Consider the following 112605-nt stretch of genomic DNA (forward strand, 5'->3'; position numbering starts at 1 on the left):
ACCGCCCCGTTGGGTTGGTCCCTCCGGCGACTTTTTGTGGGGGTGGGGGGGTGTTAATAACCCCCCCCGTTTTTTTTTTTTTCCGGGGGGGGTTGGGGGGGGGGGGGGGGGGCGGCGGGCCCCCCCCCCCCTCTCCCCGCCTTCAGACCGCCGTCCCTCAGATGGAGACGCCGTGCGAACGCAGGTAGGCGATCGGGTCGACGTCCGAGCCGTAGCTCGGGCCGGTGCGGACCTCGAAGTGGAGGTGCGGGCCGGTGGAGTTGCCGGTGGAGCCGGAGAGACCGATCTGCTGGCCGCCGGACACGGCCTGGCCGGCCGAGACCTCGAGCGAGGACAGGTGCGCGTACTGCGAGTACATGCCGTCGCTGTGCTGGATGACGACCTCGTTGCCGTACGAGCCGCTCCAGCCGGCCGAGACCACGGTGCCCGGGCCGATGGACCGGACGCTGGTGCCGGAGGCGGCCTGGAAGTCGGAACCGGTGTGGTAGCCGCTGGACCAGCTGGCGCCCGACGCGCGGTACTGGGTGGTGACGTTGGGGTTCTCGACCGGAGCGGCGTAGCCGGAGGCGCCGGCCTCCGAGGTACCGGACTCGGTGGACGCCGTGGCAGCCGTCTTCTCCGCCGGGGCGGCAGCCTTCTCGGCCGGGGCGGCGGGCTTCGCCTCGGAGGGAGCGGCCTTGGACGGTGTGGCCTTGGAGGGAGCGGCCTCCGCGGAGCCGGACGCCTTGGCTCCGAGGGTCAGCTTCATGCCCGGCTGGATCAGGCTGGGGTTCCCGCCGACGACCTCACGGTTGTCCTTGTAGAGCTTCTGCCAGCCCCCCTTGATCTTCTTCTCCGCCGCGATCTTCGCCAGGTAGTCGCCGGCGACGACGGAGTAGGTCTTCGGGGTGCTCTTGGCCGCGGCGGGCGCGCTGTGCGCGGCCGGCTTGGCGGCCGGTGCGGCCTGTTCCGCCGCGTTGGCGCCGGTGGCACCGATCAGCGGGAGGGCGAGAACGGCGCCGCCGGTCCCCGCGGCGAGGATGCCGCGGGAGATCGGGCCGGTCCTGGTACGGCGGTGCTTACCCTTTGCGGGCATGGGGCATTCCTCTCCGGCGCCTGCGAGGTGAGCTGTCGGGTGCGGACTGGAGATGCCCGGTCGCGCGGTGCGCGACTTGACCCCGAGCCGGTTCCGGATCCCTCCGGCCGGCGGCTTACCTGGTTCCCCCGCTCCTGCCACACGTATGTCGGTGCGGATTCCGGGACGGCGGCAGGATTAGGCGTTCCGTCCGGATTGACCGTGACCGTAAGCGAGCCGGGTCGCCGGGAACAAGCCACGGATTGCGTGGCGGAATGGCAGCCTCAATTTCTGCGGGGAATTCCCGTCACCCTCCGTGGATTACGGATCTTGGCATTCCGCGCGGCGCCAGGAATACCCGCGGGTGTCCCCGCCACACACCGTCACGGATATGATCCCGCTCACCCACCTCCCACCATCTCCCGTACAAGCGGGGCATGTTCCTCTAAATGCACCAATACGGACATGTAGTTGTTTCCCTGGGTCAATCCCTAAGACCGGCCGACTCCATTCATCGCGTCACCCCTCCCCCCGGGCCGCCTTTTCGGTCGAGCAGCGCCCGAGACGAATGGCCGGTGCAGCCATGTCGTATCGTCGCGAGCGTGCCCCCGTCGGCGAGCGACGCCGACGCCAGACACCACAGGAGCCCTTGTGACGCAGCTTCCAGAGGTCCCGCCGGCCGGCGCCGGGACGCCGGACGTCGAGCTGACCGGTGTCCGTAACTTCCGCGACGTGGGCGGACTCCCGACCGTGGACGGCCGCAGGGTGCGGCACGGGCGCCTCTACCGCAGCGGCCACCTCGCCCACGCCACCGCGGAGGACACCGCATTCCTCTCCGGGCTCGGGCTGCACACGGTCTTCGACTTCCGCAACGCGGCGGACCACAAGCTCGACGGTTACGACGTGGAGCTGCCGGGTGTCCGCAATGTCAGCATTCCTCTCTCCGACCCGGCCGACGGCGCGGAGTTCTGGCGGCTGGTGCGCGACGGCAACATCCAGCAGCTGCGCTCGATCCTGGCCGACGGCAAGGGAGCGGCACGGATGGTCGCGTCGTACCGCGCGATCATCAAGGACCGCACCGCCGAACACAGCCGCGTACTGCACGCGCTGGCCGAGGACAGCGTGCCCGCGCTGATGCACTGCGCCGCGGGCAAGGACCGGGCCGGGCTGTCCGTCGCGGTCGCGCTGCTGGCCGTCGGGGTGGAGAAGGAGGCCATCGAGGCCGACTACCTCAAGTCCAACGACGCGCACCGCCGCTACAAGGTGCGGCGGAGCGACACCTCGTCGGCGGGCATGTCGGACGAGGTGATGGAACTACTCAATCCGCTCTTTGGCGCCCACCCCGACTACCTCGCGGCGGCGTTCGCGACCATCGACGAGGTCTGGGGCGGCACCGACCGCTATCTCCTCGAAGGGCTGAAGATCACCCCGGCGACCCGCGAGAAGCTCCGCGAGCGCCTCGTCGAGGTGGCCTGAGGCGTGGCGGTCAGCCTTTGCCCGCCACACTGAAGAGGAGAAAGAGGAACGCCGCGATGACGTGCCCGGCCACCAGGTAGGCGATGAGCCGGATGACCACGCCGCGGGGCATCCTGCGCTCTTGCGTGTCCGCGCCCTCCCGCCTGCGGGGGGTGAGCGGGTCGTAGTGCTCGGAATCGGACATGGCAGTCCTCTCTTCCGGCCGTCCGGGCCGGGGTGACAAGGGGTCGGCAGGCTGGGGCGCGTGCCGTATCAGAGGCGGTGGGCCCCGCCGCCGAGGCACAGCTCCGCGGTGGGGCTCTGCAGCAGCGTGTGGACGAAGAGCAGCCGGGCCCCACCGACGTGGAGCGCGGCGATCCGGTGCGGGGTGAGCGAGTCGAAGTGTGCGCTGTCCCCCGGATCGAGGTCGTGGACGGTTTCCCCGAGTACGACGCGCAGCCGGCCGTCGAGGACGTACAGCCACTCCTCCCCGGGGTGGACGCGCACGAGGTCGCCCTCGGTGCCGTACGGCACGCGTACGCGCAGCGCCTGCATCGCACGCCCCGAACCGCCGGCCTGCCGGTAGAGCCAGCCGCCGTCGCCGCCCGGCGCGCCGTCGAGGGGGCCGCCGCGGACGATCGCGTCACGTTCGGGCGGCATCTCCCCCAGCAGCTCGGAGACGGTCGTACCGTAGACCCTGGCGAGCCCGAGCAGCATGGGCAGCGAGGGCTGCCTGCGGCCCGTCTCGAGCCGGGAGAGGTGGGCGGGCGAGAGTCCCGCCCGCCCGGCCGCGGCCTCCAGGGTCAGACCGCGGTTGCGGCGAAGGTCGCGCAGACGGGGCGCGACCCCTGGGAGTTCGTCGGCCGCCCCTTCGTCAGAAGGATTCATGCCTCCATTGGGCCAGGATCTTTCCTCTGAGGCAAGTTTATTGCCTCAGAGGCAAACCCCTCCCATGACGTGGGAGGCACACCCCTCACCGGTTGGCGACGGCCTGCTTGACCAGTGTCCTGCCGAAGTCCCACATCAGCCCGCCCCCGCTGTGCGCGTCGTCCATGACGGCCGTGAACGCGGTCACGAAGCGGTCGACCTCCGCCTCTCCGATGATCAGCGGCGGGATCAGCTTGATCACTTCAAGGTGGTCACCGGAGACCTGGGTGAGGATCCGGTGCTTCTGGAGCAGCGGCACCACCACCATCTGTGCGAAGAGGCCCTTGCGTGCCGCCTGGAGCATCGTCCAGCGGCTGCGGAGCTTGAGCGAGGAGGGCCGGCCGAACTCGATGCCGATCATCAGTCCGCGACCGCGCACCTCGTGCAGGAGCTCGTAGCGGCCCACGAGCGCGGAGAGCCGCTCCCGCAGAAGATCTCCGGTGCGCCGGGCGTTCGCGACGGTCTCCTCCTGCTCCATCACCGCGAGAACGGCGAGCCCGGCCGCCATGGCCTGCGCGTTCGATCCGAAGCTCGCGGAGTGGACGAGGACGCGGTCCATGGAGGAGTAGACGCGCTTGAAGATCCAGTCCTTGCCGAGCGTCGCGCCGACCGGTACGTAGCCACCGGAGAGGGCCTTGGCCACGCAGAGCAGATCGGGCTCGACCCCCTCCTCGTGCTGGTAGGCGTAGAAGTCGCCGGTCCTGCCCAGCCCGGTCTGCACCTCGTCGGCGATCAGCAGGGCCTTGTGCCGGTGCAGCAGTTCCTGGGCCGCCCGGAGGAAGCCGGGCGGCGCGGCGTGGACGCCCTTGCCCTGGATCGGCTCGACGACCAGGCCCGCCACGTCCCCGCGCTTCAGCTCACGGCGCAGGGCGTCGAGGTCGCCGAGCTCGATCGCGGTGTCGGGGAGCAGGGGGGCGAAGCCGTCGCGGAACCCCTTCTCCCCGTTGACCGAGAGCGAGCCCGTCGTCAGCCCGTGGAAGGCGTGGGTGCAGTAGAGGATCCTGGGCCTGCCGGTGGCGTACCTGGCGAACTTCAGCGCGGTCTCGACCGCCTCCGTACCGCTGTTGCCGAAGAACACCCGGTCCAGGTGCGGGCTGTGCGCCAGCAGCTTCTCGGCGAGCAGACCGGGCAGGGGCTGGCAGTCGAAGCGGGTGAGGTCGGCGAGCGAGGCGTCCAGGACGTCGTGGATCGCCTGGCGTACGACGGGGTGGTGCCGGCCGAGCCCCATCACCCCGAAGCCGGCGAGCATGTCCAGGTAGTCGTTGCCCTCCGCGTCCCAGAAGTGGGCTCCCTCGGCCCTCTCGTAGACCTTGTCGAAGCCGATGGTGCGCAGCATGCGCGGCAGTTGGTGGTTCAGGTGCCGGGTGTGCAGCTCGTAGCGTTCGGCGCCGCGCTCCTCCAGCAGCCGCGTCAGATCGAACCCTTCCCGCCGTTCGTCCTTCATGCGCCGCTCTCCTTCCGCACACTCTGCTCCTGGTCTGCCGCGCGCCGCTCCAGCACGGCGCCGATCCGTCCGGCGATCTCCACCGGCGTGAGCCCGATGTCGGCCAGCACCTCGCCGCGCCCGGCGTGCGCGAGGAACTGCTCGGGGATGCCGAACGTCCGCAGCGGCACGTCGACGTCCGCGTCCCGCAGCGCCTGCCCGACCGCCGAACCGACGCCGCCCGCCCGGCTGTTGTCCTCGACGACCGCGACCAGCCCGTGCTGCGCCGCGAGACCGGGCAGTGCTCCGTCGACCGGCTTGACCCAGCGGGGGTCCACGACCGTGCAGTGGACGCCGGAGGCGGCGAGGAGGTCGGCGGCCTGGAGACAGACCGGGGCGAGGGCCCCGACGGCCACCAGCAGGACGTCGGGGTCCGTGGCCCTGTGCAGCACGTCCATCCCGCCGATCCTGCCGAGGGAGGCGATCGGCTCCCCCACCGGCTCCTTGGGGAACCTGATCACGGTCGGCGCGTCGTCGACGTCTACGGCCTCGCGCAGTTCCTCACGCAGCCGCTCGGCGTCACGCGGGGCCGCGATCCGCAGACCGGGCACGACCTGGAGCACGGACATGTCCCACATGCCGTTGTGCGAGGGCCCGTCGGTCCCGGTGACGCCGGCCCGGTCCAGGACGAACGTCACCCCGCACCTGTGCAGGGCGACATCCATCAGCAGCTGGTCGAAGGCCCGGTTGAGGAAGGTCGCGTAGACGGCGACGACGGGGTGCAGCCCGCCGGTGGCGAGTCCCGCCGCGGAGACCGCCGCGTGCTGCTCGGCGATCCCGACGTCCCAGATCCGGCCGGGGAACTCCTCGGCGAACCGGGTCAGCCCCACCGGGTGCAGCATCGCCGCGGTGATCGCGACGACGTCCGGTCGTCCGGCGCCGATCTCGGCGATCTCGTCGCCGAACACGGAGGTCCAGGAGGGCGCGGCGGGCACCACGAGTGGCTCACAGGTCAGGGGGTCCATCCGGCCGACGGTGTGGAAGCGGTCGGCGTCGTCGGCCAGCGCGGGCGGAAAACCCCGGCCCTTCTCGGTGATGCAGTGCACCAGGACCGGCCCGTGGTAGCGCTTCGCCCGGCGCAGGGCGGACTCGACGGCTTCGACGTCGTGCCCGTCGACGGGGCCGACGTACTTCAGGCCCAGGTCCTCGAACATGCCCTGCGGGGCGAAGGTGTCCTTGAATCCCTTCTTCGCTCCGTGCAGCGAGCCGTACAGAGGCTGTCCGATGACCGGCGTCTGCTGGAGCACCGTCTTGCCCCAGGCCAGGAAGCGCTCGTAGCCGTCGGTGATGCGCAGGGTGGCCAGGTGGTTCGCGAGGCCACCGATCGTCGGGGCGTAGGAGCGCTCGTTGTCGTTGACCACGATGATGAGGGGGCGGTCCCCGGCCGCCGCGATGTTGTTCAGCGCCTCCCAGGCCATGCCGCCCGTGAGCGCCCCGTCGCCGGTCACCGCCACGACGTGGTGCGGGCGCCCCAGCACCTCGTTGGCCTTGGCGAGGCCGTCGGCCCAGCCGAGCACCGTGGAGGCGTGCGAGTTCTCGATGACGTCGTGCCTCGACTCCTCGCGCGAGGGGTATCCGGAGAGCCCGCCCTTGCCGCGCAGCTTGGAGAAGTCCTGGCGTCCCGTCAGGAGCTTGTGCACGTAGCTCTGGTGCCCCGTGTCCCACAGGATGCGGTCCACGGGCGAGTCGAAGGCCCGGTGCAGGGCGATGGAGAGTTCGACGACTCCGAGGTTGGGGCCGAGGTGACCGCCCGTCCTGGCGACCGCCCGGATGAGGAACACCCTGATCTCCTCGGCGAGTTCACCGAGTTCCGGCCGGCTCAGCGCCTTGAGGTCCTGCGGCCCCTTGATGGATTCCAGCAACGTCACGCTCGGGCCCCTCTCTCTGGTCCTGTCATCGGCTCACGGTCACCGCCGGAGCCCCGGTGGGGGTTCCCGTCTCCTCCATCTGTTCCGCGATCTTCATGGCTTCCTCGATGAGGGTCTCCACGATCTTCGATTCCGGGACGGTCTTGATGACCTCGCCCTTCACGAAGATCTGGCCCTTGCCGTTGCCCGACGCCACACCCAGGTCCGCCTCACGCGCCTCACCCGGACCGTTCACCACACAACCCATCACCGCGACCCGCAGCGGGACCTCGAGCCCGTCCAGACCCGCACTCACCTGGTCCGCGAGCTTGTACACATCCACCTGCGCACGCCCGCACGACGGACACGACACGATCTCCAGACGCCGCTGCTTCAGATTCAGCGCCTCCAGGATCTGCAGCCCGACCTTGACCTCCTCCGCCGGAGGAGCCGACAGCGACACCCGGATCGTGTCCCCGATCCCCTCCGACAGCAGCGCGCCGAACGCCACCGCCGACTTGATCGTCCCCTGGAACGCCGGACCCGCCTCCGTCACACCCAGATGCAGCGGATAGTCACTGCGCGCCGCCAGCAGACGATAGGCGTTCACCATCACGACCGGATCGTTGTGCTTCACCGAGATCTTGATGTCCCGGAAACCGTGCTCCTCGAACAGCGACGCCTCCCATAGCGCCGACTCCACCAGAGCCTCCGGCGTCGCCTTCCCGTACTTCCTCAGCAACCGCGCGTCCAGCGACCCCGCGTTCACACCGATCCGGATCGGCGTACCCGCGTCACCCGCCGCCTTCGCGATCTCCTTGACCTTGTCGTCGAACTGCTTGATGTTGCCCGGATTCACCCGGACCGCCGCACACCCCGCGTCGATCGCCGCGAAGACGTACTTCGGCTGGAAGTGGATGTCCGCGATCACCGGGATCTGCGACTTCCTCGCGATCGTCGCCAGCGCGTCCGCGTCGTCCTGCGTCGGGCACGCCACCCGCACGATCTGGCAACCCGACGCCGTCAGCTCCGCGATCTGCTGCAACGTCGCACCGACATCCGACGTACGCGTCGTCGTCATCGACTGCACCGACACCGGTGCGTCCCCACCGACCGCCACCGACCCGACCTGGATGCGCCGCGAGGGGCGGCGCACCGCGAGCGGCCGGGCCGGGAGGGCGGGGAGACCCAGGGCAACCGGTTCTCCTGTGGTCATGACGTCACCGGCTCCCGCCGACGGTCTCCCGTGCCGCTCGCAGGGACTCCTTCAGCGACCCCATGGTGGCGAGGACGGCGGTGGGCTCGTACCCGCAGTGCGCCATGCAGTTGGCGCAGCGCGGGTCCTTGCCCCGGCCGTACTTGTCCCAGTCGGTGTCCTCGATGAGCTCCCGGTAGGTGGGGACGTATCCGTCGCTCATCAGGTAGCAGGGCCGCTGCCAGCCGAAGAGCGAGTAGTTGGGGATCGCCCAGGCCGTGCACGCGAAGTCGGCCTTGCCCTCCAGGAAGTCCAGGAACAGCGGGGAGTGGTTGAGCCGCCAGCGGTTCCGGTTGCCTCCCGCGAAGGCCTTCTTGAAGAGCTCACGGGTCTGCTCGACGCCCAGGAAGTGCTCCTGGTCGGGCGCCTTCTCGTAGGCGTAGGCGGGCGAGATCATCATCTCGTCGACCTTCAGCTCGTCGTTGAGGTAGTTGAGGACCTCGATGACGGTCTGCGGGGTGTCGGTGTTGAAGAAGGTGGAGTTGGTCGTGACCCGGAAGCCGCGCCGCTTGGCCTCCTTCATCGCCTCCACCGCCTCGTCGAAGACGCCTTCCTTGGCGACCGACTCGTCGTGCCGTTCGCGCAGTCCGTCGATGTGCACGGCGAACGCGAAATAGGGCGACGGGGTGAACTTGTCGAGCTTCTTGCGCATCAGCATGGCGTTGGTGCAGAGGAAGACGTACTTCTTCTTCGCGACCAGCTGTCTGACGATCTCGTCGATCTGAGGGTGCATCAGCGGCTCACCGCCGGCGATGGAGACCATCGGGGCACCTGATTCGAGCACCGCCCCCACCGCCTGAGCGACCGGCATGCGCTGCTTGAGCACTCCCGCCGGGTGCTGGATCTTCCCACAGCCCTCGCACGCGAGATTGCAGGCGAACAAGGGCTCCAGCTCGACGATCAGCGGGAACTTCTCGCGCTTGCGGAGCTTCTGTTCGAAGAGATACGTCGCAACCTTGATGGACTGACGGAGCGGCATGGCCATCTGGGCTCACCTCCTGGGGAGCAGCAAAGATCGGTGCCATTCATGGAAAGCCGGAAGCACGGCACGAAGAACGCGGAATGCCGATATTCCACCGCGGACCGTGCCGATACGGACGAGCTCATGCTCTGGAGCGTCCACGACCACCCGTACGGCCGCAACCGGGCGCGGCCCGGTCCGCAGAGCGGTGCGCAGCGTGGCGGCGGACTCCATGTCCACCGCGATGGCCCCGGTGGCGCGCAGACCGGCCCGCTCAGGTCCCCGCACGACGTGCCCGGAGCCCGTGAGCGGACCGGTGTGCACGGTACGGCCAGGGACCGCCCTGGTCAGCGCGTCGACCAGTACGCCGGTCCCCGTGCACACCGTGACGGCCGCGCCGTCCCGGGTCTCGTCGGCCACGACGAGGTCCCCCGGGTGCATGCCGGGTGCGAGCCCGGCGCAGAATCCGGAGGCGATGACCGCCGCGCCCGCCGCGCCGTCCCGGGCCAGCGCCCGCAGGACGGCGCTCTCCGCGGCCCGGGGGCCCATCCCCGTCCTGATGACGCTCACGGGCCCGGATGCACGGCTCGCCCTGCCCGTGCGCAGGGCGAGCCGCTCGATGCCGAGCGCGCAGGCGATCAGCAGCGGCGTGGCGGGGGCGGGCGGTCCTTGCGTACCGCCCATCGGATCAGGCCCCCCCGCCGGTCTCGACGGCGCCCACGCCGCCCGCGAGGGCGAACGGATCGCCGTACACGTACCTGCCGAGCGCGGTCAGGGGGAAGACCTGCCGGTAGAGGTGGTAGTTGATGGAGAAGTCCCAGGGGAAGCCGGTTCCGGTGAAGTGCGGCTCGTCCCAGGAGCCGTCGGCCTGCTGGGTCTCGGCGAGCCAGGCGACCCCCCGTTCCACCGTCCTGGTGTCCCGCTCGCCGGCCGCGAGCAGCGCGAGGAGCGCCCAGGCCGTCTGGGAGGCGGTCGAACTCCCGTGGCCGATCCACTTCTCCTCGCGGTAGGACCGCAGGTCCTCGCCCCAGCCGCCGTCGTCGTTCTGGACGGACCTCAGCCAGTCGACGGCCCGCCGGACGGACGGATGGGCGGCGGGAAGCCCGGCCGCGATGAGCGCGGGCACGACCGAACCCGTGCCGTAGATGTAGTTGACTCCCCAGCGCCCGAACCACGCGCCGCTCGCCTCCTGTTCGGCGAGCAGCCATGCGATGCCCCGCCGGGTACGGGGATCCTGTGCGCGGCCCTCGACCGCGAGCATCTCGACCACGTGGCCGGTGACGTCCGCCGACGGGGGGTCGATGACCTCACCGAAGTCGCAGAACGGCAGCCGGTTGGGGAACGGGCTGGTGTTGTCCGCGTCGAAGGCGCCCCAGGCACCGTCGCGTGACTGCATGCCGAGGTTCCAGCGCACCCCACGCTCGATGGCCGCCTCGACCCTGGAGGGGTCCGGGTGGCGGACCCGGCGCAGCGCCAGGACGACCTCGGCGGTGTCGTCGATGTCGGGGTAGTTGTCGTTGTGGAACTCGAAGGCCCAGCCGCCCGGGGCCAGTTCGGGCCTGCGTACGGACCAGTCACCGGGCCGGACGATCTCCTCACCCAGCATCCAGTCGGCCGCCCTCACGAGCGCCGGATGGTCGGGGCTGACCCCGGCGTCGGCGAGGGCGATGGTGGCCAGGCAGGTGTCCCAGACCGGGGACTGACAGGCCTCGACCATGCGGGCGCCGTCCTCGCGCCAGACGGTGAACCGGTCGAGCGAAGCGAGCCCCGCCCGCATCACGGGGTGGTCCAGGTCGTATCCGAGGAGATGGAGGGCGATGACGGAGTACACCGCGGGCGGCTGGATACCGCCCCAGCAGCCGTCGTTCTCCTGGCGTTCGATGATCCAGCGGGCCGCCGCGTTCATCGCCGTACGCCGCAGTCTGCGCGGGGCGATCCGGTGGTAGAGGTGCAGCGCCTTGTCCAGGCGCTGGAAGACGCCGTCCCAGCTGGTCGCGGGGGCGGTGGGCCTGGCCGGATTGGGGCAGCCGGGATCGGTGTGCAGTTCGTCCAGCGTGAACGGCGCCGGGCGGACGGGCCGCAGGGCGGAGACGATGGTGAGCGGCACGATGGTCTGGCGGGCCCAGCAGCCGAAGTCGTAGATGTTGAGCGGGACCCACTTCGGGAAGAACATCAGCTCGGGCGGGAGCTCTGGCAGGTCCTCCCACCTCCACCAGCCGAAGAGGGCGAGCCAGATCCGGGTGAAGACCCGGGCTTCCGCGATGCCGCCCTGCTCCCTGACCCAGCCGGCCGCCCTGATCATGTGCGGGTCGTCGGGCCGGTCTCCGGCGAGCCGGAGGGCGACGTACGCCTCGATGGTGGCGGAGAGGTCGGGCGGCCCCTCGTAGAAGGTGTTCCAGGTGCCGTCGCCGAGTTGCTCGCCCCTGATGAAGCGGGCCGCCGCCTTGACGGTGTCCGGGTCCTGGATTCCCAGGAACTGACGGAGCAGCAGGTCCTCCGCGTCCATGGTGACGTTGGTGGCGAGGTCGCCCTTCCACCAGCCCTGCTCGTCCTGCCTGCCGAGGAGGTGCTCCACCGAGCGTTCCGCGGCCCGTCGCGCGACGGCGAGCGTGTCGTCCGCGGCGCTGGTCGATTCGGTCGGATCGCTGGCCGGGACCGCGCGGAGGTTCGCGGCCCCGGTGCTTCCGTCGGTCGTCGCTGTCATGGCTTCCCCTTCGTGCAGTCTGGTCCTCTGCTGTGCTGGGGTCTCCGTCGGTGGGCGCCCCGTGGGGCGCCCGCCGGCGACTGCGAGTCATATCTGGATGATGATCATCTCTTTCGTACGACGACGAAGTCGGCGAGCGCGGTGAGCTGCGCGCGCACATGTTCCGGCATGTCGACGCCGTGCAGCGCCTCTATGGCTACCGCGTGCTGACGGCGGGCTTCCTGGGCGGTCCACTCGCGGCCGCCCGCCTCCTCGATGAGTGCCGCGCGGGCGGCGAACTCCTCTTCGGAGAAGCTGTCGAAGTCGCTGCTCTTGGCGTCGGCGGCGAGCAGCTCGCCGAGGCGCTCGGAGGCGGGTCCGCCCGCGGCCAGCGCGGCGACGACGGGCAGGGACTTCTTGCGCTGGCGCAGATCGCTCCACGTCTGCTTGCCCGTGGCCTCCGGGTCGCCCCAGATCCCGAGCAGGTCGTCGACGGCCTGGAAGGCGAGGCCGAGGTGGAAGCCGTACGCCTCCAGGACGTCCGCCGTGCGGTCGTCGGCGCCGCCGAGCACGGCGCCGATGGAGACGGCGCAGGCGAGCAGGGCGCCCGTCTTGTTGCCCTCCATCTCCAGGCACTCCTCGACGGTGACCCGCTCGCGGTGCTCGTAGGAGATGTCCTGCGCCTGGCCGTCGATCAGCTTGCGGCTCGCCGTGGTCAGGCGCCGGGCCGCCCGGCCGGACTCCGCGGTGCCGATCTCCAGCAGGACCTCGTTGGCCAGCGCGAAGAGCGCGTCGCCGACGAGGATGGCCTGGGCGGGGCCGTGCACCTTCCAGACGGTGTCGCGGTGACGGCGCTGCTCGTCACCGTCCATGAGGTCGTCGTGCAGCAGTGAGAAGTTGTGCACGAGCTCGACGGCGACGGCGCCGGGGATCCCCGCCTCGGGAGGCGCACCCGCCGCCTCGGCGGACAGCAGGGACAGCGCGGGGCGCACCGCCTTGCCGCCGTCGCCGTCGGCGGGCCTGCCCTGGGCGTCGATCCATCCGAAGTGGTAGGACGCGACGGTGTTCATGGGCGGCGCGAGCCGCTCCACGGCTGCTCGCAGCACCGGCGCTGACAGGGCCCTTCCGCGCTCCAGAAGCGCGGTGACGTCCGTGGTGTCCGCCACGGTGTCGGAAGCCGGATTCGCCGGGGTCACAGACTCTCCTCTTGTTCCGGTGGTACTGCTCATGCCGCCTCCTGCAGCGGATGTTCGTGGGGCCGGCCGAGTGCCTGGAGCGCGGCCTCCGCGGCGGTGAAGCCGCTGCGGACCGCACCCTCCATCGTGGCGGGCCAGCCCGTGGCGGTCCATGCTCCCGCCAGGTGCAGACCGGGGGCCCGGGTGTGCGTGCCCGGCCGCAGGCGTCCCACGCCCGGCGCGGGGGCGAAGGTCGCCGTGCGTTCGCGGGTGACGAAGAAGTCGCGGACGCCCGCTCCCCGCGCCGCCGGGAGGAGCCGCTCCAGCTCGGGCAGGTAGCGTCTGCGCAGCTCGGCGACGGGCAGGTCGATCTCGTCGCCCGCCGCGGACTGGGACACCGCGAGATACTGGCCGCCGCCCTGGAGCCCGGAGGAGGCGGTGCGGTCGAAGACCCATTGCACGGGTGAGCCGAGGGCGGCGAAGAAGGGCCTGCGCAGCACGTTGCGGTCGTAGACGACGTGGACGTTGAGGATCGGCGCGTCCGTGAGGTCGAGCAGCCGGCCGGGGTCGTCGAGCGCGCCCTCGGGCAGCAGCCGGTGGGTGTCCCTCTGCGGCACGGCGAGGACGACGGTGTCCGCCTCGATCCGCTCGCCGTACGTCCCGACGGCCCAGCGCCCGTCCTCGGCGCGGGTCAGCGAGGCGGCCCGGGTGCGCAGGTGGACGCGTACGCCCGCGGACTCGAGCGCCTTGCGGGCGAGGGTGTCGTGGAGGTCCCCGAGCGGCACGGACGCCCAGCCGATGTCGGCGGCGCCCGGCTCGGAGAGGAGCCCCGTCTTGAAGACCATCGCGGCCAGCGCCATCGAGGCGTTCGGCGCGGTGGCGTTGAGCGTGGCGACGCCGACGAGGTCCCAGAGGGCCTCGATGGTGCGCTGCGACTGGCCCTGACGGCGGAGCCAGGTGGCGAAGTCGATGCCGTCGAGTGCGGGGTCGGCGGGGTCGAGACGGCCGAGTGCCAGCGCTGCCCTGGCGACACCGGCCTTCTCCGCGAGGGAGAGGTGCGGATAGGCCGCGAGTCCCCCGGCGAGGTGCAGGGGCACGGGCAGTGCGGTGCGGCGCAGCCGTCCGAGCCTCGGCCCGGCGGGCCGGCCGACGTCGAGTACGGGCACGTCGAGGCGGTCCTGCAGCGGAGCGAGGTGGCTGCCCTCGATGCGGTCGAGGAACCAGCGGTAGCCGGTGCAGCAGCGCAGGTAGACGTGCTGGCCGTTGTCGACGGAGAGGTCGCCGCGCCGGAAGGAGAAGGCGAGGCCACCGAGCCGCGGGCGGCCTTCGAGCAGGGTCACGTCGACCCCGGCGTCGGCGAGGCGCAGCGCCGAGGTGACGCCCGCGAGGCCGCCGCCGACGACCACGGCGCGGTGAGGGCTCCGGCCGGTCATGCCTGCCCCCTTCGCCGTGCCGCCGCGCACGGCCGCTTCCGTCGCTTCGTCGCAGTGTGGGACGCGCCGGGGGCCCCGGGGGTTGCCCGCGGCCCGCACCCGGGACGGTTCCGGCCCGTCATCAGACCCTCCCCCTGGCCGTCCGGCGCGAGATGTACCGCGCGTCGAGACCGGACAGACCACGCACGGCCACGAGGGCCTTCTCGTGGCCGGGGAGCGAGACCCGCCCGCGCAGCACAGCCTCGGGGTCGCGTTCGATGCGGTCCAGGAGCCGGCGGTAGATACCGGCCATGGCCGCCACGCAGGCACCGCTGCGCCGGTCCAGCATGGGCAGCAGCCGGTACCCCTCGGCGAAGAGTGCCCGGGCGCGCCGGACCTCGAAGTGCACCAGACCGGAGAAGTCGGACCCGGGCGGCGGGGTGGCCCGGCGGAAACCGGCGGAGCAGCCGAATTTCGCGAGGTCGTCGGCCGGGAGGTAGGTGCGGCCGTTGCCCGCGTCCTCCCGCACGTCGCGCAGGATGTTGGTGAGCTGGAGCGCGAGGCCGAGGGTGTCGGCGTACTCCGCGGCGCGTTCGGAGCCGGGCGCTCCCGGCTCCGCGCCGAAGACGCCCAGGCTGAGTCGCCCGATGGCGCCCGCGACGCACCGGCAGTACAGCTTCAGGTCGTCCCAGGTCTCGTAGGTCGCCCCGCGCACGTCCATCAGGACGCCGTCGATGAGCTCGTCGAGTCCACCGAGCGGGAGCGGGAAGCGCTGGGCGGCGTCGGCGAGGGCGACCGCGACCGGGTCGGTGTCGTCCTCCTCCACCGCCTTGTCCCGGATCCGGTCGAGCAGCTTGCGGGTGTCCGCCAGCCGGGCGTGCTTGGTCTCCACGTCCAGCTCACCGTCGCCGATGTCGTCGACCCGACGGGAGAAGGCGTACAGCGCCGACATGGCCTGCCGCTTCTCGTACGGCAGCAGCCGGATGCCGTACGCGAAATTACGGGCCTGCTGTCCGGTGACGGCCTCGCAGTAGCTGTACGCGGCCTGTACCGGTGCCGACATGTACGTCGTCTGTCCCTCCACGGTCCGGCTCACCCCTCTCTGTGCGCTCTTCGCAGGACGGCACCCATTTCGCGCAGCAGTCTGGGCGCGGTGGGTCTGGGCGGTCCGGGCAGTACGTCGAAACCGGCGGCCGAGATCGCGGTGAGCGCCGCGCGCCCTCCGCCGACGAAACCGGCGAGCAGCACCTTGAGCCGGCCGTGCACGCTGTCCACCAGGGGGATGCCTTCGTCGAGCAGCTCCCGGGCCCGCTCCGCCTCGAACGCGACGAGGGCGCGCACGGAGGCGTTGGCGGACGGTGCGGCGAGGTCCGCCTCGGTGACGTGGAAGCGCTCCATGTCCTCGGCGGGCAGGTAGATCCGGTCGCGGCCGAGGTCCTCGGCGACGTCCTGCAGGTGTTCGGCGATCTGCAGCGCCGTGCAGACGGCGTCGGAGCGGCGGATCCGTTCGGGGCTCGCGGTGCCGGTGATGGCCAGGACGAGGCGGCCGACGGGGTTGGCGGAGAGCTCGCAGTAGGCCAGCAGCTCGCCGTAGGTGCCGTAGCGGCGGACCTTCTGGTCCTGCCGGTTGGCCTCGACCAGGCCGAGGAAGGGCTCGGGGGTGAGGGCGCAGCGTCGGACGGTGGGACGCAGGGCGCGCATCAGGGGGTGGCGCGGGCCGTCGCCGGAGCCCGCGAAGACGCGGTGCAGGTCGGCCTCGAGGGCGTCGAGCAGGGCGAGCTTGTCGTCGCTCCGCCCGTCCTCGACGCCGAGCAGCCGGGCGTCCCCGCCGCCGGGCGCCAGGTCGCCGTCACCGATGTCGTCGACGAGCCGCGCGAAGCCGTAGACGGCCATCAGGTCGCCGCGCCAAGCCCGGGGCAGGAAGAAGGGGGCCACGGGGAAGTTCTCGTCCGTGGCCTTGTCCAGCGTGCCGGTCGCGGCGGCGTCGGTGCGCGCCTGCTGGGGAGGGGTCACTGCGGACCACCCGACGCGGGGACGGCGAAACCACGTCGGAGTTGGAGATTTTCCATCATTGCCGTCATATCTCCCGTTCTACACTGCCGACCCAAAACATCCCTTTTCGGACACGCCGCTCGTCCTCCCGAGTGCGACATGCACGCAACGGGCGATGTGCCGGGGGGCGTATCACCCCACATTGGCGCGAATCAGCACCGTCACAGCTTACGTCGTACAGCTCACAGGGCCGCGCCGGGGTGCGGCGCGCGAGCGTACAACGTCTGAACTCCCGCCAACCTTCCCCGGAGCGCGGCCAGTTGACGTCATCCGCCGGGAGGAGATCGCCCCGGACGGGCCGAGCGGTCCTCCGCCCGGAACGGGACAGCGCGGTGGCCCCCGCCGCTGCACTCGGGCGGGGGCCACCACGGACGTGAGCTACTTGCCGGTCTCCCGCTCGTACGCCTTGAGCACCTCTTCGGTGGGACCGTCCATCAGGAGCTCGCCCTTCTCCAGCCACAGCACCCGGTCGCAGGTGTCCCGGATGGTCTTGTTGTTGTGGCTGACCAGGAAGACGGTGCCCGCCTCCTTGCGCAGCTCACGGATGCGCTCCTCGGAGCGGACCCGGAACTTGCGGTCACCGGTGGCCAGCGCCTCGTCGATCATCAGGACGTCGTGGTTCTTGGCCGCGGCGATCGAGAAGCGGAGCCTCGCCGCCATGCCCGAGGAGTACGTCCGCATCGGCAGGGTGATGAAGTCGCCCTTCTCGTTGATCCCGGAGAAGTCGACGATGTCCTGGTAGCGCGCGCGGATCTCCTCGCGGCTCATGCCCATGGCGAGACCACCGAGCACGACGTTGCGCTCACCGGTCAGGTCGCTCATCAGCGCGGCGTTGACGCCGAGCAGCGACGGCTGGCCGTCCGTGTACACCTTGCCGTGCTCGGTCGGCAGCAGTCCGGCGATGGCCCTGAGCAGGGTGGACTTGCCCGAACCGTTGGTTCCGATGAGGCCGATGGCCTGGCCGCGGTAGGCGGTGAAGGAGACACCGCGCACCGCGTGCACCTTGCGTACGCCACGGGGCTCACCCTTGCCCCGGCGCATTATCCGGCTCAGCGCCGCGGTGGCGCTGCCCTTTCCGCCGCCCGTCCCGTTGACCCGGTACACGATGTGCACGTCGTCCGCGATCACGGTCGGGATGTGTCCCTGGGACGCTTGCTCAGCCACGGCCGTACCGTTCCTCTGCCTTCCAGAAGTACACGAAGCCCACGACGCCCACCACGAGCGACCAGGCGAGCCCGACGGCCCAGACGTGGTCCGGCAGGTTCTCCGAGCCGTAGCCGTCGATCAGCGCGAACCGGACCAGGTCCATGTAGATGGCCGCCGGGTTGTACTGGAGCACGTCCGCGATCCACTGCGGCTTGTCGGCCAGCATCACGGGGATGGAGAACATGACGCCCGACGCGTACATCCAGGTACGCATGACGAAGGGCATCAGCTGGGCGAGGTCGGGGGTCTTGCTGCCGAGGCGCGCCATGACGAGCGCGAGACCGGTGTTGAAGAAGAACTGCATCGCCAGCGCCGGGACGACCAGCAGCCAGGAGAGCGTGGGATAGCTTCCGAAGCCCACCGCCACGGCCAGCAGCACGATCATCGAGTACAGCAGCTGCTGGAGCTGCTGGAGCGAGAACGAGATGGGCAGGGAGGCGCGGGGGAAGTGCAGGGCCCGCACCAGGCCGAGGTTGCCCGCGATGGAGCGCACCCCCGCCATGACCGAGCTCTGGGTGAAGGTGAAGACGAAGACTCCGGTCACCAGGAACGGGATGAAGACCTCCTGGCTCATCCCCTTCCGCGTGCCCAGGATCAGGCCGAAGATCAGGAAGTAGACCAGCGCGTTCAGCAGCGGCGTCGCCACCTGCCACAGCTGACCGAGCTTGGCCTGGCTGTACTGCGCGGTCAGTTTGGCCCGCGAGAACGCCAGGATGAAATGCCTGCGGCCCCAGAGCTGTCCCAGGTACGCGAACAGCCCGGGCCGGGCACCGCTCACCGTCAGGCCGTACTTGTCGGCCAGCTGGGAAGCGCTGAGCCCTTCGTCGGCGGACGGCGGGCTGCTCAGCGCAATCCCGCCGTCGTGGGTCGTGTCACTCACAGTTAAGAACTCTCGTCTTCACAATGCGCTGCCGGTCGCGGGCGCGGCCAAGGCGGACAGGTACCCCGTACGAAATGAGTACGGCTCATGGTCTCAGAGGAGAGCCTCTCAGATCACCGGCGGCCGGCCCAGTCTGGTCAGCCGCCATACCGTACGCCACCTCATGGGGCGCCGGGGTCCGCAGGGCGTCGTCCAGCCTTCGCGGAAGCCTCCGAACCACGCCTTGAGCGCGGGCAGGGAGGGCCTGCGCACCAGCGTGAGCAGCAGCCAGACGCCCACGTACACGGGGACGAGCGGGACGGGGAGGTTCCGGCGGGCGAGCCAGACCCGGTTGCGGGCCACCATGCGGTGGTAGACCGCGTGCCGCGAGGGCGCGGTGGTGGGGTGGTTGAGCACCATGTCCGCGCGGTAGTCGATCATCCAGCCGGCGTCCAGGGCGCGCCAGGCGAGGTCGGTCTCCTCGTGGGCGTAGAAGAACTCGCCGGGGAGCGGGCCGGCCTCCGCGATCACCTGGCTGCGTACGGCGTTCGCGCCGCCGAGGAACGTCGTGACACGGGACGAGCGCATCGGGTCGGAGGCGCGCAGCCGCGGCACGTGCCGACGCTGCGTGACCCCGGTCTCCGGGTCCGCGATGCGGAAGGTGATGATGCCGAGCTTCGGGTCCGCCTCGAACGCCTGCCGGCAGAGCTCGGCGGTGTCGGTGTTGGGGAGCAGCCCGTCGTCGTCGAGGAAGAGCAGTGCGTCCACATCGGCTCCGGACGGGCCGAACGCCTCGATGCCGACGTTTCGGCCGCCCGGAATGCCCAGGTTCTCGGGCAGCTCGACGGTGCGGACGCCCGGGGGGACGTCGGGCACCGGGGCCCCGTTGCCGACGACGACCACCTCGATCCGGTCGCCGTCCTGCTTGGCGACCGAGTCGAGAAGGGCACGCAGTTCCTCCGGGCGGTTGCCCATGGTGATGATGACTGCGCCGAGTTTCATGGGAGAGCTCACTTCAGCCTGCTGGACGCCAGGATCGACACCAGGTGCAGGACGGTCTGGAGAAGGGCGATGCCGGCCATCACGGCGACCGCGAGGCGGCTGAAGAAGAGGTCGTCCCTGACCGTGTCGAGCACGGCCACCACCAGGATGACCAGCGACGCCTCGATGCCGAGGATCAGCCGGTGGAACTTGAGCGCGCCGGCGGCACGCCGTGCGAGCGCCATGCCGGAGGAGCGCGGCTCGGACGCGGACTCCTTGACGGGCGGCAGCCCGCCCTGGTGACGGGCGACGCCGACGAGGTCGGTCTCGGCCTTGATCAGGATGGCGCCGAGTGCGGCGAGCGTGCCCAGGAAGGCCCACAGCCAGTCGATGCGTCCCGTGCCCCACAGGTCTGCGGCGCGCAGGCCGAAGCCGACCAGCACCGCCGCGTCACAGAGGTACGCGGCCACCCGGTCCAGGTAGACCCCGGCCAGGGAGTACTGCTTCTTCCACCGGGCCACCTCGCCGTCGACGCAGTCGAACAGCAGGTAGAGCTGGACCGCGACCACGCCGAGCAGGGCGCCCGGGATGCCCGGGACCAGCAGGGCGGGAGCCGCGAGTACCCCCGCGACGGTCATCACGTAGGTCAGCTGGTTGGGCGTGACCTTCGTGGTCACCAGGCGCCGGGTGATGCGCAGCGAGATCTCGCGCATGTAGAGCCGACCCGCCCAGTGCTCGCCGCTGCGCCGGTCCTTCACACCCGGCGGGTGCACGACCGGACGGAGTTCAGCTATGGATGGCTTTTGCATAGTCGGCGTACGCGTCCCTGATCTGGTCGGTGGACAGGTTGAGGTGTTCCAGGATCGTGAAGCGTCCCGGGCGCGTCTGCGGTGCGTAGTCGACGGCCCGTACGAACTCTTCGGTGGTGAAGCCGATCTCGTCGGGCAGGACCGGCAGCCGGTGGCGCCGCAGCACGGCGGCCATGTCACGCGCGTCCGTGTGGGCGCCCCGCAGGTACATGGCGAAGCAGGCACCGAGGCCGACCTGCTCGCCGTGGCTGGCGGCGCGCCTCGGGTACAGCAGGTCGAAGGCGTGGTTGATCTCGTGGCAGGCACCCGACGCGGGCCGGGAGTCGCCGGCGATCGACATCGAGATGCCGGTCAGGACGAGGCCTTCGGCGAGCACCTTGAGGAAGGCGTCGTCCCCGACCTCGCCGGGGTGGCGCAGCACCGCCTCGCCGGCCTGCCGGGCCATCGCAGCCGCCAGGCCGTCGATGTCCTCGCCACGCGTCGCATGGGCGAGTTCCCAGTCGGCCACGCACGAGATGTTGGAGACGGCGTCCCCGATGCCCGAGCGCACGTAGCGCGCGGGCGCCGCCCGGATCACGTCGAGGTCGATGACCACGGCGATCGGGGTGGGGACCCCGTAGGAGCCCCGTCCGTTGTCGTTGTCCAGGGTCGCGACCGGGGAGCAGAGGCCGTCGTGGGACAGGTTCGTCGCGACGGCGACCATGGGCATGCCCACGCGCGCCGCGGCGTACTTCGCCACGTCGATGATCTTGCCGCCGCCGAGGCCGACGAGGGCGTCGTAACGGTTGCCCTTGATGCCGTCGGCCAGCCGCACCGCGGCGTCGATCGTGCCGTCGGTGACGGGATACCAGTCGGCCCCCGGCAGCACCGGGGCGAGCCTCTCGCGCAGGGCGCGCCCGGAACCCTCGCTGATCGCGATGGCGAGCTTGCCCGACGCGGAGATCCGCTGGTCGGCGAGGAGACCGGCCAGATCGTCCATGGCGCCGCACCGGATGTCGACGACGACCGGGGACGGGATGAGGCGGGTCAGTACCGGCACGCGATCTCCCTGCCCCTGGCGAGGTCGTCGTGGTTGTCGATCTCCACCCACGTCACCTCGCCGATGGGCGCCACGTCGACCGGGAAGCCGCGGTTCACCAGTTCCTGGTAGCCGTCCTCGTAGTAGAGGTCCGGGTCGCGCTCGAAGGTGGCCTTCAGCGCGTCGGCGAGCTCCTCGGCGGCCTCGGGCTCGATCAGGGTGACGCCGATGTACTCGCCGGTCGCGGTGGCCGGGTCCATCAGCTTGGTGATCCGGCTGACGCCCTTGCCGTCCTCGGTGATGACCTTCATCTCCTCGTCGGCGAGGGTCTTCACCGTGTCGAGAGCGAGGATGATCTTCTGTCCCTTGCCGCGCGCGTCCAGGAGGGTCTTCTCGACGGAGACCGGGTGGACGGTGTCGCCGTTGGCCAGGATGACGCCCTGCTTCAGGACCTCACGGGCGCACCACAGGGAGTAGGCGTTGTTCCACTCCTCGGCCTTGTCGTTGTCGATGAGCGTCAGCTTCACGCCGTACGTCGCCTCGAACTCGGCCTTGCGGGCGTAGACCGCCTCCTTGCGGTAGCCGACGACGACCGCGACCTCGGTGAGTCCGACCTCGGCGAAGTTGGCCAGCGTCAGGTCCAGGACCGTCTTCTCGCCGTCCACGGGCACCAGGGCCTTGGGCAGCGTGTCCGTGTAGGGACGCAGACGGCGTCCGGCACCGGCAGCCAGTACGAGGCCGATCATGCGAGTTCTCCTTCGTCGTGTACTGCGGGCGCCGAGGAGGACACCCAGAAGCGGATGGACTCCACGAGCACCACGAGAGCCACGGCCGCCGCGAGGACGGTGAGCGCCGTGGTGAAACCTGAACCGCCGGTCAGCACGGCGGCGAGGACGGCCACGACCAGGGTCCGGCCCTCGTGTCCGCCGATGGTGCGCACCAGCCACCGGGGCGGTGCTCCGGTGCCGCCGCGGATGCGGTACACCGTGTCGTAGTGATGGTAGGCGACCGCCGAAACCAGGCCGAATGCCGCGGGAACGGCGTGCGGCACGTCGCTGCGGGCGGCCAGCACGAGGACGGTGCAGTACTCGGCGGCACGGAAGACCGGGGGGACGAGCCAGTCGAGGGCGCCCTTGAGGGGCCGCGAGACGGCCAGCCCGGAGACGACCGCGTAGAGCGCCGCCGCCCCCACGGTCAGCCAGCCTCCGTACGGGGCGAACAGGGCGGCGGCGACGACCACGGCAGCCCCGGCGAGCGCGAGGAACGGGGCCGTGAAGCCGCCGCGCGGACGCCGGAGCACGGCGCCGACGCCCTCGGCGAGCGGCCCCGAGTCGGCGAGGTCGGCGAGGGCGCGGGCCGCGCGGTCGGTGCGCTGCGCCTTGCGGGTCAGCGAGCGCAGGAGCCGCCCGGCCGTGGTGTAGCAGGCGGCCAGGGCGCAGCCGACGAGCAGGGCGTAGAAGACGATCCGGGGCGTGGTGACGGCGGTCAGCACGGCGATCATGGCCCAGCGTTCACCGATGGGCAGCACTATCATCCGGCGCAGCCAGACCGTCCAGCCGACGCTGTCGAGCTTGTCGGACAGCGCGGCGGTCGGGCTCGTGTTCGACACCGCGTCGTGGTTGGCCTCGTTGAACGAGAAGTCCACCACATGGCGGCAGGCCTGGAGCACCATCGCGCCGAGCGCCAGGACCCATACGTCGTCGCCGCCACGGGCCGCGCCGAGGGCGAGGCCGGCGTAGTACGCGTACTCCTTGGCCCGGTCGAAGGTGGCGTCCAGCCAGGCGCCCATCGTCGAGTACTGGAGCGAGTAGCGGGCGAGCTGCCCGTCGGTGCAGTCCAGGACGAAGGAGAGGAGCAGGAGCACCCCGGCCGCGACGTAGCCGCCGCGGGTGCCGGTCGCCGCGCTGCCCGCCGCGATCAGCGCGGTGATCAGCGAGGCCGTGGTGACCTGGTTCGGGGTGAGGCCCCGGCGGGCGCACCAGCGCGCGATGTAGCGGGAGTACGGGCTGATGAAGAAGGTGGTGAAGAAGCCGTCGTGCGCCTTCACCGCGCTGCGCAGCCGTACGGCCTCGTCGTCGACGGCGTCGACGGCGGCCCGAGCGGCGACCCGCTCCTCAGGACCGGTGGGCACCTCGGCCGTGAGCGAACCGAGCTCGGGGCGCTGGACATGGGTGCCCTCCGCGTCCAGTGCCACGGCCAGCCGGCCGGGGACGGTGCGGTCCTCGGTGACGGGCTCGGCGCCAGGAGGCGCGACGGGGCTGCCCGCGCCGACGGCCACGACGGCCCGGCGCAGGGCGCGCAGCAGCGCGGCACGTGCCTCGGGCTGCGCGGTGAGCGCACCGGGGATCGCGGCGGCGGCGAAGCGGGGGTCGGTGAGTCCGAGCCTGAGGGCGTGGACGTGGCCGACGAAGCGGGGATCCACGAGCGCGACGCGCCTGCTCGCGGGGACCGCGGCGAGCAGCTCGGCGGCCTCGGAGGCGTCGGCTGCGGCGGTCACGTCGTAGCCGAGTGACCTCAGATCGTCCTCGAGTGACGACCCGGGTACCGGCGCACCGGTGAGAATGGCGGTCGACAGACGAACTCACTCCTTGGCGCTGACGGGAACGGCGCGCGACAGTGCGGCCCGGAGGTGGGCCGGCGGCACGTCGGCTGAGGCTATCGGATGAACGGAAGACCGAGTTCACCGCCCGTTTGTGCTCCGTTCGGGCGAACCGGCCATCATGCGGCGCCGTTCGCGATCATCATCGTCGATCAACGCCTCGCCCCACAAACCGCGTCCTCGCAGCGCATAAGCTGACGTCCATGACGTGGTTGATCACAGGCGGGGCCGGTTACATCGGGGCACATGTGGCGAAGGCCATGACGGCGGCCGGGGAACGGGTCGTCGTCCTCGACGACATCTCCACCGGCATCGAGGAGCGGCTGCCGGCGGAGGTCACGCTGGTGCGCGGCTCGGCCTCGGACCGCGCGGTGCTCGACCGGGTGCTCGCCGAGCACGCCGTCACGGGTGTGGTGCATCTCGCGGCGAAGAAGCAGGTCGGCGAATCCGTCGCGGAGCCGCTGCTGTACTACCGGGAGAACGTGGCCGGGCTCGCGGTGCTGCTGGAGGCCGTGGTCGCGGCCGGGGTGCGGCGGTTCCTCTTCTCGTCGTCGGCGGCGGTGTACGGGGTCCCGGACACCGAGCTCATCACCGAGGAGACCCCCTGCGCTCCGATCAACCCGTACGGCGAGACCAAGCTCGCCGGGGAGTGGCTGGTGCGCGCGGCGGGGAAGGCGTACGGCATCTCGACGGCCTGCCTGCGGTACTTCAACGTGGCGGGCGCGGCGGAGCCCGCGCTGGCCGACACGGGCGTCTTCAACGTCGTGCCCATGTTCTTCGACCGGCTGACGCGGGGGGAGGCCCCGCGGATCTTCGGTGACGACTACCCGACGCCGGACGGCACCTGTGTGCGCGACTACATCCACGTCGCCGACCTGGCGGACGCGCATCTCGCCGTCGCGCGGAAGCTGGACGAGGGCGCGCGTGACGGGAGCGGCGGGGACCTCACCGTCAACATCGGGCGGGGCGAGGGCGTGTCCGTACGCCGGCTCGCCGAGCTGGTGGCCGAGGTCACCGGGAGGCCCGTCGAGCCCGTGGTCGAGCCGCGCAGGCCCGGGGACGCGGCCAGGGCCGTGGCGTCGGCCACCCGGATGACCGAGGAGCTGGGCTGGACCGCGCGGCGCGGGATGCGCGAGATGGTGGAGTCGGCCTGGGAGGGCTGGTGCCTGCGCCACCCGGAGGCGCGCACCGAAGGGGAGCGAACGGCGGGGCCGACATGCTGACCTGCGAACGTTTCCGCAGGTCAGAGCATATGACAACGGTGTTCAGTGCCGTGTTGCCCCGTACCCCTCCCCCGTAGTTCACTGGCGGCATCGGGCGAGGTGCGTCCGAGCCCGTCGAGGGTCACGACGCGTTCCGGAGGCGTTCTCATGGGGGCTGGCCACGATCACGGGCACACGCACGGAGGGCCGCCCCCGACGGGGACGGCCGCCGCCGCGTACCGGGGCAGACTCCGCGTCGCCCTGGGCATCACGCTCGGTGTGATGGTCATGGAGATCGTGGGCGGGCTCCTCGCGGACTCGCTCGCCCTCATCGCCGACGCGGCCCACATGGCGACCGACGCGCTGGGCCTCGGCATGGCGCTGCTGGCCATCCACTTCGCGAACAGGCCCGCCGGCCCGAACCGCACCTTCGGCTTCGCCCGGGCCGAGATCCTCGCCGCGCTCGCCAACTGCCTGCTGCTCCTCGGCGTCGGGGGCTATCTGGTCTTCGAGGCGGTCGACCGCTTCATCACCCCCGCGGAGACCAGGGGCGGACTGACTGTCGCGTTCGCCGCCGTGGGCCTGGTCGCCAACGTCGTCTCGCTGTCGCTGCTGGTGCGCGGGCAGCAGGACAGCCTCAACGTGCGGGGCGCCTATCTCGAGGTGGTCGCGGACACCCTCGGCTCGGTGACCGTGCTCGTGTCGGCGGGCATCATCATGGCCACCGGCTGGCAGGCCGCCGACCCCGTCGCCTCCTTGCTGATCGGCCTCATGATCGTGCCCCGTACGGTGAAGCTGCTGCGGGAGACGCTCGACGTGCTGCTGGAGTCGGCCCCCAAGGGCGTGGACATGGAGGAGGTGCGTTCCCACATCACGGCGCTGCCCGGTGTGCTGGACGTCCACGACCTGCACGCCTGGACGATCACCTCGGGCATGCCGGTGCTCTCCGCCCATGTGGTGGTGCACCAGGAGATGCTGGACTCGATCGGGCACGAGAAGCTCCTGCACGACCTGCAGGGGTGCCTCGGTCATCACTTCGACGTCGAGCACTGCACCTTCCAGCTGGAGCCGAGCGGGCACGCGGAGCACGAGGCCCGGCTCTGCCACTGACGTGCGCCGCCCGCGTGCCGGAGTGCGCGCCGGAGCCCGGTCCCGGCCCACCCGCAGGCTGGACATGCCCGTACCCGAAGTACGGACAGGCGGCTTTTGTACGGCAGACTTGACCGCACTCGAGGGGTCCGGCGCACGAGGCCGGGAACCAAAGCGAAGGATGGGTATGCCGACCACACCAGCCACCGCGGCGCACAGCTCGTCGAACGCCGCAGCCGACGCGATCATGCTCGAACTGGTCGACGAGAGCGGCACCACCATCGGCACCGCGGAGAAGCTCGCCGCCCACCAGGCCCCCGGTCAGCTGCACCGGGCGTTCTCCGTGTTCCTCTTCGACGAGCGGGGGCGGCTGCTGCTCCAGCGCCGTGCGCTCGGCAAGTACCACTCCCCCGGTGTGTGGTCGAACACCTGCTGCGGTCACCCGTATCCGGGAGAGGCGCCGTTCGCCGCCGCCGCCCGGCGCACGTACGAGGAGCTGGGGATCTCGCCCTCGTTGCTCGCCGAGGCAGGCACGGTGCGCTACAACCACCCCGATCCGGTGTCGGGCCTGGTGGAGCAGGAGTTCAACCACCTGTTCGTCGGGCTGGCCCAGGAACAGCTGCGGCCGGACCCCGAGGAGGTCGGCGAGACGGCGTTCGTGAGCGCCGAGGAGCTGGCGGAGCGTCACGCCGCCGCGCCGTTCTCGGCCTGGTTCATGACCGTGCTGGACGCCGCACGGCCGGCGATCCGGGAGCTGACGGGACCGTCCGCGGGCTGGTGAGGCGGTCCGTCCCGCCGGGGCCGTCCTGCGGCTGACGGCGGCTCGCCGGCCGATGTCGATCCGCGGGCCGGGCCGGTGCCGGCCGCGGGTCACCGGTTCGGGGTGGCGGCGCTGCCGTGAGCCGGGGACCGGCGCCGGAACCGTCCGCCGGTGACAGCCGCGGGGCGCTGCGGGTCCGGGTCAGAGTTGCGGCTTCAGGGGCAGGGCCGCCCAGATGATCTTTCCCCCGCCCGCGGTGTGCTCCACGTCGCAGGTCCCCCCCGCCTCCGCGGTGATCTCGCGCACCAGCAGCAGCCCTCGGCCGCCGGTCTGCCCGTAGTCGGTGACGAGCGCGGTGGGGCGGTAAGGGTGGTTGTCCTCGACGGAGACTCTTATCCATTCCGCCCCGATGGCCACCTCGACGGCCAGTTCGGGCGAGAGGAGCGCCGCGTGCCGGACCACGTTGGTGACCAGCTCCGAGACGATCAGCAGCAGCCCCTGGAGGATGTCCTCGTCGACGGGGACGCCCTGCCGGTCCAGCAGATCGCGTACCGCGTGCCGGGCCTGCGGCACCGAGGCGTCGACGGCGGGGGCGGTGAAGCGCCACACCCCCTCGTACGACACGGGTCTGGCCGGAACACTCCCGCGGCTCTCCATAGTCCGGCACCCGCTCTCGACTCGCACATCGCTGACCATCGAGTAATGAGTGTCGGGAACAGCGTGCTCCGGACTACGGCCCTGACCGTAAGTGGCCTCTTATAGAACCAATGTGACCGAGTGAGCATGTCGGCGTCAGATGAATGGACTACTTCTCGCCCTCTTCGGGCCCGATCCGGCCCGTCACCAGATCGACGAACCGTCGCCCCCGGCCCCGGTCGCGAGCAGCCCCGGACGCTCGCCGGGCGCCCCCCTTCTTGGTCATGGGTTCGAGAGCTGTGGATAGCATCCGGCACATGGACCTCACGGAACGGGCCGCACGGACGGAACCCCGGCTGGAGCACACGGTCGTGGACGGGGTCGCCACCGTCGTCATCAGCAACCCGGCGAAGCGCAACGCCATGACCTCGGGCATGTGGCAGGCCCTGCCCGCACTGCTGGAGCGGCTGGCGGCCGACCCCGGGGTACGCGTCCTCGTACTCACCGGTGCGGGGGACACGTTCTGCGCCGGTGCGGACATCGCCTCCCTCCAGGATCCGGCCGGCCGGCCTCAGGCACTCGCCGTCCGTGCCGAGGAGGCCCTGGCGGCCTTTCCACGGCCGACGCTGGCGGCCGTGCGCGGGTACTGCGTGGGCGGCGGCAGCCAGCTCGCCGCCGCCTGCGACCTGCGGTTCGCCGAGGAGGGCGCGTCCTTCGGCGTCACCCCGGCCAAGCTCGGGATCGTCTACCCGTCGTCCTCGACCCGTCGGCTCGTCTCACTGGTCGGCCCCGCCTGCGCGAAGTACCTGCTGTTCTCCGGCGAGCTGATCGGAACCGAACGGGCGCTGCGCACCGGGCTGGTGGACGAGGTCCTGCCCGCGGGCGGCCTGGAGGAACGGGTGCTCTCCTTCGCGCGCGTCCTGGCCTCGCGCTCGCAGCTGACGCAGGCGGCGGCGAAGGAGTTCGCCGACGGCCGTGAGGACCGGGACGGCTACTGGTCCCGGCAGGCTCAGGCGAGCGGTGACACCGCGGAGGGGGTCGCCGCCTTCCTGGAGCGTCGTCAGCCCAGGTTCACGTGGAGCACCGCGACCGACGGGCCTTCGCCTACGACAGGATGAACCGGCTCCTGGAACGCCACTCCTCGACCATCGCCGCGGGAGCCTTCGCGGGTGATCCGCAGTCGTAGGGCGGCTGCGGGTCGTACTCGGTCAGCAGCTGGACGCTCCGGGCGTGCTCGTCGCCCGCGATCTCGCCGAGCAGCGTGAGGCCCATGTCGATGCCCGCGGAGACGCCGGCGGCCGTGACGTACTTGCCGTCGAGCACCACCCGCTCCTCGGTGGGCTCGGCTCCGTACGTCCTCAGTACGTCGTGGGCGAGCCAGTGCGTGGTGGCGCGCCTGCCGGTGAGCAGGCCGGCGGCGGCGAGCAGCAGCGAACCGGTGCACACGGACGTCGTCCAGGTGCTGGTGGCGTCGGCCGCGCGCAGCCAGCCGAGCAGCGACTCGTTCTCCATCTGGGCGCTCTGCCCGGGGCCACCGGGCACGATCACCACGTCGGGGGCGGGCACGTCGGCGAGGGTGCGTTCGGCGACGAGGCAGAGACTGCCGCTGTCGTTGCGCACCGCTCCCGTCCGCTCGGCGACGAAGACGGTCTCGGCGCCGGGGGCCCGGCTGAGCATCTCGTACGGGCCGACGGCGTCGAGTGCGGTGAAACGGTCGAAGAGCAGGAGGGCGATCTGCATGGGTGTCCCCTTCAGGGAGGTGGCGGTCGTGGTCACACGGGCTGCGCACGGAAGCGGCGCCGGTATTCGGCGGGCGCCGTGCCGAGGGTTCGGACGAAGGCGCGGCGCATCGCCTCGGGGGTGCCGTAGCCGCTGGCGCGCGCGATGCCCGTGACGCCGTCGGCGGTGTCCTCCAGCAGCCGGCGCGCCTGTTCGAGGCGGACGCGCTCGACGTACTTGCCGGGGGTCGTGCCCGTCTCGGCCTGGAAGGCGCGGGCGAAGTGCCGGGGCGAGAGACGGGCCCGGGCGGCGAGCGTCTCCACCGAGAGGTCGGCGCCGGGATGCTCGGTGATCCAGTGCTGGACCTCGCGCAGGGGCTCACGGACGGCGGTCTGGGCGGTGAGCTGCGCGCTGAACTGGGCCTGGTTGCCCGGGCGCCGCAGGAACACCACGAGGTGACGGGCGATGGTGAGCGCGACCTCCCTCCCGTGCTCCTCCTCGACCAGGGCGAGCGCGAGGTCGATGCCGGCCGTGACCCCCGCGGAGGTGGCCAGCCGTCCGTCGCGCACGAAGATCGGGGCCGGGTCCACCTCCACGGCCGGGTACTGCCGGGCGAGCGTCTCGCAGACCGACCAGTGGGTGGTGACCCGGTGGCCGTCGAGCAGACCCGCCGCCGCGAGGAGCAGGGCGCCGGTGCAGACCGAGACCAGGTCCCGGGCGCCGGGGGCGTGCGCGCGGAGCCAGGCGACCAGCTCGGGGTCGGGGGTCCTCGTGCCGGTCCCGCCCGGCACGAGGAGCAGATCGGGGGCCGGGACGTCGTCGAGTGCCGCGTCGGGGACGAGGGTGAGTCCGCTGGAGCAGCGGACCGGTGCCCCGTCCAGCGAGGCGGTGCGCAGCGCGTAGGAGATCCCGGGAAAGTGGGAGACGCCGGCGAAGACCTCCATCGGACCGCTCACGTCGAGGCTCTGGACTCCCTCGAAGAGGACGACGAGCACGGATCGCTGCTTCATGCTTGTCATCCTGGGCGGGCGGGGCGGTGGCCGCAATGACGAGTAGCCCACCCTTCCTGCCATGCGGAGTGCGTGGCGCGAGCGGCGCCCCCCGGGACTGTTCGACGTACCAACCAGTCGGTAACGTGCGGGCATGAGCATTCTTCCGCCGCGCGCCGGGCGCCGCTGCCACAACGCACTCAACCCGCTGCACTCCTCCGTCTACTTCTCGCCCGACCTGGCCGAGGAGTTCGGCGGGCTCGGCATCGAGGACGCGCGGGCCGTCTACTTCGCCGCTCGCGGAGCCGCCCTGGGCGCGGCCGGGGCGGGCACGGTCACGGCCACCTTCTACAACTTCAACCACGAGCTCGTGAGCCGCCACCTGCCCGCCGTGTGGTCCCGCGTCACGCCCGCGGCGGCGCTCGACGCCCGGCTGCGGGCTGCGGACTCGACGCTGCGCCGGGTGCTCGGCGAGGAGACGGTCGCCTCGCCGGAGATGGCGGAGGCCGCCGGTCTGGCGCTGCGCGCGGCGGAGGCCTGCACCCGCCACGCCCGGCCGCTGTACGCCGCCCACGCCGACCTGCCGGTCCCCGAGGAGCCGCACCTGGCGTACTGGCACGCGGCGACCCTGCTGCGGGAGCACCGCGGCGACGGGCACCTGGCCGCGCTGCTGGCGGCGGACCTGGACCCGCTGGAGGCCCTGGTCAGCCACACCGCCACCGGCAAGGGCATGGCTCCGCGCTGGGTGCTCGCCACCCGTGGCTGGCGCCGCGCCGACTGGGAGGCCGCGGTGGAGCGGCTGCGCGGGCGCGGGGTGCTGGACGCGGAGGGCGAGCTCACCGAGGCGGGCACCGCACTCCGGGCCGGTCTGGAGGAGGCGACGGACCGCATGGACGCCGCGCCGTACGAGCACCTGGGCGCCGACGGGGTGGCCCGGCTCACCGAGCTGGGGCGCGGCTTCCTGTTCACGGCGGCAGCGGCCGGCGCGTTCCCGGAGGACCTGGTCGGCAAGGGCTGAGTCACCGGCGCGTCCGCGGCTGGCCGGGGTGGCCGGGCGATCCGTAGCGCCCGCACGACCGCTCCGTCCGCCAGGACGCCGGGGCCGTGATCGAGCAGGTCACGCGACACGGCCCCCGGCAACCCGGCACAATGCAGGCGAAGGGGCCCACCCGGGTGTGGGCCACCCCAGTGGCACAGCCAGCACAGCCAGCATGAGAAGGCGAGTCGGGAAAACCGTGACGACGTCCATCGAAGGCAGGATCGCCGAGGAGCTCGGCGTACGTGAGCGTCAGGTGAAGGCGGCCGTCGACTTGCTCGACGGCGGCTCGACCGTGCCGTTCATCGCGCGGTACCGCAAGGAAGCGACCGAGATGCTCGACGACGCGCAGCTGCGCACGCTCGAGGAGCGGCTGCGGTATCTGCGGGAGCTCGAGGACCGCCGCACGGCGGTCCTCGACTCCGTACGCGAACAGGGCAAGCTCGACGCGGCCCTGGAGGCGCAGATCCGGGCGGCCGACACCAAGGCGCGGCTGGAGGACATCTACCTGCCGTTCAAGCCGAAGCGCCGGACCAAGGCGCAGATCGCGCGGGAGGCGGGTCTGGAGCCGCTGGCCGACGGGCTGCTCGGCGATCCTTCCGTGGACCCGCTCACCGCAGCCGCCGCGTTCGTCGACACGGAGAAGGGCGTCGCGGACGCCGCGGCGGCTCTGGACGGGGCCCGGGCGATCCTGACCGAGCGCTTCTCCGAGGACGCCGACCTGACCGGTGAGCTGCGCGAGCGCATGTGGTCGCGCGGCAGGGTCGTCGCGAAGGTCCGCGAGGGCAAGGAGGAGGCCGGCTCGAAGTTCGCGGACTACTTCGACTTCGCCGAGCCCTTCACCGCGCTTCCCTCGCACCGGGTCCTCGCGATGCTGCGGGGCGAGAAGGAGGACGTCCTCGATCTCGTCCTCGAACCGGAGGAGCCGTCGGAACAGCCCGGCCCCTCCTCGTACGAGAACATGATCGCCCGCCGTTTCGGTGTTGCGGACCGCGGCCGGCCGGGCGACAAGTGGCTGGCCGACACCGTGCGCTGGGCCTGGCGGACCCGGGTCCTGGTGCACCTCGGGATCGACCTGCGGCTCCGGCTGCGCACGGCGGCCGAGGACGAGGCGGTACGCGTCTTCGCCTCGAACCTGCGCGACCTGCTGCTCGCCGCCCCCGCCGGGACGCGGGCGACGCTGGGCCTGGACCCCGGTTTCCGTACGGGGGTCAAGGTGGCCGTCGTGGACGCGACCGGCAAGGTCGTCGCCACCGACGTCATCCACCCGCACGTGCCCGCGAACCAGTGGGACCGGTCGCTGGCCACCCTGGAGCGTCTGGCCAGGGAGCACCAGGTCGACCTGATCGCCATCGGCAACGGCACGGCGTCCCGCGAGACCGACAAGCTCGCGGGGGAACTGTGCGACCGGCACCCGGAGCTGAAGCTCACCAAGGTGATGGTCTCGGAGGCCGGTGCCTCCGTGTACTCGGCTTCGGCCTTCGCCTCGCAGGAACTGCCGGACATGGACGTGTCGTTGCGGGGCGCGGTCTCGATCGCGCGCCGGCTCCAGGACCCGCTCGCCGAGCTGGTGAAGATCGACCCGAAGTCGATCGGCGTCGGGCAGTACCAGCACGACCTGTCCGAGGTGAAGCTCTCGCGCTCCCTGGACGCGGTGGTCGAGGACTGCGTGAACGGCGTCGGCGTGGACGTCAACACCGCCTCGGCACCGCTCCTCTCGCGCGTCTCGGGCATCGGGGCCGGGCTGGCCGAGAACATCGTGGCGCACCGGGACGCGAACGGCCCCTTCCGCTCCCGCCGGGCGCTCAAGGACGTGGCGCGGCTCGGGCCGAAGGCGTACGAGCAGTGTGCGGGCTTCCTGCGGATCCGGGGTGGCGACGACCCGCTGGACGCGTCGAGCGTGCACCCGGAGGCCTATCCGGTGGTGCGGACGATGGTGAAGCGGACGGGTGGGGACGTCGCCTCGCTCATCGGGAACACGGACACCCTGCGGTCCCTGCGGCCTGACGAGTTCGTCGACGAGAAGTTCGGCCTGCCGACCGTCACGGACATCCTCAAGGAGCTGGAGAAGCCGGGCCGTGACCCGCGTCCGGCCTTCCGTACGGCCACCTTCAAGGAGGGCGTCGAGAAGCTCGGCGATCTGGCTGCCGGGATGGTCCTGGAGGGGGTCGTCACCAACGTGGCGGCGTTCGGCGCCTTCGTGGACGTCGGTGTCCACCAGGACGGCCTCGTCCATGTCTCGGCGATGTCGCGGACGTTCGTGAAGGACCCCCGGGACGTCGTGAAGCCGGGCGACATCGTGAAGGTCAAGGTCATGGAGGTCGACATCCCGCGCAAGCGCGTCTCCCTGACCCTGCGGCTCGACGACGAGACGACGCCGGGCCAGGGGGGCGGGCAGGGTCCCCGGCGCGAGCGGGGTGGACGGGGCGAGCGCCCGCCCCGCCAGCGGCAGGGGGAAGGCCCCGAGGGCCAGGGCGGCCGTGACCGGCGTGGCGGAAACGCCGCAGGCGCCCGGGGCGGCAACGCGGGCGGCTCCCGCGGTGGTGCGGGCGGGGCACGCGGCGGCAACTCGGGAGGCTCGGCACGCCAGGGCGCCGCGCCGGCGAACAGTGCGATGGCCGACGCGCTCCGTCGTGCGGGCCTCACCGGCCCTGAGGGCGGCGGGCGCAAGCGCTGACCGCGGGGCGGGCGGGACAGCGTCCCGCCCGCCCCTCGCCGCGCGCCCTCACCCAGGCCGGCGCCCTGGCGGAGCCCTTCACCCTGATGTGTCCCGCGCTCCGCCCTGCCGGCCGCTCCGGAGCCGGGCGGGCCTGGTGCGCACCCCGCGCGGGTATCGCCCGAGCCATTGACATGCTCAGGACGCACCGCCACTCTGATGCCAACCGGAATGCAACCGGTTGCATTCCGCCGGCGGAGAGGACTTCCGATGGCTCCTGCATCCAGGCGACCGGCCCTGCCGTTCCCGGTGCTCCCGGCCCCCTGACGCCTCCTCCGTCCGGCAACCGGTTGCAGAACTCCACGACAGCCCGGCCGGCGGGCGGGGCGGGCAGGGTGAGGCGTACGTGGCCATGACGATCCGTGACGTCGCGCAGGCCGCGGGAGTCCATGTCTCCACCGCGTCCCGCGCCCTGACGGCCTCGCACCTGGTGAAGAAGGAGACCAGGGAGCGGGTCCTCGCCGCCGCCGCCCGGCTGGGCTACCGGCCCAACGAGTCCGCGCGGGCGCTGACGACGGGACGCACCCGGAATCTCGGGCTGATCGTCTCGGACATCGCCAATCCCTTCTTCCCGCCGCTGATCAAGGCGGCACAGGCGCACGCGCGGGTCCGCGGCTACCAGGTCTTCGTGGCCGACACCGACGAGGACGTCCGGGTGGAGGAGGAGCTGATCCAGACCCTGGCCCGCCAGGTGGACGGCGTGGTCCTGGTCAGCCCCCGGCTCGCGGACGACGTGATAGCCCGGCTGGGCGGGGATCTGCCCTTCGTCCTGGTCAACCGCCAGATCACGGGACTGTCCGCCGTGCTCATGGACGTGGCCCACGGCGCCGTACGGGCGGTGGAGCACCTGGCCGGGCTGGGGCACACCCGCCTGGCCCTCGTCTGCGGTCCGCGCGGTTCGTGGACCAGCGCGCAGATGCGCCGGGCCGCCGGGCAGGCCGCGGCGGACGCCGGCGTGCGGCTCGACGTGCTCGGCCCCAACGCGCCCACCGAACAGGGGGGCATCGCGGCGACGGCCGAGGTGCTCAGGACCGGCGCCACCGGCGTGATCGGCTACAACGACCTGGTCGCCATCGGCCTCATCGAGGGTCTGGACGAGCACGGGGTGCGGGTCCCGGACGACCTCAGCGTGATCGGCGTGGACGACACCGTGGCCGGGCGGCTGAACCGGCCCCGCCTCACGACCGTCGCCATGCCCACGGCCCCGGCCGGCCGAACGGCGGTCGATCTGCTCCTCCAGACACTGGAGAGCGGGGAGCCGGATCACGCCACCGCGCAGACCACCCTGGCGACCTCACTGGTCGTCAGGGACTCCACGGCACCCCCGGACCAGTCACGCGGCTGATCCTTCGGCTCAACGTGTTGACCGCTCCGAATGCGTGACGTACCGTCACGGCTGTTCGCATACACGAACTGGGTTCACCCTACTGAATCTTGTTCCGCGGCCGGGAACCGGCCTTCACCACCGCACCAACCCCGACAGGTGCCTGCGGAGGACGCCGCAGGCGGTGAAAGGAATAGCCAGTGAGTACTGAGAATCAGCACGTCAGAAGGCGTGGCGGCCGTGCTGCCGCCACCCTTGTCGCCGTGGTTTCACTGCTCGCGGCGGGCCTCACGGCCCTCTTCGCGACCGGCTCGGCCTCGGCAGCGCCCGCTGCGGGCTCGTACAGACTGGCGAACGCTGCCAGCGGTCTGTGTCTGGAGGTGCCGGGCTCCAGCACGGCCGCGGGCACCCAGCTCACCCAGAACGCCTGCAACGGTGCCGCGAACCAGACCTGGAAGCTCACCGCCTCGGGCAGCGGCTACACGCTGGCCGCCGCGCACAGCTCCAGGTGCGCCGGTGTGCGGGACGCCTCCACCAGTGCCGGAAAGGCCGTGGAGCAGCAGACCTGCGCCGGTTCCGCGACCCAGGTGTGGACCCTGACGTCCGTCAGCGGCAGCACCTACCGGGTCGTCAACAGCAACGGCGGCAAGTGCCTGAACGTGAAGGACAGTTCGACCGCCTCCGGTGCCCTGGTGCAGCAGAACTCCTGCGACTCCGTGACCAGCAAGAGCTGGACCTTCACCGCGTCGGGCACCGTCCCCACGGACCCGCCGACCGAGCCGACGGACCCGCCCACCGACCCGACCGACCCGCCCACGGACCGGCCGTCGTGGCCGACCGCCAACGGCAGCCAGGCGGTCTCCGCGACCATCGAGGTCTCGGGCACGTACGACGGTGGCATGAAGCGCCTGTACGGCAGTGGTGACCTGGGCAGCGGTGACCAGGACGAGAACCAGCCCCCGATCATCAAGCTGGCGGACGGCGCCACCCTCCAAAACGTCATCCTCGGGGCTCCGGCCGCCGACGGCGTGCACTGCGCGGGCACCTGCACGATCAAGAACGTCTGGTGGGAGGACGTGGGCGAGGACGCCGCGACCTTCCGCGGCGGCTCCTCCTCGACGGTCCGCACCATCGACGGCGGCGGCGCGAAGCTGGCGGACGACAAGGTGTTCCAGCACAACGGCGTCGGCACCCTGGTCGTGAAGAACTTCCAGGTCGACGACTTCGGCAAGCTGGTCCGTTCCTGCGGCAACTGCTCCACGCAGAACGCCCGGCACATCCAGCTGCAGAACATCTGGGCCACCGCCCCCGGCACCAGCCTGGTCGGCATCAACACCAACTACGGTGACACGGCCCGGATCTCGGACGTCACGATCTACGAGGACGGCGACCGTGACATGAAGATCTGCACCAAGTACAAGGGCACGACGAGCGGTGAGCCGAGTGAGATCGGTTCGGGTGCCGACGGCACCAACTGCATCTACTCCGCGTCCGAGATCACGTACGTCGACTGAGGCGCGCAGCGTCCGGCCGGGCCCGCCTCTCCCCTCCGGGAGGGGCGGGCCCTTCGCGCTCAGCCGGCCTCGGTGACCTTGCCGTCGGCGACCTCGACCCGGCGCGTCGTGCGGACCGCCTCCAGCATCCGCCGGTCGTGCGTCACCAGCAGCAACGTCCCCGTGTACGCCTCCAGCGCCGACTCCAGCTGCTCGATGGCCGGCAGGTCGAGGTGGTTGGTCGGCTCGTCCAGGACCAGCAGATTGACCCCCTTGCCCTGGAGCAGGGCGAGACCCGCGCGGGTGCGCTCGCCGGGCGAGAGGGTGGTCGCGGGCCGCAGGACATGGGCCGCACGCAGCCCGAACTTGGCGAGCAGCGTACGCACCTCGGCGGGCTCGGTCTCGGGGACGGCCGCGCAGAAGGCGTCCAGCAGGCTCTCCGTGCCGTGGAACAGTTTGCGCGCCTGGTCCACCTCGCCGACCACGACGCCCGATCCGAGCGAGGCGTGGCCGGCGTCCAGCGGCAGTCTGCCGAGCAGGGCGGCGAGCAGCGTGGACTTGCCCGCACCGTTGGCGCCGGTGATGGCGACCCGGTCGGCCCAGTCGATCTGCAGGGTGGCCGGACCGAAGGAGAAGTCACCCCGGACGACGGCGGCGTCGCGCAGGGTGGCCACCACGGACCCGGAGCGCGGTGCGGAGGCGATCTCCATCCGCAGCTCCCACTCCTTGCGGGGCTCGTCGACGACGTCGAGACGCTCGATCATGCGCTGTGTCTGCTTGGCCTTGGCGGCCTGCTTCTCGCTGGCCTCGCTGCGGAACTTGCGGCCGATCTTGTCGTTGTCGGTGGCCTTGCGCCGGGCGTTCTTGACGCCCTTGTCCATCCAGCCACGCTGCATCTGGGCGCGGCCTTCGAGCGCGGAGCGCTTGTCGGCGTACTCCTCGTACTCCTCGCGGGCGTGGGTGCGGGCGCGTTCGCGCTCCTCGAGGTAGGAGGCGTACCCGCCGCCGTACAGGTTGATCTCCTGCTGGGCGAGGTCCAGCTCCAGGACCTTGGTGACCGTACGCATGAGGAACTCGCGGTCGTGGCTGACCACCACGGTGCCGGCCCGCAGCCCGGACACGAAGCGCTCCAGGCGCTCCAGGCCGTCGAGGTCGAGGTCGTTGGTGGGCTCGTCGAGCAGGAAGACGTCGTAGCGCGAGAGGAGCAGCGAGGCCAGCCCCGCGCGCGCGGCCTGTCCGCCGGAGAGGGCGGTCATCGGGAGGTCGAGGCCGACGGTCAGCCCGAGGTCGGCCGCGACCTCCTCGGCCCGCTCGTCCAGGTCGGCACCGCCCAGGGCGAGCCAGCGCTCCAGGGTCTCCGAGTAGGCGTCGTCGGCGCCGGGCGCCCCGTCGACCAGGGCCTGCGTCGCGGCGTCCATCGCGGTCTGGGCGTCGGCGACTCCCGTACGCCGGGCGAGGAACTCCCGCACGGACTCCCCCGGGCGGCGCTCGGGCTCCTGCGGGAGGTGACCGACGGTGGCGGTGGGCGGGGAGAGCCGGAGCTCGCCCTCCTCGGGCCGGTCGAGTCCGGCGAGCAGGCGGAGCAGAGAGGATTTACCGGCGCCGTTGGCTCCCACGAGACCGATCACGTCGCCGGGCGCGACCACGAGGTCGAGTCCGGCGAAGAGGGTGCGGTCACCGTGTCCGGCGGCGAGTTCCTTGGCGACGAGGGTGGCAGTCATCAGGGTGCCGATCCTAACGAACGGGAGCGGCCGTCCTGCCCTCCCTACCGGGGTGCGACCATGGCCTGCCCGGCCGTCGGCAGGCGCGGGGTCACGGCGGAGACAGGGGTGAGCACGGTGGCGGACGTGATCGTGGTGGGCGGCGGCATCAGCGGGCTGACCACGGCGCTGGTGCTGGCGGAACGCGGTCTGCGGGTACGCGTCTGGTCCCGGGACCCCGCCCCTGACACCACATCGGCGGTGGCCGGCGCCCTGTGGTGGCCGTACCGGATCGAGCCCGAGGCCCAGGTCGGCGCGTGGTCGCTCGCCTCCCTGCGGGTGTACGAGGGCATGGCCGCGGACCCCGCGAGGACCGGTGTGCGGATGGCCGCCGGGGTGCACGGGGGCGAGCGACTGGCCGCGCTCGGGCCCTGGGCCCGGAGCCTGGAGGGCGCCACCGAAGTGGCGGAGGGGCTCAGTGTGACCCTTCCGCTGATCGACATGCCGGTCCATCTGCGCAGGCTGGAGGAGCTGCTGGCCGAGGCGGGGGGCACGGTCGAGCGGCGTACGGTACGGAGCTTCGCCGAGGCCGCGGCCGAGGCACCCGTGGTGGTCAACTGCACCGGCCTGGGCTCCCGCGAGCTCGTCCCGGACCCGGGGGTGCGACCGGTCAGGGGCCAGCTGGTGGTGGTGGAGAACCCCGGCGTCGACGCGTGGTTCGTCCAGGCCGATCCGGCGTCCAGCACGACGACGTATCTCTTTCCGCAGCCGGGAGGGCTGGTGCTGGGCGGGACCGCGGAGGTCGACGATCCGCGCACGGCGCCCGATCCGCGCACCGCCGAGGAGATCGTGGCGCGCTGCGCCCGGGTGCGGCCGGAGATCGCCGGGGCCCGGGTCATCGGCCACCGGGTGGGGCTACGGCCGGCCCGGGACGCGGGGGTGCGCATCGAGGCCGAGGAGCTGCCGGACGGCGGACTGCTGGTGCACAACTACGGCCACGGCGGCGCCGGGGTGACGGTGGCCTGGGGCTGCGCGCGGGCCGCCGCCCAGCTGGTGCGCTGAGCTGCCTGCCGGGCGCGCCACTGTGCCGCCGGGCCGAAGCGCACAGCCGGGGCCGACCGGGTGGGGGCCGCCGCCCGGGTGGTGAGCCGAGGGCGGGCTGCGGCCCAGCTGTGCGCTGAGCCGCAGCACCTGTCAGCCCCGGGGCTCGTCCTTGTGGCGCTGGTCGGTGGTGACCTCCGCCGTGCCGGGGCCGATCCGGATCTCGAAGTCCCCGTCGTACTTGGCGTGCCCCTCGATGACCGCGGATTCGACGGCCTCCACGCCGAACTCCCTGCGGACGATCATGGGGTCGTGCCGCAGGTCCCTCATCAGGGAGACGCACATGCCGATCATCACGATGGTGAACGGCGCGGCCACCAGGATGGTCAGATTCTGCAGCCCCGCCAGCGCGTCGCCCTGGCCGTCGCCGACGAGCAGCATGACCGCCGCCACGGCGCCGGTGACGACACCCCAGAAGATCACGACCCACTTGGCGGGCTCCATGACGCCCTTCTGGGACAGCGTGCCCATCACGATGGAGGCGGCGTCGGCACCTGAGACGAAGAAGATCCCGACCAGGACCATCACCAGGATGCTCATGGTGGTGGCGATCGGGAACTCCTGGAGGACGCCGAAGAGCTGCGCCTCCGCGGTGTCCCCGACGTCCTTGAGCCGCCCCGCCTCCTCCAGCCTGATCGCCGATCCGCCGAAGACCGCGAACCAGACCAGGCTGACCGTGCTGGGGACCAGGATGACGCCGCCGACGAACTGACGGATCGTGCGGCCCCGGCTGATCCTGGCGATGAACATGCCCACGAAGGGCGTCCAGGAGATCCACCACGCCCAGTAGAAGACCGTCCAGCTGGCGAGCCAGTCGGCCACTTCGCCTTTCCCGGTGGCCTCGGTGCGCCCGGCGAGCTGGGCGAGGTCACCGAAGTACGCGGCGATGGAGGTGGGCAGCAGGTCGAGCACGATGATGGTGGGGCCGGCGATGAAGACGAAGATCACCAGGATCACGGCGAGCACCATGTTGATGTTGGACAGCCACTGGATGCCCTTCTCGACCCCTGACACCGCCGAGGCGACGAAGGCGACCGTGAGTACGGCGATGATCGCGACGAGGAGGCCGGTGCCGGTCTTCTCCATCCAGTTGAGCTCCTGGAAGCCGCTGCCGATCTGGAGCGCGCCCAGCCCGAGCGAGGCCGCGGACCCGAACAGCGTCGCGAAGATCGCGAGGATGTCGATGATCCGGCCGGGCGTCCCGTTCGCGCGCTTCTCACCGATGAGCGGGACGAAGACGGAGCTGATCGTCTGCCGCCTGCGCCGGCGGTAGGCGCTGTACGCGATGGCGAGCCCGACGACGGCGTAGATCGCCCAGGGGTGCAGCGTCCAGTGGAAGAGGGTGGTGGCCATCGCCGTCTGCATCGCCTCGGCCGCGTCCGCCGGCCGGGTCCCGGGCGGGGGGTCGACGAAGTGGGCCAGGGGCTCACTCACGCCGTAGAACATCAGGCCGATCCCCATGCCGGCGCTGAACATCATCGCGACCCAGGAGACGGTACGGAATTCGGGTTCCTCGCCCTCCTGTCCCAGCGAGATGTTCCCGTAGCGGCTGATCGCGAGCCACAGGGCGAAGACCACGAAGCCGGACGCCGCCAGCATGAAGGCCCAACCACCGTTGTGGATCAGCCCGTTGAGCAGCTTGTTGGAGACGGTCTCCAGCGAGTCGGTGGCCGTGGAGCCCCAGACCACGAAGGCGACGGTGAGCACCGCCGTGACACCGAAGACCACCCGGTCGGTCGTGGGGCGCCGGCCGTGGGGCGGCTCGGCGGGTAGATCGGCCGTGACCGGGAGATAGTCCCCCCGCCCGCCCGGACCCTGCTCGTCTTGTGACACAGATGGCACCTTTCACCCATGCGAAATTTCGCTCTCCGTAGGCAGTACCACACACGGAGTGCATGACCCAGGATCAACAAGCAGTTCCACCTTGGCCGTTTATGTACCGATATGGCGCGATGCTCCGGGCGATCGCCCGGAGTGCCTCCCGGACCAGGCGGTTAGGCTGACGGCGTTCGTGCCGAACCCGCCGGTTCGTGCGTGCCGAACCCGCCAGTTCAAGCCGTTCCCCACCGGGGCGCGCGTGTACGAGGAGCGACCCTTGCCCGACCCGACCTCCGATCCGCAGCGTGACGCCCGGCCGACCCTGGAGGCCGTGGCGGCCCGGGCCGGTGTGTCCCGGGCCACGGCGTCCCGCGTCGTCAACGGCGGCGCCGGCGTGCGACGGCCCCTGGTGGAACGGGTGCGCGAGGCGGTGGACGAGCTCGGTTACATCCCGAACCACGCGGCGAGGACCCTGGTCACCCGGCGCAACGGCGCGGTGGCGGTGATCATCGACGAGCCGGAGTTCCGGATCTTCTCCGACCCGTTCTTTTCACGCCAGATCCGGGGGATCAGCCGCGAGCTCAACGCGCACGACGCACAGCTCGTCCTGCTCCTGGTGGAGGGCAGCGGTGACTTCGACCGGGTCACCCGCTATCTGGCCGGTGGCCACGTGGACGGCGTACTGGCCTTCTCGCTGCACACCGACGACGAACTTCCCGCGATCATCAGGCGGTTCCGCGTGCCGACGGTGTACGGGGGACGCCCGGAGCACCTCGCCACGGACGCCGAGGGCGCACCGCAGGTTCCGTACGTCGACTGCGACAACCGGGGCGGGGCCCGCGAGGCCGTGCGCCACCTCGTCTCGCTCGGCCGCCGGCGCATCGCGCACATCGCCGGCCCGCGCGACCAGACCTCGGCCCTCGACCGGATCGACGGGTACCAGGACGCGCTCCCGGACGCGGGGCCCGAGCTGATCGCCGACGGCGACTTCACCACGGAGGGCGGGGCCCGGGCCATGGCGGAACTGCTGGCCGCCCATCCCGACCTGGACGCCGTCTTCGTGGCCAACGACATGATGGCGTCGGGCGCCCTGCGGGTGCTGCGGGAACGGGGGGTGCGGGTTCCGGAGGACGTCGCCGTGGTGGGCTTCGACGACATGGAATCCGTGGCGGAGGCCACGGAGCCGCCCCTGACGACGGTCCGCCAGGACGTGGAGGGCATGGGGCGCTTGATGGTGCGGCTCCTCATGGAGCGGCTGAACAGCGACACCGGCACCTGGCCCGAGTCGGTGATCACGCCGACGGAACTGGTCCGCCGGGCGTCGGCCTGACCTTCACGCCCGGCCTCCGGGCCTCTGCCTGACGCTCACGCCGGGCTCCGGGCGTCGGCCTGACGCTCACGTTGGTCTCCGGGTCCGGGCGCCGTCGCCTGAGGCACCGCCCGCCGAGGGGGGCGCTTCAGGCGGCTCTGCGTCGCCGGGCGTCAGCCGATGCCCCGCCCGTGACCGCCCCCGTCCCGTCCCGTCAGCAGACGACACGGCGTGGGCCCCCCGCCCCGGTTCCGGTCCGCACACCGGGGCCGGGGCGGGGAGCGGCCCGGCACACCCTCACGGGCGGGTCACCGCTCGCCCGGCCAGGGCCGGGCGGTCACCCCGGGTGCACGGCACCCCGGCCGGGCCGCCCTCCCCGGGCCCGCCATTCGGCCCTCGCCGACCGGGCCAGAGGCAGATACCGCAGCCGCTCGGGGAGTACCGGCACGACGCGCCGCACCACGGCGCAGAAGCGCCGCAGACGCCGCTCCTGCTCAGGGGTCCAGTCCAGTCCGATGGCCGCCCGGGCCTCCGGGGGCATCAGCCCGATGGTGATGAAGCTGCGGAACCGGGCCAGCGGCGGAAGCAGTACCGGCCACAGCGCCCTCAGGAGCAGCCGCAGCGGGAGCGGACCACGGTCGGGCGGAGGCACGGACGTGTCGGTGGCGACCAGCTCCCGTACGACGACGGTCGCCTCCACCTCGTCGGCCAGCATCGTGCGGTAGTACGGCCAGAACTCCTCGATCGTCTGCGGCATGTCCCGGTCGTGGATGCCCAGCACGCGGCCGACCTGGAGCCACTCGTGGTACAGGGCCCGCTCCTGGGCCTCGGTGAGCGGGCGGACCAGGTAGCGCGAGGCGTGCTGGTAGACGGGGAAGCCGGTGGCGTGCACCCATGCGTAGTTCGCCGGGGTGAGGGCGTGGTAGCGGCGCCCACGGGTGTCGGTGCCCTGGATGGTGCGGTGCAGCCGCCTGAGCCGGCGGCCCTCCTCGGCGGCGGCCTCACCGCCGTACACCCAGAGCTGGAGTGAGCTCAGGGACCTCTCCCCACGGCCCCAGGGGTCCGTACGGAAGACCGAGTGGTCGTCGACGCCCGCGCCGACGGCCGGGTGGGCGACCTGGAGGGTGAGAGCCGCGGGCAGCATCAGCAGTCCGCGGACGTCGCCCGCCAGGCTCCACAGCACACCGCCGGGCGGGGGCGGTACGGGCTCTCCTGAGCTGGTCATCCGGGTGCCCCCAGGGGTCGGCGGGTGCGCGGGTCGGTGCCGGGCCCGTGTGTGTTCCAGTATGCGATCGCGAGCGCTCCGGCGATGCGCAGGGGCGGCGGGACCAGCTTCATGAGGAATCGGACCAGTCGCACCAAGCGCCGCAGGGAGCGTTCGTCGCCCGGGGTCCAGCCGAGGCCGAGGCGCTCGCGGAGCACCGGGGGCAGGGTGCCGACGGTGACCAGCATGGCGTAGTGCGCGGCCCTGGCGCCCACAGGGCGCCAGAGGAAGCCGGGGAGGAGGCGGACCGGCGGTTTCCGTGGGTGGCGCAGTTCGGTGAGAACGTCCAGGACGGACTGGTTGAGTTCGAGCCGCTCCCGCACCATCTCGTCGTAGTACGCGCAGAAGGCTTCCCAGTCGGGTGGCAGATGGTGCTCCTTGAGCCCCCAGATCCGGCCGACGTCACGCATGTCCCGGTAGTACTCCGCTGTCTCCTCGGCGCTGAACCCCCTGCCGAAGATCTGGTGCCCCGCGTACCCGCCGCGGACGAGTGTGGCGTGGACCCAGTGGTACGCCTCGGGGTGGAGCGCGTGGTAGCGGCGGCCCCGGCCGTCGGTGCCCTTCATCGGTATGTGGACGCGCAGGAGCCGCTCGCCCTCGGCGGTGGCCGCGGCCTGCCCTCCGTAGATCACGGTGTGCAGCGACGCCACCGTGCGCCAGAGCCGCTGCCAGGGCCGGGTGCGGAAGTCGGAGTGGTCCTCCACTCCGGTGCCGACGACGGGGTGGGCGACCTGGAGCAGCAGAAGCTGGGGGACCAGCAGGAAGTTCCGGAAGTCTCCGAAGTGGCGCCACGCCGTACCGCCTCGGAGTGGTGCCCTGACGGCGGAGGGTGAGCGGGCACCCTGGGGCGTGTCCAAACGGGCTCCCTTCTTCGAATCTCTGTCAGCAGTGTTGACGCGCCCCGTGAAACAAGTCAATAGTATTTGTAACTTTGACTCTTCAGGGACGAGAGGGACCGTCACATGCCGGATGCGACAACCGGGTTGTGCGCCGAAGGGCTGATCCGCTGGACGTCCGCTCCCGCTCCCGGGGGCAGCGGTCCGACCGGCCTTCTCGGCATCCGGGGCGGAACCGCGCTCGCGCGCGAGGCGCGGGGCACCGCCCGGGCCACCGGCGCCGGCTCACCCGACCTCGACGGCGTCGAGGTCGGTCTCGACCGCGACGGCACCGAGTGCTTCTGAGAGGGGCGGGCCAGTGATATCCCTGGTACTCGGCTTCGGCGCCGAGCTGATGACGGAGACCGGCAGCCGGCCCGCCGCGTGCCCCCGGCTCCGGGACGGCGCCGGCCGGTGCGGGCGTGGCGCGGGCGGCGGCCGGTGCGGACGCGTTCGACGCCGTCGTCCACGGCGGCACCCGGCTCCCCACGGTGCGAGGCAGGGCCGAGGCCCTGTGGGTGCGCGCGGAACGGCCGGCCGCCGAGGACCGGGGCTTTGGGGACACCGGCTCCGACGGCGCGCCGTCCACCACCGGCGTACAGCTCCGCATCCGTGACGCCGAGGTCTGCGCGACGTCGCTGACGGCGTCCGGCCGGATCCCCGTCATCCGCGTCGCCACCCCCGCGCATCCGCATGGCCGGGACCTCGTCCCCGCGCAGTGGCCGGCGGCGGTCCGGCTCCCCCGGCTCCCCGCACACTCCGTCGAGGCGGAACGGGTCCGCGTGGACGGCCGGGACCTCCGCTCCACCGGCCGCACCGCCGGTCCCCGCACCCGAACGGCTCCCACCACCGAGGAGGTTGCACACCATGGGCCGCTACAGCCGACTGCGCGAGATCCGCCGCATGGATCCCGCACGCGACTGCGCCGAGATACTCCGGCTGATGTCGCAGTACGAGTTCCCGTGGGACTACCGGCAGGGAATCAGCGTCGCCTTCCTGCGCGACTACGGGGTCCCGAGGATCTCCGTACTGCTCGACCGCACCCAGGAGTTCGAACGTAACGGTCAGAAACGCTACGACGACACGGTCCTGTTCGGATACGAGATGGCCGCTGACGGCTTCGACTCGGAGCGGGCCAGGGCCGCGGCCCGCCATCTCAACCGGATCCACGGCAAGTACCGCATCCCGAACGAGGACTTCCTGTACGTGCTGGCCACCACGGTCGTCGGCCCGAAGCGATGGATAGACCGGTTCGGGTGGCGCCCCCTGTGCCACCAGGAGACGGCCGCGCTCGCGGAGGTGGGACGCCGGATGGCGGCCATGATGGGGATCGAGGGCGCGCCGGGCACCTACGAGGAGTTCGAGAAGCTGCTCGACTCCTACGAGGACCGGATGTTCGCCTACGACCCGGCCAACCGCCGGGTCGCCAACGCCACCTTCCGGGTCATGGCGGCCTGGTACCCGGCCCCGCTGCGCCCCCTGATCGCGCGGTTCACGCTGGCCCTGCTGGACGAGCCGCTGCTGAACGCCCTGGGCTTCCCCGCCCAGCCCCGCTGGGCACGATCGGCGGCCACACGGCTGATGCGTGCCCGGTCGTTCGGCGTCAGGCTGCTGCCCGCCCGTCCTCGCCGGCTGCCTTCCCGGCCGCGCCCGCGCAGCTACCCCTTCGGTTACCAGCTCGACGACCTCGGACCGCACTGGGCGCAGAGCCGCCCGCTGGAACCCCTGCCCATGGAGACCTCATGACGATTCGTACGGACACCCCGGCGCACAGCCTCGACGACATCCGCGCCGCGGTGACGCGGGGCAGGGAGGCGGGCCGGGCGTGGGCCGCACTGGGAGCGCGCGAGCGACGGGGCGCGCTGCTCCTGTGGAAGCGCGCCCTCGCCCGGCGCACGGAGGAGTTCGCCGAGGTGATCGCGGCCGAGACGGGGAAGCCGGTGCACGACGCCCGTGCCGAGGTGCTGCTGACCCTGGTCCACCTGGACTGGGCGGCACGCAACGCCCGCCGGGTGCTGGGACGGCGCCGGGTTCCCTCCGGGCTGCTGTCGGTCCATCAGCGGGCCCTGGTGGCCTACCGCCCGCTCGGTGTGATCGGGGTGATCGGCCCCTGGAACTACCCGCTCTACACCCCGATGGGCTCCATCGGTTACGCCCTTGCCGCGGGCAACGCCGTGGTGTTCAAGCCGTCCGAGCTCACGCCGGGGGTGGGCGTCCTGCTGGCCGAGAGCTTCGCGGAGGCGGTCCCCGGCCACGCGGACCTGCTCACGACCGTCACCGGCCCGGGGTCCACGGGGGCCGCCCTGGCCGGAGCGGAGGGTCCGTCGGGCGTGGACAAGATCGCCTTCACCGGTTCGCCCGGCACCGCCCGTAAGGTCGCGGCGGCCTGCGCCGCCACGCTCACGCCCCTGCTCGCCGAGTGCGGGGGCAAGGACGCGGTACTGGTCGCGGCCGACGCCGACCTGGACGCCGCGGCCGACGCCATCGTCTGGGGCGCGATGAGCAACGCGGGGCAGACCTGCGCCGGTGTGGAGCGGGTGTACGCGGTGGCCTCGGTGCACGAGGACCTGTGCGCCCGGATCGTGAGCCGGGCGCAGGCACTCCCGCACGGTGAGGCCTACGGTCCGCTCACCCTGCCCTCCCAGCTCGACGTGGTGGAACGCCACGTGAAGCAGGCCCTGGTGGACGGAGGTCGGGCCGTGCTGGGCGGACCCGACTCCCTGCGGGACCGCGTGCTCGGGCCGGTGGTGCTGGCGGGCGTGCCGGAGGACTCGCCGGCGGTGACGGAGGAGACCTTCGGCCCGGTCGTCGTGGTGAATCCGGTGCCGGACATGGACACGGCCGTGGAGCGGGCCAACGCCTCGGCGTACTCGCTGGGCGCGGCGGTCTTCACCGCTTCCCGCGCGAAGGGGCTGGCGCTGGCGGAGCGCCTCCACTCCGGTGCGGTGTCGGTGAACTCGGTGCTCGGCTTCGCCGCGATTCCCTCGCTGCCCTTCGGTGGGGCCGGCGACTCGGGCTACGGGCGCATCCACGGCGAGGAGGGGCTGAGGTCCTTCGCCGCGCCCCGCTCCGTCACCGTGCGGCGGTTCGCGCCCGCGGTCGACCTGACCTCGTTCGCGACACCCCGGGAGAAGGTCGCCCGGGCCGTCGAGCTCGGGCGCAGGCTGCACGCCCGGTTCTGACCGCGTCCGCCCGGTGACCGCGTTCAGGCGGCGCTGAGCAGAGGCACCAGATAGCGGCGGGCGAAGGCGCGCACCTGATCGTCGTCGTCCAGTTCGAAGCAGCTGAGCGGATTGAGGAGGAAGGAGACCGTGATCCGCACCATCAGTTCGGCCACCGGTGTCGGATCCGTCTCCGGCCGTCCCTCGAGGCGCTGGGCGTGGCGCAGCCGGCCGGCCAGGTATCCGCGCATCGCGAGGAAGGCCGGCCCGCTCTCCAGGGTGAGGAAGGGGAGCATGATCTCGGGCTCCAGCCTCAGCAGTCCGCCCACCAGGGGGTGTTCGCGGATGTGCTTGAGGACGGCGACGAAGCCGGCGACGAGCCGGTCCTCCATGGTGGGCAGCGCCGCCACCGCCTCGTCCACGTCGGCGACGAACCTGCGGTACTCCCGCAGCAGGCATGCCGAGACCAGGCTGTCCTTGTTGCCGATGCGGCGGTACACCGTGACCCGGGAGACCCTGGCCCGCTTCGCGACGTCGTCGACGGTCGAGCGGCGCAGCCCGAACGTCATGAACTGCTCACGTGCCGCGTCCAGGATCTGTTCGCTCAGCGCGTCGATGGGTGGCCCCTCGACGAGCGCCCTGGCCATCAGTGAATCGTCGGTACTCCGTGCAGCCATGGGCCCTCCCCGTCCGCCGTGACCACTCCACCATACCGATATCGCAACACTGTTACCTAACCCGTCTCTTTGTAACTCCTCTGTTCACTTCCCTTCTGGAGGTCATCCATGTCCGTGAGCCACGCCCTTCCCCGGTCCGTCTCCGCCGAACAGGAGTATTTCGTCACGGCGTTGCGGGACTTCGCCCGGCGCGAGTGCGGTACCCGGGAGCAGCGCGACGCCCTGGCCGCGGAGACCGGCGGACCTCACGCCCCCTCGCTCTACGCCCGGATGGCCGAGCTCGGCTGGCTCGGAGTGTGCCTGCCCGAGGCGTACGGGGGCGCGGGCGGCGGGATGACGGACGCCTGCCTGTTCCTGCGGGAGACGGCCCGCGGCCTGGTTCCGGCGGGAGGCTTCATCACTTCCGTGATCACGGCGAAGGCGTACGAGCGCTTCGGCAGCGAGGAGCAGTGCAAGGCCGCGGTCGGCGGCGCTGTGGCCGGGCAGGTGCTCTCCATCGCGATGTCGGAGCCCGGTGCCGGATCCGACGTGGCGGCGCTGCGCTGCCGGGCCGAGCGCACGGATGACGGCGGCTGGCTGATCAACGGGCACAAGACGTGGATCTCCAACGCGCATCTGGCGGAGCACATCCTGCTGGTGGCCCGGACCGGGTCAGGGGGTGCGAAGCACGAGGGCCTGACCATGTTCCACGTCCCGGCCGCCACGCCGGGGATCGAGATCCGTCCCATCGAGACCATGGGCGGACGCGAGGTCAACGACGTCTTCTTCACCGATGTACGGCTGCCGGACGACGCCGTGGTGGGCACGGCCGACCGCGCCTGGACGCAGTTGATGGCCGGTCTCAACGCGGAGCGGCTCTTCCTGGCGGCGAACATGCTGGGGCTGGCGGAGCGGATCCTGGAGGACACCGTCGCCTATGTGCGGGGGCGTGAGCAGTTCGGCCGCCCGGTCGGCTCCTTCCAGGCGCTGCGGCACCGGCTGGCCGATCTGGCCACGGAGATCGAGTGCGCGCGGCTGCTGGTCTTCGACGTGGCGGCGGCCTGCGACGCCGAGCCGGACCGGCTGTTCCCCCGCGAGGCGTCCATGGCCAAGCTCAAGGCCACCGAGACGGCCCGGCACGCGGCGCTGGAGGGCATGCAGATGATGGGTGGTTACGGCTACGCCACCGAGTACGACATGGAGCGGCACCTGCGGGCGGCGGTCGTGTCGACGGTGTACGGCGGCACGAGCGAGATCCAGCGCGACATCATCGGCAAGAGCTACGGCCTCTGAGGCAAGGCCGCCCGGCGGCTTCCGGGGCCTTCGCGGGCGGGCGCCGGAAGCCGCGCCGAGCCCACGCCCGCACGCGGGGCGGTCGTGACCGGCCGGCTCGGCGGCCGGCGGCCGGCGCCGTCGCGGTGGACCGCCACCCCGGAACCGGCGGTACTCACCCACGGTCGTGGACATCGTCCCCGCTCCCGACGGGCACGCGCCCGCCCCCTCCGGCCGGTCCGAGGGACATCCCCCCTCACCTGTAGCCGAAGGACCCTCACCCCGACACCACCAGGCCTCACGCCTGGCCGTGCGCCGTCGCCCCGGCACCGGGCCTCACCCGTGGTCGTAGACCGTCACCTCGACACCGGCCTTCACCAGCCGCTCGGTTATGAGGGGTTCGATCCTGGACCAGGTGCCGCCCGCCAGCCCGCAGCCGATCCTCGGCATGTGTACCGAGGCGCCCAGTCCGGCGGCCCGGACCGCAGCCTTCCGCAGGCCCTCGTCGATCGCCTCGTAGCGCACGGGCACGCCGTTGCTGCCCGTGCGCATCCCCCGCTGGCCCACCATGTTGGCCACCCAGACGTACGGGGACACCTGGACGAACTGGACGGCGCCGAGCCCGAAGTCGTTGCCCGCGCGCTCGCGGTGCCAGCGGCGGTAGGCGGCTTCGGGCTCGGGCCAGCGGCGGGAGAGGGCGAGGACGAAGCCCTTGCCCCAGCCGCCCAGGTCGTTGCAGACGTGCACGATCAGCTTGACGCCCTTGCCCTGCGGCGCGGTGGCGTCCCCCCGCACATACGTGATCCCCGGCATGCCTCGACCGTACAAGGCACCACCGACAAGAGGCCTCGGCTCAGGCCCCGCCCTCCGCGTACAACCCGTCGAGGATCTCGCCGTACTGGTCGCGGATCACGCGCCGGCGGAGCTTCAGCGAGGGTGTCAGCTCGCCGGTCTCCGGACCCCACTCCCGGGTCAGCAGCCGGTAACGCTTGATCTGCTCGGTGCGGTTGAGCCGGGCGTTGGCGGCCTCGACGGCGCGGGCGATCTCCTCGAGGACCTCCGGGTGGCCGGTCGGGTCGCCCTCGATACCGCGCGCCGCCGCCCAGACCGGAGCCATCTCGGTGTCGATCACGAGCAGCGCCACCAGGTAGGAGCGCCCGTCACCGTGGACGAGTGCCTGGCCGATCAGGGGATGTTCCTTGAGGGTGTTCTCCACGAGCGCCGGGGAGACGTTCTTGCCCGTCGAGGTGATGATCATTTCTTTCTTGCGGTCGGTGAGCCACAGATAGCCGTCCTCGTCGAGCCGGCCGATGTCCCCGGTGGGGAACCAGCCGTCCTCGTCGAGCGCCCCGTCCACGGTCCCGTCGGCGCGCAGGTAGCCGGCGAAGACCGTCTCTCCGCGGACGCAGATCTCACCGTCCTCCGCGATCCTGAGTTCCAGCCCCTCCAGCGGACGTCCCACCGAGCCGAGCCGGAAGGCCGACGGGCTGTTGGTGGTGAACACGCCGACGGTCTCGGTGAGGCCCCAGGCGTCCATGATGACGATGCCGAACCCGGCCCAGAAGCGCACCACGTCGAGCGGCATCGGCGCGGAGGCGCTGGCCGTCCACACGAGGCGTTCGAAGCCCGCGAGGGAGAGCACGGGATCCAGGACGGTCTTTTTGGCCTGCCGGTACGCCTCCTCGAGCTCGGCGGGCGGCTGCTCGCCCCGCTCGCGGTAGGAGACGTGCTCGCGGGCCGTCGCGCCCGCCGCCTCGATGACGGCCCGCCGCTCCTCCGGCAGCGTCGCCAGGGCCGCCTGGACGGACGCGGCGAGCTTCTCCCACACCCGGGGCACCCCGAAGAACTGGGCGGGGTGCAGGGCGCGCGCGGTGGCGGCGACGGCGGCGGTGTCCGCGCAGAGATGGACGTGCGAGGCGCGGAAGACCGGCAGGTAGATGCCCAGCATCCGCTCGGCGATGTGGGCGAAGGGGAGGTAGCAGATGTGCTCGACGTGATCGGGCAGTTCCACCACCTGGTCCAGGGCCAGGGCGTTGACGACCATGCTGCGGTGGGTGATCGGAACGGCCTTCGGGTCGCCGGTGGTGCCCGAGGTGTAGACGACGGTCAGCGGGTCCTGCGCGCGGATCTCCCGCCAGGCCTTGTCGAAGGCCTCCTCGCTCCGCAGCCGCTCCCCCGTCCCGTGCAGCGACGCGTAGGACATGTGCGGCCCGGCGTCCGCCGCTTCGACGACGACGAGCTTCTCCAGCGGCACGGTGGGGTCCGCCAGCAGGGGCTCCCAGAGCTCGCGTTCGCGAGCGCCCTCGACCACGGCGACCCGGGCCCGGCTGTGCCGGGCGATGTGGGCCGTCTGCCCGGGGGCCGAGGTGCCGTACACCGTGACGGGTACGGCACCGAGGTGGGTGAGGGCCAGGTCGCTGAGCCAGTGCTCGAACCGGTTGCCCATCATCATGAGGACCTGCTCGCCGCGTTCCACCCCCAGGGCGCTGTAGCCGGCGGCGAGCACGGCTGTCTCGCCGCGCACCTCGCTCCAGGTGAGAGTGGTCCATCCGTCGTCGTTCCCGCCGTCCGTGGCCACGCGCCAGGAAAGCGCGGGAAGATCTCCGTGGTCCTCGGCATTGCGCAGCAGCAGGGCAGGGAGTGTGAGGTGCTCGGGTTCGGTGGGAAGTCGCAGGATCGTGGTCACGGCCGCCTCCTGTCCGTTCGGCCGGACCCATACGGTCCGTACCGGGGGTAAGACTGCGCTTCGATGCTGCCGGACACTTTCACAACAGTGGTGAGACAGCAATACTGTTGCACCTGATTGGTGCACAGGGACAGACACGGGCACGAGCACCGGCACAGCGGCACACGAGCAGGAGTGCCCCGGCAACGAGGAGTGGACATGGCGACCGGGACGGAAGAGCCGACGCTGACCGTCGACGAACTGGCGGCGCGTGCGGGAGTCACCGTGCGCACCGTGCGCTTCTACAGCACCAAGGGCCTTCTGCCGCCCCCGGTGATCGGGCCCCGGCGGGTGGGGCACTACGGGCACGACCACCTCTCCCGGCTGGCCCTCATCGAGGAACTCCAGCACCAGGGCATGACGCTCGCGGCGATCGAACGTTATCTCCAGCAGCTGCCCCCTGACCTGAGCGCGAAGGACCTGGCCATCCACCGCGCCCTGGTGGCGTCCTGGGCTCCGGACAGCGCCGAGGACATGGAGCGGGCCGAGCTGGAACGGCGGGCCGGCCGCGCCCTGAGCGCCCAGGACGTCGACCGGCTCGCGGCCATGGGCGTGCTGGAGCGCCCTTCGACGCCCGAGGGCCCCTTGCGCGTGGACCCGGGGCTGCTGCGGCTGGGGGTGGAGCTGCTGGACGTTCCCATCGAGCACGAGACGATCCTGGCCGCGCGCACGGTCCTGCTGGAGCACACCCGTTCGGCGGCGCACGAGCTGACCCGGCTGTTCCGGGACGAGGTGTGGGGCCCCTACCGGGAGCGGGAGACGGACCCGGAGCACGTGGAGGCCATGAAGTCCCTCTCGGCCCATATGCAGCCGATGGTGCTCCAGGCCCTGCTGACGGCCTTCCAGCGGTCCCTGAAGGAGGAACTGCGGGCCGCGTTCACCCGCGGCGAGCGAAGGTGAACACGGCCCGTACGGGCTCCGTCAGTCGTGGAAGGTCTCGCCCTTCTCCGCCTTCTCCACGAGGAGCGGGGACGGCAGGAAGCGGTCGCCGTAGCGCTCCGCGAGCTGCCGGGCGCGCGCCACGAAGCCGGGCAGGCCGCCCTCGTACCCGTTGATGTACTGGAGCACGCCGCCCGTCCACGCCGGGAAGCCGATGCCCATGATGGAGCCGATGTTCGCGTCGGCGACGGTCATGAGGACGTTCTCCTCCAGGCAGCGGACACTGTCCAGCGCCTCGGAGAAGAGCATCCGCTCCTTCATGTCCTCGAACGGGATCTCCGTGCCCGGCTTCGTGAAGTGCTCACGCAGGCCCGGCCAGAGCGCACCGCGCTTGCCGTCCTCGCCGTACTCGTAGAAGCCGGCTCCCCCGCTGCGGCCCGGCCGCCCGAACTCGTCGACCATGCGGTCGACGACCTCGTCCGCGGGGTGGGTGGCCCAGGTGCCGCCCGCCTCCTCCACGGCGCGCCTGGTCTCGATACGGATCTTGCGCGGCAGGGTGAGCGTCAGTTCGTCCATGAGGGAGAGCACCTTGGCCGGGTAGCCGGCCTGTGCCGCCGCCTGCTCGACCGACGCGGGCTCGGCGCCCTCGCCGACCATCGCGACGCCCTCGTTGATGAAGTGACCGATCACCCGCGAGGTGAAGAAGCCGCGTGAGTCGTTGACCACGATCGGGGTCTTCTTGATGCGGCGCACGAGGTCGAAGGCGCGGGCCAGGGCCTCGTCCCCCGTCTTCTCGCCCTTGATGATCTCGACGAGGGGCATCTTGTCGACGGGCGAGAAGAAGTGCAGGCCGATGAAGTCGGCGGGCCGGGTGACACCCTCGGCGAGCACGGTGATGGGCAGGGTGGAGGTGTTGGAGCAGAGCAGCGCGTCCGGCTCGATGATGTCCTGGATCTCCTGGAAGACCTTGTGCTTGAGCGCGGTGTCCTCGAAGACCGCCTCGATCACCGCGTCGCAGCCGGCGAGGTCGGCCGGGTCTCCGGTGGGCGTGATGCGGGCCAGCAGCTCGTCGCGCTTCGCCTCCGTCGTACGGCCCCGGGAGAGCGCCTTGGCGAGGAGCTTCTCGCTGTAGGCCTTGCCCTTGGCCGCCGCCTCGGTGGAGACGTCCTTGAGCACGACGTCGATGCCGGCGCGGGCGCAGGAGTAGGCGATGCCGGCGCCCATCATCCCGGCGCCGAGGACGGCGACCTTGCGGACCTGGCGCTCCTCGGCGCCGGCGGGGCGGCTGGCGCCGGAGTTGACGGCCTGCAGGTCGAAGAAGAACGCCTGGATCATGTTCTTCGCGACCTGGCCGGTGACCAGCTCGGTGAAGTAGCGCGCCTCGATGGTCTGGGCGGTCTCGAAGTCGACCTGGGACCCCTCGACCGCCGCCGCCATGATGTTGCGCGGAGCCGGCATGGGGGCGCCCGCGAGCTGCTTCTTCAGATTGGCCGGGAAGGCGGGCAGGTTGGCCGCGAACTTCGGGTTCGACGGGGTGCCGCCGGGGATCCGGTAACCCTTGACGTCCCAGGGCTGCTGCGACTCGGGATGCGCGTCGATGAAGGCACGTGCCTTGTCGAGCATCTCCTCACGGGTGGCGGCGACCTCGTGGACCAGACCGTTCTCCAGGGCCCGGTGCGGGGTGTACTGGGTGCCCTGGAGCAGCACCTTCAGCAGGGCGTCGGTGATGCCCATCAGCCGGACGGTGCGAGTGACACCGCCGCCCGCCGGCAGCAGGCCGAGGGTGACCTCGGGCAGGCCGATGCGGGAGCCCGGGGCGTCCAGCGCGATGCGGTGGTGGGCGGCGAGCGCGATCTCGTAACCGCCGCCGAGCGCCGCGCCGTTGATGGCGGCGACGACGGGCTTGCCGAGGGTCTCGATGACCCGCAGGGACCGCTTGATGGCGGTTCCGGCGTCGAACGCCTCCTGGGCGTTCTCCGGACCGATCTTGATCATGTCCTTGAGGTCGCCGCCCGCGAAGAAGGTCTTCTTGGCGGAGGTGTAGATGATGCCCCGGATGGAGTCCTTCTCGGCGGCGGCGCGCTCGGCGACGGCCGCGATGGAGTCCTTGAAGCCCTGGTTCATCGTGTTGGCGGACTGGTCGGGGTCGTCGAGTACGAGGGTGACGACGCCGGTCTCGTCCTGTTCCCAGCGGATGGTCGTGCTCTCGGTCATTCTTGTCTTCTCCGTAAGCAGGGGTGGCCGGGGGACGGTCAGAGACGCTCGATGACGGTGGCGATGCCCATGCCGCCGCCGACACAGAGGGTGGCGAGGCCGTAGCGCTTGTCCTGCCGCTCCAGTTCGTCGATGAGCGTGCCGAGGATCATCGCGCCGGTCGCGCCCAGCGGGTGGCCGAGCGCGATCGCGCCGCCGTTGACGTTGACCTTGTCGAGGCTCAGGCCCATGTCCTTGGCGAAGCGCAGGACGACTCCGGCGAACGCCTCGTTGATCTCGACCAGGTCGATGTCGTCGATGGTGAGGCCCGCCTTGGCCAGCGCCTTGCGGGTGGCGGGCGCCGGGCCGGTGAGCATGATGGTCGGCTCGGATCCGGAGACCGCTGCGGAGACGATCCGCGCGCGCGGGGTGAGTCCGTAGCGCTCGCCGGTCTCCTTGGAGCCGATCGCGACGAGGGCCGCGCCGTCGACGATCCCGGAGGAGTTGCCCGCGTGGTGGACGTGGTCGATCTTCTCGATCCAGTGGTATTTCTGCAGCGCCACCGCGTCGAAGCCGCCCATCTCGCCGATCGCGGCGAAGGACGGCTTCAGGGAGGCCAGCGAGTCGGCCGTGGTGCCGGGGCGCATGTGCTCGTCGTGGTCGAGGACGAGCAGACCGTTGCGGTCCCTGACGGGCACGACGGAGCGGGCGAACCGCTCCTCCTTCCAGGCGATCGCGGCACGCTCCTGGGACAGCGCGGCGTACTCGTCGACGTCGCGGCGCGAGAAGCCCTCGACGGTGGCGATGAGGTCGGCGCCGATGCCCTGGGGGGCGAAACCGGTCTCGAAGCTGGTCATCGGGTCCATGGCCCAGGCGCCGCCGTCGGAGCCCATCGGCACCCTGGACATCGACTCCACGCCCCCGGCGAGTACGAGGTCCTCCCAGCCCGAGCGCACCTTGGCGGCGGCCAGGTTCACGGCCTCCAGACCGGAGGCGCAGAAGCGGTTCTCCTGCACGCCGGCGACGGAGTCCGGGAGGCCCGCGGCGATCGCGGCGATCCGGGCGATGTCGGAGCCCTGGTCGCCGAGCGGGCTGACGACACCGAGGACGATGTCGTCGATGGCCGCGGGGTCGAGGCCGGGGAAACGGTCGCGGATCTCGTGGATGAGACCGACGACGAGGTCGATCGGCTTGGTGCCGTGCAGGGCTCCGTTGGCCTTGCCCCGGCCGCGCGGGGTGCGGATCGCGTCGTAGACGAATGCTTCGGTACTCAAGGCAGCTGCCTTTCGGGGTCGGTGCTGGGCGGGAGGGGTCTTCCGTCAGGATCGGGCCGGATCACGCGGGCCCGGCGGGACCGGGACGGGAGGCCCGGGTCAGGCGAGCAGCGAGCGGCCGATGATCTCCTTCATGATCTCGGTCGTACCGCCGTAGATGGTCTGGATGCGGCCGTCGGTGAAGGCCTTGGCGACCCGGTACTCCGTCATGTACCCGTATCCGCCGTGGAGCTGGAGGCAGCGGTCGGCGACGCGCTTCTGGAGCTCGGTGGCCCACCACTTGGCCATCGACGCGTGCACGGCGTCGAGCGTCCCCTCGGAGTGGTCGACGATGCACCGGTCGAGGAACGTCCGGGTGACGGCGCACTCGGTGGCCATCTCGGCGATCTCGAAGCGGACGTGCTGGAGCTTGGAGAGGGGCCGCCCGAAGGCCTCGCGCTCCTTGACGTACCGGGTGGTGATCTCCAGGAGGTGTTCGGCGGCGGCGATACCGGCGACCGCTATGCCCATCCGCTCCTGGGCCAGGTTGGTCATGAGGTGCACGAAGGCGCCGTTCAGCTCGCCGAGGAGGTTCTCCTTGGGAACGCGTACGTCGTTGAAGAACAGTTCGGCGGTGTCCTGGGACTTCTGGCCGATCTTGTCCAGGTTGCGGCCCCGCTCGAATCCCTCGGCACCCCGCTCGACGACGAGCAGCGAGAGGCCCTTCGCCCCGCCCTCGGGCGAGGTCTTGGCGACGACGATGACCAGGTCGGCCAGGATGCCGTTGGAGATGAAGGTCTTCGAGCCGTTGAGGACCCAGTGGTCGCCCTTGTCCTCGGCGCTGGTGCGGATGCCCTGGAGGTCGGAGCCGGCGCCGGGTTCCGTCATGGCGATGGCGGTGATGGTCTCACCGCTGCAGAAGCCGGGCAGCCAGCGCCGCTTCTGTTCCTCGGTGGCGAGGTCCGTGAGGTAGGGGCCGATGATGTCGTTGTGCAGACCGAGCGCGAGCCCGGCGGCACCCGCGCGGGTGAACTCCTCGGCGATGACCGCGCTGTAGCGGAAGTCGGCGTTGCCCCCGCCGCCGTACTCCTCCGGGACGGCGAGGCCGAGCAGCCCCTGCCGCCCGGCCGCGAGCCAGGCCTCACGCGAGACGATGCCGTCCTTCTCCCACTGCTCGTAGTGCGGGAGGACTTCCTTGGCCAGGAAGGTGCGGACGCTCTCGCGGAACGCGTCGTGCTCTTCGGTGAAGATCTGCCGCTGCACTTCAAGCCCCCTGGAGCCAGTTCTTGACGGTGGAGATCAACCGCGCCGGCTCGGGGCCGACGGGCGTGACGTTGAGCATGGTGACCCCGGCCTCGCGGAACGCCTGGAGGCGGTCGCGTACGTAACCCTCGGGACCGCAGAGCGTCATGAGCTCGCAGAACTCGTCCGGGACGGCGGCCTCGGCCTCCCGCTTCTTCCCGGAGAGGTAGAGCTCCTGGATGGTGGCGGCCTCCTTCTCGTAGCCGTAGGCGACGGCGAGGTCGTTGTAGAAGTTCTTGCCCCGTGCGCCCATGCCGCCGACGTACAGCGCGATCTGCGGGCGGGCCAGGTCCCGGACGGCCGCCGCGTCGTCGCCGATGGCCAGCAGGCCGCCCGCGACGGTCTGCAGGGGGCCCAGCGCGGGGTCGCGCTTCGCCGCGCCCTCGGCGAGCGCGGCGCCCCAGACCTGCTGGGCCTTCTCCGGGATGTAGAGGGTGGGCAGCCAGCCGTCGGCGATCTCGGCGGTCATCCTGACGTTGGCCGGGCCGAGGGACGCCACGTAGAGCGGAATCGTGTCGCGCACCGGCTTGGTGAGGATCTTCAGCGGCTTGCCGAGCTTGCCGCCCTTCTCGGCGGGCAGCGGCATGTCGGTGATGCCGTGGTGGTCGATGACCTCGCGGCGCCAGATACGCCGGCAGAGCTCGACGGTCTCGCGGGTGCGGCCGAGCGGCTTGTCGTAGGGCTTGCCGTGCCAGCCCTCCACGACCTGCGGCCCCGAGGCTCCCAGCCCGAGCAGCGCCCTGCCCCCGGACACGGCGTCCAGCCCGGCGCCGGTCTGGGCGATGAGGGCGGGGGTGCGGGAGTAGACGTTGAGGATCGCCGCGCCGATCTTCATGCGCGTGGTGCGGGCGGCGAGGTACCCCATGAGGGTGGGCGAGTCGAAGCCGTACGCCTCGGCCACCCAGACGGCGTCGAGTCCGGCGGACTCGAATTCCGCGACCTGGTCGCAGGCGGCGCGCGGATCGCCCGCGTAGTTCAGCGGCAGGGAGAGTTCCATCAGCCGGTCGTGTCCTTCCGGGTGGTCAGCAGGCCCGGCAGTCCCCAGTCGGCGGCGACGGCCTCGGTGTCCGCCCCGGGCAGCGCCGGTGCGCTGCGCACGGAGACGGGGGTCGCGGAGAAACGGGGGGCGGGGGCGGGCTGGGTGAGTCCGCCGTGCTCCACGAAGGTGGAGCGGGCGGCGAGGTGGGGGTGGTGGGGTGCTTCACGGAGCGAGAGGACCGGCGCGACGCAGGCGTCCGTGCCTTCGAAGATCTCGGTCCACTCGGCGCGCGTGCGGGTGCTGAACCGGTCCGCGACAAGTGCCCGCAGCTCCTCCCAGCGCCCGAGGTCGTTGCGGTCGGGAGCCTCCTCCCCCAGCCCGAGCAGCCCGGCGAACTCCTCGTAGAAGCGGGGTTCCAGGGGCCCGACCGCCATGTACCCGCCGTCGGAGGTCTCGTAGGAGCCGTAGAAGGGGCATCCGCCGTCGAGGAGGTTCGCGCCGCGCCGGTCCTGCCAGGTGCCGGCCGCCAGCATCCCGTGGATGATCGTGGCGAGATGGGACGCGCCGTCGACGATGGCGGCGTCCACGACCTGCCCGGTTCCGCCGGGCGTCCGGGCGTGCTGGAGGGCGGCGAGCACGCCGACGACGAGGTAGAGCGAGCCGCCGGCGAAGTCGCCGACCAGGTTGACGGGCACGGTGGGCGGCTCACCGGACCTGCCGATCATGGACAGGGTGCCGGTGAGGGCGATGTAGGCGATGTCGTGTCCCGCCCGGTCGGCCAGCGGCCCTTCCTGTCCCCAGCCGGTCATCCGGCCGTAGACGAGCTGCGGATTGCGCTTCAGGCATGCGTCGGGGCCGACCCCGAGGCGTTCCGCGACGCCGGGCCGGTATCCCTCGATGAGTACGTCGGCGCGCTCGACGAGGTCGAGGACCGTGTCCGCCCCGCCTTCGGCCTTCAGGTCGACGAGGACGGAGCGCTTGTTGCGGTTGGTGAGGTCGAAGGCGGGTTCGATGCCGATCGCCGAACCGCCCGGTCTGTCCACGCGCACCACATCGGCGCCGAGATCGGCGAGGAGCATCGCAGCGAACGGCCCCGGGCCGATGCCCGCCAGTTCCACGACGCGCACCCCGGTCAACGGGCCCTGGGGCCCCTGTCCTGTCGTTGCCATCAAGCCCCCAGCGGTGTGACACAACTGATGTAACATCGATGATGCTAAGAACGGACCGCGCTCCGCACAACCCCTTTGGCCGAGCAAGCGCTTAGTTCTTTTCAGCGGATCCTCTCGCACCGGAGCCCCGCCCGGCCGCACGGCACCACGAGTCCCTCCGCTAACCTCTGCCTGCCACATCGGCGCCCGGCCCTGCGGAGGCACTCATGAACAGGCAGAACGGGGCAGAGCGCCCCTACGACGTCGTTCTTTTCGGAGCTACCGGCTTCGTGGGGGCGCTCACAGCCGAATATCTGGCCGCCCACGCTCCGGAAGGCTGTCGCTGGGCGCTCGCGGGCCGCAACCGCGACAAGCTGGAGCAGGTGCGCGCCCGCCTCGCCGTGGACCGTCCGCACTGCGCCGCCCTGCCGCTGCTGACGGCCGACGCGGACGACGCCGCGGCCCTGCGGGAACTCGCCGAGTCCACGCACGTGGTGGCCTCGACGGTGGGTCCCTACATCCACCACGGGAGGGCACTGGTCGCCGCCTGCGCGGAGGCCGGAACCGACTACGCCGATCTGACCGGCGAGCCGGAGTTCGTGGACCGCATGTACCTGGAGCACGACACCCGCGCCCGCGAGACCGGCGCCCGCCTTGTGCACGCCTGCGGTTTCGACTCGGTGCCGCACGACCTCGGCGTCTACTTCACCGTCCGGCAGCTTCCCGAGGGCGTGCCCCTGACCGTGGACGGGTATGTCCGCACCGGCGCGGTCTTCTCCGGCGGTACGTTCGCCTCGGCACTGACCGCGATGAGCCGCGGCCCGCAGACGCTGCGGGCCGCCAGGGAACGCCGGCTCCACGAGCCGCGGCTGGTCGGCCGCCGGGCCCGCGCCCCGCAGGGCTCACCCCACTTCAGCCCGGAGACCGGGACCTGGGCTCTGCCGCTGCCGACCCTGGACCCCCGCGTCGTCGAGCGGTCGGCGCGAGCGCTGGAGCGCTACGGCCCCGACTTCCGCTACCGGCACTTCGCCTCCGTCAAGCACCTGCCGATGGCGCTCGGCGGGACGGCAGCCGTAGGTCTGCTGACCGCCGCCGCCCAGGTCCCGGCCGCACGGGACTGGCTGTCGGCGCGGGTCGAACCGGGCACGGGCCCCGACGAGCAGCGCAGGCGGCGCAGTTGGTTCACCGTCCGCTTCATCGGCGAGGGCGGGGGCCGGCAGGTGTGGACGGAGGTGTCCGGTGGCGACCCCGGCTACGGCGAGACGGCGAAGATGCTCGCCGAGACGGCCCTCGCCCTCGCCTTCGACGACCTGCCCGCGACGTCGGGACAGGCCACCACTGCCGTCGTGGCGGGCGACGCGCTGCTGGACCGGCTGACGAGGGCCGGGCTGCGCTTCCGGGTCGCGACGGTGCGCTGAGCCCGGGGCGGCGGGAGCCGGTCAGAGCATCCAGGACGCCAGGGTCACGACCATGGACACGGTCCAGCCGATTCCCGCGAGGACGCCGAGGGTCATGCCCACGGCGACACCGCGCTGCGAAAGACGTACGGTTCCGGTGCTCATCTGAGGAGTGTGGTGGTCGATCATGTGTACCAGCCTGCCCCTGATGTTCGACGAGCAACATCCGTACATGTACTCAGTCGGCAACAGTCGGTGGGCGGGTGTCCGGATCAGCCGATCGCTTCCCTGAGGGCGGCCCGGCACAGGGCGTCCGCCCTGCGGGTCGTCTCTGGCTGGCGGAAGTCCCGGGCCAGCGCGAGCGTCTGGGCGCACGCGTTGTCCAGGCCGGTGCGGTGCCCGACCGAGACGAAGACGGGCTTGGTCCCGTCCTGTGTGCGCAGGGCCCGGCCCACTTCCTCGTCCCCGTCCAGGAGCGGGGTGAAGTCGCCCCGCCGGGGTCCGGGTTGCTCGTAGCGGAAGGTGAAGGGGTTCTTGGCGACACCGATGACGGGCAGCCCGGTGAGGACGCCCAGGTGGCTCGCGAGCCCGAACCTGCGCGGGTGCGCCCTGCCGTAGCCGTCACAGACGACGAGCCCCGGGTCCGACGGCAGGTCCTCCAGCGCGGCGAGGACTGCGGGGAGCTCCCGGAAGGCCAGGAGCCCGGGGACGTACGGGAACGAGACACGGCCCGTGGCGGTGGACTCGGCGATCACGTCGAGAGTGGCGGCGTCCAGGGTCACGGCCGCCGCGACGACCAGATCGCGCCCGTCGTCGTAGGCGACGTCGACGCCGGTGACCCGGCCGGTGCCGGGCGCCGGCCCGGGCTCGTCCAGCACCACGCGCGTGCGCAGCGCGTCCTGGACGGCGCGGGCCTCGGCCTCGCCCGCGGGCGTCCGGAAAGTCGTCATGGCGGGCCAGTCTAGAACTGCCCAGCCGTCTCGGGAGGCCGGCCCCGGCACTCCGGGAAACGGCCCTCCGGGGGGCGGGTAGCCTGCCGGTCATGTTCGTACTCGAATTGACCTACACCGCACCGGTCGAGCGCGTCGACACCCTCATGACGGAGCACGTCAGCTGGCTGGACGCGCAGTACGCGGCCGGGGTGTTCATCGCCTCGGGACGCAAGAACCCCCGCGACGGCGGTGTGATCCTGGCCGTGGGCGACGACCGTGCCGGGATCGAGCGGATCGCGGCCTCCGACCCCTTCGCGGCTCACGGGGTGTGCGCCTACCGGATCACCGAGTTCCTCGCGACGAAGACCTCGGAGGCGCTCGCACCGTACCGGCAGCAACTGCCCGGCTGAGGGCTGCCTTGCGCGTTCCTGTGCCCGGGCGGGTCACACCGGGCCGGTGGTCCACGGCCAGGTGGCGTCGTGGCCGGCCTCGAGGAGACCGACCATCGTGAACGCGGCGTCCGTGAGTCCTCCGAAGGTGTACCGGTGGGGCCCCGGGGGGCTGTGGGCGGGCCGGTACCCCGCCAGGTTCCAGGTGTGGACCGGGGTGCCGGCCGGGACCGGGTCCCCGGCGTGAGGGCCGGGCGGCGCGGACTGCTCGTCGGTGACGATCAGGACCCGGTCGTGCCCGTCGAAGTGGGTGCGGAGCGCCTTCGTCGTGTACGTGCCTCCGAGACCGCGGAAGCGTTTCAGTACCTCCAGCACCGGCTCCCCCGGCCGGAACGGCACCGCCGCGCTGGACCATCCGTACTGCACCAGGTCAGCCTGCTCGGCCCGCAGTGCGAGCGCGGCGCCGAACACGGCCGCGGCGTCGGCGCGGGTCAGCACGGACCGCTCCGAGACGGTGTCCCAGAACATGGAGTCCGACCGGTCCACGAGCACCAGCGTCCGGCCGGGCAGGGCGGGCACAGCGGCCAGCGAGTGCCCCAGCGCCCGTTCCAGCGGGTCCGCCCAGCGTGCTGAGGGCGCGTGCCGGTGGGCCGCCAGGTAGCGGAAGGGGAACTGCCGCGACCTGGCGACCTCGGAGGCGTCCGAGATCCGTTCGGCGACGCGTGCGGCCGCCGCGTCGGAGACCCCCGCCTCGTCGAAGTTGCGCAGATTCCGTACGAGGGCCATCGGCCCCATCGAGGGGATCACGGCCTCCCAGACGGCGGCGTCCATCGGCCCCCCGAGCCGGCCCGCCACGGACTCCCAGGTCATGCCCGCCTCGGCCAGCCGCTCGGCTCCGCCCGGCCCGGTGACCAGGGCCCGCCACCGCTCGGCCGGAAGCTCCGTCAGCGTTCGGTGCGCGGTCAGCAACCGGTCGGAGACCGGAGGGACCGCGCGCTCCGGGTGGTGCCGGCGGTCCAGGGCGTACCGGAACAGCGCGCCCTGCCAGGGCTTGGCCGGGTCGGGGGCGGCGTGCACCAGGTTGAGCACGTCGCCGAAGCGGACGGCCCTGGACGCGGTGTCGTACTTCAGCAGCGACCGGGAGGTGTACAGCCGCCGTACGGCGTCGGCGACGCCCCTCTTCACGGGCTGCGGCACGTTCCGCCCGTACGCCGAGAGCCAGTGGGCGAGCAGTTCCCCGGGCTCGTCGGCGCGCTGGAGCACCGAGTCGATCACGGACCGGTTGGAAGGACCCTCGCTGACCCCGGCGTCGAGCCGGGCCCGGACGTAGGCCGCGGCACCCACCAGGGAGGCGGTCCGCATGCTGCCCTCTCCGCGGAGCCATCGCAGCAGCCCGGCCGTCCACGCCGGATCCTCGACGGCGTGTGCCCGCACGAGGCGGAGGTAGCGCTCGTCGCGCTCCTGGCCGCTCTCGTGGAAGGTCTGCTGCGAGACGAGGTTGCCGACGGCCAGGAGGAAGAGTTCCTCCCGGGGCTCCCGGACGAAGGCCGGGCCCCCTGCGTACGTACGGAATGCCTGTGCGCCCGGGGCGGGGCCGGGACGTGGTCGTGACGAGACGGTGCGGGCTGCCGCCGAGACGTGCGGTGCCACGAGCATCTCCGTCCAGACCTTGGAGACGCGCTGGGTGTGACGAGGCAGTGAATCCCCCCGGATTCGAGGAACGGACAGCCACGGACCCGGACCATGGACGGGCCGCGGCGGAAACGGCCGCGCCCCTCGAGATCGGTGAAAGGGCCGCGGCGTCACTCGGCTGTCAGAAGGAAGTAGCCGCAGCCGGGCGCATCGGGGGCGCGGTCGCTCCGCCAGCCTAGACAGCCCTCCGGGCGGCGCACCACTGATTAACGGCCGCGTGCACCCCTGGGCGGCGGGCCTGTGGAGCGGACGCGCCGGGACGGCGCGGGTGATCCGCCGTCACGCTCCGGCTCGCTCCGCCCGCGTCGCTAGCGCAGCCGTGCCACGCGGCCCTTCTCGCCGGAGGCCCAGCAGCCGCCGTCCGGTGCGCAGTCCACCGTGTCGTAGGAGCCGGTGTCCACGGTCCGCCAGGTGCGTCCGCCGTCCCGGGTGAGGTCGGTCCCGGTCGGGCCGACGGCGAGCGCCGACCGCGCGCTGTGCGGCAGCCACGCCACGCCCGAGCGGTAGGCGGGCGGCGGGGTGGCCGCGCTCCGCCAGCTCCGGCCGCCGTCCCGGGTGACGGAGGCGGCGTCCGGGGACGGCTGGTCCGCGCGGTAGTCGCCGCCCACCGCGATGCCGTGCGTACGGTCGCGGAAGGCGAGACCGAAGACACCGCGTGCCGGATCGCCCGCCGGGATCGGTGACGTCGCCTCGGTCCAGGTCAGTCCGCGGTCCCGGGAGTGCAGCACGCGGGCGGTCGCGGAGCCTCCGGTGGCGAGCCAGACGTCCTCGGCACCGGAGCTCACCAGGCACTGGCCGCTCGCGGCGAAACCGGCCTCGCCCGGCTGTGCGGCGGGCATCCCCGCGTCCGGCAGCACACGCCAGTTCCGCCCGCCGTCCGAGGTGGACAGGATGCGGAACCTCCCGTCCACCGGGTCGCTCATCGCGAGCCCGTGACGGCTGTCGAAGAAGGTCAGGCAGTCGTAGAACGCCCTGGCGTCGTCGTTGCGGAAGGACTCGGTCCAGGTGGTACCGCCGTCCTCCGTGCGGAAGACGCGCGACGCCTCTCCCTCACCGATGGCCAGGGCAACGGCGCGTCGCCGGTCGAACGCCTCGATGTCGCGGAGTTCCAGCCCCGCCGCGCCGGGCGGCGAGACGTCGCTCCAGTGCCGGCCGCCGTCGACGGTGCGCAGGACCGTGCCCCCCGAGCCCGCGACCCACGCGGCGTCCCGGCCGACCGCCGCGAGACCGCGGAAGCGCGCGTCCGATCCCGTCGCCGTGAGGGTCCACCCCCGTTCCCCGCGCCTCTCCGGGGCCGCCTGCGCCGACGGTGCGGCCAGCGCCGCGGTCACCGCCGCTCCGCAGAGTGCCAGTGCCGTCAGCCGTCGCGTCCCGCGCATGGACCTCATGGCGCTGGAAGCTAACGCACGGGTGGACGCGCGTCCAGGGTGCGCCCCGCGAAACGGGGCAGGTGATCGGGAAGAGCCGGGGCGGCGGGCGGTGACACAGCTCACGCCCCCCGCCAGTGCACGGATGGAGGCGTTCCGTCGTCTACTCCAATGCCGGGAACCGTCGTTTGAGGCGAGAGGGAGCAGGTCTTGTCCAGCGTTATCGAGCAGTCCGTGCAGGCCCGTATGGTCGCGTCCGCGCCGCGCATGGAGACTCTGCCCGCAACCCTGCAGTACGACCGCAAGGACCCCTTCGCCGTACGCATGGCGTTCCCGGCACCCGCGACCCTCGAAGGGACCGAGGTGGCGTGGGAGTTCTCCCGCGAGCTGCTCGCCACGGGGATGGACGCCCCGGCCGGGGTCGGGGACGTGCGGGTACGGCCGTTCGGCTACGACCGCACGGTGCTGGAGTTCCACGCCGTCGAGGGCATCGCCATGGTGCACGTGCGGACGTCCGAGCTGCGCCACTTCCTGGAGCGCGCGCAGGAACTGGTCCCGGTGGGCGACGAGTACCGCTTCATGGACCTGGACGCCGGCCTGACCGATCTGCTGGACGGATCCTGCTGAGCGGCCGGACCGCCCGAATTCGGTTGCGCGACGGCAAGGGCCGTCCGTAACGTCTTCGGTGTCCCTGCTGTCGTCGTATCGGAGAAGGACGTTGCTCCACATCTGAGGTGTCCGCACACCCAGCCGCGTGCCACCGCACGCGTGCCGCTGCGTGGCCCCAGTGTGTCCGAGCCCTTCCCCGTGTTCCTCGACGCAGCCGGGAGACCCTTGTGCCTGCATCCGCCACCCACATCACCTGCTCCTCCCTGTCGTTCGCGTGGCCCGACGGGAGTGAGCTCTTCCGTTCCTTCCAGCTCTCCGTCGGTCCCGGCCGGACCGGCCTGATCGGCCGTAACGGCTGTGGGAAGTCGACGCTGTTGCGGCTGATCGCAGGCGAACTCACGCCGTCCTCCGGCCGGATCAGGACGGTCGGCGACGTCGGCCACCTCCGGCAGGACCTCACCCTGGACACCGCGCTGCGGGTCGACGATGTGCTGGGTGTCGCAGGGAAACGCGCGGCACTGGCTGCCGTCGAGGCGGGCGACGTCCGGGAGGAGCACTTCGCGGTCATCGGTGACGACTGGGACGTGGAGGAACGCGCCCTCGCCCTGCTCGACCGGCTGGGCCTGGCCGGCGCCGGGTTCGACCGGACGATCGGCGAACTGTCGGGCGGTGAATGCGTGCTGCTGCGGCTGGCCGCCCTGCTGTTCGCACGCCCTTCGGTCCTGCTGCTGGACGAGCCGACGAACAACCTCGACCTGGACGCCCGCGGACGCCTCTACGACGCCGTCGACGCATGGACCGGCGTGATGGTCGTCGTCAGTCACGACCGGGAGCTGCTGGAGCGGGTGGACCGGATCGCCGATCTGCACGACGGTGACGTCACCTGGTTCGGAGGGCCTCTGTCGGCGTACGAACAGGCCCTGGCGGTGGAGCAGGAGGCGGCCGGACGCATGGTGCGGGTCGCCGAGGCCGACGTACGCCGGCAGAGGCGCGAGCTGACCGAGGCGCACGTCAAGCTGGCCCGGCGCAGGCGGTACGGGCAGAAGATGTGGGACACCAAGCGCGAGCCGAAGGCGGTGATGGGCCAACGCAAGCAGACGGCGCAGGAGTCCGCGGGCAAGCACCGCATCATGCACACCGAGCGGCTGGCACAGGCGCGGGAGCGCCTCGACGAGGCCGTCGGGGCGGTGCGGGACGACGAGGCCATCCGCATCGAGCTGCCGCGCACCCGGGTGCGTCCGGGCCTCGGTGTGCTCCTCCTGCGCGACCTCGAACTCGCCCACGGGACGCGGATCCGCGGCGAGTGGGATCTGCGAGGGCCGGAACGGATCGCGCTGACCGGCCGCAACGGCGCGGGCAAGACGACGCTCCTGCGCACGCTCGCCGGGGCGCTGGCTCCGGTGTCGGGCGAGGCGAGCGTGCAGGTGCCGGTGGGGTTCCTGCCCCAGCGCCTCGACGTCCTCGACGACTCCCTCTCCCTGGTCGCCAACGTGGCCCGCTTCGCACCGGGTGCCACGGACAACGCCATCCGCGCCCGGCTCGCGCACTTCCTCTTCAAGGGGGCAGGCGCGGACAGACCGGCCGGGACCCTCTCGGGCGGGGAGCGCTTCCGGGCGACGCTCGCCGCACTGCTGCTCGCCGAGCCCGCGCCCCGCCTGCTGATGCTGGACGAGCCGACCAACAGTCTCGACCTCTCCGGCGTGCGCCGTCTGACCTCCGCACTGGAGGCGTACGAGGGGGCGCTGATCGTGGCGAGCCATGACATGCCGTTCCTCCGGTCACTGGGCATCACCCGCCGGCTCGTCCTGGACGAGAGAGGTCTGCACGAATCGGACCCCGGTCAACTACGCGGGACGGGACGTACGGGTGCCTGACTTGTCCCCCTGGATATCCGCCTGAACTGCGGTAATAACGCAGAGTGGCGACTCGTACCCAGGTCGGGGGTTGGCTGAGGCCTTACCGCCGTCTTAACCTACGGTCACGTAACCTACGAAGCCGTAGGTAATTCTCCCGTCCCCAGGAGCCCTCGTGACGATCACCTCTCCCCACCTCGGCAGCTCGAAGGCGTGGACAGACGCCCAACTGCTGTACGCACTCGAGGAGGTGGTGGAGAAGGAACTCAACCGCCATCTCAAGGTCGCCAAGGCCTGGATGCCGCACGAGTACGTACCGTTCTCCGACGGCCGCAACTTCCCCGGCATCTTCGAGGACGGCGAGGCCTGGGAGACCGGCCAGTCCAAGGTCACCGACCTCGGGCGGATCGCCCTCGTCGTGAACCTGCTGACCGAGGACAACCTTCCCAGCTACCACCACGAGATCGCCTCCCTCTTCGGGCGCGACGGCGCCTGGGGCACCTGGGTGCACCGCTGGACCGCCGAGGAGGGCAGGCACGGCATCGTGATGCGCGACTACCTGCTGACCTCGCGCGCTGTGGACCCGGACAAGCTCGAAGAGTTCCGCATGGCCCACATGGCCGAGGGATTCGAGTCCGACAACCGCCACTCGATGCTGCACTCGGTGGCGTACGTGGCGTTCCAGGAGCTCGCGACCCGCGTCTCGCACCGCAACACCGGCCACCAGTCGGGCGACCCCGTCTGCGACCGCATGCTGGCGCGGATCGCGACCGACGAGAACCTGCACATGGTCTTCTACCGCAACCTGCTGGCGGCGGCCTTCGAGCTCGCCCCCGACCTCACCATGGAGGCGGTGCGCGACGTCGTCGTCAACTTCCGCATGCCCGGACACGGCATGCCCGGCTTCGAGCGGGCCGCCGCGCAGATGGCCATCGGCGAGATCTACAACATGCGGATCCACCACGACGACGTGATCCAGCCCGTGCTGCGGTACCTGAAGGTCCTCGACATCGACGGCCTCGGCCCGGAGGGACTCAAGGCGCAGGAAGAGCTGGGCCTCTACATGAGCGGCCTGGACAGCGAGGCGTCGAAGTTCGACGAGAAGCTTGCGGCCCGCAAGGCCCGGTTGGCCGCCCGCGCCGCCCAGGCCTGAGTCTCCGGCCGGCCTCCGGGCCTGGAGCCCGGTCCCGGCGCCGCTCCCCGGGCCTGGACAACGGCCTCGAGCCCCGGATCCGGGTCACGCACCACACCGTTCGGCCCTTCGGCCCCGCCTCGGGATCCGCTCCCCGACGCGACGGCCCGGTGGCGGGGGCCCCCCCCCCCGGCGCCCCCCCCCCCGGGGGCGGGCCCCCCCCCGCCCCCCGCCCCCCCCCCCCCGGCGCCCCCCCCCCCCCCCCCCCGGGCCGCCCCGGCCCCCCCCCCGGGCCCCCCCCCCCCGGCGGCGGGGCGGGGGGGGGGCCCCCCCCCCGGGGGCCCCCCGCCGCCGCGTGTCGCTGCCGCACCCGGGCCGCGATGCCACCCCCGAGCTTCACGGAACGTACTCTGTGCCGGGTGAAGCCAGTGACACGCCTCGTTCTCTTCGGCGCGCCGATCGTCATCGCCGTATCGATCCTGTTCAGCGGGAGCGACTCCGAGCCGCCCACGGTGACCGGCCCGGCAGCCGGACCCGCTCCGTCCGGCACGGCGAGGCCGGCGGCGGCGGAACAGGCCGAGGAGCACGCCGAGGAGATCGACACCCTCCCGCCGGGGCTCGCCGCCCCGGAGATGAAGGAGATCGCCTCCCGGCTCGTGGCCAGCGCCGAGGCGTCCACCCTGGACTGGCGCAGCCAGTACGGAGCGATCGAGGACATCGGTGACGGCACCGGCTACACGGCCGGGATCATCGGCTTCTGTTCCGGTACGAACGACATGCTGCAACTGATCGAGGGCTACACCGGCGAGCACCCGGACAATCCGCTCGCGCCGTTCCTCCCCGCCCTGCGCGCGGTGGACGGTACCGACTCGCACGAGGGTCTGGATCCGGGCTTCACGGACGCCTGGCGTGAGGCGGCGCGGGACCCCGCCTTCCGCGCGGCCCAGGACGCGACGCGCGACAGGCTGTACTTCGAGCCCGCGGTCGAGCTGGCGAAGCTCGACGGGCTCGGCACGCTGGGGCAGTTCATCTACTACGACGCGATGGTGCTGCACGGGCCGGGCATCGAGGCGGACGGCTTCTACGGCATCCGCGACGCCGCGATGCGAGCGGCGGACACGGCGGCGGAGGGCGGCGAGGAGAAGGCGTATCTCGACGCCTTCCTGGACGAGACCAGGAAGGCCATCAGGGCACGCAAGGTCCAGCGCGACACGTCCAGGATCGACACGGCGCAGCGGGTCTTCCTGAGCGAGGGCAACCTGGCCCTCGACAAGCCCCTGGTGTGGCAGGTGTACGGCGAGACCTTCCGCATCACGTGACGGAGGGCTCGCGGGCGGGCGCTCAGCGCCGGTCGGAACGCGATCTGCGCATCCGCTCGCGCTCCTTCTCGGAGAGCCCGCCCCACACGCCGAAGCGCTCGTCGTGCGCGAGTGCGTACTCCAGGCACGCCAGCCGGCCTTCGCAGGCGTTGCAGAGCTGCTTGGCCTCCCGCGTGGAGCTGCCCGGCGCCGGGAAGAAGAACTCCGGCCCGGCCTGCGCACACAGCGCGGTCTCCTGCCAGGTGAGCTCGTCGGTGGTGATGTTGATCGGCATGGTGCCCACCGTGCCCTGTGGCGATAAACAAGTGATCAACGACCGCGTTCAACGAACCGCCGGACGGGGGCGCTCGACCTCCCGCCCGGCGCGTTCCCGCAGGCCGGCTACGACATCGGGAGAGGCTTGATCACCGCGAAGGCCGCTCCGGCCGCGTCCGCGAAGGTCGCGATCCGGCCGACTTCCGGCACGTCCGAGGCGGGCGCGGTCACCCGGCCGCCCAGCCGCTGCGCGGCGGTGGCGGTCGCGTCCACGTCGTCGACGGCGAAGTACGGCAGCCAGTGCGGTCCGGCCTCGGCCTGGCTGGGCACCTCGTCGAGCGGGACGAGCCCTCCGAAGGAGGCTTCCTCGTTCTCCGTGCCCGCGGGACGGACGACCGTGTAGGAGCCGTCGGGGTAGGACATGTCCTGGGTCTGCCAGCCGAAGACCGTGTGGAAGAAGGCGGCCGCCGCGGGGACGTCCGGGGTGTAGAGCTCCGACCAGATCAGCGAGCCGGACTCCATGATCATGCCGAGTCCGGTGTTCGTCCCGGGCTGCCAGACACCGAAGTACGCGCCGGTGCTGTCCGTGAACCCGCCCATGCGGCCGTAGTCGAGCACGTCCATCGGGGCGAACGCCGCCGTGCCACCCGCCTTCTCGACCGACCGCGCGGTGGCGTCGGCGTCGGGGGTCTGGAAGTAGACGGACCAGGCGGGCGCACCCTGGTCCGCCGGCACGGTCATGACGCCCGCGACGGTCTTCCCCCTCAGCTGATACATGCCGTAGCCACCGGTCTCGGGGCCGCCGGGCACCAGCTCCCATCCGAAGAGGCCTCCGTAGAAGGCCGTGGCCGCCTCGACGTCGGGGGTGCCGAGGTCGATCCAGTTGGGGGCGCCGGTGACGAACGCTGGGTCGCGCATGATGGGCTCCTTCGGCCAGTTCCGTTGTCCCGCGCGTCCTGGCCGGACGTACGGGCGAATGTCTCGCTCGTCCTGGCCGGACCGGGATGTGCCGCTTTTCCCGAGTCTGGCACCCGCCACCGACAACCGCAGTTCGCGTGCACGGGGCGGGGCGGCACGCATGGCACGATGGGTCCGGTCGTGGCAGACCCCGCGCGGGCGGAGCGCGGTGGCGGGGACAGAGGGACGCACATGACGCAGGCCGGACCCACGGGCCGGACGCCCACGGGCCGGGCGGCACGGGAGCTGCTCGGGAACGCCCAGGAGCTCGCCGGAACGGCCCGCACGGTGCTGGACGACCACCACCGTGCCGTCGAGGCCGCGCGCGCCGCGCTGGCCCCGCTGCTGGACTCGCTCGTCGGCACCGAACTGGCCTCCATCCCCGTCGCACGGCTCGCGGACGTCACGGAGGGGAGGCTGCGCCTCGGCGCGCTGGAGCAGGCGGGCTATACGACCGTCGGCCGGGTCCACGCGGCGGGGCGCTACGAGCTCCGCCAGATCCCCGGCGTCGGCGCGCACACCGCGGACCAGGCGCTGGCCGCGGCCGGGCAGATCGCTCACGCCGTCCGGGAGACCGTCGCCGTACGGATGGACGTGGACACGGCGGACGAGGCGACGACCACGCTGCTCGTCGCGCTGCACCGCCTCGTCGAGGGCGGGCCGGACGTGCGCAGAGCGGTCGACGCCGCCCGTCGTCTGACGACGGAGCTGGAACCGCTGCTCGTCACCGCCGCGCCCGCGCGGAGCCGGCTGCGGATGCTCCTCGCCGGCCGGGCGGGCGCCGCGCGGGCGCTGGCCGCCGTGGCCTCCGTGCGGACGGCGACGGAGGACGCCGCCGCCCGCGGGTTGCGGACGCTGTTCGGGCAGGTGTCCGTCGACCTGCTGCGCGGCCCCGCGTCGGAGGCGGAGGCCTGGGTCGACTTCGAGCTGCGCTCCCCCGAGTACTACAGCCTGCTGGCCGAGCTGTCCGGCAGCGAGCCGGACCAAGACGCAGCCGAGGGCTTCGTCCCCGCCGGGATCGCGGACCGGGTGCGCGAGATGCGGCTGGACGACACCTGCCTGCGGGTCTCGCTGCGCGGATACCAGTCCTTCGGGGCGCGCTTCGCGCTGACCCAGAAGCGGGTGGTGCTGGGCGACGAGATGGGGCTCGGCAAGACCGTGCAGGCCATCGCGGCGCTGGCCCATCTCGCGGCCCGGGGCGAGAGCCACTTCCTGGTGGTGTGCCCCGCGAGCGTCCTGATCAACTGGCGGCGGGAGGTGTCGGCCCGCTCCACCCTGCGGGCCGTACCGGTGCACGGCCCCGAGCGGCAGGAGGCGTTCGCCGAGTGGCGCGAGCGCGGCGGCGTCGCGGTGACGACCTTCGACGCGCTGCACACGCTGCCGGACGGCCCGGGGAGCGGGATCCGGCCGGGCATGGTGGTGGTGGACGAGGCCCACTTCGTGAAGAATCCCGAGACGCGCCGCGCCCGCGCCGTGAGCGGCTGGACGGAGCACACCGAGAGGGTGCTGTTCCTGACCGGCACCCCGATGGAGAACCGGGTGGAGGAGTTCCGCAGCCTGGTGCGCCGGCTCCGGCCGGAGCTGGCACCGCTCGTCACCTCCACCCACGGGGTCGCCGGATCGCACGCGTTCCGCAGGGCCGTCGCGCCGGCCTACCTGCGCCGCAACCAGGAGGACGTCCTCGGTGAACTCCCGTCGCTGGTACGGGCGGACGAGTGGGAGGAGTTCTCGCCCGCCGACTTCGAGGCGTACCGCGAGGCGGTCGGGTCGGGGCACTTCATGCGGATGCGCCGCGCCGCCTACGCCCGGCCCGAGACCTCGGCCAAGCTGAACCGGTTGCGCGAACTCGTCGCGGAGGCGGAGGCCAACGGCCTGAAGGTCGTGGTCTTCTCGTACTTCCGCGAGGTGCTCGGCACCGTCCAGGAGGCTCTGGGTGACGGGGTGTTCGGACCGGTCTCCGGCTCGGTCCCGGCCGCGCGCCGGCAGGAGCTGGTCGACTCCTTCGACCGGGCGGACGGTCACGCGGTGCTGCTGAGCCAGATACAGGCCGGCGGGGTCGGCCTGAACATCCAGGCGGCGTCGGTCGTCATCCTGTGCGAACCGCAGATCAAGCCGACGATGGAGCACCAGGCGGTGGCCAGGGCACACCGCATGGGACAGATACGGACCGTGCGGGTCCACCGGCTCCTCGCGGCCGACAGCGTCGACCAGCGGCTGCTGGACATCCTGGCGCGCAAGGACCGGCTCTTCGACGCGTACGCGCGGCGCAGCGACCTCGCCGAGGCGACACCCGACGCGGTGGACGTCTCGGACGGGAACCTCGCCCGGCGGATCGTCGAGGAGGAGCAGTCCCGGCTGGCCGCCGAGGTCTGACCGGGGACGGCCCGCTGCCCGCGCCCGCGGGACGTGCTCCCGGCACGGAGCCGCTCCCCCGGCCGCGGCGCGGCTTCGGGTCCGCGTACGCCTCCCGGCCGCCGGGCCCCCTCAGTGCGCGTGCGCGTCGCCCGTCGCCCCGGCCGCGTGGTGCGGCGGGTCGTACCCCGGGACCGTGCCGTCCGCCTTGGCGACCAGCAGGAGTCCGGCCATCCCCATGTCGGAGTGGCTCTGGACGTGGCAGTGGTACATCCACGCACCGGCCCCGACGTGCTCGCCCGCGATGATCTGGAAGCCGAAGGAGTCGGCGGGACCGCAGATCTTCGTGTCGACGACCCGGCTGGGGTCCTCGGGGCCGGTGAGCAGGCCGGTCCTGTTGTCGGCCCAGCGGTGACCGTGGATGTGGAACGTGTGGTAGTACTCACCGTGCGTGATCATCACGACCTCGACCCGGTCCCCCACCGTGGCCTCGAAGTTCGGGCTCTCGTGTGCCGCCTTGTTGTTGATCGTCATGTCGTTGAAGACGATCGTGATCGTCCGGTCCGGCAGGACGTCCCCCTTGCGGCGGACCACGAGGGGACCGTACAGACCCTTGCGGATGCCGCCGGTGCCGTGGTCCGTGCCGACGACGTGGTCGTGGTAGTGCCAGTAACCCGCGCTACCCGCCTGCCAGGTGCCGTCCTTGCGCCGGCCCGGGGCGTGGGTGCGCCAGGTGTACGTCCGGGTGCCGCCCGGTTCGACGTGGCTGCGGTTCATCCGGGTGCCGTCGCTCGCGATGTCGTAGTCCACCCCGTGCACATGGAGGCTGGCGTCGGCGTCCGTGGTGTTCTCGAACTCGATGTGCAGCGTGTCGCCCTCGGTGATCTCGATGAGCGGCCCGGGGATCGTCGCCTTGCCCTTCTCCAGGCCGTAGCCGAGCTGACCGTCCGGCAGTTTCTCGGCGTACAGCTTGAGATGGCGTACGGCGCCTCCCGCGGGCGCGGTCTTCGCCGGGTTCTCCGCGGAGGTGGCCTGCACCGCACCGAGTGACATCGATGTCACCCCGGTGGCGGCGGCCACTCCGCCACCCACCAGCATCCGGCGGTTGAAGGTCCTGCGGTCCATGTCGAACTCCCCACTGCGAGAAGGAAACTGACGCGCTGATCCCCTGGACGGCCCACACGGTAGCCGGGGCCCGAGGGTTTATCCACACTCAGGACAAAGTTCGTTCGATTGCTGCCATACCTATTGGCGCGCCGCGAAAAGAGGTCTAGCTTCGTGCGCTGTCGCCTTCAGCTCAGAGGTGCGATGAGAGAGAAGTGACCGGAGAAGTGACCAAGAGGGGTGGGTGACCACATGCAGCGCACACCACATCACAGGTCCAGATCGCGCCGCGGCATCGCGGCGGCCGTGGCAGCGGGCGCCCTGACCGCCTCCCTGCTCGGCGGGAACGCGGCCACCGCAAGCCCTTATCCGGATCCAGGGCTGAAGGAGAGGATCGCGACAACGTTGTCCCTGCCTTCGCCGCCGGGCGGGGCCAACGTGCGGGTGCTCGTGTTCCACGCCTCGGCGGGTGACGAGTCCCCGACCGTGGACGCCGGCATCGCGGCCATCGAGAAGATCGGGCTCAGCGGTCCGGAAGCCGGGCAGTTCAAGACCGTCGCCACCGACGACGCCGGGGTGTTCACCAACGGCAAGCAGCTCGGCAGGTACAACGCGGTCGTCTTCCTGACCGGCGGCGGCGACGTCCTCGACCCGGAGCAGGAAGCAGGCCTGGAGGCGTACATGGAGGCCGGCGGCGGCTTCCTCGGCATCCACGACGCGGCGCGCACGGAGCCCTACTCCGACTGGTTCACCGGTCTGGTCGGGGCCCGCCCCGCGGCGGACAGCCCGACGGCCGTCCAGCGCGCCACCGTGGAGATCGGCGACCGGCAGCACCCGGCGACGAGGAACCTCCCGCTGGAGTGGAAGCGTCCGGACAAGTGGCTGAACTGGAAGGACAATCCGTCCGGCGACGTGCACACCGTGGCCCGGGTGCGCGAGCTCACCTACACCCCGGGCAAGAGCGCCAACGGCTGGGACCACCCGGTCTCGTGGTGCCGTGACTACGACGGCGGACGCTCCTTCTACACCGCCATGGGCGGTACGGCGGCGAGCTTCGCCGAGACCGACTTCCGCGACCACCTGCGCGGCGCGCTCGCCTGGACGAGCCGTCTCTCGCAGGCCGACTGCAAGGCCACGATCGACTCCCACTACACGGCCGAGCGGCTCACCCAGCCCAACCGGCCGGGGCAGAACGACCAGATCGGCGAGCCGCACGGCCTGGTGACCGCGAAGGACGGCCGGGTCTTCTACATCGGGCGCGGTGGCGCGGACAGCAGCGCGCCGGTGGTGACGGACTGGAACGACCCGAACATCGGCAAGGGCGAGGGCGAGATCCATGTGTACGACCCGGCGACCGGGAAGGTCACCCTGGCCGGCAAGCTGAGCGTCTTCGGCAACAAGGGCGGCGGCGACGAGCTGGTCAAGGTGGAGGAGGGCCTGCTCGGGATCGAGCTGGACCCGGACTTCGCCACCAACGGCTGGGTCTACCTGCACTACACCCCGCACGCGAAGATCGACCGCGACAAGCAGATGGCGGTGCGGCAGGTCTCGCGGTTCACCTTCGACCACGCCACGAACACGCTGGAACTCGCGTCCGAGAAGGTGCTGCTGCACTGGCCGGTCCAGATCCACAGCTGCTGCCACGCGGGCGGCGGCATGGCCTGGGACTCGAAGGACAACCTCTACATCGCCACGGGTGACAACAACTCCTCCGGTTTCAGTGACGGTTACTCCGGCAACAACCCGCAGCCGAACTACAAGGGCGTGTCCTTCGCGGACGCCCGCCGCACCGCGGGCAACACCAACAACCTCAACGGCAAGATCCTGCGGATCCACCCCGAGGACGACGGCACCTACACCCTGCCCGAGGGCAACCTCTTCACCGGCAAGGAGCCCGACGAGGGCGGTGGCAAGACCCGGGGTGAGATCTACGTGATGGGTGTGCGCAACCCGGCGCGCATCTCGGTCGACAAGGCGACCGACACCCTGTACGCGGGCTGGGTCGGCCCCGACGCGGGCTCTCCCAGCACCACCTGGGGTCCCGCGAAGTACGACACGTTCGCCGCGATCACCAAGGCCGGCAACCACGGCTGGCCGTACTGCATGGGCAACAAGCAGCCCTACCGGGACCGCAATCTGCCCGACCCGTCCAAGCCTCTGGGCTGGTACGACTGCGACGCCCCGAGGAACGAGTCGCCCCACAACGACGGCCTGGTCAAACTGCCCCCCGTCACGTCGAACACCATCTGGTACTCGCCCCAGGGCGGCGGCGTGGACTACCCGCGTGACGCGAACGGCGTCCCGAGCTACAAGGTCGAGGACCAGAAGCAGTTCCTGCCCTGGCTCAAGGGCGGCGGCCAGGCCACGATGAACGGCCCGGTCTACCGCTACGACGCGTCGAGCACCAGCGAGGCCAAGTGGCCGGCGTACTGGGACGGGAAGTGGTTCGTCGGTGACTTCTACGACGACACCCAGCCGCGCCACGCCGTGCTGACCGACCCGAAGACCGTCGGCAAGGGCGGCCTGCCCACGCACGCCGAGTCCCTGAAGAAGATCATTCCGGTCGGTGCCGACGGCATCCGCAACCTCATGGACTGGAAGTTCGCCCCGGACGGCTCGCTCTACGTCCTGGACTACGGACGCGGCTTCTTCACCTCCGACTCCAAGTCCGCGCTGTGGCGCGTGACGTACAAGGGCGGCGGTCCGACCCCGGCCGCCGCCGACCTGGCCAGGAAGGCGGCAGCGCAGTGAGACACCCCTCGCTCCTCGCTCGACGGCGGTACGGGCCCGCACGCTGGTGGCTCGCCCTGCTCGGTTCGTTCCTGATGGTCCTCGGGCTGGCGTCGACCGCCGCGTACGGACGGGACGACGACCGGGCGGCGGCTGCCGCCGAGCAGGTCCTCAACTGGACCGCCGGTGACCCCATCGACCACTACCTGACGGCGCCGAAGACCGCGGTGGCCGGCGCCGCGACCATCGTCTTCGAGAACAGCGCGGCCACGGGCAACACGACGGGCATGCCGCACACGCTGACGTTCAGCGTGTCGGACCCGGAGTTCAACAACGACGTCGCGGTCAACATCCTGGCCAACCCCAGCGACAGCGAGGGCGGCAAGCACAGCGTCGAGGTCACCCTCACGCCCGGCCGGTACTTCTACCACTGCACGATCCCCGGCCACGGCTCGATGCAGGGCATCCTCACGGTGACCGAGGACGGCGGCGGCGAGGACACCACCGCTCCCGAGACCTCGGCGACGGTGGCCGGCGAAAAGAACGCCGACGGCGCGTACATCGGCCAGGCGACCGTCACCGTGGCGGCGACCGACGCGGGTTCGGGCGTCGACACCGTCGAGTACGCGCTCGGGGCGGACGGCGCCTGGCAGCCGTACACCGCACCCGTCGTGGTGAACGAGGTCGGGTCGCACACGATCCGCTACCGCGCCACCGACAGGTCCGGCAACGTGGCCGCGGAGAAGAAGGCCGACTTCGCGGTCGCCGCACCGCCGACGGACGACGAGACCCCTCCGGAGACCTCGGCGACCGTGTCCGGTGAGAAGGACGAGGCGGGCGCATACCTCGGGATGGCCACGGTCACCGTGACCGCCTCCGACACCGGTTCCGGCGTCAACACCATCGAGTACGCCGTCGGGGCGGACGGCGCCTGGCAGCCGTACACCGCACCCGTGATGGTCCACGAGGTGGGGACGCACACCGTCCGCTACCGCGCGACCGACAGGTCCGGCAACGTGGCCGCGGAGAAGTCCGTCGACTTCACCGTCGTCGAGCAGCCGTCGCAGGACAGGACTCCGCCGGAGACCTCCGTGGTGGTCTCGGGCGACAAGAACTCGGACGGCGCGTTCCTCACCAGTGCCACCGCCACCGTCACCGCCAAGGACGCCGATTCCGGTGTCGACAGGATCGAGTACTCCCTCGACGGCGGTCCCTACCTCGCCTACACCACACCCGTGATCGTCGACCGCGTCGGCCGCCACACCCTCGCTCACCGGGCGACGGACAAGGCCGGCAATACCTCCGAGGCGAAGCAGACCTCGTTCACCATCGCCGAGAGCGGCGGGGTCCCGGCCCCGAACTGCCCCGAGTACGACGTACGGCTCACCGTCTTCGTCGGGACGGTGGACACCGGCGTGCCCAACCGGATCACCGGAAACCGCTGCACGATCAACGAGCTGATCGAGGACGAGAAGGACTGGTCCTCGCACGCGCTCTTCCTCAAGCACGTCGACAAGGTCCTCGACAAGCTGCTCGCCGACGGGGTCCTCGACGCCCGTGAGCACAAGAGGATCTACCGGGCCGCCAAGCAGTCCGGCATCGGCAAGCCGGGCCAGGACGAGGGCTACCGCAAACTCTTCGACGGCACGGCCGAGTCCCTCGCCAAGTGGGAGCAGGTCGGCGGCGGGAAGTTCGGGCTGAACACGGAGGACGGCTCGATCACGAGCTCCACCACCGTGGACGGCATGGGGATGCTGTGGTTCCCGGCCCGGCAGTACGGGGACTTCTCGCTGAAGCTCCAGTGGCGTGACGACGCCCCCGGCGCGGGCAACGCCAACGGCGGGGTCTTCGTCCGCTTCCCGGACGTCCACGACCACCCGGAGGAGTCCCGTCCGGAGTGGGTCGCCATCAAGTACGGCCATGAGATCCAGGTCAACGACCGGCCCGACGGCGACATGTACAAGACCGGGTCCGTCTACGGGTTCGACCGGGTCGGCCTCGGCGGCGCCGGGGTCACGCCCAAGGGCACCTGGAACGACTACGAGATCAAGGTCGTGGACCAGCACTACTCGGTCTACCGCAACGGTGTGCTGATCAACGAGTTCGACAACACCGGCGGCCAGCTCTTCGAACCGCCGCGGGGCGACGACCCGGGCACCGACGGGCGGCGTTACGCCTCCGGCTACATCGGGCTCCAGGTCCACAGCACCACGGACGTGATCTCGTACCGCGACATCCGCATCAAGGAGTTGTAGGGACGAGGCACACTCAGGCGGCCGCGGCCGCGTGCTCCGGCACGCGGTCGCGGCCTCCGGGGTGCCGGTGGCGCCAGACCCAGAAGACCGTGCAGGACACCAGCGCCCAGGCCGCCAGCACGAGGTAGGGGAAGACGTACTGGTGGCCCTGGTAGTAGACCGCCGTGTGCTGGGCGTTGACCGAGGCACCGGGCGGGAGCCAGCGTCCGACGTGCCCGAGGAGCGAGGGCAGCAGGGGCCAGGACACCGCCCCGCCGGACGACGGGTTGCCGAGCAGGACCATGACACCCCAGGTCGGGATCATCGCCCAGCGGCCCATCAGGGTGTTGAACATCGTGAAGACCATGCCCGACGTGAACATCGTGAACGCCAGGATCAGCCATGACTGGGCGAAGGGCAGATCGAGCGCGCCGAGTCCCCAGTCCACCACCGCGGCGATGGCGAACCCGCCGAGCAGGGCGTACCCCACGGTGAACAGGATCCGTTCCAGCGGGTTCAGCGCCCGCGCGTGCACGCTGAGCTGGATCGCCCCGACGAAGCCGATGATGACGGCGGCGAGCGAGATGTAGAAGAGGGCGAGCCCGCGCGGGTCGCCCTCCCCGAGCGGCTTCAGGTCCTTGACGGTGAGCCGGACACCGATCGTGTCGGCGACCTTCACCCCGGTCTCGCCCAGCAGCTGGGCGACGGAGGCCCCGGAGGCACTGGCCACCTGCATCAGCACGCCCTCGCCCTCGGACCGCAGGATCACGAAGACCTTCTGCTCCTCCAGCGCCGCCCGGGCCGCCGCGCCGTCGGGGTACCGATGCAGTTCCAGCGAGGCGTCGAGCGCCTTCTCCATCCCCTCGACGAACGCGGTGGCGTAGGGGGTCCTGGGCCCCTCGACCACGGCGGCCGGGATCCGGTGCGGGGTGGGATTGGCCATCGCATAGGTGTACGAGCCCGCGAAAAGGCCGGCGGCGGCGGCCAGGATGAACACCAGGACGACCGCGGGGAAGTACGGCGACTGCTTGAACGCCTCCCACTTCTCCCGCCCGGTCGGCGGCCTGCCGTGCGCCCCGTGCCCGTCGCCGCCTCGTCCGTCCCGGCCGTCCGGTTCCCCGTGCCCATCGCGTTCCCCCGGGCCCTCCGTCGCTCCGGACGTCATGCCCGGTCACCCTCGTCGCGGCGGGCACGGCTGGGCTGCACGCGCTTGGGCTCGCCCGGCATCTTGGGGTACTCCGGCGGATAGGGCAGGTCACCGAGTTCGTGCTCGTGCTCGTCCCTCCGCGCCAGCTCCAGGACCTGGTCGAGCCGGAAGGCGTGGTCGTCCATGTCGGCGTGCAGGTCGCCCACCTCGGCGTACCGCCCGGGCATGGTCCGCAGATCGAAGTCGCGCGGCTCCGCGTCGTCGATCTCGTCCCAGCGCAGGGGCGCCGAGACCGGGGCGTGCGGGAACGGGCGCACGGAGTAGGCGGAGGCGATCGTGCGGTCCCGGGCCGTCTGGTTGTAGTCGACGAAGATGCGCTCGCCCCGTTCCTCCTTCCACCACGCGGTGGTCACCCGGTCCGGCATCCTGCGCTCCAGTTCCCGGCCCACCGCGATGGCGGCGCGGCGGACCTGGGTGAAGGTCCACTCCGGGACGATCGGGACGAAGACGTGGATGCCGCGCCCGCCGGAGGTCTTGGGCCAGCCGCGCAGCCCGTTCTCGTCCAGGACCGAGCGCAGTTCGTGCGCCGCGCGCACCGCGTCGGAGTAGTCGGTCCCCGGCTGCGGATCGAGGTCGATGCGCAACTCGTCCGGGTGATCGGTGTCGGCCCTGCGCACCGGCCAGGGGTGGAAGGTCAGGGTGCCGAGGTTGGCGGCCCACAGGACCGCGCCGAGTTCGGTGGGGCACATCTCGTCGGCGTGCCGGCCGCTGGGGAATTCGATGCGGGCGGTGGGCGTCCAGTCGGGGAGGTTCTTCGGGGCGCGCTTCTGGTAGAAGAACTCGCCCTCGACGCCGTCGACGAAGCGCTGGAGGGTGGTGGGCCGTTCCCTGAGGGCCCGGAGGATCCCGGGCCCCACGGCCTGGAAGTAGTCGGCCACGTCCTTCTTGGTGTAGCCCTTCTCCGGGAAGTACACCTTGTCCGGGTTGGACAGGCGGACGGCCCGCCCGCCCACGTCCAGTTCCATCGCCGCTCCAGCTCCCATGTCGGACACCGTAGGCCGGGTCCACATATGCCGCACATCGGAGGACGTGCCCCGCTCGATGGGCCAGAATCGGGCCATGGACCTGCCGGTGATGCCGCCCGTGAAACCGATGCTCGCCAAGTCCGTGTCCGCGATCCCCCCGGGGATGCAGTACGAGGCGAAGTGGGACGGCTTCCGGGCGATCGTGCACCGGGACGGCGACGAGGTGGTGATCGGGAGCCGTACGGGTAAGCCTCTCACCCGCTACTTCCCCGAGGTGGTCGCCGCCGTCCTGGAGAACCTGCCCCGGCGCTGTGTGATCGACGGCGAGATCGTGCTGCCGTACGAAGGACGGCTGGACTTCGACCGGCTCAGCGAGCGCATCCACCCGGCCGACTCCCGGGTCCGGATGCTGGCGGAGCGGACACCGGCGAGCCTCGTCGCCTTCGACATCCTCGCCCTGGACGACACCTCCCTGCTCACCACCGCGCAGACGGAGCGGCGGGCGATCCTGGAGGAGGCCCTCGCGGACGCCTCGGCGCCCGTCCACCTCGCTCCCTCCACCACGGACCAGGCGCTCGCGCGGCAGTGGTTCGAGCGGTACGAGGGCGCGGGGCTCGACGGGGTCGTCGCCAAGCCGCTCGACCTGCCTTACCGGCCGGACACGCGCGCCATGTACAAGATCAAGCACGAGCGGACCGCCGACGTCGTCGTGGCGGGCTACCGCTTCCACAAGAGCGGCCCCGTCGTCGGCTCGCTGCTGCTGGGCCTGTTCGACTCCCACGGCGCCCTCCAGCACGTGGGGGTGTGCGCGGCGTTCCCGATGAAGCGGCGGGCCGAACTCGTCGAGGAGCTGGAGCCGCTGCGCATCGAACCCGCGGGCCACCCGTGGGCGGCCTGGGGGGACGCCTCGGCGCACGAGGGGTCCCGGCTGCCGGGCGCACCGAGCCGCTGGTCAGGCAAGAAGGACCTCTCCTGGGTGGCACTCGCGCCCGAGCGGGTCTGCGAGGTGGCATACGACCACATGGAGGGCGACCGCTTCCGCCACACCACCCAGTTCCGGCGGTGGCGGCCGGACCGCACCCCTTCCACCTGCACCTATGCGCAGCTGGAGGAAGTGGTGCGGTACGACCTGTCCGAGGTGCTCGACGCCGGCTGACCCCTCAGGCGGTGGGGGTGGGGCCGGCGCAGGGTTCGTCGGTCGGTGCGTCCGTCGGGGCGGCGGGATCGGCCTCCGCGGAGGGCGTGGGGCAGCCCGGGGTGGGGGTGGGTCCCGGGTCGGGCGTGGTGGTGGGCTCGGAAGGGCTGGGCCCGGGGTCGGGTGTGGTCGTGGGGTCCGGCGTCACGGTCGGCCCGGGCGAGGCGCTGTCGGTGGGTTCGGGGCCGGGGTCCGTGGGCGTGGCGGAGCCGCCCGGCTGCGGACTGCCGGAATCCGAGGGTGCGGGGGTGGGGGACGGTGACGTGGACGGGCCGGGTGTGCCGCCGGGCTGCGGGCCGACGACGATGCCGCCACCGCCGGTGCCCGGGCTGCCGGAGCCTCCGACCGGGGCCTTCGGCGGGTGCGGGCTCCCGGCACCCGGGCTCTGCGGGATCACGCCCCTGCCGTCGGCGACGGGGTGGGTTCCCTTGCGGTAGAAGTCGAGCCACGACAGGACCGTGCGCAGATAGGTGTCCGAGTGGTTGTAGCTCAGGATCGCCCGGTCCAGGTCCGCCCGTACGGACAGGTCACGCGTCCCGGCGCAGAGGTAGTGGCCGGCGGCGAGGGCCGCGTCGGCGATGTTGCCGGGGTCCTTGCGTCCGTCGCCGTTGCCGTCCTTGCCCCAGTGCGCCCAGGTGGAGGGGATGAACTGCATCGGGCCGACCGCCCGGTCGTAGCGCGCGTCGCCGTCGTACGCCCCGTTGTCCGTGTCGCGGATCTCGGCGAAGCCGGCGCCGTTCAGCACGGGCCCCAGGATCGGCGTGAGCGTGGTGCCCGCGGCGTCCACCCGTCCGCCGCTCGCGTGGCCGGACTCCACCTTGCCGATGGCCGCGAGTAACTGCCACGGCAGGTGACAGCCGGGGTCGCTGCGCCCGAGTGAGCGCTGCGCCGCGCGGTACGCGGTCAGCACGGTGGACGGAATGCCCGCCTCCGCCCAGGACCGCGCGACGGCCGGTCCGGGCTTCCGCCCGGTGCTCCCCGGCGGTTCGGGGGACCGCAGGGGTGGTAGCTCGGTGTGATAGCTGTCGTCGTTCGGCACCTCGGTCCAGACGACGTCGTCCGACGCCACGTTCTTCATGTCGTGGGTGCCTGAGGTGGCGAGCCCCGGGGCCTGGGACGCGGTGAGCGCCGCCATGGCGGCCACGGCGGTGGCCGTGCCCGTGAGCCCGCGTCGCACCGTTCCGTCGAACCTCATGTGTCCTCCCTCTCCTGGGTCATCGCGTGAACGTGTCGATGGCCGCGATCCGCCAGGTGTCACCGCGGCGGACGGCGTCCACGGCGAACATGGCAGCCGCGTACGTCGTCTCCTCCTCCTTGCCGGTGCGGGTGTTGCTCTGGTCGGCGAAGACCAGCAGCCGGGCCCGGTCACCTTCGAGGCGCTCGACGCCGCTCTGGGTGACGGTCGTGGTGAGGACGAGCTTCTGCTTCGGCGCCTGGGCCCGTACCTCCGCGAGCATGTCCTCGTGCTGCTGGACCGCGTTGCCCGTCAGATAAGTGCGTACGGCGCGGTCCGCCTTCTCGGGCGAGGCGTAGTCGTAGGAGAAGACCGCCGCGACGGCTTCCGTGATCTGCCCTTTGACCTCACTGGTCCGGCTGATGTCGGTGAGCGCCGCGTTCTGCCGGCTCGGGTCCTCGCGCAGCGTCCCCGCCGAGGTGAACGCCCAGACGGCGAAGGCGCCGAGGAGCAGCGTGGCGGCGCACAGCACGGCGGGCAGTCCGATACGGAGGCGGGGCAGTCCGCTGCGCGCGGGGCCGCCCCCTGCGCCCTTGCCTTCCGTCTCCTCGCTGTCACCGCCGGCTGCCTCGGCGGCCTCGGGCGTGCCGCTCTCGGCGTCGGTGGCCTCCACGGCCTCCGGTGTCCCAGGGGCCTCGGAGGTCAGGTCCTGTGCCGGTGCGGCGGCCGTGCGCGGCGGTGCGGCGGGGGTCGCGGCGACGGTGGCGAGCCGACGGCGGCGGTTGACGAGGTGTCGGGTGGTCGACATGACGGCGGTCCTTTCGAGGCGGGACGGCGGGGCGGGGTCAGCCGGCGGTGTTGCCGACGGGCGCCTGGCCGAGGGCGCTGAGCTTCCATCCGTCGGAGGTGCGGGTGAGCTGCCCGAGCATCCGGCTCTCCTTGACCGCGGGTTTGCCCTCGGGCGCGGTCACCGTGACCCGGAGCGCCACCATCACTCCGGCCTTGCCTGCCCGGTCGTCCAGCTCCGTCACGGCTCCGGACAGGACCTGGGCGGTGCTGACGGTCCGGGCCGCCTCGATCTGCTCGACGAATCCCTTGCGTCCGTCGACGAGTTGCCGGTGCAGATCGCCGGTGGTGGAGTCCTCCCAGCTGTCGAGCCCCTGGGCGAGCTTCGCGTGGTCGAGCGTGTTCAGGTTCTGCACGGCCTGCTCCCCCGCCGCGAGCGCGTCGTCGCGGGCCTGGGCGTAGGCCGCGGAGTCGTCGTGCGCGGCGTCGTAGCGTGACCAGCCGCCCCAGCCCGCCGCGACGGCGGCCACGGCCGTCAGCGCGACCGCCGCCGTCCGCAGCGGATTCGTCGTCCGTACCCGTGCCATCGGTGCTCTCCCCTACCTGGAGGTGATGTCGACGATCCGCCAGTGCCCGCCCCGCAGTTCCGCGGTGACGGACAGCTGGGCCGCCGCCGTGGTGGCGGCCTTCCCCTCGCGCTCGTAGATCTGGTCGAGGAAGACGAGGAGGTGGGCGCTGCTGCCGCTGAGCCGGGTGACTCCGGCGCGCACGACCTGGCTGGTGAGTGTGAGTTTCTGGTCCGCGGCCTGCTTCTCGACCTGGCCGAACAGCGCCGCGTACTGCTGGAGCGCCTTGCCCCCGAGCAGTTGCTTCGCCGACGCCTTGGTGGCGTCCGTGGCCTGCGGGCTGTACGAGAAGACCTTGCCCAGGGCGCTGCTCACGTCGCCCACGACGCGGGTGGTCGCCGCCGTGTCGGTCAGCGCGAGGTTGGACGTGGCCGGGGTGTCGCGCAGCTGCCGTCCCTGGACGAACAGGGCTGCTCCCGCGCCCAGCAGGGCGACGGCCAGCACGGCGGCGAGGGCGCGTCGCCACCGTCCGCGCGTGGGGGCGTCCCTGGGTCCGGGGTCGGTCTCCGGCCCGGGGTCCGGCAGGACCTCCGCCGTGGCCGTGCTCTGCTTCATGAGCCGCTCCCGACGGGTAGCGCGTCAAGGACCTTGATCTTCCAGCCGTCCCCGGTCCGGGCGAGGGTCGCCTCGAAGCGTTTGCGCTCCGTGCCGCCCTTGCCCGTGCGCGGGGTGACGGTGACGTCGACCGTCGCGATGAGCGCCGCCGTGCCGGCCCGGTCGTCGAGGGCGGTGAGTGCCGCGGCGGTGACCTTGCCGCGTGCGGTGGCGCCGGACTCGGTGAGCTCGCCCGCGTCCTTCTTCCGGGAGCGCTCCAGCTTGTCGTGCAGCGGGCCGGTGGAGGAGCCCAGCCAGGCCGTCAGTCCGGACTCCACGCTCGCGGCGCTCCCGCCGTCCATGCTGGTCAGCCGGGCGAGGTGCCGCTTGCCGTCGGCGAGGGCCGCGTCCCGGCTCTTGGCGTACGCCAGGGTGTCGTCACTCCGCGCGCCGGCGTACGACCACGCGCCGAGCGCGCAGACCAGCACGGCGGCGAGCAGCCCGGCCCAGCCGAGCCTCGTCCTCGTACGCCCGCTCATGCGCCGCCTCCCAGACCGAGCAGACCGGCGATCCCGTCGGCCCGCGGCGCGGTGTCCCCCGCGTCCGTCGTGGCCCCGGTGTCAGCGGCGGCGCCGAGGGTGCCCGAGAGGCCGGAGGCCGGCTCGAACGGCTCGGGGACGGGTCCGCCCTTCGGGGCGTTGGCGCTGCCCCGCACGTTGATCCCGCTGCCGGGCGACGAGGTGCAGCGGGCCCCGGTGTTGGCCTCGGGGGCCGCCGAGAGGTCGGTGCCGGGCCGGTAGGTGGTGGAGCCGTAACCGGCGGTGCAGGGAAGGGGCTCGAAGAAGGTGACCGACATGCCGAACCTGGCGCCGTCCTCGTCGATCGCGCTCGCGCCGGCCGCCGCGACCGCGGGTACCTTCACCAGGAGTTCCTCCAGGCCGCGCTGCCGGGTGACGGCCACCTCCGAGGTGGTCAGGAGGTTGGCGACGACGACGCCGAAGGCGGGGTCGAGGTCGCGCAGCAGCCCGCTGATCTGCTGGGTGGCGCCGGGCGCGGCGGCGATGAGCCGGCGCAGGTCGGTGTCGGACGCCTTGAGTTCGGCGGCGAGTTCCTCGGCGCCCGAGGCGAAGCCCTTGAGGGCCTCGCCCTGTTCGGCCTGGGTCCGCAGCACGGTCTCTCCGTCGGCCATCAGCTTCGTGGTGGTCGGCAGGGCCTCGTCCGCGGCCTCGACGAACTCGCTTCCGGTGTCCAGCAGGACCTGGAGGTCGTCTCCGCGGCCCTCGAAGGCGGCGCCGAATTCGTCGACCACCGTGCGCAGGGCCTCGGCGTCGACGGACTTCGTCAGGTCGTTGACGCTGGTGAGGACGTCGGTGACGGGCGCGGGGACGGTGGTGTCGGCCTGGTCGATGACGGAGCCGTTGTCCAGGAAGGGGCCGTCCGCCCGGGTGGGCCGCAGGTCGATGTACTGCTCCCCCACCGCGGAGAGGCTGGCGACGACGGCGCGCAGGCTGTCCGGGATGGGGGGCGCGTCGTTGTCGATGCGCAGTTCGGCCTCGACTCCGGCGTCGGTCAGCTCGATGGGTCCGACCCTGCCCACGGACACCCCCCGGTAGCTGACGTTGGAGTGGGTGTAGAGGCCGCCGGTCTGCGGCAGTTGCACCGTGACGGTGTAGTAGTCGCGAAGGCCGATGTAGTGACCGAGGTCGGCGTACCGCACCCCGAGGAAGCCGAGGACGAGTACGGCGATGACGAGGAAGGCCAGGTTCTTGAGCCGGGTGGCGAGGGTGATCATCAGCTGGTTCCCTCCGTTCCGGACGTGGTGACCGAGGGGAGCGGCAGGGGCAGCGCCGAGCGTGAGCTGTGCCGGCCGGCGGATGCCGGGGCGGGGGTGAGCGCGGGGATGATCTGGGTGCCGGGCAGGGCCGTCACGTCCAGGTAGACGTTGAGGTAGTCGCCCTTCACCCCGCGGAGCACCTCGTCGGTGAAGGGGTAGGTGACCAGCACCTGGAGGGAGTCGGGCAGGTCGTTGCCGGAGTCCGCGAGGGCGGTCAGGGTGGGGGCGATGGCCTTGAGGTCGGCGATCATGTCGGCCTTGCTCTTGTTGATGGTGTCGACGGCGACGGTCGAGAGCGTGTCGAGCGAGCGGAGCATGGTGAGCAGCGAACCGCGCTGCTTCTCCAGGACCTTCAGTCCGGGGCTGAGTCCGGTGAGGACCGTGCCGACGTCCTGCTTGCGGGTGGCCAGGGTCGCGGCGAGCCGGTTGACTCCGTCGAGTGCCTGGGTGATGTCCTCCTTGTGGTCGTCCAGGTCGGTGACCAGGGTGTCGACGCGGTTCAGCATCGAGCGGACCTGGGGCTCCTGCCCGGCGAGTGCCTTGTTGAGCTCGGTGGTGATGGTCTTGAGCTGGCTGACCCCGCCGCCGTTGAGGAGCATGGAGAGGGCTCCGAAGACCTCTTCGACCTCGGGGTTGCGGTTGGTGCGGGAGAGCGGGATCCGGTCCCCGTCCGCGAGGCTGCCCTCGGCGGTCCCGGTGCCCGGGGGCGAGAGCTGGACGAACTTCTCGCCGAGGAGGCTCGACTGTTCGAGGTGGGCGTAGGCGTTGGCCGGCAGGTCGACCTTGCCGTTGACCCGCATGGTCACCCTCGCGGTCCAGCTCCCGGGGGTGAGGGAGATCCGGGTGACCCGCCCGACGGCGACGTCGTTGACCTTGACGGAGGACTGCGGGGCGAGACTGAGCACGTCCCCGAACTCCGCGGTGATCTCGTACGGGTGGTCGCCCAGATCGGCCCCTCCGGGCAGCGGCACCTGGTCGAGGCCGTCGATCGACGGCAGGCCGACCGTCGTGGCCACGAGCACGAGGCCGACGCCCACGGCGACCGCGGCGCCGAGGCCTGTGACCACGCGGGTACCGGGTCTGCGCAGGGCGGGACTCATCGGGTCGCCTCCTTCTTCTCGGGCGTCCCGGTCTTCTCGGGCGTGCCGTAGACGGTGCCGACGGCGGGCAGCGGCAGGGCGGGCAGTGCCTTCTGCCGGGTGCCGTCCACCGGCGCGAGCCCGTCGAGCGTCGTGGCACCCTGCTCGGCGCTCGTGAGCGGACCGCCCATCGACAGCTCGTTGAGGTTGGTCCGCCCGTTGAGGGTGCGGTTGGCCGGGTCGTAGGCGTTGAGTACGTTGCCGGCCGCGAGCGGCAGCGTGTCGAGGGACTCGGCGAGCGAGGCGCGCTGGTCGACGAGGGTCTGGGTGAGGGGCACCAGGAGGTCCACGTTCTTCTTGAGGGCGCCGCGGTTCTTCTGGATGAACCCCTTCACCTGGCCGAGTGCCTTGCCCAGTTCGGTGAGGGCGGCGCCGAGGTTCTCCTTGTCGTCGGCGAGGAATCCGGTGACGGAGTTCAGCTGCTGCTCGGCGGCGCGCACGTTGCCGTCGTTGTCCTTCAGCATCGTCGTGAAGGTCTGGAGGTAGGACAGCGTGTCGAAGAGGTTGCCGCTGCTCCGGTCGAGGGTCTTGGTGGCCTTGCCGAACTGTTCGATGGAGTCCCCGATGGCCTCTCCGTTCCCGTCGAGGTTCTTCGCCCCGGTGTCGAGCAGCTCGGAGAGAGCTCCGTCCGCGTTGGCCCCCTCCGGCCCGAGGGCGGTGGAGAGTTCGGTGATCGACTCGTACAGCTGGTCGACCTCGACGGGGGTGGCGTTGGCCGCCGCCGGCAGGACGGCACCCTCCTCCAGCCGCGCTCCCCCGGTGTAGGCCGGCGCGAGCTGCACGTACCGGTCGGCGACCAGGCTGGGGGCGACGACGACGGCGTGCGCCGCGGCGGGGACCTCGACGCCCTCGTCGAGCTTCAGGACGACCCTGACCTCCTCGCCGTGCGGCTCCACGGACTCGACGGTGCCGACCTTCACACCGAGGACGCGCAGGTCCGAACCGGCGTAGACGCCCGTGGCCCGGTCGAAATAGGCGGTGACGGTCGTCCTCCCCCGTTCGTCCATGGCCATCACGCCCGACGTGGCGGCGACCGCCACGACGGCGAGCCCCGCGCCGATGCCGATGATGCGTGTGCGCCTCATGTCAGCGCCCTCCCTGCTTCGGCGGCATGCAGTCGCCGTTCGTCGGGGGTGTGCCGGCGGGCAGATAGCTCTTCGGCACGACACCGCAGACGTAGTTGTCGAACCAGCGGCCGTTGCCCAGGGTGTTGCCGACCAGGCGGTTGTAGGAGCCCGCCAGGGAGAGCACCTTGTCGAGGCTCTTGCGGTTCTTCACCAGGACCGCGGTGACCCGGCCGAGCGAGTCCAGGGTGGGCTTGAGCTGCTTGTTGTTGTCCGCCACGAGCCCGGTGAGCTGGGTCCCGAGGTCACGGGTCCCGGTGAGCAGCAGGTGGATGGAGTCGCGCCGGGCCTGGATCTCGCCCAGCAGCAGGTTGCCGTCCTCCAGCAGGGTCTCGAAGCTGCTCTTCTTGTCCGCGAGCGTCTTGGTCAGCTGTTTGCTGCCCTTGAGGAGGGTGGCGAGCTGGGCGTCCCGCTCGGACACCGTCCTCGACAACGCGGACAGCCCGTTCGCGGCGCTGCGTACGTCGGGCGGGGAGTCCTTGAAGGTCTCGGAGATCGTCTCGAAGCTCTGGGCGAGCCGGGCCGTGTCGATCTCGCCGATCGTCTCGCCGAGCCCGTTGAAGGCCTGCGTGACGTCGTACGGAGAGGTCGTGCGGCTCGCCGTGATCCTCGCGTCCGGGTCCTGCGGTCCGTCGCCCAGCGGGTCCACCGCGAGGTATTTGTCGCCCAGCAGGGTCTTGATGGCGATGCCGACCGTGGAGGAGTTGCCGATCCAGGCGTCCTCGACCTCGAAGTCCACCCGGACCTTGGCACCGTCGAGCGAGACGCCGGTGACCTCACCGACCTTCACTCCGGCGATCCGTACCTCGTCGCCCTCGTCGAGTCCGGCCGACTCGGTGAAGTCGGCGCTGTAGGTGGTGCCGCCGCCGATGAGGGGCAGCGAGTCCGCGCGGTAGGCGGCGAGGCCGACGAGGGCCAGCACGAGGAGGCCGACGATGCCGACGGCGACGGGGTTGCGTTCGCGTACGGGCTTGATCCTCATGCCTGGCACCTCGGTCCGCCGATCGTGATGCCGGTGGGCGGGGCGCTGCCGTCCTCGGTCGTCACGCCGCTGACGCGGGCTTCGCAGAGGTAGAGGTTGAGCCACGACCCGTAGGAGGTGAGGCGGGTGATGGCCTCCATCTTGGCGGGTGTCTTGCGCAGGAAGCTCTCGATCGTGGGCGCGTTCTCGTCCAGCCGGTCGCTGAGCCGCCCCAGCTGGGCGATGTCGTCCTTCAGCGGCGCCCGTCCGTCCTGGAGGAGGTCCGCGGTGACGGTGGTGAGCGCGCCCATGGCGGTGACCGCCTCGCCGAGCGGTTTGCGGTCCCCGGCGAAGCCCGTGACGAGCTTCTGCAGGGTCACGACGAGGTCGTCGAAGCCGGCCTCCCGGTCGTTGACGGTCTTCAGGACCGTGTTGAGGTTCTTGATCACCTCGCCGATCACCTTGTCCTTGGCAGCGACGGTCCCGGTCAGCGAGCCGACGTGGGAGAGGATGCTGTCGACCGTGCCGCCCTCGCCCTGGAGGACCTGGACGATCGATCCGGCGAGCTGGTTGACGTCGGGGGGTGACAGTCCCTCGAAGAGCGGCTGGAAGCCGTTGAAGAGCTGGGTGAGGTCGAGCGCGGGGGTGGTGCGCGAGAGCGGGATGGTCTCCCCCGGCCCGAAGCTCTCGCCGACGGGCCCGGCGCCCTGGTCGAGATCGACGTAACGCTGCCCGACCATGTTGAGGTACTTGATCGAGGCGGTGACCGACGCGGGCAGCTCGCGGCCCTTGCGGACGGCGAAGCGGACCTCGGCCAGCCGCTTGTCGGCGACCCGGACGGACTCGACCTGCCCGACCTTGACGCCGGCGATCCGGACGCTGTCACCGACGACGAGGCCGGTGGCGTCGGTGAACCTCGCCTTGTACGAGGTGGTGTCGCCGACGTCCGTGTCGGCGATGGCCAGCCCGAGGACGGTGGTGGCCAGGGTGGTCACCACGACGAAGACGGCGGACTTGACGAGCGGTCCCGTGAGGGAGCGGCGCTTCACTTGAGCTTCACCTCCGCACCGCGGAAGGCCGGACCGATGAGCACGCTGCTCCAGTCGGGCAGGGTCTGTGGCGGGACTTTCAGGGAGGGGGCGACGAGTTCGTTGACGAGCCGGCTCTCCTCGGGCGAGTTGGGCATGCCGAGCGCGGTCTCCGCCGTCCTGTCCTCCCCGGTCGCCTCTTCGCCGGGGGTGGCGGTGCCGGCGGGGGCGGTGCGGGCGTCCGCGGTGGGCGACGCCTTGCCGGTGTAGGGCACCGAGTAGCAGTGCGGCCCGCCGGTCGCGTCGTACACCGGGGTGTCCCTCCCGGCCACGTACTTCCCCTTGGACTCGACGGGCCTGAGGGTGACATGGAGCCCCGGCCGATCGGTTCCCTTGCCGAGCGCCTTGTCCATGGCGGGGACGAACCCCGCCATCGTGCGCAGGGTGCAGGGGAAGGCGTCCGAGTACTTCGCGAGGAGTTCCAGCGTCGGGCGGCCCGAGGCGGAGAGATGGATGAGGTTGTCCTTGTTCTTGCGCAGGAAGGAGGTGACGTCCTGGGCGGACGCGGTGGTGGAGCCGTACAGATCGGCGAGTTCGGCCTGCTGCTCGGCGATGGTTCCACTGGTGGTGGTGAAGTCGGTGAGCGCGTCCAGGACGTCGGGGGCGGCGTCCGCGTAGAGCGTGCTGACCTTCACGAGCTCCTTGATGTCCGCGTTCAGCGTGGGGAGTTGCGGGTTGAACTCCTCCAGATGGGCGTCGAGGGTGACCAGGGTGTCGCCGAGCTTGTCGCCGCGCCCCTGGAGCGCCTGGGACACCGCGTTGAGGGTGGCCGCGAGCTTCTCCGGCTTGACGGCGGTCAGCATCGGCAGGACGTTGCCGAGCACCTCCTCCAGCTCGATCGCGTTGCTGGAGCGGTCCTGCGGGATCACCGCGCCCGCCCGCAGCGTCCGCGCCGAGGGGACGGCCGGCGGTACGAGCGCGACGAAGCGCTCACCGAAGAGAGTGGTGGGCAGCATCTGGGCGGTGACGTCGGCGGGTATCTGCCCGAGTCTGCCGGGCTCGATGGCGAGGGTCAGGCGCGCCCCGTCGCCCTCGGACGCGATGTCGCGCACCTGCCCGATCACGACACCGCGCAGCTTGACGTCGGCGTTGTCGTGCATCTCGTTGCCGACGCTGCCCGTGCGCACGGTCACGGTGGCGGTGTCCGTGAAGTCCTTCTCGTACACGGAGACCGACACCCACACGAGTACGGCGGGCACCAGCACGAAGGCCACTCCCGCGAGTCTGCGGCGCACCGTCTGCGCCGTCGGAGAACGCATCAGCCGGCCACCTTCACCGTTGTCGTCGCACCCCAGATGGCGAGCGAGAGGAAGAAGTCGGTGACGCTGATCAGCACGATGGCGTTACGCACCGAGCGGCCCACCGCCACCCCCACGCCGGCCGGTCCGCCGGTGGCGTGGAAGCCGTGGTAGCAGTGCGCGAGGATCACCATGACGCTGAAGATCAGCACCTTGAGCACCGACAGCAGCACGTCGGCCGGGGAGAGGAAGAGATTGAAGTAGTGGTCGTAGGTTCCGGCGGACTGGCCGTTGAACAGGACCGTGATGGAACGGGAGGCGACGTAGGAGGAGAGCAGCCCGATCGCGTACAGCGGGATGATGGCGACGACACCCGCGATGATCCGGGTGGTGACGAGGTAGGGCATGGAGCGCACGCCCATCGCCTCCAGGGCGTCGACCTCCTCGTTGATGCGCATCGCCCCGAGCTGTGCGGTGAAGCCCGCGCCGACGGTCGCGGAGAGGGCGAGGCCGGCGACGAGCGGGGCGATCTCCCGTGTGTTGAAGTACGCGGAGATGAAGCCGGTCAGGGCGGAGGTGCCGATCTGGTCGAGAGCGGCGTACCCCTGGAGGCCGACGACCGTGCCGGTGGCCAGTGTCATCGCGATCATCACGCCGATGGTCCCGCCGATGACACCGAGGCCGCCGCTGCCGAAGGCGACTTCGGCGAGCAGCCGTTGCACCTCCTTGAGATAGCGGCGCAGGGTCCGGGGTATCCAGACGAGCGCCCGTACGTAGAAGGTGAGTTGGTCGCCGGACCGGTCGAGCCAGCCGAGCATCGACATCGGTCAGCCCCCCTTCGGCGGGACGATCTGCAGGTAGATCGCCGTGAGGATCATGTTCACGAGGAACAGGAGCATGAAGGTGATGACGACGGACTGGTTGACCGCGTCGCCCACCCCCTTGGGGCCACCGCGCGGGTTGAGTCCCCGGTAGGCGGCGACGATGCCCGCGATGAAGCCGAAGACGAGGGCCTTCAGCTCGCCGACGTAGAGGTCGGGCAGCTGGGCCAGCGCGGAGAAGCTGGCGAGGTAGGCGCCGGGCGTGCCGTCCTGCATGATCACGTTGAAGAAGTAGCCGCCGAGCGTGCCGACGACGGAGACCAGGCCGTTGAGCAGGACGGCGACCAGCATGGTGGCCAGGACGCGCGGGACGACCAGGCGCTGGATGGGCGAGACGCCCATGACCTCCATGGCGTCGAGCTCTTCGCGAATCTTGCGTGAGCCGAGGTCGGCGCAGATGGCGGAGCCGGCGGCCCCGGCGATCAGCAGGGCGACGATGAGCGGGCTGGCCTGCTGGATGACGGCGAGGACGCTGGCGCCGCCGGTGAAGGACTGGGCGCCCAGCTGCTCGGTGAGGGAGCCCACCTGGAGGGCGATGACCGCGCCGAACGGGATCGAGACGAGGGCGGCGGGCAGGATCGTGACGCTCGCGACGAACCAGAACTGCTCGATGAACTCCCGCACCTGGAACGGCCGGCGGAAGACGGCCCTCGCGACGGCGAGGGCGAGGGCGAACAGCTGCCCGGTCTGGCGCAGCGGGGCGAACAGCCGGGAGGGCGGACGGTTGCGCGGTGTCCCTGGGCTCTTCCCGGTGACCGGCACGGGCGGCCGTACGGGCGGCGGTGCCGTCATCGGCGCCCACCGTCCAAGGTCGGCGTGTAGCTGTTCATGATGGCCGTACGGGCGGCCTCGGGCAGCTGGCCCATCATGGAGATGACCCGCTCCCTGCGGCGCAGGGCGGCCTGGCGCACGGGCATTCCCGGTGAGGGTTCCAGCTGCGGTACGACGGTGCGCGGGGCGTGGCCGTAGCCGTTGCCGTTCGTCCGCTCCGCGGCGAGTGTGGCGGCGTCCTTCTCCTCCGACATGCCGATGGGGCCCTCCCGGCGTCCGGAGAGGAACTGGGAGACCACGGGGGTGTCACTGGTGAGCAGGACCTCGCGTGGCCCGAAGGTCACGAGGTTGCGGCAGAAGAGCATGCCCATGTTGTCCGGGACGGTGGCCGCGATGTCGAGGTTGTGGGTGACGATGAGCATCGTGGCGTCGATCTGGGCGTTGAGATCGATGAGCAGCTGGGAGAGGTAGGCGGTGCGGACCGGGTCCAGCCCGGAGTCGGGCTCGTCGCAGAGGATGATCTGCGGGTCCAGGACGAGGGCGCGCGCGAGTCCGGCCCGCTTGCGCATGCCGCCGGATATCTCGCCGGGCAGTTTGCCCTCGGCACCGAGCAGACCGACGATGTCGATCCGCTCCATGACGATGCGCCGGATCTCGGACTCCTTCTTGCGGGTGTGCTCACGCAAGGGGAAGGCGATGTTGTCGAAGAGCGACATCGAGCCGAAGAGCGCGCCGTCCTGGAACATGAGACCGAAGAGCTTCCGGGTCTCCATGATCTCGCGTTCGGGGCTGTTGACCATGTCGACGCCGTTGATCAGGACGCGGCCCTCTTCGGGTTTCAGCAGCCCGATGATGGATTTCAGGAAGACGGTCTTTCCGGTACCGGAAGGACCGAGCATCACACTCACCTCACCGGCCGGCAGCGTGAGGCTGACGTCCTGCCAGATGTTCTGTTTGCCGAAGGACTTCGTCAGGCCTTCGACGACTACTTCGATTCCCATCGGCCCTCCCTCGAAGGTGTGGTGAACGACGTCATCTGTCAGCGCTCCGGCTCCGGTAAATGCAAGGACGGCTCGTCACACATGCACCAGGAGGCGCACGTTATGTCCGTCGAATCCGCCAGGACAAGCCGTTGAACAGCGGAAATCGCCGGATGTCGATCTCGGTGTGGATCACTTGTCACCGAATGACAAATCCGCCCGGCGGCTTTGTCGGAATCTGCGCAAGCTCTCCCTGTGCTCCGGGGCCCCGCGGCCCAGGAGGGCCGGAGCCACGAGACCCCAGCGGTCGGGAGGACCCGTCCCGGTGGGAGGTTCGGGGTGGCGGGAACTCCCGGAGGAATCCCGGGTCGAGAGGGGCGCGACCAGGACTCCACGTGCTTCGGACGAGCAGGCGCGGACGCGTTCCCGATCTGCTCAAGCCGGACGCTACGGGCCGGTAACCTAAGTCCGCAATAGCGCTTCCGGAACTTTCTCCCAGGTAATTCCACAACCCCGTTTTCTTATGACGCGATGAGCATTCAGGGCGCGAAACCTGTCGAAAAGTGAGGGCCTGCGAAGCGGGGCACGGACTTCCGGAAACGGCTCCGGACACGCCGAAGCCCGCCCCGACCAGGGTCCATCAGGTCGGAGCGGGCTCATGGGCGGTCACGGGCCGGGCGCACGAAGTGACAAGAAGCCGGACGCGGCCCCCGGGCCCCCCTTCTCAGGTCACCGCAGGGCGGAGTGCCATGCGTCGGACAGCTCCTTGCCGGCGTTGGGGACCGACAGACCCGGGGCCGTGAGTCCGGCCGTGTAGGTCTTGGCGTCGTTCAGGACGAGGTTGTTGGAGCCGGCCGCGGCCGGCAGTCCGACCTTCAGGTCGATGGCCCAGCTGAGGATGCCGGCGAGACCGCAGCCGCTGGCCTTCGGGGCGGAGAACTGGCTGTCCCCCTGCGCCGCGCCGGACAGCGCTATCTGGATCATCGACCCCTCGTCCGGGTTCGCCGAGCCGTCGGCGTTGAACCGTGCGGCGGAGAAGCTCGGCGCACTGAGGTTTCCGGGGCGCAGGATCACCGGGTTGCTGCTGCTCCCGATGTAGCAGTTGGAGCCCAGCAGCGGGTTCTCCAGGCGGATCTTGACGGGCAGTTTGACGATGGGCCCGGAGGAGATCCCGGCGACCAGGCTGAACTCGGTCGGCGTGCCGGCCGACTCCACCGTGGCGGTCACCTTGTTCAGGGTGGCGTCGGTGATCTGCCCGCAGACGGCCGAGACGACCGGGATGTTGCTGGGGCACATGATGCCGAGGAGCCCACCGGGGATGGTGGTCTTCCCGCTGATGATGGACCCCGCCGCCGGCGGAACGACCGTGTAGGTTCCCTCGGCCGGGTGCTGGATGACCCCGAACTGCAGGTTGGTGGACCCGGTCGTCGCGGTGGTGTTGCCCAGCTTGATCGTCCCGTTGGGCGAGGTGGACGTCACGCACAGCGCGACGTCCGTGTCGCCGTCCGTCGCCAGCATGGCCGGCGCGTCCACCGGACAGCGGTCGAAGGGGGCCCAGGAACCGTTCAGCTGGGCCGCGGCGGTAGCGGCACCGGCAGGTGTGGCGGTCAGGGGCATGACCAGAGCGGCGGACGCGGCGACGGCGCCGGCGGCCTTGATCCAGTTCTTGGAGGCAGGGCTCATCGTTCCCTCAATTCGATAGCTGCTCACGGGATTGTTCTGCTGGGTACGGCGGTGGAGTCAGCGGGACGCCTCAGGGACGTCCAGCGGTTCGTACTCGTCCGTGCAGAAGGCCACGCCACCGGGCTCGGGCGGGTGCTGCGCGGCGGCGCAGGGGGCTCCCTGCACCTGCTTGACGTAGCCGGGCACACCCGACAGGGACGCGGTGAAGAGGTTGTCGAGGTCCTCGTCGGTGCCGCAGCCGCTGAACGGGGGGATGGTCACCGATCCGGTGAGCTCACCGCCCGAGGCCAGGGTGTAGCCGTCCAGGACGTTGTCCTTCCACGTCCCGAGGCCCACCAGGCCGAGCTTGAACGGCCGGCTCGTGCGGCAGTTGTCCCCCACGTCCAGGGGAACGCCGTTGACCTTGACGTCGTACAGCCTGAGCATGAGGTCCAGGGTGACTTCCGTGCGGTTCTTGCTGGTGACGCCCTCGATGGCCAGGTCGGAGTGGATGTTCTCGATCCTGGTCCCGTCGGGGCGTGTGCCCGTGGGAACCTGCGTCATCTCCAGGGTGGCCGTCGTCGGCATGAAGCCGAAGGTCAGGAACGTCCCCGTGGTGGGCGGAAGCTGGGGCTTGCCCTTGTAGTCCAGATCGATGGTCGAGTTCTGAAGGAAGTGCAGGACGCCGTCGATGAACTGGATCTCCTGGAAGCCCTGGGTGATTCGGGCACAGGCCACGGGGAACTTGTTGGCGGCCTTGAGCTTGGTGACGTTGGCGTAGCCGGTCACATAGGCGACCATGTTCGCCCCGTCGCTGTGATCACCGACGCACGCGGGCGCGTCCGCGGTGGCGGACCCCGACGCCTTGGCCCCGACCTCCGGCGCGCCCTTCTCCGGTCCGGTGGCCTCTTCCTCCCCGGGCCAGCTCGCGGAGGGGGCCGGCTCCGTCTCCTCACCCGCGCCGTCCTCGTCCTCGACAGCCACGACCGCCAGGGACTTCTCCTGACCCGGGTCGGGAGCGCAGTCGACGGAGAGGCTCGCCGATTCGGCGGGCACGCCGTCGGCCCTCTCGGGGGTGAGTTCCAGCGTGAGGGCCGAGGCCTCGAACACGAGGTCACCCGATGCCCCGGGTTTCACGAAGGGAACACCGCCCGACGCGCTCAGGAGCAGATCCCCGGCCTCGGGCAGCGGTACGGGCTCCGCCGTGGTGCCCCGCCACTCGGCCCGCGCCTTCCCCTCACCCTGGGACACATCGACGGCCAGGCTCGTCCCGGCGCTCACGGTCGCGGCACCGGACTCGGCGAGGGCGGCGGACGCGCTCTCGGGCAGGACCAGATCCAGGACGACCTTCTCGGGCTGGATCACCTGCCCGGGCCGGGCGGACTCGGGGAGCTCCGCCGTGATCCCGGCCTTCACCGGCTGCTTCCCCTCGGGGAAGTCGCAGGTGAAGGAGAGCTCCGCGTCGACCTCCTGCACACCGGACACTGCCTGAGCACCGGGGATCATGCCTCCGAGCAGCACCGCGGTGGCCACCGCGGCACCGCGCGCCGTACGCCGTCGCGCACCCTTCATACGACTGCCTCTCACTGACGATGCCCCCCTCGGACGGACGGTGTGCGCCCCACGGTGGGCGGGCCACCCGGGGCCTTTCGCTCACGCGCAGGTGCCTGAGGCCGGGTCAAGGGGTGTACTCGATCACCGGTCCGGCCATGCCGCCGATCGGGGCGGCCACCGGGCAGGTGGTCCTGTACGTCCGGTCGGAGCCCACCGCGACGAGGACCGCCCACCCCGGGGTGGGCGTCACGGCGGTCAGCTCGTCCGTGGTGTCCGCGCCGGCGGACGGTGGACCGATCGGCGGATCCCCCGTCCTGGACGAACCCGGGGTCGTGCGCCGAGCCGCGAGGGCGGCACCGGCCGCCGTCGTGACGTTCTCACGAGACCTGCGCACAGCTGGCTCCTCGATTCGGCTACGGGCGTGCGGGCCGGGGCCTTCCGGCACCGGAACGCATCCGCCGGTCGGCGCCCCCTGTGGCCGGCGTCCACTCGGGTCGGGGACACGGGGATCGCACGGCGGGCCGGGCCCGCCGTGCGATCCCCGCTCACCCGTTACCGGCGTGTGGCCGGATCAGGGGGTGTAGACGATGGTCGGCTTGGTGGTGCCGCCGCTCGGCGTGACAGCGGTGTAACTGGCACTGTAGGTCGGGTTGTTGCCCACGGCCGCGATGCCCGTGCATCCCGAGGTTACGGACGCGACGGTGAGCTTGTAGGTGGCGTTGTTGCTGACCGCCAGCTTGCCCGTGGAGTTGGTGTAGGTGGCGGCGGCGTTGCCCGTCACGGTGAAGGTGCAGGTGAGCACCTTCAGCGTGGCCTTGATGCCGCTGATGTAGCCGCTCGTGACACCTGCGCTGTAGGTGTTCGCGTTCAGCTTCCAAGGGGTGGTCGTGTCGGCGGTCGGGGTCACCGCGCCGAACGGGCTGGTGCAGCCGCTCCAGGTCAGCGGGGCGATCGTGCCGACGGTCACGTTGGTCGTACCGGCGGCCGATGCCAGGTTGCCCTGGGCCGCGGACGACGTACACGTCATCGGGATGCCGTTGAGGGTAAGGGTGACGGTGCCGGCCGTGGCCGAGAACGTCTCCGGAGAGCTGGGGCCGACCGTCCACGTCGGGGCGGCGACACCGGCGGAGGCGGTGGTGGCCCCGAGGGTGACAGCGGCCGCGGCGGCACCGGCCGCCAGGGCGATCTTTCTGAGAGAGTTGCGCACAGTGATTTCCTCCGATTCGGCAGTGCGGGTGCACTGTTGCGGGGAAGGCACTCGCATTCCTGCAAAGGTGCAGGGAGTGCCGCGAAGAATCGTGTTGCGTGGGGGCCGTGCTGCTCTTTCAGCCACACACGTTCTGTGACAGGGCGTGACGTTACTTGCGGGAAACTTCCAGCACAATCCCGTCGGTCAAGATTGGTTCGGTGATTTTTTTTCCTCGTCAGTAGGTCACTAATTCAGCGGGCGCACTTGTCACTTGGTGCGCAATATCCCTCGAAAAGCCGGCAGGGCGCCCGGATCACCGGACTCGGCACGACCGCCGGGCGGAACACACGACGAAGATCGAGGGAGGCGGGGAGGGGACCGGGGGGCCGCCCGGGGAGGCCGGCGGTGCGGCTGCCGGACCACCGCGCCGGGGCCCGTGACCCGGACCAGGCCGAAACATTGTCCGGAAGTGAGCATTTACGGCCCCACCTGCACCGAAGCCCCACAACAGGGCCATGATGTGTGCCCCTTGCACTTCGATCTTGTCCAGACAGTGTGCACCCCGTCCGACTTGGTCTATCTTCGGCGCCGATGTTGGTATACACCTGTCGGTCCGTGGGAGCGCTTTCCCCCCACATGCTCCATCCACGCCGGGCCCGGGAAAGCAAGGGGACGGTCATGCCGAGACTCATCCAGCCGCTGGACACCGGAGACCCACTGGGTCCCCTCCCCCAGGAGTTCGCCGCGATCATGCGGCCCGAACTGCCGAGCCTGATCAAAGAGATAGGCATGGAGGTGACCCGCGCCTATCCGGAATACGCGCGTCTGCTGAACGGACCCAATGGCAAATCCATTCGCATGGGTGTCGAGCAGAGCCTTTCCTCGTTCGTCGACCTGGTCGCCGAGCCCTCGGCCCCCACGGTCCTGCGCGACGACATGTGCCGGAGATTCGGACGGTTCGAGGCCTACGAGGGCCGCACCATGGACGCCCTCCAGGGGGCGTACCGGCTGGGCGCGCGGGTCGCCCTGCGGCGGGCCAAGAAAGTGGGGCGGAGCTACAACTTCTCGCCGGCGCTGATGCTCAGTTTCGCCGACGCGCTCTTCGCGTACGTGGACGAACTCGAGTCACTCTCCCGCGAGGGCTACCTGGAGGTGCAGGCCCAGTCCGACCAGCAGGGCGAAGCGGTGCGCCGGCGGCTGCTGCACCTGATCCTGACGGGCAGGCCCGTTCCCCGCAGCGCCATCGCCGAACTCTGCGAACAGACCGGCTGGACGCTCCCCGAGCAGGTCACGCTCGTCGCGGTGCGCGCCCCGGCGGCACTCGACCGGATCAGCGCGGACCACGACGTCCTGATCGACCCCGGCGATCCGCAGCCGCACCTGCTGATCCCCGGGCCGATGGACGACGCGCGCAGGGAGATGCTCGACCGGACGGTCCCCGGGGGCGGCGCGGCGATCGGGCTGACCGTGCCCACCGCGCTCGCCGCCGACTCGATCCGCTGGGCCCGCCGCGTGCTCGAACTGGTCGACGCGGGGGTCATCGACGACGCACCGGTCATCCTCTGCGAGGACCACCTCATCACGCTGTGGCTCCTGTCCGACCTCGCCCTCCTCGACCAGCTCGCCGAGCGCGAACTGGCCGCCGTGTCCGGCATCAGCACCACACGCCGCGAGCGGCTGATCGAGACCCTGCGGATCTGGCTCGACACCCGTGGAACCGCGGCCCAGATGGGCGAGTTGCTGGATGTGCACCCCCAGACGGTCCGCTACCGGATGCGCAGCCTGGAGGCCATCTTCGGTGATCAGCTGACCGATCCCGAGAGCCGCTTCTCCACCGAAGCAGTGCTGCGCGCACTGCAGTTACGGGCTCGCGCCGGCCAGACCCTCAACTGAGTCCGCATCACACCCGGTGCCTCGAGTCAACTTACTCCCAGGTAACGCGAAATAGACGGTCAGTCCCAAACGGTTGCGACACGGAGACGTTCTCGACGAGAAACCAGGAACTGCGTCCCGTTACATAAGGAGGAGCGATGGCCCACCGGCCCTCGCGAAGCACCACCTCCTGGCCAACCATCCGAGAGGGAACCCCCCATGACCGCCTCGCACCTCCTCGTCCCCGTGCCGATCCCCGACCGGGTCGCCGCGCTGATCGGGTCCTGCACCCCACCGCACATCCTGCAGGCGGAGTTCGACGCCGTCTGTGCCGCCCGTGAGGTGCGCAGGTTCCGGGGACCGAGGCTCGCCCTCGAGGACCAGGCGGACCGCGAGCAGGCGCTGTCCGAGCTGGCATGGGCCAACAAGGTGCTGTCCGCCCATCACCCCCGTCTGGCGGTGCGCCCGGACGGCGCCGTCTGACGCTTGCGGTGCGGCCGTGACCGCCTTACCTTACCCAGAAGTAAGTTTACTCTGGAGTAAGGATTTGGCGTGGCCGACAACAGCAGCGGCAACCTCACCGACGACCTGTCCGGGCTCGACTTCGCCGCCGTCTCCCCGGAGGAGTTCGCCCGGATCGTCAAAGGCCTGTCCGCCAGGCAGCTGGGTGAGGTCATGCACGGTGAGCTGCGCACCCGGGTCCTGAGCGAGGTCTTCGGCCGGATGCGGCAGCAGTTCCGCCCCGAAGCGGCCGGTCAGCTGAAGGCGCTGATCCGCTGGACGATCACGGGTGAGACCGACGAGGTGTACGAGACCTCCATAGCCGACGGTGCCTGCACCGTGAGCGCGGGGCGTTCGGACGCCGAACCCCGCACCACGCTGGTGATGGGCGACGCCGAATTCCTCAAGCTGGTCTCCGGCAACGGCAATCCCGTGACGATGTTCATGATGCGCAAGCTCAAGGTGGCCGGTGACGTCGGCCTGGCCTCGGGGCTCACCCGCTACTTCGACATACCGAAGGCCTGAGCCCATGAGCTACTTCTCCCTCGCCCTCACCGAGGAGCAGCAGGATCTGCGCACCTGGGTGCACGGCTTCGCCGCGCAGGTCGTACGCCCCGCCGCCGCCGAATGGGACGCCCGGGAAGAGACACCCTGGCCGGTCATCCAGGAGGCGGCCAGGATCGGTCTCTACGGCTTCGAGTCCCTCGCCGACATGTACGGCGACCCGAGCGGCCTCTCGCTCCAGATCGCCAACGAGGAGCTGTTCTGGGGCGACGCGGGGATCGGCATGGCCCTCTTCGGCACCTCGCTCGCGGTCGCCGGGATCTTCGCGTCCGGCACCCCCGACCAGCTCGCCGAGTGGGTGCCGCAGTGCTACGGCGACGAGGACGACCCGAAGGTGGCCGCCTTCTGCGTCTCCGAGCCCCAGGCGGGCTCGGACGTCTCCGCGATGGCCACCATGGCCCGCTACGACGAGGCCAGGGACGAGTGGGTGCTCTCCGGCCAGAAGGCGTGGATCACCAACGGGGGCATCGCCGAGATCCATGTGGTGGTCGCCTCGGTCGATCCGGCGCTCGGCGCCCGGGGACAGGCCGCCTTCATCGTGCCGCCCGGCACGAAGGGCCTGGAGGCCGGCCGGCCGATCAAGAAGCTCGGCCTGCGTGCCTCGCACACCGCGGACGTCTTCCTCGACGACGTACGCGTCCCGGGGCACTGCCTGCTCGGCGGCAAGGAGAAGCTGGACACCCGGCTCGCCCGTGCCCGGGAGGGAGGGACGGGCAAGAGCCAGGCGGCGATGGCGACCTTCGAGGTCAGCCGCCCCACCGTGGGCGCCCAGGCGCTGGGCATCGCGCGGGCCGCGTACGAATACGCCCTGGAGTACGCGGGAGGGCGTGAGGCGTTCGGCCGGCCCATCGTCGAGAACCAGTCGATCGCCTTCGCGCTCGCCGACCTCCGCACCGAGATCGAGGCCGTGCGCCTGCTGATCTGGCAGGCGGCGTGGATGGCGCGCAACGACCGCACCTTCGACGCCGGGCAGGGCTCGATGTCCAAGCTCCGTGCGGGTGAACTCGCGGTCACCGCGACGGAGAAGGCGGTCCAGATCCTGGGCGGGGCCGGTTACAGCAGGGAGCACCCGGTGGAGCGCATGTACCGCGACGCCAAGATCTACACCATCTTCGAGGGCACGAGCGAGATCCAGCGCCTGGTCATCGCCCGCGCCATCTCGGGGCGCCACATCCGCTGAGCCCCCCGGGGAGCCGGTGCGGCAGATCGCCGCACCGGCACCCGCTCAGCCGCCTGCCACGGTGAACCTCACCGGCAGCGCGGCCGGACCGCGGGTGAAGACACCTTCCTCGACGGGGGTGAACCCGTCGGCGAGCCGCAGGTCAGGCATGGCGTCCAGCAGCTGGTTCACGCCCGTCTCGACCTCCGCCCGGGCCAGCAGCGCTCCCACGCAGAAGTGCCGGCCGAGCGCGAAGGCCAGGTGGTCGGCGGCGGCGGAGAACGCCGTGGTGCTGGTCAGGTCGTCACGGAAGAGGTCGAAGCGGTCCGGTTCGGCATAGCGGGCCTCGTCCCGGTTGGCCGAGCCGATCAGGCAGGTGACGGTGGCACCGGCCGGGACGGTCCCGCCCGAGAGCTCCACCTCCGAGGCGGTCTGGCGCATGATCATGTGGACCGGAGGGGTGTAGCGCAGCGTCTCGGCGAAGGCCCGGTCGACCAGCGACCGGTCCCGCTGCACGGCGGCGAGCTGCTCCGGATGGGCCAGCAGATTGGCGAAGAGCGAGGCGATCGCCTTGTCGGTCGTCTCCCCTCCGGCGGCGAGCAGCAGGCTGCAGAACGCCTTGATGTCCTCGTCGCTCATCCGCACCCCGTCGACCTCGGCGGCACAGAGCGCGGAGAGCAGGTCCTCCCCCGGCTTCTCCCGGCGCCGCTGGATGACGGGGATCATGTACTCGGCGAACTCGCGGCGGGTGCGTTCCCCGGCCGCCGCGACCTCGGGGTCGCCGGCCAGGTTCCCGAGGAAGGCGATGACGTTGGTGTACCAGCCGTGGAAGCGCCGGTGGTCCTCCCGGTCCAGCCCGAGCATGTCGGCGATGACCAGCACGGGGAAACGGGTCGCGAACGCCTCGACGAGGTCCGCCTCGCCGGTGTGCCGGAAGGCGTCGATGAGCTCGCGGGCGTTGCGCTCGATGACGGGCAGGAACTTCTCCCGGAGATCCGCCCCGCGGAAGGCCGGGGCGACCAGCGCGCGGCGCACGGCGTGCTCCCTGCCGCTGAGCTGGAGGATCGTCCTGCCGTGGACGGGCTCCAGCTGCCAGTCGTAGTTCTCGGTGGTGAACTCCTGCGCCTTGTCCTTGAAGACGCGCTCGACGTCCTCGTAGCGCGAGACCAGGTAACTCCCCGTGGCCTCGTGATGGATCAGCGGGGCGTGCTCGCGCATGGCCCGGTACGCCCCGTAGGGGTCGGCGGCGAACGCGGGCGAGAGAATGTCGGGAGGTGACGACGCCTGGGACACGTATGACTCCTGTGGGGCAGAGACCGAGGTGCTTCATGGCAGTGAACGGGCAACACCAGCAAGGCTATTGACCGCCCGACCGATCCCGAACCCCTCTGGGAGTATTCTTGAGCGCCGCATCCGCCGGACCCCGCCCCTCCGTCCTTTGCGTCACAGATCTCGCGTACGAGGCGCGCGGGCGGCGCTACTGCGACGAGGACATCTTCCTCACGTCCCGGCTGCGCGAGGTCTTCGACGTCGCTCTCTGTCACCCCCGGGACGCCGCGGCTCTGCTGGACGGATTCGACGCGGTGGTCGTGCGCAACAGCGGGCCGGTGCTGCACTACCAGGAGGCGTACGACGCGTTCCGGGTCCGGGCGCGGGAGGCGGGGGTCCGGGTCTACAACACGCTCGACGGCCGCGCGGACATGGCCGGCAAGCAGTACCTGGTCGATCTGAGCCGGGCCGGCTTCCCCGTGATACCCACGGTGGACCGCGCGCAGGACCTCGGACTGCTCCCCCGGGCGGAGTCCTACGTGGTGAAGCCGAAGCTAGGCGCGGACTCCGTGGGACTGCGGTTCACCAAGGAGCCGGAGCTGCGGGGGGAGGAGGACGGCACGCTGCTCGTCCAGCCACGGATCGACTTCCGCTACGAGGTGTCCTTCTACTTCGTCGACCAGGACTTCCAGTACGCCCTGAACGCACCCCGCCCGGATCAGCGCTGGGTGCTGGAGCCGTACGCGCCGAGCGCCGGGGATCTGGAGTTCGCCCGCCGCTTCGTGGAGTGGAACACCCTCTCGCACGGCATCCAGCGGGTGGACGCGTGCCGGACACGGGAGGGCGAGCTGCTCCTCGTCGAGCTGGAGGACCTCAATCCGTATCTGTCGCTGGACCGCGTCCCCGAAGCGGCGCGCGAGGCGTTCGTGGCCCGGACGAGGGAGTCCGTGCGCGAACTCCTGGCTTGACCCGGCGGCGGGCGCGCCGGGGCACTGTTCACAGCCCGACCCGTCCGGCCGTCCCCCGGATGCGCGGGACGGGGCAGGATGTGACGGTGCGAGGGTGACGACTGCCAGCGAGACCGCCCCCGCCGCGCAGAGTGCCGCAGCGCCGCCCGTCCTCGACCCCCGACGCCGCAACATCGTGTTCGCCACGATCGTGCTGGGGATCCTCCTGGCGGCGCTGGACCAGACGATCGTGGGGACGGCGCTGCCCACCATCGTCTCGGACCTCGGTGGCGCGGAGCACATGTCGTGGGTGGTGACGGCCTATCTGCTGGCGGAGACCGTCGCGACGGTGCTGGTCGGCAAGTTCGGTGACCTCTTCGGCAGGAAGCTGATCTTCCAGATCTCGGCGATCATCTTCATCACCGGCTCGTTCCTCTGCGGTCTCGCGTCCGACATGCTTCTGCTGATCATCTGGCGGGGTGTCCAGGGCATCGGCGCGGGCGGGCTCATGGTCACCTCCATGGCGCTGATCGCCGACGTCATCCCCCTGCGCGACCGGGGCAAGTACCAGGGGGCGATCGGTGCGGTCTTCGGTGTGGCCACCGTCGTCGGCCCTCTGCTGGGCGGTCTGTTCACCGACCATCTGACCTGGCGCTGGGCGTTCTACGTCAACGTCCCGATCGCCGTCGTCGTGGTCGTCGCCGCCGCCCGTACCATCCCCTCCGTGCGGGCGGCCGGGCGTCCGGTCATCGACTACCTGGGCATCGCCCTGGTCGCGGCCGGTGCCAGCGCGCTGATCCTCGGCACGAGCTGGGGTGGCAACGAGTACGCCTGGGGCTCCCCGGTCATCATCGGCCTGTTCGTCGGGGGCCTGATCGCCCTCGGCCTCTTCTGTCTCGTGGAGACACGGGCGAAGGAGCCGATGCTGCCGATGCGGCTCTTCCGCAATCCCGTGTTCGCGGTCTGCTCCGTCCTGAGCTTCATCGTGGGCTTCGCCATGCTCGGCGCGATGATCTATCTGCCGACCTATCTGCAGTACGTCGACGGCGACTCGGCCACCGTGTCCGGAGTCAGGACCCTGCCCCTCGTCCTGGGGCTGCTGGCCGCCTCGATCTTCAGCGGCAACGTGGTGAGCAAGACCGGGCACTACAGGGTCTTCCCCGTCATCGGTTCGCTCGTGATGGCGGCGGGGCTCTATCTCCTGTCCCGGATGGGCCCGGGCAGCGGGGTCTGGCTGGAGTCGCTCTACATGCTGGTGCTGGGCACCGGCATCGGCCTGTCCATGCAGGTGCTGACGATCGCCGTGCAGAACACCGTCGACTACGCGGACCTGGGCACCGCGACATCGGGCGTGACGTTCTTCCGTACGCTCGGCAGCTCGTTCGGCACGGCCGTATTCGGGACGATCTACGCGAACGCGCTCCGGCCCAATCTGACGCAGGGTGTGGAGGAGGCCGCGCGGGCGGGCGGCGATCCGGTGTCGCTCGCGCGGGCCGCGGAGAGTCCGCAGGCGGTGCACGCGCTGCCGGCGGAGCAGACCGCTCCCTTGGCGCAGGCCTACGCGGACACCCTGCACACGGTGTTCCTGTGGACGGTCCCGGTGGCGCTGCTGGGCTTCGTCGTCTCGCTGTTCCTGAAGCAGGTGAAGCTGCGCGACAGCGCGCGGGCGGGCTCCACCGACATGGGCGATGGCTTCGCCCAGCCGAGTACCGGCGACGCGGCGAAGGTGCTCGAATCCTCTGTGGCGAGAATCCTCCACGAGGCCGGCCCCGACACCGCCCGGCAGATCGTGGCCCGGTCGGACACCCGTCTCGACATGGCGGGGGCCTGGGCTGTGATGCAGGTCGACCTCTTCACACGGATGGTCGGCCACGCGGGGCTGAGACTGATCGCCGCCAGGCACCGCCTCCCGCCGGAGGTCCTGGTGCCGGTGTTCGACCGGATGATCGAGGAGGGCTTCCTCACCGGGGACGGCCGCCTCTTCACCCACACCCCGGCGGGCGAGCGCGAGGCCGCGACGATCACGGCCGCGTGGGGCCGCTGGCTCAACGAACGTCTGGCCGAGGACGGCGCCCGGCCCGACGACCGGCAGCTGCGGTCCGCCGTCGACGTGATCGCCAAGCGGCTGCTCGCGGAGGACCTGGCCCAGCAGCTGGCCCCACCCGAGCGGGCGGTCGCCGCCGTCTGAGGCTCCCGCTCAGAGCTCCCAGGACCGGGCGCGGGTCAGGGCCTCCCATTCGGGGCGGAGCAGGGAGAGCACCGCGTTGTCGTAGCGGCGCCCCCGGTGCAGGCAGGACGAACGGCGTACCCCCTCCCGCACGAAGCCCGCGCCGGTCAGGACGGTGAGGGCCGCGGCGTTGTCGGTGTGGGTGAAGGCCTCTATCCGCTGGACCGGCAGCTCCCCGAAGGCCAGATCGGTGAGGGCCTCCAGTGCCGCGCGCCCGTGTCCCTGAGCTCGGTGCTCCGGGGCCAGCATCAGATACGCCTCGGCGGTGCCCTCGGCCAGCTGCTGGTCGTGCAGCGCGATGAGGCCGATGGGCGTGCCGTCCGGCAGCAGGACGAGGAAGTCGTCGCGCGAGCTGTCGTCGAGGTGGCGCTCCACGCGCTCGCGCAGTTCGTACAGCGAACCGGGCCAGACGCCCGTCTCGTGTGCGGCCGACGGGTCGGAGCGCAGGTGGTGCAGGAAGTCGGCGTCCTCGATCTCCAGCGGTGTGAAGTCGATGCCGCGCCCGCGCCAGCAGCGCGCCCGTTCGGTGGCCGGCTCCGCCGTGTCCTCGCTCATGCGGCGGATCGTAGGTACGGGCGCGGGGCACGCGCAAAGGCATTTCAGTCGACGAAGATCGCCGACGCGTAGACCCAGGCCCCTTCGTGGCGCACGAACCTGCTCTTCTCGTGGAGCGCGTCGGGCCTGCCGTCGTCGCTGTAGTGCGCGCGGAAGGTGACCGTGCCGGTGGTGTGGAAGGCGCTGCCCTCCGTGGTGTCGAGGATCTCCAGGCCCGTCCAGCGCATCGCGGGGTCGAAGTCGACGGACGGCGGCCGGGTCTCGGGGTGCCAGGTCCGCAGCAGATAGCCGGCGTCCCGGACGACGAAGGCCGCGTACCGCGAGCGCATCAGCGCCTCGCACGTCGGGGCCGCGGTGCCGGTGTGGTACCGGCCGCAGCACGCCCCGTAGGCGGCCGTGAGCCCGCACGGGCACGGCGAGCCCGGGGTGATCGGGGAGCCCGCCGGGACGGTGGCCGGCCTGCGCGTGCGTGGGGTACGTCGTGACATGGGTCCATTGTGACCCTTGCCCCTGACCGCACGGCGGGCCGGGGCGGACCGGACACGGCTGGGCACCGCGAGGGCGGGGCAGGGCACGCCGGTCAGCGCTTGCGGGCCACCCCCGCGTAGCCCGGGATCGGGTCGTCGCCGGGTACGTCGATGACCTCGCCGAGGTCGGGGCGCCAGTCCGCGGACAGGGTGACGCCCGGCGCGACGATCTCGAGGCCGTGGAAGAAGGCGGTGAGTTCGGCGCGCGAGCGGGGCCGCAGGGTCATGCCCCGTGCCTTGTACAGGGCACGGGCCTCGGCGGCTCCCTCGGGGTCGAAGTCGCCCGTGGTGTGCGAGAGGACCAGGTAGCTGCCGGAGGGCAGGCGCTCCACGAGCCGGTCGACGAGCTCCGCCGCACCGTCCTCGTCGTCCACGAAGTGGAGCAGCGCGAGGAGGGACAGCGCGATGGGCCGGTCGAAGTCGAGGACCTTGCCGGCCGCCTCCAGGATGGCGTCGGGCTGCCGGGCGTCCGCCTGGATGTATTCGGTGGCCCCCTCGGGGGTGGAGCGCAGGAGCGCGGCGGCGTGCGCGAGGACGATCGGGTCGTTGTCGCAGTAGACGACGCGCGCGTCGGGGGCGGTGCGCTGGGCGATCTGGTGGAGGTTCGGCTCGGTGGGTATGCCCGAGCCGATGTCGAGGAACTGGCGCACGCCGTTCTCGGCGAGCCAGCGGGTGGCCCGGTGCATGAACGCCCTGTTGACCCGGGCCATGTCCCTGCCGCGGGCGTCCAGGGCGAGCAGCTGCTCGGCCATCTGTTCGTCGACCGGGTAGTTGTCCTTGCCGCCGAGGAACCAGTCGTACATCCGTGCGGGATGCGGCTTGCTGGTGTCGATCTCGACGGCCTGGGGGTCCTGCCCGGTCATAGCGCACTCCGTTGGTCGTGGTGTCGGCGAACAGCGTGGGAAGCAAGGGCGTGTGACGGTGTGTCAGGTGAGCAGGAAGTCGGCCTGGCCGGCCTTGGCTCCCTGGATGAAGGCGGCGATCTCGCCGTTGGAGTAGATGAGCGCGGGGCCGTCGGGGTCCGCGGACTGGCGCACCGCCACCCTGCCGTCCGCGAGCTTCATGGCTTCGATGCAGTTGCCGCCGTTACCACCGCTCCACGGCTTGTACCAGCCTTCGGTGCCGAGGTCGGCGGCCGGCATGCCGTTGTATATGTGGTTCATCACAGCTCCTTGCGGAAGTCCCTGAGGATTTCCTTCGTGCGTTGTGCAGTGGCGGCCTGAGCCGCCATCCGGTCCATGACCTCGAGGTAGGAGGCAACCTCCGGGCGCGCGTCGAAGTAGACGGCTCCTGTGAGGTACTCGCTGTAGACCATGTCCGGGAGTTCGGGGACCGCGAAGCGGAAGAGGACGAACGGACCGTAGGTGCCGGGGTGATGA

General features: G+C 71.3%; 101 protein-coding genes, 1 pseudogene and 1 riboswitch (1 of these 103 only partly in view). Of the genes and pseudogenes, 34 read left to right on the forward strand and 68 right to left on the reverse strand.

The annotated features are described in order from the left end of the window. Window positions 1-157: 157 nt before the first annotated feature. Window positions 158-1075, reverse strand: coding sequence for a M23 family metallopeptidase (locus ACFY8O_RS15490; protein ID WP_387902302.1), 918 nt, complete (start codon window positions 1073-1075; stop codon window positions 158-160). A 4-nt stretch (window positions 1076-1079) separates the two neighbouring features. Beyond that, window positions 1080-1256: riboswitch (cyclic di-AMP (ydaO/yuaA leader) on the reverse strand. Window positions 1257-1705: 449 nt separating this feature from the next. On the opposite strand from ACFY8O_RS15490, the gene ACFY8O_RS15495 reads away from it, so the two are divergent. Next, window positions 1706-2530: a tyrosine-protein phosphatase gene (locus tag ACFY8O_RS15495; protein ID WP_387902305.1), complete on the forward strand. Its 825-nt coding sequence runs from the start codon at window positions 1706-1708 to the stop codon at window positions 2528-2530. Between the two features lie 10 nt (window positions 2531-2540). Here ACFY8O_RS15495 and ACFY8O_RS15500 read toward each other — a convergent pair whose 3' ends face one another. The 19 genes from ACFY8O_RS15500 to ACFY8O_RS15590 all read right to left on the reverse strand — a co-directional run bounded on the left by ACFY8O_RS15500 (window position 2541) and on the right by ACFY8O_RS15590 (window position 23674). Beyond that, on the reverse strand, window positions 2541-2714 hold the full coding sequence (locus ACFY8O_RS15500) for a DUF6126 family protein (RefSeq protein ID WP_387902307.1): 174 nt from the start codon (window positions 2712-2714) through the stop codon (window positions 2541-2543). Window positions 2715-2782: 68 nt separating this feature from the next. After that, window positions 2783-3397, reverse strand: coding sequence for a helix-turn-helix domain-containing protein (locus ACFY8O_RS15505; protein WP_387902310.1), 615 nt, complete (start codon window positions 3395-3397; stop codon window positions 2783-2785). A gap of 85 nt (window positions 3398-3482) precedes the next feature. Continuing rightward, window positions 3483-4880: an aspartate aminotransferase family protein gene (locus ACFY8O_RS15510; RefSeq protein ID WP_387902313.1), complete on the reverse strand. Its 1398-nt coding sequence runs from the start codon at window positions 4878-4880 to the stop codon at window positions 3483-3485. Beyond that, window positions 4877-6787: a 1-deoxy-D-xylulose-5-phosphate synthase gene (gene dxs / locus ACFY8O_RS15515; RefSeq protein WP_387902316.1), complete on the reverse strand. Its 1911-nt coding sequence runs from the start codon at window positions 6785-6787 to the stop codon at window positions 4877-4879. The genes ACFY8O_RS15510 and dxs overlap by 4 nt, the downstream gene beginning before the upstream one ends. A gap of 25 nt (window positions 6788-6812) precedes the next feature. Next, on the reverse strand, window positions 6813-7982 hold the full coding sequence (ispG, locus tag ACFY8O_RS15520) for a flavodoxin-dependent (E)-4-hydroxy-3-methylbut-2-enyl-diphosphate synthase (RefSeq protein ID WP_387902318.1): 1170 nt from the start codon (window positions 7980-7982) through the stop codon (window positions 6813-6815). 4 nt (window positions 7983-7986) lie between these two features. Then, entirely contained in the window at window positions 7987-9006 is a 1020-nt protein-coding gene (gene hpnH / locus ACFY8O_RS15525) for an adenosyl-hopene transferase HpnH (RefSeq protein ID WP_145805839.1), read from the reverse strand. 6 nt (window positions 9007-9012) lie between these two features. Next, window positions 9013-9666, reverse strand: coding sequence for a phosphorylase family protein (locus ACFY8O_RS15530; RefSeq protein ID WP_145805841.1), 654 nt, complete (start codon window positions 9664-9666; stop codon window positions 9013-9015). Between the two features lie 4 nt (window positions 9667-9670). Then, entirely contained in the window at window positions 9671-11686 is a 2016-nt protein-coding gene (gene shc / locus ACFY8O_RS15535) for a squalene--hopene cyclase (RefSeq protein WP_145805843.1), read from the reverse strand. 104 nt (window positions 11687-11790) lie between these two features. Further along, window positions 11791-12894 (reverse strand): polyprenyl synthetase family protein, encoded by a 1104-nt coding sequence (locus tag ACFY8O_RS15540; protein ID WP_145805845.1) that lies wholly within the window; start codon window positions 12892-12894, stop codon window positions 11791-11793. Further along, complete coding sequence (gene hpnE, locus ACFY8O_RS15545; protein ID WP_387902322.1) at window positions 12891-14273, reverse strand: hydroxysqualene dehydroxylase HpnE; 1383 nt, start codon at window positions 14271-14273, stop codon at window positions 12891-12893. The genes ACFY8O_RS15540 and hpnE overlap by 4 nt, the downstream gene beginning before the upstream one ends. Before the next feature lie 121 nt (window positions 14274-14394). Continuing rightward, on the reverse strand, window positions 14395-15315 hold the full coding sequence (gene hpnD / locus ACFY8O_RS15550) for a presqualene diphosphate synthase HpnD (protein WP_387902325.1): 921 nt from the start codon (window positions 15313-15315) through the stop codon (window positions 14395-14397). Window positions 15316-15344: 29 nt separating this feature from the next. Then, window positions 15345-16265 (reverse strand): squalene synthase HpnC, encoded by a 921-nt coding sequence (gene hpnC, locus ACFY8O_RS15555; RefSeq protein WP_145805850.1) that lies wholly within the window; start codon window positions 16263-16265, stop codon window positions 15345-15347. 417 nt (window positions 16266-16682) lie between these two features. Then, window positions 16683-17468, reverse strand: coding sequence for an ABC transporter ATP-binding protein (locus ACFY8O_RS15560; RefSeq protein ID WP_145805852.1), 786 nt, complete (start codon window positions 17466-17468; stop codon window positions 16683-16685). Next, window positions 17461-18390, reverse strand: a complete 930-nt coding sequence (locus ACFY8O_RS15565) for an ABC transporter permease (protein WP_145805854.1) — start codon at window positions 18388-18390, stop codon at window positions 17461-17463. Before ACFY8O_RS15565 ends, ACFY8O_RS15560 begins: the two co-directional genes overlap by 8 nt. A 108-nt stretch (window positions 18391-18498) precedes the next feature. Then, complete coding sequence (locus ACFY8O_RS15570) at window positions 18499-19371, reverse strand: glycosyltransferase family 2 protein (RefSeq protein WP_387902329.1); 873 nt, start codon at window positions 19369-19371, stop codon at window positions 18499-18501. Between the two features lie 8 nt (window positions 19372-19379). Continuing rightward, complete coding sequence (locus ACFY8O_RS15575) at window positions 19380-20159, reverse strand: CDP-alcohol phosphatidyltransferase family protein (protein ID WP_145805858.1); 780 nt, start codon at window positions 20157-20159, stop codon at window positions 19380-19382. Further along, window positions 20137-21198, reverse strand: coding sequence for an iron-containing alcohol dehydrogenase family protein (locus tag ACFY8O_RS15580; RefSeq protein ID WP_387902333.1), 1062 nt, complete (start codon window positions 21196-21198; stop codon window positions 20137-20139). The genes ACFY8O_RS15575 and ACFY8O_RS15580 overlap by 23 nt, the downstream gene beginning before the upstream one ends. Beyond that, complete coding sequence (locus tag ACFY8O_RS15585; RefSeq protein WP_145805862.1) at window positions 21186-21923, reverse strand: phosphocholine cytidylyltransferase family protein; 738 nt, start codon at window positions 21921-21923, stop codon at window positions 21186-21188. Before ACFY8O_RS15585 ends, ACFY8O_RS15580 begins: the two co-directional genes overlap by 13 nt. Next, on the reverse strand, window positions 21920-23674 hold the full coding sequence (locus tag ACFY8O_RS15590) for a DUF5941 domain-containing protein (protein ID WP_387902336.1): 1755 nt from the start codon (window positions 23672-23674) through the stop codon (window positions 21920-21922). The genes ACFY8O_RS15585 and ACFY8O_RS15590 overlap by 4 nt, the downstream gene beginning before the upstream one ends. Window positions 23675-23979: 305 nt before the next feature. Between ACFY8O_RS15590 and galE the strand changes: the two genes are divergently transcribed. From galE to idi, 3 genes are all read left to right on the forward strand, one after another. After that, entirely contained in the window at window positions 23980-24999 is a 1020-nt protein-coding gene (gene galE, locus ACFY8O_RS15595; protein WP_387902338.1) for a UDP-glucose 4-epimerase GalE, read from the forward strand. A 147-nt stretch (window positions 25000-25146) separates the two neighbouring features. After that, entirely contained in the window at window positions 25147-26088 is a 942-nt protein-coding gene (locus ACFY8O_RS15600; protein ID WP_387902340.1) for a cation diffusion facilitator family transporter, read from the forward strand. A 166-nt stretch (window positions 26089-26254) separates the two neighbouring features. Next, window positions 26255-26848, forward strand: coding sequence for an isopentenyl-diphosphate Delta-isomerase (gene idi, locus ACFY8O_RS15605; protein ID WP_145805871.1), 594 nt, complete (start codon window positions 26255-26257; stop codon window positions 26846-26848). A gap of 180 nt (window positions 26849-27028) precedes the next feature. Here idi and ACFY8O_RS15610 read toward each other — a convergent pair whose 3' ends face one another. After that, a complete protein-coding gene (locus ACFY8O_RS15610) occupies window positions 27029-27484 on the reverse strand; it encodes an ATP-binding protein (RefSeq protein ID WP_387902343.1) in 456 nt (151 codons plus the stop codon). 296 nt (window positions 27485-27780) lie between these two features. On the opposite strand from ACFY8O_RS15610, the gene ACFY8O_RS15615 reads away from it, so the two are divergent. After that, on the forward strand, window positions 27781-28581 hold the full coding sequence (locus ACFY8O_RS15615) for an enoyl-CoA hydratase/isomerase family protein (protein WP_387902346.1): 801 nt from the start codon (window positions 27781-27783) through the stop codon (window positions 28579-28581). Here ACFY8O_RS15615 and ACFY8O_RS15620 read toward each other — a convergent pair. Both ACFY8O_RS15620 and ACFY8O_RS15625 read right to left on the reverse strand, forming a co-directional pair. Next, window positions 28568-29203: a DJ-1/PfpI family protein gene (locus tag ACFY8O_RS15620; protein WP_387902349.1), complete on the reverse strand. Its 636-nt coding sequence runs from the start codon at window positions 29201-29203 to the stop codon at window positions 28568-28570. The genes ACFY8O_RS15615 and ACFY8O_RS15620 overlap by 14 nt on opposite strands. A gap of 32 nt (window positions 29204-29235) precedes the next feature. Next, window positions 29236-30192 (reverse strand): GlxA family transcriptional regulator, encoded by a 957-nt coding sequence (locus ACFY8O_RS15625; RefSeq protein ID WP_145805878.1) that lies wholly within the window; start codon window positions 30190-30192, stop codon window positions 29236-29238. Window positions 30193-30325: 133 nt separating this feature from the next. On the opposite strand from ACFY8O_RS15625, the gene ACFY8O_RS15630 reads away from it, so the two are divergent. The 5 genes and pseudogenes from ACFY8O_RS15630 to ACFY8O_RS15650 all read left to right on the forward strand — a co-directional run bounded on the left by ACFY8O_RS15630 (window position 30326) and on the right by ACFY8O_RS15650 (window position 36761). Beyond that, complete coding sequence (locus ACFY8O_RS15630) at window positions 30326-31189, forward strand: SCO6745 family protein (RefSeq protein ID WP_145805881.1); 864 nt, start codon at window positions 30326-30328, stop codon at window positions 31187-31189. A 217-nt stretch (window positions 31190-31406) separates the two neighbouring features. Continuing rightward, the gene (locus ACFY8O_RS15635; protein ID WP_145805883.1) at window positions 31407-33884 is read left to right on the forward strand and encodes a Tex family protein; all 2478 of its coding nucleotides are present in this window, start codon (window positions 31407-31409) and stop codon (window positions 33882-33884) included. A gap of 391 nt (window positions 33885-34275) precedes the next feature. Then, window positions 34276-35268 carry a LacI family DNA-binding transcriptional regulator gene (locus ACFY8O_RS15640; RefSeq protein ID WP_387902352.1) on the forward strand — a complete coding sequence of 331 codons (993 nt, stop codon included), beginning with the start codon at window positions 34276-34278 and terminating at the stop codon, window positions 35266-35268. 242 nt (window positions 35269-35510) lie between these two features. Beyond that, window positions 35511-35987 (forward strand): annotated as a pseudogene (locus ACFY8O_RS15645) (RICIN domain-containing protein); the annotation flags it as partial. A 129-nt stretch (window positions 35988-36116) separates the two neighbouring features. After that, window positions 36117-36761, forward strand: coding sequence for a pectate lyase (locus ACFY8O_RS15650; protein ID WP_387902557.1), 645 nt, complete (start codon window positions 36117-36119; stop codon window positions 36759-36761). 59 nt (window positions 36762-36820) lie between these two features. Here ACFY8O_RS15650 and ACFY8O_RS15655 read toward each other — a convergent pair whose 3' ends face one another. Continuing rightward, window positions 36821-38461, reverse strand: a complete 1641-nt coding sequence (locus ACFY8O_RS15655; RefSeq protein ID WP_387902355.1) for an ABC-F family ATP-binding cassette domain-containing protein — start codon at window positions 38459-38461, stop codon at window positions 36821-36823. A 108-nt stretch (window positions 38462-38569) separates the two neighbouring features. Here ACFY8O_RS15655 and ACFY8O_RS15660 point away from each other — a divergent pair, with 108 nt between their 5' ends. Beyond that, window positions 38570-39502: an FAD-dependent oxidoreductase gene (locus tag ACFY8O_RS15660; RefSeq protein WP_387902357.1), complete on the forward strand. Its 933-nt coding sequence runs from the start codon at window positions 38570-38572 to the stop codon at window positions 39500-39502. A gap of 132 nt (window positions 39503-39634) precedes the next feature. Here ACFY8O_RS15660 and ACFY8O_RS15665 read toward each other — a convergent pair whose 3' ends face one another. After that, a complete protein-coding gene (locus ACFY8O_RS15665; RefSeq protein ID WP_387902359.1) occupies window positions 39635-41374 on the reverse strand; it encodes a BCCT family transporter in 1740 nt (579 codons plus the stop codon). A gap of 262 nt (window positions 41375-41636) precedes the next feature. Between ACFY8O_RS15665 and ACFY8O_RS15670 the strand changes: the two genes are divergently transcribed. Beyond that, a complete protein-coding gene (locus tag ACFY8O_RS15670) occupies window positions 41637-42689 on the forward strand; it encodes a LacI family DNA-binding transcriptional regulator (protein WP_145805892.1) in 1053 nt (350 codons plus the stop codon). Window positions 42690-43005: 316 nt separating this feature from the next. Here ACFY8O_RS15670 and ACFY8O_RS15675 read toward each other — a convergent pair whose 3' ends face one another. Both ACFY8O_RS15675 and ACFY8O_RS15680 read right to left on the reverse strand, forming a co-directional pair. Next, window positions 43006-43893, reverse strand: coding sequence for an oxygenase MpaB family protein (locus tag ACFY8O_RS15675; RefSeq protein ID WP_387902361.1), 888 nt, complete (start codon window positions 43891-43893; stop codon window positions 43006-43008). After that, window positions 43890-44789, reverse strand: a complete 900-nt coding sequence (locus ACFY8O_RS15680) for an oxygenase MpaB family protein (RefSeq protein WP_387902363.1) — start codon at window positions 44787-44789, stop codon at window positions 43890-43892. The genes ACFY8O_RS15675 and ACFY8O_RS15680 overlap by 4 nt, the downstream gene beginning before the upstream one ends. Before the next feature lie 105 nt (window positions 44790-44894). Here ACFY8O_RS15680 and ACFY8O_RS15685 point away from each other — a divergent pair, with 105 nt between their 5' ends. From ACFY8O_RS15685 to ACFY8O_RS15695, 3 genes are all read left to right on the forward strand, one after another. Next, complete coding sequence (locus ACFY8O_RS15685) at window positions 44895-45113, forward strand: hypothetical protein (RefSeq protein ID WP_387902365.1); 219 nt, start codon at window positions 44895-44897, stop codon at window positions 45111-45113. Between the two features lie 561 nt (window positions 45114-45674). Further along, window positions 45675-46553, forward strand: coding sequence for an oxygenase MpaB family protein (locus ACFY8O_RS15690; RefSeq protein WP_145805899.1), 879 nt, complete (start codon window positions 45675-45677; stop codon window positions 46551-46553). Further along, the gene (locus ACFY8O_RS15695) at window positions 46550-47989 is read left to right on the forward strand and encodes an aldehyde dehydrogenase family protein (RefSeq protein ID WP_387902367.1); all 1440 of its coding nucleotides are present in this window, start codon (window positions 46550-46552) and stop codon (window positions 47987-47989) included. Before ACFY8O_RS15690 ends, ACFY8O_RS15695 begins: the two co-directional genes overlap by 4 nt. 23 nt (window positions 47990-48012) lie before the next feature. On the opposite strand, the gene ACFY8O_RS15700 is transcribed toward ACFY8O_RS15695, so the two are convergent. Beyond that, window positions 48013-48645 (reverse strand): TetR/AcrR family transcriptional regulator, encoded by a 633-nt coding sequence (locus ACFY8O_RS15700; RefSeq protein ID WP_145805903.1) that lies wholly within the window; start codon window positions 48643-48645, stop codon window positions 48013-48015. Window positions 48646-48753: 108 nt separating this feature from the next. Between ACFY8O_RS15700 and ACFY8O_RS15705 the strand changes: the two genes are divergently transcribed. Further along, on the forward strand, window positions 48754-49917 hold the full coding sequence (locus ACFY8O_RS15705; protein ID WP_387902371.1) for an acyl-CoA dehydrogenase family protein: 1164 nt from the start codon (window positions 48754-48756) through the stop codon (window positions 49915-49917). Window positions 49918-50232: 315 nt separating this feature from the next. Here ACFY8O_RS15705 and ACFY8O_RS15710 read toward each other — a convergent pair whose 3' ends face one another. Next, entirely contained in the window at window positions 50233-50709 is a 477-nt protein-coding gene (locus tag ACFY8O_RS15710) for a macro domain-containing protein (RefSeq protein WP_145805907.1), read from the reverse strand. Window positions 50710-50749: 40 nt separating this feature from the next. After that, window positions 50750-52582 (reverse strand): AMP-dependent synthetase/ligase, encoded by a 1833-nt coding sequence (locus tag ACFY8O_RS15715; protein ID WP_387902374.1) that lies wholly within the window; start codon window positions 52580-52582, stop codon window positions 50750-50752. Between ACFY8O_RS15715 and ACFY8O_RS15720 the strand changes: the two genes are divergently transcribed. Together ACFY8O_RS15720 and ACFY8O_RS15725 are read left to right on the forward strand one after the other, a co-directional pair. Further along, window positions 52515-52676 carry a hypothetical protein gene (locus tag ACFY8O_RS15720; RefSeq protein WP_387902377.1) on the forward strand — a complete coding sequence of 54 codons (162 nt, stop codon included), beginning with the start codon at window positions 52515-52517 and terminating at the stop codon, window positions 52674-52676. The two genes, ACFY8O_RS15715 and ACFY8O_RS15720, sit on opposite strands and share 68 nt — an antisense overlap. 104 nt (window positions 52677-52780) lie before the next feature. Continuing rightward, on the forward strand, window positions 52781-53521 hold the full coding sequence (locus ACFY8O_RS15725) for a MerR family transcriptional regulator (protein ID WP_145805911.1): 741 nt from the start codon (window positions 52781-52783) through the stop codon (window positions 53519-53521). Window positions 53522-53542: 21 nt separating this feature from the next. On the opposite strand, the gene ACFY8O_RS15730 is transcribed toward ACFY8O_RS15725, so the two are convergent. From ACFY8O_RS15730 to ACFY8O_RS15750, 5 genes are all read right to left on the reverse strand, one after another. Continuing rightward, window positions 53543-55714 (reverse strand): 3-hydroxyacyl-CoA dehydrogenase NAD-binding domain-containing protein, encoded by a 2172-nt coding sequence (locus ACFY8O_RS15730; protein ID WP_145805913.1) that lies wholly within the window; start codon window positions 55712-55714, stop codon window positions 53543-53545. A gap of 38 nt (window positions 55715-55752) precedes the next feature. Next, on the reverse strand, window positions 55753-56967 hold the full coding sequence (locus ACFY8O_RS15735; RefSeq protein ID WP_145805915.1) for an acetyl-CoA C-acetyltransferase: 1215 nt from the start codon (window positions 56965-56967) through the stop codon (window positions 55753-55755). A 99-nt stretch (window positions 56968-57066) separates the two neighbouring features. Continuing rightward, a complete protein-coding gene (locus tag ACFY8O_RS15740; protein WP_145805917.1) occupies window positions 57067-58209 on the reverse strand; it encodes an acyl-CoA dehydrogenase family protein in 1143 nt (380 codons plus the stop codon). A gap of 1 nt (window position 58210) precedes the next feature. Beyond that, complete coding sequence (locus ACFY8O_RS15745; RefSeq protein ID WP_145805919.1) at window positions 58211-59245, reverse strand: LLM class F420-dependent oxidoreductase; 1035 nt, start codon at window positions 59243-59245, stop codon at window positions 58211-58213. Beyond that, entirely contained in the window at window positions 59245-60396 is a 1152-nt protein-coding gene (locus tag ACFY8O_RS15750) for a CaiB/BaiF CoA transferase family protein (protein WP_387902381.1), read from the reverse strand. The genes ACFY8O_RS15745 and ACFY8O_RS15750 overlap by 1 nt, the downstream gene beginning before the upstream one ends. A 206-nt stretch (window positions 60397-60602) precedes the next feature. Between ACFY8O_RS15750 and ACFY8O_RS15755 the strand changes: the two genes are divergently transcribed. Continuing rightward, on the forward strand, window positions 60603-61793 hold the full coding sequence (locus ACFY8O_RS15755) for a saccharopine dehydrogenase family protein (RefSeq protein ID WP_387902384.1): 1191 nt from the start codon (window positions 60603-60605) through the stop codon (window positions 61791-61793). A 21-nt stretch (window positions 61794-61814) separates the two neighbouring features. On the opposite strand, the gene mmpA is transcribed toward ACFY8O_RS15755, so the two are convergent. Together mmpA and ACFY8O_RS15765 are read right to left on the reverse strand one after the other, a co-directional pair. Then, window positions 61815-61961, reverse strand: a complete 147-nt coding sequence (gene mmpA / locus ACFY8O_RS15760) for a morphogenic membrane protein MmpA (RefSeq protein WP_387902387.1) — start codon at window positions 61959-61961, stop codon at window positions 61815-61817. An 83-nt stretch (window positions 61962-62044) separates the two neighbouring features. After that, entirely contained in the window at window positions 62045-62722 is a 678-nt protein-coding gene (locus tag ACFY8O_RS15765; protein WP_145805925.1) for an endonuclease V, read from the reverse strand. 92 nt (window positions 62723-62814) lie between these two features. Here ACFY8O_RS15765 and ACFY8O_RS15770 point away from each other — a divergent pair, with 92 nt between their 5' ends. Continuing rightward, window positions 62815-63114, forward strand: coding sequence for a YciI family protein (locus ACFY8O_RS15770; protein WP_387902390.1), 300 nt, complete (start codon window positions 62815-62817; stop codon window positions 63112-63114). 33 nt (window positions 63115-63147) lie between these two features. Here ACFY8O_RS15770 and ACFY8O_RS15775 read toward each other — a convergent pair whose 3' ends face one another. After that, window positions 63148-64749, reverse strand: coding sequence for a TROVE domain-containing protein (locus tag ACFY8O_RS15775; protein WP_387902392.1), 1602 nt, complete (start codon window positions 64747-64749; stop codon window positions 63148-63150). A 344-nt stretch (window positions 64750-65093) separates the two neighbouring features. Beyond that, entirely contained in the window at window positions 65094-66173 is a 1080-nt protein-coding gene (locus tag ACFY8O_RS15780) for a WD40/YVTN/BNR-like repeat-containing protein (RefSeq protein WP_387902395.1), read from the reverse strand. 189 nt (window positions 66174-66362) lie between these two features. Here ACFY8O_RS15780 and ACFY8O_RS15785 point away from each other — a divergent pair, with 189 nt between their 5' ends. The 4 genes from ACFY8O_RS15785 (at window position 66363) to ACFY8O_RS15800 (ending at window position 71065) form a co-directional block, all read left to right on the forward strand. Continuing rightward, entirely contained in the window at window positions 66363-66779 is a 417-nt protein-coding gene (locus ACFY8O_RS15785; protein ID WP_145805932.1) for an SsgA family sporulation/cell division regulator, read from the forward strand. A gap of 209 nt (window positions 66780-66988) precedes the next feature. Further along, window positions 66989-68635 carry an ABC-F family ATP-binding cassette domain-containing protein gene (locus ACFY8O_RS15790; RefSeq protein ID WP_387902398.1) on the forward strand — a complete coding sequence of 549 codons (1647 nt, stop codon included), beginning with the start codon at window positions 66989-66991 and terminating at the stop codon, window positions 68633-68635. Between the two features lie 154 nt (window positions 68636-68789). Continuing rightward, the gene (locus ACFY8O_RS15795) at window positions 68790-69767 is read left to right on the forward strand and encodes an acyl-ACP desaturase (protein ID WP_145805934.1); all 978 of its coding nucleotides are present in this window, start codon (window positions 68790-68792) and stop codon (window positions 69765-69767) included. Between the two features lie 407 nt (window positions 69768-70174). Beyond that, on the forward strand, window positions 70175-71065 hold the full coding sequence (locus ACFY8O_RS15800) for a chitosanase (RefSeq protein WP_387902559.1): 891 nt from the start codon (window positions 70175-70177) through the stop codon (window positions 71063-71065). A gap of 22 nt (window positions 71066-71087) precedes the next feature. Here the strand turns inward: ACFY8O_RS15800 and ACFY8O_RS15805 are convergent, their stop codons facing one another. Beyond that, complete coding sequence (locus tag ACFY8O_RS15805) at window positions 71088-71339, reverse strand: WhiB family transcriptional regulator (protein ID WP_145805935.1); 252 nt, start codon at window positions 71337-71339, stop codon at window positions 71088-71090. 107 nt (window positions 71340-71446) lie between these two features. Further along, window positions 71447-72238, reverse strand: a complete 792-nt coding sequence (locus ACFY8O_RS15810) for a VOC family protein (RefSeq protein WP_387902402.1) — start codon at window positions 72236-72238, stop codon at window positions 71447-71449. 231 nt (window positions 72239-72469) lie between these two features. Here ACFY8O_RS15810 and ACFY8O_RS15815 point away from each other — a divergent pair, with 231 nt between their 5' ends. Next, window positions 72470-74650, forward strand: coding sequence for a DEAD/DEAH box helicase (locus ACFY8O_RS15815; protein ID WP_387902404.1), 2181 nt, complete (start codon window positions 72470-72472; stop codon window positions 74648-74650). Window positions 74651-74761: 111 nt separating this feature from the next. Here ACFY8O_RS15815 and ACFY8O_RS15820 read toward each other — a convergent pair whose 3' ends face one another. Next, window positions 74762-75754, reverse strand: a complete 993-nt coding sequence (locus ACFY8O_RS15820) for a multicopper oxidase domain-containing protein (protein WP_145805941.1) — start codon at window positions 75752-75754, stop codon at window positions 74762-74764. 231 nt (window positions 75755-75985) lie between these two features. Here ACFY8O_RS15820 and ACFY8O_RS15825 point away from each other — a divergent pair, with 231 nt between their 5' ends. Both ACFY8O_RS15825 and ACFY8O_RS15830 read left to right on the forward strand, forming a co-directional pair. Next, the gene (locus tag ACFY8O_RS15825) at window positions 75986-78484 is read left to right on the forward strand and encodes a ThuA domain-containing protein (RefSeq protein ID WP_387902407.1); all 2499 of its coding nucleotides are present in this window, start codon (window positions 75986-75988) and stop codon (window positions 78482-78484) included. Next, the gene (locus ACFY8O_RS15830; RefSeq protein WP_387902410.1) at window positions 78481-80718 is read left to right on the forward strand and encodes an OmpL47-type beta-barrel domain-containing protein; all 2238 of its coding nucleotides are present in this window, start codon (window positions 78481-78483) and stop codon (window positions 80716-80718) included. Before ACFY8O_RS15825 ends, ACFY8O_RS15830 begins: the two co-directional genes overlap by 4 nt. 13 nt (window positions 80719-80731) lie before the next feature. On the opposite strand, the gene ACFY8O_RS15835 is transcribed toward ACFY8O_RS15830, so the two are convergent. Both ACFY8O_RS15835 and ligD read right to left on the reverse strand, forming a co-directional pair. Then, window positions 80732-81862 carry an ABC transporter permease gene (locus tag ACFY8O_RS15835; RefSeq protein WP_387902413.1) on the reverse strand — a complete coding sequence of 377 codons (1131 nt, stop codon included), beginning with the start codon at window positions 81860-81862 and terminating at the stop codon, window positions 80732-80734. Next, entirely contained in the window at window positions 81859-82869 is a 1011-nt protein-coding gene (ligD, locus tag ACFY8O_RS15840) for a non-homologous end-joining DNA ligase (RefSeq protein ID WP_387902562.1), read from the reverse strand. Before ligD ends, ACFY8O_RS15835 begins: the two co-directional genes overlap by 4 nt. 94 nt (window positions 82870-82963) lie before the next feature. On the opposite strand from ligD, the gene ACFY8O_RS15845 reads away from it, so the two are divergent. Beyond that, window positions 82964-84025, forward strand: a complete 1062-nt coding sequence (locus ACFY8O_RS15845) for an ATP-dependent DNA ligase (RefSeq protein ID WP_145805945.1) — start codon at window positions 82964-82966, stop codon at window positions 84023-84025. 4 nt (window positions 84026-84029) lie between these two features. Here ACFY8O_RS15845 and ACFY8O_RS15850 read toward each other — a convergent pair whose 3' ends face one another. The 18 genes from ACFY8O_RS15850 to ACFY8O_RS15935 all read right to left on the reverse strand — a co-directional run bounded on the left by ACFY8O_RS15850 (window position 84030) and on the right by ACFY8O_RS15935 (window position 101623). Then, entirely contained in the window at window positions 84030-85259 is a 1230-nt protein-coding gene (locus ACFY8O_RS15850; RefSeq protein ID WP_387902416.1) for a lytic transglycosylase domain-containing protein, read from the reverse strand. Between the two features lie 19 nt (window positions 85260-85278). Further along, entirely contained in the window at window positions 85279-86046 is a 768-nt protein-coding gene (locus ACFY8O_RS15855; RefSeq protein WP_387902419.1) for a hypothetical protein, read from the reverse strand. Window positions 86047-86083: 37 nt separating this feature from the next. Beyond that, complete coding sequence (locus tag ACFY8O_RS15860) at window positions 86084-86611, reverse strand: hypothetical protein (RefSeq protein WP_387902422.1); 528 nt, start codon at window positions 86609-86611, stop codon at window positions 86084-86086. Window positions 86612-86623: 12 nt separating this feature from the next. Continuing rightward, window positions 86624-87205, reverse strand: a complete 582-nt coding sequence (locus tag ACFY8O_RS15865) for a hypothetical protein (RefSeq protein ID WP_387902425.1) — start codon at window positions 87203-87205, stop codon at window positions 86624-86626. Beyond that, window positions 87202-87723: a hypothetical protein gene (locus ACFY8O_RS15870; RefSeq protein ID WP_387902428.1), complete on the reverse strand. Its 522-nt coding sequence runs from the start codon at window positions 87721-87723 to the stop codon at window positions 87202-87204. Before ACFY8O_RS15870 ends, ACFY8O_RS15865 begins: the two co-directional genes overlap by 4 nt. Then, window positions 87720-88976 carry an MCE family protein gene (locus ACFY8O_RS15875; protein WP_387902431.1) on the reverse strand — a complete coding sequence of 419 codons (1257 nt, stop codon included), beginning with the start codon at window positions 88974-88976 and terminating at the stop codon, window positions 87720-87722. Before ACFY8O_RS15875 ends, ACFY8O_RS15870 begins: the two co-directional genes overlap by 4 nt. Then, entirely contained in the window at window positions 88976-90118 is a 1143-nt protein-coding gene (locus ACFY8O_RS15880; RefSeq protein ID WP_387902433.1) for an MCE family protein, read from the reverse strand. Before ACFY8O_RS15880 ends, ACFY8O_RS15875 begins: the two co-directional genes overlap by 1 nt. Then, entirely contained in the window at window positions 90115-91242 is a 1128-nt protein-coding gene (locus ACFY8O_RS15885) for an MCE family protein (RefSeq protein ID WP_145805961.1), read from the reverse strand. Before ACFY8O_RS15885 ends, ACFY8O_RS15880 begins: the two co-directional genes overlap by 4 nt. Window position 91243: 1 nt before the next feature. Then, a complete protein-coding gene (locus tag ACFY8O_RS15890) occupies window positions 91244-92263 on the reverse strand; it encodes an MCE family protein (protein ID WP_387902436.1) in 1020 nt (339 codons plus the stop codon). Then, window positions 92260-93291, reverse strand: a complete 1032-nt coding sequence (locus ACFY8O_RS15895) for an MCE family protein (RefSeq protein WP_145805965.1) — start codon at window positions 93289-93291, stop codon at window positions 92260-92262. The genes ACFY8O_RS15890 and ACFY8O_RS15895 overlap by 4 nt, the downstream gene beginning before the upstream one ends. Next, entirely contained in the window at window positions 93288-94589 is a 1302-nt protein-coding gene (locus ACFY8O_RS15900) for an MCE family protein (RefSeq protein WP_387902440.1), read from the reverse strand. The genes ACFY8O_RS15895 and ACFY8O_RS15900 overlap by 4 nt, the downstream gene beginning before the upstream one ends. Further along, window positions 94589-95392 carry an MlaE family ABC transporter permease gene (locus tag ACFY8O_RS15905; protein ID WP_387902443.1) on the reverse strand — a complete coding sequence of 268 codons (804 nt, stop codon included), beginning with the start codon at window positions 95390-95392 and terminating at the stop codon, window positions 94589-94591. Before ACFY8O_RS15905 ends, ACFY8O_RS15900 begins: the two co-directional genes overlap by 1 nt. Before the next feature lie 3 nt (window positions 95393-95395). Beyond that, complete coding sequence (locus ACFY8O_RS15910) at window positions 95396-96241, reverse strand: MlaE family ABC transporter permease (RefSeq protein WP_145805971.1); 846 nt, start codon at window positions 96239-96241, stop codon at window positions 95396-95398. Then, a complete protein-coding gene (locus ACFY8O_RS15915) occupies window positions 96238-97221 on the reverse strand; it encodes an ABC transporter ATP-binding protein (protein WP_145805973.1) in 984 nt (327 codons plus the stop codon). The genes ACFY8O_RS15910 and ACFY8O_RS15915 overlap by 4 nt, the downstream gene beginning before the upstream one ends. A 708-nt stretch (window positions 97222-97929) precedes the next feature. Next, window positions 97930-98883, reverse strand: coding sequence for a hypothetical protein (locus ACFY8O_RS15920; RefSeq protein ID WP_145805975.1), 954 nt, complete (start codon window positions 98881-98883; stop codon window positions 97930-97932). A gap of 57 nt (window positions 98884-98940) precedes the next feature. After that, window positions 98941-100434, reverse strand: coding sequence for a DUF6801 domain-containing protein (locus tag ACFY8O_RS15925; protein ID WP_387902448.1), 1494 nt, complete (start codon window positions 100432-100434; stop codon window positions 98941-98943). Window positions 100435-100540: 106 nt separating this feature from the next. Then, the gene (locus ACFY8O_RS15930; protein ID WP_387902451.1) at window positions 100541-100810 is read right to left on the reverse strand and encodes a hypothetical protein; all 270 of its coding nucleotides are present in this window, start codon (window positions 100808-100810) and stop codon (window positions 100541-100543) included. Window positions 100811-100987: 177 nt separating this feature from the next. After that, a complete protein-coding gene (locus ACFY8O_RS15935) occupies window positions 100988-101623 on the reverse strand; it encodes a hypothetical protein (RefSeq protein WP_145805981.1) in 636 nt (211 codons plus the stop codon). 660 nt (window positions 101624-102283) lie between these two features. On the opposite strand from ACFY8O_RS15935, the gene ACFY8O_RS15940 reads away from it, so the two are divergent. The 4 genes from ACFY8O_RS15940 (at window position 102284) to ACFY8O_RS15955 (ending at window position 105722) form a co-directional block, all read left to right on the forward strand. Further along, window positions 102284-103498 carry a helix-turn-helix domain-containing protein gene (locus ACFY8O_RS15940; protein WP_145805983.1) on the forward strand — a complete coding sequence of 405 codons (1215 nt, stop codon included), beginning with the start codon at window positions 102284-102286 and terminating at the stop codon, window positions 103496-103498. A 198-nt stretch (window positions 103499-103696) separates the two neighbouring features. After that, entirely contained in the window at window positions 103697-103960 is a 264-nt protein-coding gene (locus tag ACFY8O_RS15945) for a hypothetical protein (RefSeq protein ID WP_145805985.1), read from the forward strand. A 69-nt stretch (window positions 103961-104029) separates the two neighbouring features. Continuing rightward, window positions 104030-104503: an SCP2 sterol-binding domain-containing protein gene (locus ACFY8O_RS15950; RefSeq protein WP_387902455.1), complete on the forward strand. Its 474-nt coding sequence runs from the start codon at window positions 104030-104032 to the stop codon at window positions 104501-104503. 4 nt (window positions 104504-104507) lie between these two features. Then, a complete protein-coding gene (locus ACFY8O_RS15955) occupies window positions 104508-105722 on the forward strand; it encodes an acyl-CoA dehydrogenase family protein (protein WP_387902458.1) in 1215 nt (404 codons plus the stop codon). A 45-nt stretch (window positions 105723-105767) separates the two neighbouring features. Here ACFY8O_RS15955 and ACFY8O_RS15960 read toward each other — a convergent pair whose 3' ends face one another. Then, window positions 105768-106994 (reverse strand): cytochrome P450, encoded by a 1227-nt coding sequence (locus ACFY8O_RS15960; protein ID WP_387902461.1) that lies wholly within the window; start codon window positions 106992-106994, stop codon window positions 105768-105770. A 107-nt stretch (window positions 106995-107101) separates the two neighbouring features. On the opposite strand from ACFY8O_RS15960, the gene ACFY8O_RS15965 reads away from it, so the two are divergent. Together ACFY8O_RS15965 and ACFY8O_RS15970 are read left to right on the forward strand one after the other, a co-directional pair. Next, window positions 107102-107938: a hypothetical protein gene (locus ACFY8O_RS15965; RefSeq protein WP_387902464.1), complete on the forward strand. Its 837-nt coding sequence runs from the start codon at window positions 107102-107104 to the stop codon at window positions 107936-107938. 94 nt (window positions 107939-108032) lie between these two features. Then, window positions 108033-110105, forward strand: a complete 2073-nt coding sequence (locus ACFY8O_RS15970) for an MDR family MFS transporter (protein ID WP_387902467.1) — start codon at window positions 108033-108035, stop codon at window positions 110103-110105. Between the two features lie 9 nt (window positions 110106-110114). Here ACFY8O_RS15970 and ACFY8O_RS15975 read toward each other — a convergent pair whose 3' ends face one another. From ACFY8O_RS15975 to ACFY8O_RS15995, 5 genes are all read right to left on the reverse strand, one after another. Further along, window positions 110115-110699 (reverse strand): GNAT family N-acetyltransferase, encoded by a 585-nt coding sequence (locus ACFY8O_RS15975; RefSeq protein ID WP_387902470.1) that lies wholly within the window; start codon window positions 110697-110699, stop codon window positions 110115-110117. A 44-nt stretch (window positions 110700-110743) separates the two neighbouring features. Then, the gene (locus ACFY8O_RS15980) at window positions 110744-111187 is read right to left on the reverse strand and encodes a YchJ family protein (protein ID WP_145805999.1); all 444 of its coding nucleotides are present in this window, start codon (window positions 111185-111187) and stop codon (window positions 110744-110746) included. Between the two features lie 92 nt (window positions 111188-111279). Beyond that, entirely contained in the window at window positions 111280-112089 is an 810-nt protein-coding gene (locus ACFY8O_RS15985) for an SAM-dependent methyltransferase (protein WP_145806001.1), read from the reverse strand. Between the two features lie 63 nt (window positions 112090-112152). After that, entirely contained in the window at window positions 112153-112389 is a 237-nt protein-coding gene (locus ACFY8O_RS15990) for a DUF397 domain-containing protein (protein ID WP_014049581.1), read from the reverse strand. Further along, on the reverse strand, window positions 112389-112605 hold the 3' portion of the coding sequence (locus ACFY8O_RS15995) for a helix-turn-helix domain-containing protein (RefSeq protein WP_145806003.1). The gene runs 644 nt beyond the window's last position; 217 of the gene's 861 nt are visible here — the last part of the coding sequence; the start codon falls outside the window, past its right edge; its stop codon occupies window positions 112389-112391. The genes ACFY8O_RS15990 and ACFY8O_RS15995 overlap by 1 nt, the downstream gene beginning before the upstream one ends.

The organism is Streptomyces argenteolus (assembly GCF_042902585.1).
GTDB lineage: Bacteria > Actinomycetota > Actinomycetes > Streptomycetales > Streptomycetaceae > Streptomyces > Streptomyces argenteolus.

What these genes read in the sequence shown, in the direction of transcription:
- ACFY8O_RS15490 (WP_387902302.1), bottom strand. Translation starts at nt 1,075, where the DNA reads ATGCCCGCAAAGGGTAAGCACCGCCGTACCAGGACCGGCCCGATCTCC.
- ACFY8O_RS15500 (WP_387902307.1), bottom strand. Translation starts at nt 2,714, where the DNA reads ATGTCCGATTCCGAGCACTACGACCCGCTCACCCCCCGCAGGCGGGAG.
- ACFY8O_RS15505 (WP_387902310.1), bottom strand. Translation starts at nt 3,397, where the DNA reads ATGAATCCTTCTGACGAAGGGGCGGCCGACGAACTCCCAGGGGTCGCG.
- ACFY8O_RS15510 (WP_387902313.1), bottom strand. Translation starts at nt 4,880, where the DNA reads ATGAAGGACGAACGGCGGGAAGGGTTCGATCTGACGCGGCTGCTGGAG.
- ispG (WP_387902318.1), bottom strand. Translation starts at nt 7,982, where the DNA reads ATGACCACAGGAGAACCGGTTGCCCTGGGTCTCCCCGCCCTCCCGGCC.
- hpnH (WP_145805839.1), bottom strand. Translation starts at nt 9,006, where the DNA reads ATGGCCATGCCGCTCCGTCAGTCCATCAAGGTTGCGACGTATCTCTTC.
- ACFY8O_RS15530 (WP_145805841.1), bottom strand. Translation starts at nt 9,666, where the DNA reads ATGGGCGGTACGCAAGGACCGCCCGCCCCCGCCACGCCGCTGCTGATC.
- shc (WP_145805843.1), bottom strand. Translation starts at nt 11,686, where the DNA reads ATGACAGCGACGACCGACGGAAGCACCGGGGCCGCGAACCTCCGCGCG.
- ACFY8O_RS15540 (WP_145805845.1), bottom strand. Translation starts at nt 12,894, where the DNA reads ATGAGCAGTACCACCGGAACAAGAGGAGAGTCTGTGACCCCGGCGAAT.
- hpnE (WP_387902322.1), bottom strand. Translation starts at nt 14,273, where the DNA reads ATGACCGGCCGGAGCCCTCACCGCGCCGTGGTCGTCGGCGGCGGCCTC.
- hpnD (WP_387902325.1), bottom strand. Translation starts at nt 15,315, where the DNA reads ATGTCGGCACCGGTACAGGCCGCGTACAGCTACTGCGAGGCCGTCACC.
- ACFY8O_RS15570 (WP_387902329.1), bottom strand. Translation starts at nt 19,371, where the DNA reads ATGAAACTCGGCGCAGTCATCATCACCATGGGCAACCGCCCGGAGGAA.
- ACFY8O_RS15575 (WP_145805858.1), bottom strand. Translation starts at nt 20,159, where the DNA reads ATGCAAAAGCCATCCATAGCTGAACTCCGTCCGGTCGTGCACCCGCCG.
- ACFY8O_RS15585 (WP_145805862.1), bottom strand. Translation starts at nt 21,923, where the DNA reads ATGATCGGCCTCGTACTGGCTGCCGGTGCCGGACGCCGTCTGCGTCCC.
- galE (WP_387902338.1), top strand. Translation starts at nt 23,980, where the DNA reads ATGACGTGGTTGATCACAGGCGGGGCCGGTTACATCGGGGCACATGTG.
- ACFY8O_RS15600 (WP_387902340.1), top strand. Translation starts at nt 25,147, where the DNA reads ATGGGGGCTGGCCACGATCACGGGCACACGCACGGAGGGCCGCCCCCG.
- idi (WP_145805871.1), top strand. Translation starts at nt 26,255, where the DNA reads ATGCCGACCACACCAGCCACCGCGGCGCACAGCTCGTCGAACGCCGCA.
- ACFY8O_RS15610 (WP_387902343.1), bottom strand. Translation starts at nt 27,484, where the DNA reads ATGGAGAGCCGCGGGAGTGTTCCGGCCAGACCCGTGTCGTACGAGGGG.
- ACFY8O_RS15615 (WP_387902346.1), top strand. Translation starts at nt 27,781, where the DNA reads ATGGACCTCACGGAACGGGCCGCACGGACGGAACCCCGGCTGGAGCAC.
- ACFY8O_RS15620 (WP_387902349.1), bottom strand. Translation starts at nt 29,203, where the DNA reads ATGCAGATCGCCCTCCTGCTCTTCGACCGTTTCACCGCACTCGACGCC.
- ACFY8O_RS15625 (WP_145805878.1), bottom strand. Translation starts at nt 30,192, where the DNA reads ATGAAGCAGCGATCCGTGCTCGTCGTCCTCTTCGAGGGAGTCCAGAGC.
- ACFY8O_RS15630 (WP_145805881.1), top strand. Translation starts at nt 30,326, where the DNA reads ATGAGCATTCTTCCGCCGCGCGCCGGGCGCCGCTGCCACAACGCACTC.
- ACFY8O_RS15640 (WP_387902352.1), top strand. Translation starts at nt 34,276, where the DNA reads ATGACGATCCGTGACGTCGCGCAGGCCGCGGGAGTCCATGTCTCCACC.
- ACFY8O_RS15655 (WP_387902355.1), bottom strand. Translation starts at nt 38,461, where the DNA reads ATGACTGCCACCCTCGTCGCCAAGGAACTCGCCGCCGGACACGGTGAC.
- ACFY8O_RS15675 (WP_387902361.1), bottom strand. Translation starts at nt 43,893, where the DNA reads ATGACCAGCTCAGGAGAGCCCGTACCGCCCCCGCCCGGCGGTGTGCTG.
- ACFY8O_RS15685 (WP_387902365.1), top strand. Translation starts at nt 44,895, where the DNA reads ATGCCGGATGCGACAACCGGGTTGTGCGCCGAAGGGCTGATCCGCTGG.
- ACFY8O_RS15690 (WP_145805899.1), top strand. Translation starts at nt 45,675, where the DNA reads ATGGGCCGCTACAGCCGACTGCGCGAGATCCGCCGCATGGATCCCGCA.
- ACFY8O_RS15695 (WP_387902367.1), top strand. Translation starts at nt 46,550, where the DNA reads ATGACGATTCGTACGGACACCCCGGCGCACAGCCTCGACGACATCCGC.
- ACFY8O_RS15700 (WP_145805903.1), bottom strand. Translation starts at nt 48,645, where the DNA reads ATGGCTGCACGGAGTACCGACGATTCACTGATGGCCAGGGCGCTCGTC.
- ACFY8O_RS15705 (WP_387902371.1), top strand. Translation starts at nt 48,754, where the DNA reads ATGTCCGTGAGCCACGCCCTTCCCCGGTCCGTCTCCGCCGAACAGGAG.
- ACFY8O_RS15710 (WP_145805907.1), bottom strand. Translation starts at nt 50,709, where the DNA reads ATGCCGGGGATCACGTATGTGCGGGGGGACGCCACCGCGCCGCAGGGC.
- ACFY8O_RS15725 (WP_145805911.1), top strand. Translation starts at nt 52,781, where the DNA reads ATGGCGACCGGGACGGAAGAGCCGACGCTGACCGTCGACGAACTGGCG.
- ACFY8O_RS15730 (WP_145805913.1), bottom strand. Translation starts at nt 55,714, where the DNA reads ATGACCGAGAGCACGACCATCCGCTGGGAACAGGACGAGACCGGCGTC.
- ACFY8O_RS15745 (WP_145805919.1), bottom strand. Translation starts at nt 59,245, where the DNA reads ATGGAACTCTCCCTGCCGCTGAACTACGCGGGCGATCCGCGCGCCGCC.
- ACFY8O_RS15750 (WP_387902381.1), bottom strand. Translation starts at nt 60,396, where the DNA reads ATGGCAACGACAGGACAGGGGCCCCAGGGCCCGTTGACCGGGGTGCGC.
- ACFY8O_RS15755 (WP_387902384.1), top strand. Translation starts at nt 60,603, where the DNA reads ATGAACAGGCAGAACGGGGCAGAGCGCCCCTACGACGTCGTTCTTTTC.
- mmpA (WP_387902387.1), bottom strand. Translation starts at nt 61,961, where the DNA reads ATGATCGACCACCACACTCCTCAGATGAGCACCGGAACCGTACGTCTT.
- ACFY8O_RS15765 (WP_145805925.1), bottom strand. Translation starts at nt 62,722, where the DNA reads ATGACGACTTTCCGGACGCCCGCGGGCGAGGCCGAGGCCCGCGCCGTC.
- ACFY8O_RS15770 (WP_387902390.1), top strand. Translation starts at nt 62,815, where the DNA reads ATGTTCGTACTCGAATTGACCTACACCGCACCGGTCGAGCGCGTCGAC.
- ACFY8O_RS15775 (WP_387902392.1), bottom strand. Translation starts at nt 64,749, where the DNA reads ATGCTCGTGGCACCGCACGTCTCGGCGGCAGCCCGCACCGTCTCGTCA.
- ACFY8O_RS15780 (WP_387902395.1), bottom strand. Translation starts at nt 66,173, where the DNA reads ATGAGGTCCATGCGCGGGACGCGACGGCTGACGGCACTGGCACTCTGC.
- ACFY8O_RS15805 (WP_145805935.1), bottom strand. Translation starts at nt 71,339, where the DNA reads ATGCCGATCAACATCACCACCGACGAGCTCACCTGGCAGGAGACCGCG.
- ACFY8O_RS15810 (WP_387902402.1), bottom strand. Translation starts at nt 72,238, where the DNA reads ATGCGCGACCCAGCGTTCGTCACCGGCGCCCCCAACTGGATCGACCTC.
- ACFY8O_RS15815 (WP_387902404.1), top strand. Translation starts at nt 72,470, where the DNA reads ATGACGCAGGCCGGACCCACGGGCCGGACGCCCACGGGCCGGGCGGCA.
- ACFY8O_RS15820 (WP_145805941.1), bottom strand. Translation starts at nt 75,754, where the DNA reads ATGGACCGCAGGACCTTCAACCGCCGGATGCTGGTGGGTGGCGGAGTG.
- ACFY8O_RS15825 (WP_387902407.1), top strand. Translation starts at nt 75,986, where the DNA reads ATGCAGCGCACACCACATCACAGGTCCAGATCGCGCCGCGGCATCGCG.
- ACFY8O_RS15835 (WP_387902413.1), bottom strand. Translation starts at nt 81,862, where the DNA reads ATGACGTCCGGAGCGACGGAGGGCCCGGGGGAACGCGATGGGCACGGG.
- ligD (WP_387902562.1), bottom strand. Translation starts at nt 82,869, where the DNA reads ATGGAACTGGACGTGGGCGGGCGGGCCGTCCGCCTGTCCAACCCGGAC.
- ACFY8O_RS15845 (WP_145805945.1), top strand. Translation starts at nt 82,964, where the DNA reads ATGGACCTGCCGGTGATGCCGCCCGTGAAACCGATGCTCGCCAAGTCC.
- ACFY8O_RS15850 (WP_387902416.1), bottom strand. Translation starts at nt 85,259, where the DNA reads ATGAGGTTCGACGGAACGGTGCGACGCGGGCTCACGGGCACGGCCACC.
- ACFY8O_RS15855 (WP_387902419.1), bottom strand. Translation starts at nt 86,046, where the DNA reads ATGTCGACCACCCGACACCTCGTCAACCGCCGCCGTCGGCTCGCCACC.
- ACFY8O_RS15860 (WP_387902422.1), bottom strand. Translation starts at nt 86,611, where the DNA reads ATGGCACGGGTACGGACGACGAATCCGCTGCGGACGGCGGCGGTCGCG.
- ACFY8O_RS15865 (WP_387902425.1), bottom strand. Translation starts at nt 87,205, where the DNA reads ATGAAGCAGAGCACGGCCACGGCGGAGGTCCTGCCGGACCCCGGGCCG.
- ACFY8O_RS15870 (WP_387902428.1), bottom strand. Translation starts at nt 87,723, where the DNA reads ATGAGCGGGCGTACGAGGACGAGGCTCGGCTGGGCCGGGCTGCTCGCC.
- ACFY8O_RS15875 (WP_387902431.1), bottom strand. Translation starts at nt 88,976, where the DNA reads ATGATCACCCTCGCCACCCGGCTCAAGAACCTGGCCTTCCTCGTCATC.
- ACFY8O_RS15880 (WP_387902433.1), bottom strand. Translation starts at nt 90,118, where the DNA reads ATGAGTCCCGCCCTGCGCAGACCCGGTACCCGCGTGGTCACAGGCCTC.
- ACFY8O_RS15885 (WP_145805961.1), bottom strand. Translation starts at nt 91,242, where the DNA reads ATGAGGCGCACACGCATCATCGGCATCGGCGCGGGGCTCGCCGTCGTG.
- ACFY8O_RS15890 (WP_387902436.1), bottom strand. Translation starts at nt 92,263, where the DNA reads ATGAGGATCAAGCCCGTACGCGAACGCAACCCCGTCGCCGTCGGCATC.
- ACFY8O_RS15900 (WP_387902440.1), bottom strand. Translation starts at nt 94,589, where the DNA reads ATGCGTTCTCCGACGGCGCAGACGGTGCGCCGCAGACTCGCGGGAGTG.
- ACFY8O_RS15905 (WP_387902443.1), bottom strand. Translation starts at nt 95,392, where the DNA reads ATGTCGATGCTCGGCTGGCTCGACCGGTCCGGCGACCAACTCACCTTC.
- ACFY8O_RS15910 (WP_145805971.1), bottom strand. Translation starts at nt 96,241, where the DNA reads ATGACGGCACCGCCGCCCGTACGGCCGCCCGTGCCGGTCACCGGGAAG.
- ACFY8O_RS15915 (WP_145805973.1), bottom strand. Translation starts at nt 97,221, where the DNA reads ATGGGAATCGAAGTAGTCGTCGAAGGCCTGACGAAGTCCTTCGGCAAA.
- ACFY8O_RS15920 (WP_145805975.1), bottom strand. Translation starts at nt 98,883, where the DNA reads ATGAGCCCTGCCTCCAAGAACTGGATCAAGGCCGCCGGCGCCGTCGCC.
- ACFY8O_RS15925 (WP_387902448.1), bottom strand. Translation starts at nt 100,434, where the DNA reads ATGAAGGGTGCGCGACGGCGTACGGCGCGCGGTGCCGCGGTGGCCACC.
- ACFY8O_RS15940 (WP_145805983.1), top strand. Translation starts at nt 102,284, where the DNA reads ATGCCGAGACTCATCCAGCCGCTGGACACCGGAGACCCACTGGGTCCC.
- ACFY8O_RS15945 (WP_145805985.1), top strand. Translation starts at nt 103,697, where the DNA reads ATGACCGCCTCGCACCTCCTCGTCCCCGTGCCGATCCCCGACCGGGTC.
- ACFY8O_RS15955 (WP_387902458.1), top strand. Translation starts at nt 104,508, where the DNA reads ATGAGCTACTTCTCCCTCGCCCTCACCGAGGAGCAGCAGGATCTGCGC.
- ACFY8O_RS15975 (WP_387902470.1), bottom strand. Translation starts at nt 110,699, where the DNA reads ATGAGCGAGGACACGGCGGAGCCGGCCACCGAACGGGCGCGCTGCTGG.
- ACFY8O_RS15980 (WP_145805999.1), bottom strand. Translation starts at nt 111,187, where the DNA reads ATGTCACGACGTACCCCACGCACGCGCAGGCCGGCCACCGTCCCGGCG.
- ACFY8O_RS15985 (WP_145806001.1), bottom strand. Translation starts at nt 112,089, where the DNA reads ATGACCGGGCAGGACCCCCAGGCCGTCGAGATCGACACCAGCAAGCCG.
- ACFY8O_RS15990 (WP_014049581.1), bottom strand. Translation starts at nt 112,389, where the DNA reads ATGAACCACATATACAACGGCATGCCGGCCGCCGACCTCGGCACCGAA.